Consider the following 109,586-nt stretch of genomic DNA (forward strand, 5'->3'; position numbering starts at 1 on the left):
CGCGTAACGTTGCTCTTCTTCCAATCATTAAATATTGAGGTTTATTATGTCGGCATGGTTTAGAAAACCTAACATTACGTATCCTAGCATTTATCACTATCATTATGAAACGAAAGAATATTTAGGTAAGGGTCATGCTGACCCATCTCCACTCGAAGAAGGAATATTTTCTGATCCTGCTTATTCGACGCGCAGAAAACCGCCTAAAAAAGAGAATAATAAAACACCAATTTGGCAAAATAACAATTGGATTTTAATTGACGATTGTCGTGATGAAATATGGTTTGATAATGAAGGCAATGAAATTACGATTGATTTCATTGGCAACCCATCAGAAAAAGGCTTAGCCCCAAATAAGCCAGAGCCATCAAAACCAGATATGAAAGAGTTTAAATCTCATATTAAACAATTTATTGATCAGAATGCTGAACAAGAACGTCTTAAATATATCACCAATGGTGTTGGCCAGTCGATGACTTATCAAGAAAAAGTTGCACAAGCTGAAAATTATTCTGGCCAATACACCGCTTATCTTGCCAATCCAGATAAAAACACCAAACCCAATGAAGCAGAATATCCACTTTTAAAAGCAAGTCTTGGCATTGACGGTGACACACTCTTAGAAGTGGCAGAAACTGTTACCTTTGCTTATACACAATGGCAATATGTCGGCGCTGAAATTGAGAAAACAAGATTGCAAGCAAAACAAGCTATTGATGAAGCAAAAACCATTCAAGCGGCTCAAGCCGTTTATGACGCAATCAAATGGCCGAATGTTTAAATAACAAAATATAGTAAAAAATACACCGCCCCAAAGGCGGTTTTTTTTATGCCCGAAAGGAAAACCAATGACACGTAAAATCAATCAAACAGGTCTTGACCATATCAAACAATGGGAAGGCTTGCGTTTAAACGCCTATCGCGATGTCGCAGGTGTTTGGACAATTGGTTATGGACACACAGCCGCTGCTGGTGAACCAAAACCAAAAGCTGGCATGAAGATGAGTGAAAAAGAAGCAGAAACTATTTTGATCCAAGATTTGACACAATATGAGCAAACAGTCGAAAATGCTGTCACTGTAACACTCAACGATCATCAATTTGCCACTCTTGTTTCCTTTACCTATAATGTTGGTATCGGTGCTTTTAGGCGCTCAACATTGTTGAAAAAACTCAATAAAGGCGACTATGATGCTGTGCCTTCAGAATTGATGAAATGGGTCAATGCTGGCGGGCGTAAAATTAAAGGCTTGGTGAATCGTCGTCGTGCAGAAGGCGCATTATGGATTAAGGGCGATTTTGTCTCTTCCAATTATATCACGCCAGAAACGGATCAAAGCCATGTAGTTTTAAAACCAGAAGTGGTTGCTCCTCTTCTTGGTGCGGCGTCTGGATTAACGGGTTTTGCAACAGGGCATGGTCCATTCCAATGGGCACTTGCTGGCGTTATGGTCATCGGCGCATGTGTTGGTGTTTTCCATTTTGTCAAACGTATGAAAAATGCAACGCAATAGACGTGAGTATATTTTATGATGCGCTCTATCCGTTTGAGACTCATTGCTCTCATAGCAATGTGTTTTTTTTGATCGCCGCTTTTTTAAGTGGCTTTTTTTATGGCCGCCTATCAGCACAAAAAGCAAGCTTACAACAAGCTGTTGAAGCCTTTCGAAAAAGGGAAACGATTGACCATGAAATATCCAATCTTAATGCTGTTGATTTGTGCATTGCCCTTGGCGGCATGTCAGACCAATGTACCGCCGTCTTGCAGCGGTTGGAAAAAACCACCGAAAATCAATAATCCTGCGTATCTCGCCAATCATGAAACGGAAATATCACGTTGGATACTGGCAACAGACCGCTTCGGCCAAAAACAAAAATGCTGGAAATAAAATAATGCCGAATAAAAGCTTACCACCTGATTGGTTTACCTATATTGTTTATACACTTATAACGGCTCTTGCTGGTGTCTTTGGGGCTTTTGTCATGCAAATCAACGCACCAACACGAAAATGGACACAGCGCATTACAGAATGGATTGGTGGCGCGTTATGCGCGGTTTATGGTGCAGAACTTGTTGCACAAGCCTTGCATCATATGCTTATAAAATATGATTTTATTCATCCTGACCATATTGTGCCTGAAAAGATTATTGGCTTAGCTGGCTTTTTATGTGGTGCTGTTGGTGTGGCTTTAATCGATGGATTTATACAAATTATTAAAAAATATAGTGATCACAATTCATCTCCACCATCTTGATATAAAATAATTACTTCCATTTTTTCAGGTGGTTTTGAACCATTTAACATCATATCTATACAAGCAGATGCTGGTCCGCTAATTTTTGTATGCCCGTTTTCCCACAATCTTATTGATTGACCGGGCGTTTTTCCTTGTAAACGAATAGCACGACCAAGTTCCGATTGTCTTAATGGTCTATTTAACCCCACATATGTCCAAGTTTATAGCGCGCATTTTTTATTTCTTTTCCATTCATTATTTTGGATTCCAAGCTGACGAAAACTCTTTATTTTCAAAAAGGGAAGCAAGTCCACTTATTTGTTTTAATCTTAACAATTCATCCATATCCATCCCAATATGCCTTTGTATCCATTGATCTTTCATTCCTGCTTCTGTTAGTTCTTTAACAATTCCAACCATGAGATCAATACTATGTGAACCTCTTGCTCTATTGTGCCTTATTGTTGATGCCATTCTATTATTTATATCTTTATCAATAACAACAATTGGCAATTGACCGTTTTCCCTATCGAAAATTCTTTTGCTTGTTTTCATTACAGTATATCTGTGAAAACCATCAACTATCTCATATTTATCTTGATCTTTTAAATAATAACAAACAATGAACATATAAAAATAAGAAGTGCTCTTAGGTTCAGGTGAACCTAACGAAAGGAACGAAAAAAGAACATCGTTCTAAAAACGTCATAATTGAAGTGCTCTATCGCCTGCATTTCTTGTGTTACTCATAAGGGAGCTTAATTGGTAAGGGAGAGGTCGAGAGTTCAATCCTCTCTCGCAGCACCATAAATAAACCGAAACATTAAAACGTTTACAAATATTCGCTCTTTGGAAAAATGTGACTATCTGTGTATCAAATGTGCATATTGTGGCACTAAAATTGGCATAAATCTAGCACAGTTTGTTCACAAATTTTATGCCTTCAAGTGAAATTTAAAATGATTATAAACCGATTTTAAAAACAGCTGAATTCATAATGGAATGTATGCCATATTGAAGATTTTGTTTGAAACACCAGTCAAATTCAATCAAAATGAACACGCATTATTAAAACGAAGTATACTTTAGACATTCATACATTTGATATTGTTATCGCAAAAGATATTTGCAAAAATAATTTTAAAAATCCTCTTTCATAATCAATTTATTAACCATAAAAGCGTATGAAAGGCGCAAAATTATTTAAATAGTATGACTTTACAATGGTAGATCATGACACGTTTTATTTTTGCATTTTGTACATCCTTTTTTGGACTTTTGTTGTGTTTACACGTAGTCTATGCACAAAAACCAACATTGCTTTTAACACAATTAAGCCAAGCAACTGAAAACACACCACAAGGTGCTCTTCGAATTTATCAAGATCAATATGGCCGTATGCTTTACGTCAACGATCAAGGCCAAATTGTGCGTGTAGAAGAGCCGCCCTACTATTCCAATGGTGTTATCCCTCCTCCAGTGGCAATGAGCAATCAAGGTCCTATTGAAGGCGGTCTTCCTTATGACAATATTTCGCCAAGCGGCAATACACATTCACCGTCTTTTCAAAAGAATACGCCCGATTATAACGCTCCAGCGATTGAGTTGCCTCGATCAAAAGAAATCGTGGCAAGTGTTCAAATTCTCATGCATCGCATTGGCGCTTCCCCGGGTGTGATTGACGGTGTTGCTGGGGGTAATTTTGATAAAGCTTCCGCTGCTGCTGGTGAAATAAGTGGCCGTTTTATTGATCCGAATGATCAAGTGGCTCTAAGCAACGCATTAGAGCGAACAGGCGGACCTGCTTTTAGTCAATATCATTTAACGCATAATGATATATATCAAAATTATGCAGCTTCAATTCCTACTGATTATGCGCAAAAAGCGCAAATGCCTGCTATGTCTTATACGTCTGTTCGTGAAATGTTAGCAGAAAAATTTCATATTGATGAAATTTTTTTACAAGAACTTAATCCTCATGCCCGATTTAATATGGTAGGAGAGATTATCAAAGTACCCAATTTGCGTTTGCCAAAACGTGAAAATATAACACGTATCGTTGCCGATAAAACACGTAAACAAGTGCGTGGATATAATTCACAAGGACGGTTAATTGTTGCCTATCCTTCCACTATAGGCTCAATCGACAATCCTTCTCCATCTGGAACAGTGGAAGTAGAACGCATAGCGGTAAATCCAAATTATACCTATAATCCGAAGGTAAACTTTAAACAGGGTAATAATGATCGTGTTCTCATTATTCCGCCAGGTCCAAATGGCCCCGTTGGAACTGTGTGGATTGCTCTTTCAAAGCCAACATACGGTATTCATGGAACGCCAGAGCCATCTCGCATTGGAAAAACATCAAGCCATGGATGTATCCGTTTAACCAACTGGGATGCCGAAGAACTGGCCAAACTGGTTAAAAAGGGTGTTAAGGTTCATTTTATAGGTTAAACAGACATTGCTCAAAAAACAAAATTGACAGTATCTTACGATTTATCCTTGTTTTTTAAAATCCATGTTTTTATTGAAATTATTGTGCCATTTTATGAGTGTGTCACAAGCTCGTTTTCATAACGTGTTTCATGTTATTAATTGAAAAAACAAAAATTTAAAAAAACAGAATAAATCTTAATTTACCCTTTTTTTAAAAGGCCAAAATCGAGCCAAGCCTTGATTTTGGACTGATTTGAGACGTTGTTCAAGACGCGCGCGATTGCTATGTATTTCGTTATTTAAAACGGCAAGATCAAACTGTTTCGCTTCTTTTTCAACTTGCCCTATAAGAAAAAATGCATAGCGCAATTTTAAACGGCTGTCTTTACGGGGTAATATATCTGTCCAATCATGAAGCATGCGTGCATAATGACCCATAATCTGTATAAATTTTGCAGGATTATCTTTCAAAGTTTGGCTAGTGATTAGTTTCTCATAAATCGCTTCAGCCTTAATATAAGCGTAAGATTGTTTTTCGAAAAAACCAATTTTTGATAAAATAAGACCATGATGTGCCATAATAGCGATATAGTTGTCATCTTCAATCGCATTATCACTTGTTATATTTTTCATCGCATATTCAATTGCTTTTGAAGCTGAATGCAAGACATCAATAGACGCATCACAATCAAAACGACATGCCATGGCATAAAGCAAATGCGCCAAACTTGTATATATACGCTTAATGTCGTTTTTATCACCTTTTGAATCTAGAAATTTTAAACTGAGACGAAAGTCTCGTTCCGCCTCTTTTAAGAGCGTTAAGCCTTCATTTTCCGTTATGGCTTCACCTAAAGTGGCACGTGCAAGGGCGCGCCATTGAAGAATTTTCGCACGTAACTCTTGATGATCTTGAGGAGAAAAATTGTTTAAAGCCTGACTATAAAGATCAATCGCTTCTCTAAAAAGTGGATGCTTTTTTTCGTCTGTGCGTTCATCATTAGCCGCTGCTTGCAATGCAGCTCCAAGTTCAACAAAATAAGAAAGCCAATCCAACGGGCGTAAGGATCGTATTTCATCACCGATAGCATCACGAAGCGCATCGATCGCTTGATAGCGTATTTTTAAACTTTCTTCTCTGTTTTTTTCTGTATTAGCATAATAGGATAAATCTTTTCCATAATTTCCAGATATAACTGCTTTTACCAGAGAATGATCTGTTTGATCCAATATGTCCAAATTATTTTTATAAAGTGCAAGTGAACGCTCCAAATATTTTAAAGAGTGTTCAGGACGATCATATTGTGCCAAGAGAGAAAGCGTCATGGCCATCTCATTTTGCAAACGCACCCATGCATCTGATGATTTTTCTTTTTCAAAAGAAGAATGAGCGAGCTCAAAAGCATGTAAAGCGGACTGCAAATGCTTTATTTGGTTTTTTCCTTCTAAAATAGACATTTGGAATAAGGTTCGTCCCATCTCAAAATGCAAATAGGGCCGATCTAACAGCCTATCATGATCTTGATCGTAGGCTAAGACAGATTCAAAAAGGGAAATCGCTTTTTTGACAGTTTCTAAAGAAGTCGGCATTTTTTGCATTCGGCCAAGTTCGGCTGCCGTAAGCGCTCCTGCAGAAATTGAAACAGACCAGTGCGTAAAATTTTCCTTTTTTCTCATGAAAGATGCAGAATTTTCATATGCATTCAATGCATTTTGTAAATTGTTCTCACGCTCTTTTAAAAGGTCAACATCAGCCAAAGCACGATAAAGATGTCCCTTCTCCGATTGTATTAAAGCGCGATCAAATGCACCTTTAGAAGGATCAAGTGCCTCAAAAACTTCTTGTAACATCAAAAGGCCATTTTTAAAACGCAAAATGCCAATTTGCTCTTCTTCACGCATAGCCAAATTTCTTATACAGCGAACATAAGAAATGACGACCCTTCCCCAACGTGAAAAATGCTGTTTTTGCGTAAAAATTTGCAACGTTTTTTTAAAACCCTCTGCCGCTTCACTAAACGCAATCTTTGCAGCAACATCATCCTCTTCGACATCAGCAAAAGCAAGCATTGCTTCTGAATAGGCGAACTGTGCCTCAGCCCAAGCCAAGGCATCTTTATGACGATTTTGTAGTGTCAACGTCAAATCTGCATCTTCAACCTTCTGGCGAAGCATTTTTTTGCTATCACTTTCCAAAGCCAAGAAGTCAATTCCTTTTTAAAATAATTCATGCACAGCATACTGATTTATGGCAAAAGTGAAACCATTCATATAAGAAGTGACACACAAATGCACAATTTGAACAACATCGTTATTTTAACTGGAGCCGAAATTTCTGCAGAATCTGGATTAGAAACATTTCGCTCTGAAGATAGGACATGGAATAAATTTCGTATTGAAGATGTAGCAACACCGCAAGCATTTCAAAAAAATCCGACACGCGTTTATGATTTTTATAATAAAAGGCGCCAAGATGTGCAAAAGGCAAAACCAAATGCTGCACATCATGCTCTTTATAAACTTGAACAAAACTGGCCAAGAAATTTTTTACTTATTACCCAAAATGTGGACGATCTGCATGAACGCGCTGGATCTAAACACTTAGTTCATATGCATGGGACTATTAAAATTGCACTTTGTCTTTTTTGTGGTCAAAGACACCATTGGTGTGAGGATATGGATTTAACAAGCATCTGTCCATCTTGTACAAAAACAAAAATGCTACGTCCAGATATTGTGTGGTTTGGCGAAATACCCTACCATATGGATATTATAGAAAACGCACTTTATCAGTGTGATCTCTTTGTATCAATTGGCACGTCTGTTACAGTTTATCCTGCTGCAAACTTTGTTTCAATGGCAAAAGCCAATGGTGCAAAATCAATTGATATGAATTTAATGAGTGACACAAATCAAAACTGCACGCATCGCTACAATAGTCTGTTTAATCAATCAATCATTGGTTCTGCCAGTCAAAGTGTCCCCAAATTTGTCTGTAATTTGTTACAAAAAAACGCTTTTGGCTTTAAAGCAATCGCAATAAAGTGCAGTTTAAATTAAACACACGTTTTTATAAAGATAAATTTATTGTTTAATCTTATTTGCAGATTGCAAGTCTTTAAAAAAATTACGCATGTCATCAACCGAAGATGCGATAATCCAAGTTTTTCGATCAAGACCGTTTAAGTGACGCTCAATTTCTATATAAGATTTTTTGGGTGTCGCATGACGAATGATAATTCCGTAAATTTGATCGGGAAAACGATGACCCAGATCGGCATAAATTGCAGGATCATTTTCAACTGAATCCCCAATGAGCAAAAATTTTCTTTTCGGATAGGCACGCAACAAACGTTCAATACTTCTTATTTTATGGGTACGAGATGCTTTTAATAAGGGAACAATATCACTCCAGCGCGTGGCTTCTCTTAAATGCATTGTTCCAAGCGGATAGTTATTTTCAATCATAAACTCATGCAAAACAGGAAAAAGTTGTATCGGAGATGAAGAGACATAGTGATAAGCAACATCATTATTTATATTGATCTCACGGTAAAAATTTGCCATTTGATCAATGGCCGTAAAATCATTTAAAAATGTATTGATTAAAAGTTGGCGTTTATCAACAACAAAAGAATGTTTAATCGTATCGTCAATATCAGAAATCACAGATAGTCCTGTTGGAGGGGCATAAATGGCAACGGCAATATCTGCATTATTTGTTTTTCCAATATTGGCAGGATAAAAATAAAGCCGTTTGATGCTTTGTTTATTATCCAATTTTACAGGTGCTAAAATATGACTGCGCCCATTGCTCGCAGTTTTTGGCATTTTATGAATATAATTGTCTTCATCTTGAACAAAAACTTCCTTGCCGCGCTCTGAATCAACCCGAAAGAGTTGCGTACGCGCATAAAGTTGACGACGCTCTGCGGCAGTCAAAGCCGACATATCAATGCCCAAAAAAAGTGCAAGAATATGGGTTAACCCACGCCGTTTTTCTTTTTCATAAACCCATGTTTGGATACCGGCTAAAATATCACCATTATCATTTTGATAAGCAATGTCTGGTAAAAACATCACAAATTCATCAGGTTTAAGATGACTTTCGGCTGAAGATGCACTTGCAAGTGGAAATGCCATGCCAAGTGCAACAAACAACTTACGCAATGTGCGCATTTGTTGCTGGTCAGTATTTTGGGAAGTTTTGTTTTTTTCACGCATCCCTTGACCTCAACACAACACTTTTATTCAGAACCAATCAACAATTCACTGACACTTTCTGCAGGTCGACAAAGCGCTACTCCATGAGGACAAACCACAATAGGGCGATTAATCAATTCTGGATTTTCATGCATTTTTTGCGCAATATAATCATCCGACAATGATTGATCATCCAATGAAAATTCGTGATATTTTTTTTCTTTCACACGTAAAAAATCACGAATGGACATATCAGCGCGTTGTGCAAGCTGTAAAAGCATTTCAATGCGCGGCGGTGTCTTTAAATATTCAATAATATGTGGCTCATAGCCAAGTGCACTGACCAAACGGACAACATTACACGACGTTGAACACTGACGATTATGATAAATAATAACGTCAAATTGTGACATAGTCATTCCCCTTTTACTGTCTTTATACAGTGTTTTGAGGAAATCCGAAACCGGATTTGGTGCGGGTGGTCGGACTCGAACCGACACTCCTCTCGGAACCAGATTTTGAGTCTGGCGCGTCTACCAGTTCCACCACACCCGCATCGATGAAGTGAAGACACAAAATTTGTGTCAAGAACAGTGCACTATATTATCAACTAGGAGTTCGTCAACTGTTTCGTGCATAGAATATCAATTTTCTTATCACTTTTTAAAAACTTACTGGATATTCTTGCCGCACACCATTAAACAAGCATAAAAATGGACAAAAAGTAAATGTTGAAAAGATTGACAAATTGGACGCTTTCACTCGCTGCAAGAAAATCTGCACAATATTGGTTGGCCTTCATTGCTTTTATTGAAAGTTCTATTTTTATTATTCCTGCGGATGTCCTTTATATTCCCATGGCTTTGGTCAGACGCGATAAAGCCTATTATTATGCGATAATTGCAACTGTTTTTTCTGTTTTAGGGGGGATTGCAGGTTGGCTTATTGGTCATTTTGCTTATGAAGCTATTGCCAAACCCGTGCTTGAATTTTACGGCAAATACGAAAGTTTTGAAGCACTACGCAGCACGACGAGTTTAGAAATTATACTTCTTCTTCTTATTACTTCAGGTTTATCGCACCTTCCACCCATAAAAGTTGTTACAATATTAGCTGGTGTTATTGGTATTGATATATGGGTGTTTATTCTTTCTGCAATTTTGGCGCGCGGCGCGCGTTTTTATCTTTTAGCATGGATTATTCGTAAATATGGTGACGTTATGCTTGATTATGTCTTGCCAAGACTAAAATGGTTTATCATTATTGGATGTCTTGGGCTTGTGATAGTCTATAGTCTTTATAAAATATTTTTATAAGAGATTTAAAACATGGTGGATCTAACTATTTTGACCAAACCAATTCACGCTTTTCAAACATGGATGGCATTTGTATTGGCTTTTTTTATGGCTTTTATTGTCGGTTTTGCATTATGGTTAGAACATAGTAAAGGGTATATGCCTTGCAAGCTTTGTCTTGAAGAGCGTGATCCCTATTATATAGGAATTGCACTGGCACTTTTTATTGGTTTTTTAGCACATAAACGTGTTTCTGGCTTTACAGTAAGATGTATGTTTTTATTTTTATCTGTTTTAATGTTTTATAGCTTTGGTCTGGCACTTTATCATACAGGCATTGAATTCAAAATTTGGAAAGGACCAAGCGATTGCTCTTCCAGCGTTACTGCCATAACACAAAATGCGAGCGATTTATTATCTAGCCTTAATTCAAAACGTCCGCCTGCTTGCGATAAAGCCGCTGGCTATATAATGGGGCTGTCTTTTGCAACATGGAACGGTATTTGTAGTCTTATCGTCTCATTTATCGCTGTAATCACTGCCTTCAAACGGACATCAAAAGATGTCAGGGACTAGCAATGTCCATTTACGCTTTGCACCAAGCCCCAATGGTTATCTTCATTTAGGTCATGCGTATAGTGCCTTACTCAATGCGAAAATCGCACAAAATCTTAACGGGAATTTTTCTTTAAGATTAGAAGATATAGATCAAAAACGCTGCGCACCACATTTTGAACAGGCTTTAATCGAAGACCTTAATTGGCTTGGTCTTTCATTTCCTATGCCAATTCGGCGTCAAAGTGAACATTTTGACGTTTATCAAGACGCTTTAAATACATTCATCAAAGAAGACCTCGTTTATCCCGCATTTATGACTCGTCGTAACATTATAAAGACGATTGAAGAAGCGCGTAAAAATGGAAAACTCTGGCCGCATGCTCCAGATGGAACCCCGCATTATCCTCATCATGAGCGTTATAGAAGCATGGGCAAAAGACAGCGTTTAATGACCTCTGGCATTCCTTTTTCTTGGCGTCTCAATATGGAACGCGCACAACAATATATTGCAGATGATCTTTATTTTCTACAGTATGATCATGACAAGACGACATATATAAAAGCAAAACCTGAATTATGGGGGGATATAATTATTGCACGAAATACGATACCAACAAGCTATCATTTAGCCTGTGTGGTTGATGATGCAGTACAAGACATAAGCCACGTTATACGCGGACAAGACTTATATCATGCAACATCCATTCATTGTCTTTTGCAAAAAATTCTAAAATTGAACCATCCGCAATATTTTCATCATCCATTGATTTTGGATGAAAAGGGCGAAAAACTTTCAAAAAGCAAACACCATAAAAATTTAAAAACATTGCGCCAAGAGGGTTTTACTGTTAAAAATCTTTTATCGCTTTTGCCTCCTTTTTAAGGCCTAAAATAAAAAGAAAGTCTTTTCATTGTTCTTCTAAACCAATAATGTGATGTCATGTAGCGACTTCATAGAGATTATTATGCTTATTCGACATGCTGAAGAAAAAGACTTAAATGCAATTACTGCTATTTATAATGATGCGGTTGAACATACCTTAGCGATATGGAATGAGCAAAAAGTGAGCGTTGATGAACGCATAACATGGTGGAAAAAGCGTCAAAGCGCGCAATATCCTGTTCTTGTTGCGTGTGATGGGGAACAGCTTTGCGGATATGCAAGCTATGGACCGTTCCGACCTTTTGAAGGATATAAATTTTCTGCAGAATTGTCGCTTTATATTGATAGACGATTTCGTTCTCAAGGTATTGGTAAAAAACTCTTACGGGCTTTGATCGATCACGCAAAAAATAACTCAATACATGTTCTTATAGCTGGCATAGAATCTAGCAATCAAGCGTCAATTGGCTTGCATCATCATTTTGGTTTTGAAGTAACAGCAACAATGCCAGAAGTCGGATATAAAAAAGGACAATGGCTCAATCTTATCTTGATGCAAAAAACAATCATTTAAAAAATAATCTTCCTTATTTTACAAAAACGTTTCCCTTAAGGTGTGTTTTCATCATGTTTTCATAAAACATAATCAAGCAAACACTTACAAACCAAGCTTTCATTATCAAATTGTACTCTAAGAAAACCATCAAAACGTAATGATAATTTTTCGCATTTTATTATTCAAAGGTCGTCACTTGGAACACTCTATATCTATAACCATCCTTGCACTTTTTTCACCAAATGTCTGATGATCATTATAATAAAAGTCCCAAACTATATTTAGTGATTGATGCTTTTGTTCTTTGTCAATAAATCACATTCATCCACAAGACAATATTTATCCATAAGTTTGAAACATTATCATGACATAATAGAGCGCTGCTCAAACCAGTTTTAAGTCTCATATTACCTAATTTTATCTTATCACATCATTTAAGATTGACATTTGTATGAAATTCCATAATTTAGAATCGTTCTAAATATGGAATAACAGAATGTTTCATCGTTTTTTTACACCAAAATTAAAACAACCCTTTCCTTCCCTTACAGAAAAAGAAATTTTAGCGCTCGCTATTTCTTCAGAAGAAGATGATGAACGCATCTATCTTAATTATGCCGATGGCTTGCGTGATGAATATCCTGAATTTGCGCAAATATTTGAAAAAATGGCAGAAGAAGAAAATCACCATAGAAGACGCTTAATTGATCTTTTTATAAAACGATTTGGAACGCATATTCCTCTTATACGGCGTGAACATGTCAGTGGGTATTACAATCGACAGCCTGATTGGCTCATACGTCCACTTGGTATTCATAAAGTCCGTGAAGCGGCGAGTGAAATGGAAGACCAATCTGCCCGCTTTTACCAAACAGCAGCTATGCAAACCCAAGACGCTGAAACACGAAAATTATTGGGTGATCTTGCAATGGAGGAAAAACACCATGAACATATGGCATATCAATTAAAAGAAAAATATACACCCGACACAGTTCAAGAAAAGGCTCAAGCACTAGAACATAAAAAATTTTTGCTCACATGGGTACAACCCGGGCTCGCTGGTCTCATGGATGGATCTGTTTCAACTTTGGCACCGATTTTTGCTGCAGCTTTTGCAACAGGCGATACACGACAAACCTTTCTTGTTGGCTTATCGGCTTCCCTTGGAGCAGGCATTTCCATGGGATTTACAGAAGCCACACATGATGATGGAAAATTATCTGGTCGCGGTTCTCCTTTCAAAAGAGGTCTTGCCAGTGGTATTATGACAACATTGGGCGGATTAGGACATGCTCTGCCCTTTCTTATTCCTCATTTTTCAGTTGCCACAGCCATTGCATTTCTCATTGTTTTTTTTGAATTATGGGCCATTGTATGGATACAGCACAAATTTATGGAAACACCCTTTTGGCGCGCTTCGCTTCAAGTCATTTTGGGTGGTGCACTTGTTTTTGCAACAGGTATTTTGATTGGCAATGCATGATAATGAAATTCAGATAAATATTATAATTTTTGGATCATAGATAAAGACATCTTGCTCGTTACTTCAAAAGACACAGATTTATTTTTATATATCATATCCCTATAGTCGACAATTATTTTAACATGTTTTTATCGCATAAGACTTTCGTTTATATTCTGACACAATCTAACACTAATTTCAGGATCTATAAATTTGATAGAGTCCATTTTTGGTGGTTTGTGTTTCATTGGTTCGAGGGAGGATTGACCAATGAATGATTTAGTTTTGTTGAGCGAAAATCAGATGGCACGGATATCACCCTTTTCCAACTTTCTCACGGAGTTTTTCGTGTTGATAACCAGTGTGGTGACAGCAGTATTGTCTATGTCATTAAGCATGGTCTGCAATGCAAAGATGCACCTGTTGGCTATGGTCGGCATAAAACACTCTATAAACGTTTTATCCGCTGGAGCCGAATGGGTGTGTTTGACCGCATCTTTACAGCCCTTGCTGGGCAAGACCCAAAGCCTCAACGTATCACGATTGATGCCACACATCTCAAGGCACACCGCACGGCAGCACGCCTCTTAAAAAGGGGATGTTCCCCGCCACATCGGGCGCACGAAAGGTAGCTTGAGCTCAAAACGGCATACAGTCTGCAATCAAGATAGAAAGCCCATATACCGGCTTTGATCAGAAGGACAGATGAGTGACTATAAGGGTGCCGCTCTTCTGTTGCCGGTTCTGCCAGATACACACGAACTCGTAATCGACCGGGGTTATGATGCAGACTGATTCCGTCAGGCATTGTTTGACAGAAACATCAACGCCTGTATTCCTCCAAGAAAGGGAAGGAACACGCATATCCACTTTGAAAGACACCTCTATAGGTACCGCCATAAGATTGAGAAGCTATTGGCAAAATTTAAGGACTGGCGTTGCATTGCAACACACTATGACCGATGCGCACATACATTCTTCTCGGCTATTTGCATCGCCGCTACCCTCATCTTCTATCTTAATGAATAAGTCATGAGTCTCATCTATGTGCTACAAAAAAACTGTCGCATAGTTTCTCAAAGCGTGTGTCATAAAAACTTCAACTGTGTTTTTAATGTATAAGAAGATATGTAGCCTTGCATCAAAATGTCATTCAAATTAGTATTTTTTTAAGTATTTCATAAGGATAGCATCATGTCTCATAATACCCATCACCCCAAGCTATTTATCCGACGTCTCAAACATTCTCATGGTCTTGATCTGCCTCATTATGCAACAGCAGGATCAGCTGGTATGGATTTACGTGCTGCCATATTAGAAAATGAAGATCTTATCATTGTACCAGGAAAACGGCTTTTGGTGCCAACGGGTCTAATCTTTATCCTACCCAATGGTTTTGAAGCACAAATCAGGCCTCGTTCGGGTCTTGCTTTCAATAATGGCGTCACTTGTTTAAATACGCCAGGTACGATTGATTGCGATTATCGCGGCGAAATCAAAGTTTTATTGATCAATCTTGGCGATGAACCTTTTGTCATCAAGCGCGGTCAGCGTATTGCACAAGCCATTATTGCTCCAGCTCCACAGATTTTGATTGAAGAAACAACACGACAAGATGAAACAGATAGAGGCACATCAGGGTTTGGCTCAACAGGCATTCACTAATTTAAAAAACTTGCAGCCTTCATATATGATTTCAATAAACTTCTACTGCTTTAAAAACCATCTACTTAACTAAAATGAAATAAAAGTTAATGACCATTTTCACATATTTGAAGTGTATTATTACGAAAAATATCGTTACGTTTAACGCATTTTTAAACAAACAATAAATAAAGAAAAAAGTTTTTTTATCAGACTTCATATACGTATAATGTTTTTATTTCTTTACAACAAACAAGTTTTAATTTTATTAAAACTCTTTAAAAAAACCTGCAAATGTTTTATAATTTTGCAGGTTTTTCTTTTGAAATTTTAAAATATACTTTCAAAAAATAAAAACTGAATTGGTCTTATTTTTTGAGATCCTTGATCTCACGATTTTTCAACATTGAATCATACCATTTACGATGATGTGCCCACGCAAAACCACCAGACACTTTTCCCTTAACCATTGCTCGTAAAGATCCACGAATCCAATAAACAGCATACATGTGCATGACCCAAATGGCGATAATACCTGCGGCAACCAAAGAATGAATGATTAATGCATAACGTTGCCATTCTATCGGAACGAAAGGCGCAAAATAGGCTTGCCAAACCATTAAGCCTGAAACAATGAGAATGATTAATCCAAAAGACATAGCCCAAAAAATACACTTTTGACCAAAATTATATTTACCAACAGGCGGTAATTTTTCTTCATTGCCTTCTAAAACATCTTTCATCTGCATTGCCCATTGCAAATCAGATTTTTCCCAGATATTTAATCGCCAAAAGCGGAAAAATAACCCAAAAAAACTTAAAAGCATAACAATGCCAATATAAGGATGGATCATCCGAACAACCTGCCCTCCGCCAAAAAGATTGGCAAGTGGGAAAAGAAACGGCCAATACATAATCAACCCTGTCAAAGCTAAAAGGATCATTGATCCAGCCGCTATCCAATGGTTTATACGTGCTCCACGCGTATAACGATCAACAACCACAGGACTACCACGGTGAATCCTATCACCTTTTTCATAAAGCTTATTTTTCATGATCGCTGTCCTCCAAAGCTTTTTCCGCCTCGTTTTCATCATGTTGTTTGACGCGTGTCGGTCCCATAAACAAAGCGTGAGCTGCTGCTCCTGCAATAGCAGCGCCAATAGCACCAAGCCCAAGATATTTGGAAACACCTTTCCATGTTTTAACGATCGGCGAAATACGCGGCTCTTCAGGTAAGTTTGAATAAATATTGGGTTGATCCGCATGATGAAGAACATACATCACGTGTGTGCCACCAACGCCTTCAGGATCATAAAGTCCAGCATTTTCATAACCGCGATTGTTAAGATCAGCAATACGATCTTTTGCATGTTCTTTCAAATCTGCTTTTGCACCGAACATAATCGCCTCAGTGGGACAAGATTTTGCACATGCAGGGATTTGACCAACAGCAATACGATCTGAACATAAAGTGCATTTATAAGCTTTATGATCCTTTTTCGAAATACGCGGAATATTGAAAGGACATCCTTTCACGCAATATCCACAACCAATACATTTATCGTGATCAAAATCGACGATCCCATTTGAATATTGCACGATGGCTCCTGGCGAAGGGCATGCAGTAAGACAGCCAGGTTCTGCGCAATGCATGCAACCATCCTTACGGATAAGCCATTCAAATGTGTCAGTTTCAGGATTGACCCATTCGCTAAAACGCATAATTGTGAATGCTTCAGGAGTTAAATCATGCGGATTATCATAAACACCGACATTGGTTTCAATTTCAGGACTGAGATCATTCCATTCTGAACACGCAGATTGACACGCTTTACAGCCAATACATCTTGAAACATCAATGAGTTTAGCGACAGGTTCGAGTTGCCGCTTAGGCTCTGGCACAGTTGATGCAGAAGAACGAATATAGTCATCTGGACCAAATTGTTGAACAATCACATCCTGTGTTGGAGGATTAATGTTAATATTCATGCTTCAGACCTCCCATCGGCATCAATAGGTGCCCTTGATTTTTCCATATTCACCAAAAAGGCTTTAAATTCTGGTGTTTGAGAATTGGCATCGCCAACAAAAGGTGTCAAAGAATTAGGACCAAAACCTTTTTTGGCAGCGCCGACAAACCCCCAATGCAAAGGTATACCTATGACATGAACGGATTTTCCATCACATATGAGCGGGCGAATACGTTTTGTTACAAGCGCTTTGGCATAAACTTCACCACGTTTATTCCAAACTTTAACCCAATCTCCCTTCACAACACCTTTTTCTGCTGCCAATTCTTCAGAGATTTCAACAAAAAACTGAGGTTGAAGAGATGCATTAATGCGATTATTTTTCGTCCAATAATGGAAATGCTCTGTCAGACGATAAGAGGTTGCAGCAAATGGAAACTCTTCACTGTTTCCCATCTGCTTTAAATCTTCGTCAAAAACACGAGCAACAGGGTTCCCACGAATATTTGGTGCAACAGGGTTAACAATGGGCGATTCAAACGGTTCATAGTGAACAGGAAATGGTCCGTCACGCAAGCCACCAAGCGAAAACAACCGTGCTGAACCTTCTGCGTTCATGATAAATGGACCAACATCTCGTGGATTTGAAGCGGGTGGAATGTCAGGCACATCAAAGCCTGTCCATTTTGTCCCGTCCCACTCGATAATTTTACGACTTGGGTCCCATGACTTACCGTCAATATCTGAAGACGCGCGATTATAAAGAATACGACGATTGGCAGGCCATGCAAATGTCCATTTAGGATAAAGTCCACTTTCATCATAATCTGTATTATCACGAAGAGCCATTATATTGCCCTCTTCCGTAAAACTTCCTGAATAAACCCAACACCCTGCCGCAGTAGTCCCATCATTCCGCAATTCAGCAAAACCTGACAATTGTTTGCCTTTTTCAAGAATTTTTTTGGTCGGATCGTTTGGATCATACACATCTTCAAGAACATAGCCATTCATTTCTTTGGCAAGTTCTTCAGATAAAGGATTATTTTCATCCGCATATGGCCAATAAAGATTGACAATCGGATCAGGGTAAACACCGCCTTCTTCCTGATACAATTTTTTCAATCGTAACCAAATTTGAGCCATAATCCAAGTATCATATTTGGCTTCTCCCGGTAGGTTCTGACCTGGCCAATGCCATTGCAACCAACGCCCAGAATTAACAACTGCACCTTCATCTTCTGCGAATGAACTAGAAGGCAGTTGAAAAACTTCCGTTTGAATGTCTGCTGGATCAACATCGTTAAAATCACCATGATTTTCCCAAAAGCGCGCAGTTTCTGTCTCAATTGGATCCATCACAACAAGATATTTTAGTTTGCCTAAAGCACGTTGAACTTTTTTACGATTTGGAAACGCCAAGACAGGATTGAAACCTTGACAGAAATAGCCTGTCATTTTCCCATGATCCATAAGATCAAAAGCTTTGAGGATGTCATAATTGGCAATATCAAGCTTAGGCAAATAATCATAGGCCCAATCATTTTCCTTGGTCGCTGCATCACCCCACAAAGATTTCATTAAAGAAATAAAAAATTTATCGTAATTTTGCCAATAGCTTACCTGATTGGGTCGCGTAGGTGCATATTTGCGTGTTAGAAAATAGGTTTTTAAATCTGTCTCATCCTCAAGTGGAATATTCATATATCCGGGAAGCAAATTTGACATCAGTCCAATATCTGTCAAACCTTGAATATTTGAATGACCACGAAGCGCATTCATACCACCACCACGTACACCAATATTGCCAAGAATAAGTTGCAACATAGCCATGGTGCGAATATTTTGTGATCCTTTAGAATGTTGCGTCCAACCCAATGCATACATTGAGGTCATTGTTTTGGTTGGTGTTGAACATTCTGCAATCATCTCGCAAATTTTAAGGAATTTTTCCTTGGGCGTACCACAAATACGTTCAACAAATTCTGGTGTATAAGCACTGACGTGTTTTTTAAGCATTTGCCACACACAACGCGGATGCGTCAATGTTTCATCAGTTTTGGCAAAACCATCTTCACCCACTTCATAGGCCCATGATGAACGATCATAATCGCGTTTTTCTTCATCATAACCACTAAATAGGCCTTCGTTGAAATCAAATTCTTCCTTAACAATTAATCCAGCATTGGTAAAATGCTTCACATAGTCATGCTGAACCTTATCATTACTCATACAATAATGAATAACCCCTGATAAAAAGGCAATATCAGTTCCTTGGCGGATCGGCGCATAATAATCAGCAACGGATGCAGAACGCGTAAAACGCGGATCAACAACAATGAGCTTGGCACCGCGATTTTCTTTCGCATGCGTTACCCATTTAAAACCACAAGGATGGGCTTCAGCAGCATTGCCGCCCATAATGATAACAAGATCAGTTGAACGGATATCCGTCCAAGCATTTGTCATTGCACCACGACCAAAAGTTGGGCCCAGACTGGACACCGTTGGGCCGTGTCAAACGCGCGCCTGATTATCAAATGCAAGCATTCCGCTTGAGCGCACAACCTTATATGTTACAAAAGCGGTTTCGTTTGTGGTGGCAGATGCGGCAAGGAACCCCGTCGTCAACCAACGATTAACGGTTTGTCCTTTTTGATTTTTTTCAACAAAATTCGCATCGCGATCATCTTTCATGTAACGGGCGATTTTATCAAGCGCTTCATCCCATGTTGTGTCTTCAAAATGATCAGAACCCGGGCGGCGCACTTTTGGCTTGGTAATACGGCTCTTAGAATGAATCGTATCCAATAATGCTGCACCTTTCGGACACAAAGTTCCACGATTGGTCGGATGATCAACATCACCTTCTACGTGAACAACTTTGGCATTGCCTTCTTGCAGTGAACCTTTTGAATAAAGGATAATGCCACAAGCAACGGAACAATATGTACAGGTTTGGCGCGTTTGTGTCGTGGACGCAAGCTTAAATGGTCTAATTGCAGAGGCTGCTGCAGCTTCTGCTTGACTAAAACCAAGCGATCCGAGAGCGGTCGCACCAACACCCGCACCAGCACCCTTCAAAAAGGTACGACGCGAGATTTCAATATTCATCGAAAATTCCTCAATATATACATGTCTTATTTGCCTTAGAATAGAAGCTTTCTAATCTTATGTCAAAGACATTGGCGCTAACAAACGCAAAAACCTGCTCAATTTGTTTTAAAAAATGTTATCTTGCACATCAATTTAAATTCCCCATGAGGATGGAAAACCCAAAAAAAAGTGAAATAAAGCAAACACGCATTATAGTTACTGATTAATACATGAATAAATATTATACTTATTCATATTATGTCAAAAAACAGACACGTCAACGTGAAAATTTTGCCAACTAAAGACTCTTTTGAAAAGATGCACACCAAAAATCAATATTGACATTCATCGTGAACGGATTGATCGTACATTGATCATCGTCATAAATAGCGTATGATTTCTTTATATTCATTTTTATTTAAAAAAAGGACATATGATGACACCCATCCGTTTGACAAGTCTTGCCCACGGTGGGGGTTGCGGTTGTAAGCTTGCGCCCTCCATTTTGCAAAAAATGCTCAAAAACCAACCGAGCTTCGGACCTTTTGAGCATTTGCTCGTGGGGACAGATACCAATGACGATGCCGCAGTTTATGCGCTCGATGATGAAACATGCATTATTGCAACAACTGATTTTTTTATGCCTATGGTGGATAATGCCAAAACGTTTGGTCAAATTGCTGCAACCAACGCTATTTCTGATATTTATGCAATGGGTGGAAAACCAATTATGGCGCTGGCCATTTTGGGTATGCCGATTGATAAATTAGACCCTTTAATTGTCGCTGATATTTTAGCAGGTGGACGTGAAAAAGCTGCTGAAGCAGGCATTGCTGTGGCTGGTGGTCACTCTATTGATTGCCCAGAACCTGTTTACGGACTCGCTGTCATAGGTATATGCAAAAAAAGCCAACTACGCCGTAATAACCAAGCGAAGATCGGTGACAAATTGGTATTATTAAAAGCTTTAGGTGTTGGAATATATTCATCTGCATTTAAAAAGGATGCTTTATCTGAAAATGCCTATCAAGAAATGATAAAATCAATGACACAGCTCAATAAAATTGGAACTGAGCTTGGCAACCAATCTGATGTTCACGCATTAACAGATGTTACAGGTTTTGGAATTTTAGGTCATAGTTTAGAAATGGCAGAGGGTTCAGGCGTTGAAATTCAATTAAATTTTTCAAAATTACCTTTTTTATCTCAAGCACAAATATTGGCACAAAAAGGTTTTGTAACGGGTGCCTCACATCGCAATTGGGACAGTTATGGTCATAAAATAATTTTGCCAGAAAAATTGGAAGACTTTCAGCGTCATCTCTTAACAGATCCTCAAACATCTGGTGGCTTATTAATATCTGTGAGCGCAAAAAAAGCGGATGAGTTGGTTCAAAAAGCTCAAAACGAAGGTTATAACCATGCAAAAATTATTGGTGAGGTTCATGAAGGATCCTACAGAGTTCGTATAAACGAATGATATAATACTATGTTTGCTGTTGATACATGCCTGACCCCTTTTTTTAAGACTGTTCAATCTAGTCATGATTTTTTTGAAATGATGGCTAATATTAAAAAAAATACTGTCAATGACATCTTTAATGAGAAAATTGTCGGTATTTATTTAATAAAATTGTGAAAAAAAACTTTTTTTACATAATTTTTCTTTTTTTTTTAAAAAAATGCTTGGCATTTTATACGAACATCGTTAGGTTCAAATTTATCAGCAGATATGTTGCGGAGCATCGCGAGCAATCGTTTTCCAACTGCTGTTTGAGATTTTCAGAAAAATTGATTAGAGCTTGATTGACTTTCAGGACATATAATCAAATTGGATATCGGTCATAAGCCGCTTTATCCTATGTTGAAAATACAAGATTTATACACCAACAAATGATAAGGCATCCAAAAGAGATTATTATGAGGCCACAGCAAAATAGGCGCATGCGCGGACGCAATAACAATAATGGAAACAATAACAATCGGCGCGGTCCAAATCCACTCTCTCGAAATTATGAAAGCAATGGACCTGATGTTAAAATACGCGGAAACGCACAGCATATTGCTGATAAATATGCCGCTTTAGCACGAGATGCTCAAGCCTCAGGTGATAGAGTTATTGCAGAAAACTATCTGCAACATGCTGAACATTACACACGTATAATTTTAGCTGCACAAGCACAAATGCCACAAACACCTCCACGTGAAGAAACATTGGAGGATGAAAATGATGACAATACACGGATTGATCACGCAGGTGAAAATGATCATAATGACTCAAATGCTGAGAGTTCACAAAGTTTAGACAATAGTCCTCAGCCAAAAATTGAAGAGGTTCGTGCTGAAGTTGCTTTATCTGAGAATGATGATATCGCTGAAAAAAGAGAACCTGTAAAACGTCAGCGTCGTGCACCTCGTCGCAAAACTTCACAATTGTCGGAAAATGACCATCAAGAAGATGAAAAAATCGAAACTGTTTCCCAAGCAGAACACAATGCGTCTGAAGACATCTCACAAAGTGGCGATACTCTTGTAGAAGAAGAGAAAAAACCTCGTCGTCGGCGTGTTGTCAAAACAAAGGTACAAAAAGCCGAAGAAGAAGTTTAAATAAGTATAATCTTTTTATAAGAATGAAATTTTCAAAAACGATTTTTAATCTTTGCAAACCTCTTATTGGCTTTGAGCAGGACAAACTCTCTTGACATCTTGCGCATTTAAAAAAAATAATTGTGGTCACATAAGTTTTATATATTAAATCTTGACCAAATCTATCAACTTATATAAATTTTTAGCAATATTTATAGAGTGGTTGGCTATGTCATTTTTTTTAAGCTTTTATCTCTTTGTATTTATTATTCTGGTGCAAAAGAGAATAAGAGTTCAAATTTTATGAAGCAATGGACAAAAGACTTTGAAAGCCTTTTGGGCTCATAACAAACCCGTTTGCATGATTGTTGATGCACATGAACGTCTTGAAGACAAGAATGCAAATATTATGACCTTATGGATGAAATCCCATAAAGATACGCTTCAAAAGAAAATTTTATCAATAATTTATATTGCAAATGACGAAAAAGAATTTGAAAAATTTCATATAAAATACAAAAAGTGAAAAAACATTTCCATACCTAATGACAGTGGTTCAATCTTTAAAAAATACGAAAGAAATCGCCAATTCAAATATTATCGTTCATGACTAAACCATAAGACTTAATTTTAAGATTGTTTCCTTTAGTCTTTATTAAATGAAGTGTTTATCACATCATTATTATCATCAAACGTATCTCAAGATTATAATGGCGCTGAGCGTATATATAAGCCAGGCGGCATGACTCTATAATAAAAATTTATGGGGCTGTCCTAGATAATTGCTATGAACTATCTCTTACTAATTGTTTTAAAAGGGAAAATTGAACTTTTGGGTCACTGTTGTTAAAACGCCATTCACATTCTTTCAAAAATAGATAAAAATGTTCTCGAGGAATACCATTAAATTTACGTAAATGGCGCTTAGCTTGGTTCCAAAAATTCTCAATTCCATTGATATGATTGTGCTTATCTGCAAATAATTTGCTATGATTAATACGATAATGAGTAAACTCACTGACGTCAAGAACATCATAACTGCGATAAGTATCGGTATAAACTATGCTATCAGGTTTGACATGCTCCTTAATAATAGGAACTAAGGTGACGGCTCGAGTATTGGGAACTAAAACCGTATAAAACTTGCCATCACGCTTTAAAAGCCCAAATACTGGTACTTTTCCCAAAGCTCCTCGTCCACGCTTCCCCTTGCGCCTTCCTCCAAAATAAGATTCGTCAGCTTCAACTTCACCTTCAAACATTTCCAAATGATCACTATGAAGATAAATCAGACAACGAAGGCGATGAAAATAATAAGCAGCCGTTGTTTTGTTAACACCAACTAAGGCAGCTGCCGTTCTCGCTGTTGAACCAGCTATAAATAATTCTATAAGCTTGCATTGCTTATACCAACTTAAACGACTTTTTCTCATGGGCTAACCTTAGATAATTTACGTTATCTAGGACAGCCCCAAATTTATAGTTCTCGTATAAACACCCGTTAAGCGGATCAATATGGCGGAAGAGCATGGGAGTCGAACCCACCAAAGACCGTCTCACGGCCCCTTACGGCTTTGAAGGCCGCACTCATCACCGGATGAAAAGCCCTTCCAACTTTGTTATGGTATTTTTTATAACAATCTGCAAGTTTAATGATCGTTAAAAAGATTAAAACGATGCGGATTAAGACGACGTCGATCACCTTTACGAATGGTAACACCGTGTCGATCAAAAAATTCCAAAAGTAAAATTGCGATCTTACGACCATTATGAAGCGCATCGCGTAAATCGGCAGCAGTAAAAAAACCATTAGATTGAGTAAGCTGAATAGTATGCATTTGACGAACAATCTCATGCAGAACCTCACGTGGAAAAAAGTAATCTTGCGCCACTTCATAAACACGCCCCATACGTGAAGCAGATTTTAAAATTTGACGCATATCATTTTCATCAATTGACAATAAAGTCGCAAAATCACGCGTACGGCTTGGTCGAAAGCGATCTTCACCCACTAAATTAGTATGAACATATTGAAAAATTTTCTCGTCTTCATCGCTCAGTTTTGCCTCATGACTGGATAGACCAATCCATGCACCTTGTATTTTTAAGACTTGGGCCTCAATTTCCGTTTGGAGAAAAGCACGAAAAAAGGGCATTTTTATTTCTGGAGCAATATCACGGCGTAGTTTTTCAAGTCCAATACCAAAAAGATCAGGGGTGTTGTCATGAAAATCTTTTAAATACTCTAAAATTTTATGCTTTAATATATTTTGATGTGTTTGCGTCATGACAAAACGCTCACGTCCAAAATGAAAACTGCAAAACGCTTCTGAAGAAAGAACAGTCTTAGCCTCATCTTCAGTTAAGTTACGCGCACGGCAAAATGGAATCCATTCAATGCCAAATGGGAACACTTTAAGAAGATCATTTAACGCGGTTCTGTCATCTTTTTGTTCCATTGCTTTTAAAACAGCGAGCCGCTCAGGCGTTTTACGTTTTCTCGCTGGTGCAAAAGGATCAAGAATCTCACCTCCACCGATAGTGCGGCTTGCGCTCGTATCACGTATGATAAAACGATCACCAACAACAGCAATAACAGGTTTATCCGTTACAATCTGACAATAGGCTTTTTCACCGGCTGTAACACTGTCTTTATCCAAAAAAACAAGACGTGCGCTGATGTCTTGTGCATTATGATGAAAATGAACAGGAAACCATTGCGTTAAAGGTTTTTTTTCTGTTTCGACGATTCTCACAGACCCATCAAAACGCATTGTTGGATGATCAAGAAAGGGATCAAGAACAACCATACCACGCTTTATTGATGTTTTATCAACCCGTTCACCAACAAGATTTAAAGCGGCTCGATCACCTGACTGCGCTTGTTGTGCGTTTTCATCTTGCACATGAATAGAACGCAATCGTATGGGCATATGGATAGGCCCGACAATCAACTTATCATTCTCAAATGCTTGTCCTGAAATGACCCGACCTGTTACAATGGTGCCAGCGCCCGCAAGCGTAAAAATACGATCAATAACATGTCGAAATCGACCCGTGACCTTAAGATTTGGCTTCTCTATTGCCGCCTTTTCAATCACGGCACGCAGCTTAGCAATTCCCATTCCTGTTTTTGAAGAAACCGCTATCATTGGCGCATCTTGTAAAAATGTATTATGAAGAAACACTTTCACATCTTGCCTTAATGCATTTAAGCGTTTTTCATCAACCAAATCACTACGCGTTAAGACAACAATACCATGGTGAATATTAAGAAGTTTTAAAATCTCAAAATGTTCACGCGTTTGTGGCATAATCCCATCATCTGCAGCAATAACAAGCATAGCAAAATCAATACTGCCAGCACCGCTTACCATTGTATGAATAAGCTTTTCATGACCTGGAACATCAACAAAACCGATGCGTTGACCACTTTCTAAAGTTTGATAAGCAAAACCTAATTCAATAGTAATGCCCCGTTGCTTTTCTTCAAGCAAACGATCGGTATCAACACCGGTTAAAGCACGAATGAGGGTGGTTTTACCATGGTCAATATGACCAGCTGTTCCTATTATCATTTTTTTTATTCAATCAAGATTAGCGATAAATTGGTCATGATCTCTCAAGCATCTTAGATCAAGTAATAAAGCATCATCATGAAAACGGCCAATAACTGGAATGGGTAAATTACGTAACCGCTTTGCCAAAATATTTAAAGAACTTCCAGAGTGAGCCGCTCGAATAGATAAACCAAAGCTTTCTAACGTTTGTGTAGGCAAAGCACCTGAACCAATCTGACTTAAACATGGCACAACATCAATCTGATAGTCAGGGGTAAAATAAGCACTTACGGCGCGGCATAGCTTATGTGCTTGAGAGGCAATCTCATTTTTTGAACGCGATAAAAAACGCAATGTTGGAATTGTTTTATGACGCGTATCATGATTGCGATAAAGACGCAAAACCGCTTCTAAAGCCGCCAGCCTTATCTTATCAACGCGTAAACTTCTTTTTAAAGGATTACGATTAATAGCCGCAATCATATCTGCATTACCAATAATAAACCCAATTTGAGGTCCACCTAAAAGCTTGTCGCCAGAAAATGTCACAATATCAGCACCCGATTTGATTGTTTCTTGCACAGTTGGTTCTCTTTTTAAACCATAGTGATGAAGATCAACCAATGTACCCGATCCAAGATCTTCAATCATCGGAACACAATGCTTTTTCGCAAGAGATGATAATTGAGCTGTTGATACACTTTGTGTAAATCCTTCAATGCTATAATTTGATGTATGCACCTTTAATAAAAGAGCCGTTTCTTCATCAATTGCCTGCTCATAATCATGACAATGCGTTCGGTTTGTCGTACCTACTTCTGTTAAATGACATCCTGCACTTTCCATAATATCAGGCATGCGAAAAGACCCGCCAATTTCAATCAATTCACCACGTGATATAATGGCGTTGCTTTTTTTTTGGCTTAATGTGTTCAAGACTAAAAAAAGTGCTGCCGCATTATTGTTAACCAAAGTGGCGTCTTCGGCACCTGTTAATTCACAAATCAACGATCTTAAATGATCGTCACGTTCTCCTCTTTTGCCTGTTTCTAAATCAAATTCTAACGATACAGTCTCACGCATAGCGCATATTGCCGCCTCAATTGCTGCCTCAGGCAATTGCGCACGCCCAAGATTTGTATGTAAAATTGTTCCTGTTAAATTAAAAACAGCTCGTAATGAAGATAAAGAGTCTGCCTCCAAACGCTCAAAAGCCATTGCTGCTAATTGTTCTATAGTATGGGCATTTCGCCCATTTTTTAAAAAGAGCCTTTCATCAGCAAGTGTTGCACGAATAGCATCCAACGTTGCGCATCGTCCAAATTTTTTTTGAGCATCCCGTGCAACCGCTTCTTGCATAATTGCATCAACAGAGGGAAGAGATGAAAAATCAATGACCATTTAATAACCGATCAAAAATGGATTAAATGCGCCACGTTTAAATGAATTATTGTTCTTCATCAGCATATCAAGAGCAATAGAACCAATATCATCAGCAAAAACATCAAATGATGAATCTTTTTGATGATTCATTTGTTTACAATAATCGCCACATTCATCACATGTTTCTGCCAAAATACTACCGGGGCCTCCTTCAATTTCTTTATAACCAATACCCTTTGTTTGCACACAAAACGTACATTTGATACGCACATAATGCCAAAGCGTTCCACAATATAGACAGGAACAAAATCGAGCGCCTTCAGCTGACGGCCATCCCACAATCATGCTGGCTGAATGTGTGCCACCACATGCAGGACAAAGATTGTGTTCAAAAGCCTGTAACTTTTTTGTATCCAGCTTTTGCGTCGCCAGAGTTAAAATAATTTGTAAGGCACCTGTAACAAAAATATGTTGTGCTATTGTGTCATCTGGTATCTTTTGCTCAATTATATGAGAAGCCCAAAGCGACCAATTATTTTCATTTGTAAGCGTATTTTCTAAAGCCATTCGACTGCCCGTTTGTAACGGCGCTTTATTAAGTCTCTCTAAAAATGAACGCATAACTTCTTTAAAAAGTGGAAGATGAATCAAAGCTGACCGTTCAATCGGTGGCATTTTGAAAGAATGCGCACGTTCTGTATCAATGGTTGGAAAATTCGCATTCCGAAAATTATCTGCAACATCTTGTTGCGCTTTTGTAAAAAATTTTAAAAATTCAACATAATCTTTTATAGGACTTGTTTTAGCAAGTTTCTCAAAACGCAGATGTCTTTTTTCAAAAATCTTATGAATATCAGGCAATTGGGCAAATGGCGGATTGCGCATATGGCCAACATTGGTCATGTCGCCTTCAAATTTTTTATTACGCGGCATGTTAAGGTATACTCCAATTAAAACGATTCAAATATATAACCGTAAAATGAAGCTTATCCAACTCAGTGTCTATAAAAAATATCGTCTTAAAAAATTATTGCGCAGCAGCAGGTTGTTCTAAGCCAACCAAACCTATCTTCAAATAACCTGAACTTTTCAAATTATTCAATAATCTCATCAAACCACCATATTCAACGCCTTGATCGCCACGAATAAAAATTTTCGTCTCACGATTATTTTCAGTTAAGCGATCCAAAGTTGTTTTTAAACTATCCATAGAAACATTTTCTTCACCAACATAAAGTGATTGGTCTTTTTGCAATGTTACATAAACAGGCTTATCAGGTCGCGGCTGAGAAGATGCAGCAGCAGTCGGTAATTGTATTGGTATATCACTTGTCGCAAGTGGTGCTGCCACCATAAATATAATAAGCAAAACAAGGATAACATCAATAAAAGGTGTTACATTAATGTCATGATTTACATCAAGTTCATCATTATCAAGATCAGCAAGTTTGGCAGCCATTCATTCTACTCCGCAGCGATAGACAGATTAGGATGTGAAGAATTTTTTTGACGCACTTTACGATAATCTAAATCACGACTTACCAACCGTTCAATACCCGCAGAAACATCAACCAATTGTTGACGATACCCCGTTATGGAACGGGCAAAAATATTATAGATGATAACCGCGGGAATTGCCGCAACAAGACCAATAGCTGTTGCAAGTAACGCTTCAGCAATACCAGGAGCTACAACTGCAAGATTGGTTGTGTGGGCTTGAGAAATCCCAATAAATGAATTCATAATACCCCAAACAGTCCCAAACAAACCAACAAAAGGACTAATAGCACCAATTGTTGCAAGAGGACCTGTACCAAAAGACATACGCCGACCAGCGCCAGCAACAAGACGAGAAAGTACAGAGCCTAAACGTTCTTTCAAACCATCAACACCTGCCTCATCTAAAACTGCTAGCGACGCCTGAACTTCCTTTTCAGCGGCAAGAACAAGATCCGCACCGATACTGCTTTGCTCTTTCATTGCTGTCGAAAGCTCGGACAAACTGCCAGAATAATTGACGGCATGAAGGGCTATACGCGCTTTTCTTTTCGCAGATGAAATTTCGACAGTTTTGACCAGCCATATTGTCCAAGTTGCAACAGATGCAAGGGCCAATCCTATCATCACAGACTTCACCACCCAATCGGCTGCTAAAAACATACCAATTGGTGAAAGATCATGAGAAACAGATGCGTTTATTTGTGGCGATGATGATGCTGATTCTCCCCCATTTGCTAATTGTAGTGCAGGAAGAGACTGTGCAGTGTTTGGTGCAGTCTGCTCTATATTTTGGGATGTTTGAATATTTGGAACGTCTCCACCAATAATAATTTGTTGTGATGACACTGAAGGTTGAAGACTATTGGGTTGCGAAGATTCTACGTTATGTAAAGGTTGCGATATATCAGATGCAACCTCAACAGAATTTGAAAGAGGTGAAGCAGAAAATTGAGGAATATTTTGTTGGTTTTGTCCAGAATTTTGTATTGTTTCCATCAAAGGCGCACTCTGTTGCCCTATTTGTGAAGTGCTTTCTTGTGCTTGCGCCCCTTGATGATATGATAACAGAGTGAAAAATGTTACGATCGCTCCAGTCAACATTCTTTTACAAAGAAGTACCATTCTGCTCGCCTTTTAAACTTTCATTTTTTAGTCGAGATATATTAAGCAAGATTAATATGATAAATCAAGTCATGTTTTAAAATTTATAAATTTTTTAAAAATAGCGTCAAAAGAACAAAAAAAATTATCATCAATCCGCATATTCATCGGTAATCAGAATGGCGCGAAAATCATTAACATTTGTTCCCGTAGGTCCTGTTACAAATAAATCATCAGAAGCATAAAAAGCTACCCATGCGTTATGATCTTTTAATAATTGCTCACCGTGATACCCTTTTTTTTGCATATGATAGACACTATACCCATCACAAAATGCCCCAGCATTATCTTCTGAACCATCTGTATCAGCAGCAAGTGCGAATATCTGTTTTTCCCCTTTTATGGCTAAAGCAAATGCTAATAAAAATTTACTATTACGACCCCCTTTGCTTTTTGAAATAGCTATATCCTTGCTATGATGAAACAGTGTGACCGAAGTTTCACCACCTGATAAAAGAACAATTGGTTTTTGAAACGGTTGATTGTTATTGGCTATATTTTTCGCCAAAGCTGCATGCATAGAACCAATGTCTTTTGCTTCACCTTCAATACTGTCTGATAAGATTACGGCTTCAACACCTTTTTTACGTGCATATGCGGCAGCAGCATCAAGTGATTTTGCAGCTGATGCTACAATATAAGATTCATGCGTTTTAAAAATCGGATCATCCGCTGTTAGGTTTTTACTATCGGATTTTTCCAAACGATTCATAATATGTTTTGGTAAGTCTATATTATAATATTCTATAAATTGACGAGCATCAGAACTTGTTGAACGATCGGCAATAGTGGGCCCAGAAGCAACCATTTCTTTAAAATCACCTGGAATATCTGATACTATAAAAGTTACCACTTTTGCAGGTGCGGCCAAAGCTGCCAAACGACCGCCTTTTATTTGCGAAAATTGTTTTCTAATCGTATTCATCACCCCAATAGGTGCCCCACTTTTTAACAAAGCATCATTGATTAAAATTTCATCTTCAAGCGTTAAGCCCACGCAAGGCGCTGGTAAAAGTGCAGAACCACCGCCACTAATAAGCGTAATAACAAGATCATTTTCGTGAAGATTTTCAACCAATTTCATGATTATTTGAGATGCTTTTAATCCATTTTCGTCAGGCACAGGGTGTGCAGCTTCCAAAACTTCGATATTGGTTGTTTGACACCCATAACCATAGCGCGTGACAACAGCGCCTTGCAAAGGAGGATAGCCCTTTTTTTGCCATGTTTGTTCTAAAAAAGCTGCCATTTGTGCTGCGCCTTTACCTGCACCCACAACAATTGTTTTGCCCAAAGGCGGTTTTGGGAGGTGTTTTTCCATCATATATTGTGGATTAGCAGCTTCAACAGCCTTATCAAAAAGATCTTTTAAAACAGTCGCTTATTACTATTGATCACACGAAAATTCCTCCACAAGCGCATCGCTTAATAAAGCATCTTAACCAACTTTATTGAAATATTTAAGAAAAAACTAAAAATTCAATCCTATCTGCCTATTTTAATGTTATAAACATGAAATGGGTGTGTAACCCCATAGTGTTAAAAGGTGCATGAAGCGCCATAATTTTAATTGCAAGTAGGGAGTCACCATGATGGCTAAAGAAAACGCAACACAAGCAGAAAAAGACCTTCAAGCTCAAGTGGAGCAATTGCGTAAAGAAATTTCGCAAATAACCTCAACCCTCGGTGAAGTCGGTTCAGAAAAACTTCATCAAGTAAAAGATAAAGCTGGTCGCCTTTACGCATCAGCTAAAGCAAATGGAGAAGAGGCTGTTTCTCAAGCCAAAGAAAAAATCCATGATCTTGAAGGACAGGTTTCCGAGTGTGTTCGCAATAAACCAGTCACCAGTCTTGCAGTTGCTGCAGGGGTTGGTTTTCTTATAGCGTTGCTTGTACGGCGATAAGTGATGTTGCGGCTTATCGCGCCGCTCATTAGCGGTATTGCAAGTGGAAGTGTGAAATCGGCTGTAAAGCGCACGCGTGATCAAGTTATATGCTACGCTGTTGTTGGTTTTGCACTCATTGTCGCTTTGATTTTTTTATGTGTCACAGCTTTTATTGCTCTTACTTGGGTTGTAAAACCTATTTTTGCAGGTGCAATTTTATGTGGGTTTTGGGTTGGTGTGGCGTTGATCGCATTGCTTATTGGGCGCACAATTGCAGCAAAACGTAAGAAAATTTATGAAAAGCAACTTGATGAAGAACGTGGCAGTCTCATTGTGGCATCAGTTGCATCAGCAATTCCTGCGCTTTTTGGTAATAAAAAAGTTCTAAAAATTGCCATTCCTTTAATATCAATCGCCGCATTGAGTTTATGGAATAAGAGCAAACATAAAAAGAAATAAACGACATAGAATTTAAAAGCCGGCTTGTGAACATGCCGGCTTTTTTTATTTTTCAGTCCTGTTTTTAAAAAGCATAACGAAAACCTATTTTGACATCATGTGATGTCAAATGGTTCAATGTGATTGTATCAAAATCACCAAATTCACCTGTCTTTGCTTGACCAAGGTCATTATAACTATAACCGACATCTAAAATAAGTTTTTCATTTAAAGCAATCCCAACACCTGCATGCAAAGCCCATGCAAAATCCCATTTTGTATGGGATTGAGATGTCTTCAATGAGTCATGTGTTTTGACAGAAAAACCTGACACATGATGGCTCACCGCACCCAGTCCGGCACCGAGATAAGGTGTCATTTTGCTTATAGTTAAAAGATCAACATAAACATTTGTCATTAAAACTAAAGAAGAAACATCACCACTATAACGACGTACGTCAATCCCATTCACATCACGACCACGGAGCTTATTTTTTCTGCGATAGTCGATTGTTGCATCAAGACGCAAAAGATCGTTTAACGCATAACCAAGACCTATCCCTCCAAGAAATGTGTCTTTGATGTCGCCTCGATTTTTCCAAAAATAAGGAGAAAAATCATCTTTTTGACGCAAATGACTTAAACGAGATATGCTAGAAAATGCACCGCCAATATAAGCTTTGGTATAAAACTTGCCACTTTGTTCAGTAAATTTTAGTTCTGGCACATTATTTAAATCAATATCAGATGCATAAGTATAACAGCTCATACTCGTTAAAAAAAATGCCAAAAGCCCTCGTTTTATTGTCATGGTAAGCCTCATGCTAAAGCTGCACAAACACAGAATGTCTTTAGCTTCTTTTAGGCAGTAAAAGTTAACGTGCTCTTAACCATATTTTTTAACACACTATTTTCTATAAATTTTTTAATTGCTCTCTAAGTTTTTTAAAATGCAATCCACAAAGAGGAATATCATTCATTTAAACTTTTATGATATGAACTTTATTACAGTGTAAACTTAGGCTTTGTATCTATTCACCTTATAGAGTTATCAAACAATTAATTGATGTGATATCTTCATTGCTCATTGTAAAATAAGTTATTCATATACTGAAAGGTAGAGTGCTTCTTTAAAAAAAATCTTTAGCAGACTGAATAATATATAAGGTGTAGCTCACATTTTTTGATAAGCGAACTTATTAAACGAAGCTATAATATTTGAAAGGAATGTACCCTATAGGATATATCAGAAAATGACAAAATTTGCGTCACAAGCACTCAATCATTTTTATATAAACTGAAAATAAAATATACGGAATTCACCCACTTAAATTTATAATTTAAAAAATGTGAAGATTAATTTAAAATATTTCCGCCCTAAAAATTAAACAACAACACGTCTCATAGATGGGTAAATAAGTCTATAAGGAATTGATAAATAAGCTTAATAGAGAATAATGCTTTCAAAAAACAAAGCACCATTTTAAATTTAAGCATGACATCATAAGTTTAAAAAATTAAAGTGAATCGCGCACAGACATAATCGTGTCGGCAATGTCATCCACGAGATTTTCGATCAACTTATCATCATCACCTTCAGCCATCACCCTTATCAAGGGTTCAGTGCCTGAAGGACGAATGACAAGACGTCCATTTTTTAGTAAGCGTTTTTCTGCATTTTTGATGGCACTTTTAACAGTATCATCATTCAACGCTGTGCCATTATGAACACGAATGTTTTTTAATATTTGAGGAACAGGATCAAAACGATGACAAAGTTCACTTAAAGGCAATTGTGTTTCCTTTGAACACCCTAAAATTTGTAAAGCAGAAACCAAACCATCACCCGTTGTACCATAATCAGATAATACAATATGGCCAGACTGTTCCCCACCAATATTAAAACCATGCTGGCGCATATGTTCAACCACATACCGATCACCAACTTTTGTACGCGCCATGGTGAGACCTTTTGTTGTTAAAAACCGTTCAAGACCAAGATTAGACATCACGGTAGAAACAATACCACCACCACGCAAAAGTCCGTTATTTTGCCATTGTTCGGCAATCACGGCCATAAGTTGATCTCCGTCAATGACACGTCCTTTTTCATCAACCATCAAAACACGATCACCATCACCATCAAGTGCAATACCTGCATCAGCACGCACTTCATTGACTTTGCGCGTAAGAGAGATAGGATCTGTTGATCCGCAATCTTCATTAATATTTTTGCCGTTTGGTGTATCATGAATTGTTATGACTTCTGCACCCAATTCCCATAATGCTAAAGGTGCAACTTTATAAGCAGCACCATTGGCACAATCAACCACGATACGCATCCCATCAAGACGGACATCACGCGGCAGTGTTCTTTTAGCAAATTCGATATAGCGATAAATATCACCCTCAACACGTTTTGCGCGCCCTATTTCGGCTTGAGTTGCGAGTTCATCTGTCATATCGGATTCAATAAGTTTTTCGATCTTCATTTCCATATCATCGGAAAGTTTGAATCCATCAGGACCAAAAAGTTTAAGACCATTGTCATAGAATGCATTATGAGAGGCAGAAATCATCACACCAATATCAGCACGCATTGATCGGCACAACATAGCAACCGCAGGCGTTGGGATTGGACCCAATAAAAACACTTCCATGCCCGCAGCAGTAAAACCTGCCACCATGGCATTTTCAAGCATATATCCTGAAAGGCGTGTATCTTTTCCAATTACAACGCGACCACGTCGACCTTGATTACGAAACAAAATGCCAACCGCCATACCCACTTTCATCGCAACGTCAACAGTCATTGGAAAATGATTGGCTTTGCCGCGAATTCCATCCGTACCAAAATATTTACGTGACATTTTATCTGCCCTTCTGCACTCTTATATAGGGTATTTTATTGCTTAATATATGAAACGAATAAGATAAAACTTTTCATTTCGTCACTTTAACACATAATATTTATCATGAATCTTATCTTATAACCAAAATAGGCAAATAATAAGTCAGAATTTAATTAAAAAGGTTAATAATTGCATACTAAACAATTAAAAAAGGCAGCCTATGCTGCCTTTTTCTTTAAAGCTATTCAAGATATAGAATTAAACATCAAAGATCGGATTTAGGGTTTTCATCATCTGATGTTTTCGTTTTTGACGTTTCTTTTTCTTCAGAAGTTTTTTTTGAAGACGCTTTCGGCTTAGCGGATGTTTTACCCGTTTTTGGGACTGTCGATGAACGCGTATTTGCTGCATCATTTCCCAAATCTCGTGAAGGTGCTTTGCCTGCGATCACTTCTTGAATTTCCGCACCAGTTAATGTTTCATATTCTAACAAACCCTCTGCAAGAGCAATCCATTGTTTTTTCTTGGTTGTAAGTATTTTTGTTGCTGTTTTATACGCTTCATCGGTTAAACGACGTACTTCCGCATCAATCACTCTTGCTGTATCTTCTGAAACAGCCAGTTCCCGACCACCTTGGCCTAAATATCTGTCTTCTTGATTTTCTCCATAAGCAACATAGCCAAGTTTATCAGAAAAACCCCAGCGTGTTATCATTGCACGAGCGAGTTTTGTCGCTTGCTCAATATCAGATGACGCACCTGATGTAATATGATCTTTACCAAATTTGAGTTCTTCGGCAACACGTCCTCCCATCAAAATAGCTAAACGTGAAACCATTGAGCGATAACTCATGGAATAACGATCCCCTTCTGGCAATTGCATCACCATACCGAGGGCACGACCACGAGGAACGATTGTTGCTTTATGGACAGGATCCGTATCAGGAACGCTAATAGCAATAATCGCATGACCCGCTTCATGATGCGCTGTCAATTCTTTTTCTGCTTGTGTCATAGCACTTGAACGACGCTCAGCCCCCATAAGTACCTTGTCTTTAGCATCCTCAAATTCTTGCATTGTGACCAAGCGCTTATCACGACGTGCGGCCATTAATGAAGCCTCATTGACAAGATTCATCAAATCTGCCCCTGAAAAACCAGGAGTTCCACGTGCCAAAACGCGAAGATCCACATTTGGCGCTAACGGAACATTGCGAACATGCACCTTTAAGATTTGCTCGCGTCCAGCAACATCAGGATTAGGAACAACCACTTGTCGGTCAAAACGACCCGGGCGCAACAATGCAGGATCCAAAACATCTGGTCTGTTTGTTGCAGCAATCAAGATAATGCTTTCATTCGGCTCAAACCCATCCATTTCAACCAAAAGTTGGTTTAAGGTTTGTTCCCTTTCATCATTACCGCCACCAATACCAGCTCCACGATGACGACCAACAGCATCAATTTCATCAATAAAAATGATACATGGAGCGTTCTTTTTTGCTTGTTCAAACATATCACGCACACGGCTGGCGCCAACGCCAACAAACATTTCAACAAAATCAGAACCTGATATTGTAAAAAAAGGAACATTGGCTTCACCAGCAACCGATCGAGCCAGCAAAGTTTTCCCTGTTCCGGGAGGGCCGACCAGCAAAACACCACGTGGTATACGCCCACCGAGACGCTGAAACTTTTGAGGTTCACGTAAAAATTCCACAATTTCTTGCAGATCGTCTTTTGCTTCATCAACACCTGCAACGTCTTGAAAGGTTATCCGACCATGAGCTTCTGTAAGAAGTTTTGCCTTAGACTTGCCAAACCCCATAGCACCACGAGATCCACCCTGCATTTGTCGCATAAAGAAAATCCATACACCAACAATAATAATCACAGGCAGCAAGGATAAAAATATACTCATAAATGCGCTATTGCCAGTATTTTCTGGTTCTGCTTTTACGTTTACATTTTTTCTTTCAAGCCGTTCCACAAGATTAGGATCATTTGGTGCAAAAGTTTGAATTTTTTGGTTGTTGACCGTTTCACCCATCAAACGTTGCCCTTGAATGGTCACATTTCGGATTTCGTTATTATCAACTTGTTGTAAAAATTCTGAATAAGATTTTTGAGTAGCGCCGCCAGTTTGGTTATTGCCATTAAATAAGGAGAATAGGGCAATGAGCATGAGCGCAATAATTCCCCATACAATGATAGAACGATAATTTGAATTCATATTGGGTCCATTCAATCAATTATGCTTAGTCAGAAAAATATAGCAGTAACATATGTGTTAGAGATGCTGTTGCCAAGGCATAGCATGTGCATTTTCTATCGATTCATTCAGGTTTTTTGCACTTCTGGTGTATATGAGGGCAAATATCTTTCAAAAATTGGATGCAAAACTTCAAATAATGGAAAATCATAAGAAGAGATAAGCCAGCCGAAAGGATGCATGAATCGCTCACATGTAATATTTTTCAGTCTTGTAAATCCACCCGTCAATACTGGAATTTCAATATCTGAATGTGAATAAAGAGCAAGCGAGCTTAATAATGACAAAAAATGTATCTCTGATTTTTTGATTCCTTGACGCTCAGCGACACTATGAATATCACAATATGAGGGTGTTGCAGCACGCAATGGTCTATCATCATGATTATCAATACGAAAACGGCTGTCCCAAACACGACACAGTCCTACTGGCACAATGCTTGCACTTTGATGACGCGCTTCTCGCCAAAAACGAAGCGTGTTTTTAGTTTTTTCAATAATACAACCAAGCAATGTAAAGCGGTAAGGCGTGTCATGATGCTTTTGCATCTGTGTTTTTATATAATGAATTTGCGATATTGTCGGCAAAAAGAGCGCGCCCCCCATGATTGAAGCAATGACTCCAATGACGAAAGGATAATCTTTATCGTTGACAATAGAAAAGGAGGGTTCTTTCAAGATGCACAATGCATGTTGCATGGAAAGGTCAAGATTACGGATCAAATGTGCTGCCGATAAGGATTGCTTTAACCGCTCTTTTGCTGCAGTTTTTATTTCAAGCGCAATTCTATCAATATCCTGTTCACTTAGACTTTGACGAATCCGAACCCTTTCATAATGAGGGTTTTCATTCGTCGGATCATCAATCCAGTCTTGCTTTTTTGTTAATAAGTAATGTCGTAATTCTTCTCTTTTTATATTTAACAATGGTCGTATCAAACGTATTTTTCGCATAAGAAGTGATTCTCGTGGCATACATGCAAGCCCTCGACCTTTCCCCCGATAAAGACGCATTTGATAGGTTTCTGCCTGATCATTTAATGTGTGGCCTGTCAGGATCATATCAGCATTAGATTTTTCAGCTTGCGAAACCAATAAACCATAACGTGCAATGCGTGCTTGATGAGATAAACCTGATTGTCCTCGCCCATCAACCCAACAAACAGTTTGATGTTCTATTCCTATTTTTTGACATAAAGAAGCGACTTGTTCAGCTTCCAAAGCTGATTCTGGACGCAAACGATGATCAACTGTTACAGCAAGAATTTTTGGCGCCTGATCCCATTTTGCCAGAAAATCGCGCAAGAGAAACAAAAGAGCCGTCGAATCGCTCCCACCTGAAATAGCCACGATAACGGTTTGACAGTCATTAAAATCGGATTTTTGAAAGATTTTTTCTGATAAATCTACTGACACTTGTTCCGACTTTGCTCATCTTTTACCCGTTTGAGAACGGCAGGTTCAACATTATCATAGCGTTTTGACACTTCAGCAAAAGTTGCACAAGCGACTTTTTCCTCTTTGAGCTCAGACATTGTCATACCTAATTTTAATAAATTTTCAGGACCACGTGGCGAGTCCTTATAATTACGTTGCACGTCAATAAATGCTTGTGCTGCTTCACGATAACGCTTTTGACCATATAAAGATTCACCCAACCAAAAACTAGCATCCCCAATCATTGGATCCGATGGATAACGCTCCTGAAAGGTTCGAAAAACAGATTCAGCCGCACGGTAATCTCCTGCTAAAATATGCCGATATCCTATATCATACAATTCTTTTGACGTCGATGTCTCAGGTACCGTAGTTAACATATTGCCTCCTTGCGGAGGTGATTGTGTTTGAGGCGGAGGATTATCTGCCTTTAAAATATTTCCATCCTTATCAAAATGTATTTTATCCTCATTTGCGGGCAATTTTTGTTCAGAAGAAGACTGGTTTTGACCGATATCAACACCCGGTAAAGCATTCATTCGTGATGCATTTTGAGAAGAGTGTTTGTCTTCTGTTTGTGGTTGTTGAACAATTGGCGCGACATTGTCATCGGAAGGCGTATGAGACAATTGTCTCATTTCTTCTTGCATTTGCAACACCATGAAGTTGAGCTCTTCAACTTTTCCAGTAAGCTCACGGACTTTTTGTTCAAGATCACTGATCCGACCTTCATTGCCTTGTCCATTATGAGAAGGAGCATATTGGATTTTTTTAGAAAGACCTGACATTCTATTAGATAATGGAAAGTCCTCAGCGATATGAGACAAAATTTGTGAGCGTATTGGTGCTGAACGCGCTGGTAAAAGTGCTGTTAATGTTAAAGTTGGCACCAAAACAGTGGCCAATAATGTTTTTTGAAATGAACGATTAACAAATTTTGAACGTTGACCAAGATCCATGACATTACCCTTAACATATAGTACAATAATCTTATTTATCTTGAGACTTCGGCAGAAGTTTGTCATGAAAAAAAGCGGCACAAGGGCCGCTTTTTTTCATAGCAATTGTGACAGTCTTTATAAAACTTAACGTGCAGGTCCTGTATTAAGAACAGTAACAGCTCGTCGGTTTTGATTCCAACAAGAAGCAGCATCACACACAGCAACGGGTCTTTCTTTACCATAAGAGATTGTTCTCATACGATTTGCTGGTATACCTTGGGAGATAAGGTAATCACGGGCTGCAACCGCACGACGCTGACCAAGAGCAATATTATATTCACGTGTACCGCGTTCATCAGAATGACCTTCTACCGTGATTGTATATTGTGGATAGCGCTGAAGCCATTGAGCTTGACGAGAAAGTGTTTGCTGTGCATCAGCACGAATGCTTGATGAGTTTAGATCAAAAAATACGCGATCACCAACATTAACCGTGAAATCTTGTTGGGAACCTGGTTGAGCGTTATTAAATCCTAAAGCATTAGGATCATTCATTGCGTTTTTATTGGCACAACCCGAAAGAACGAGCAAAAAGAAAAACACGACAATAAATGGATTGCGAGCAATGTTTTGAATACGGCTCATGTGCCGATACTCCTTAAGGTTTTGTTGATCTTTTTTTTGTTTAACCCATGTTCCTTAAAACGTGGTCAACATATCTGGTTAATGTAATCTTACTTATCATTTTTTTTAAACAAATGACAGCTTTTAGATTGATTAAATAGAGCCATAAAATTTTTAACAAAGATATCATTGTCATTCATCAGCAACTCTTTTTACTTTCAATCATAAAAGACATTTCGCGCTAAAATAACCTCATGCAAAAAAATTTAAAAGGGCTATATTCACGCATCAATCTAAGAGAGGTGACCATGCCGGATCAGAAGCATCATTGGGTGTCGGCAATTGCCGTTCATTGCGACCAGTAATATCAATGGTATAAATTTTAGGACCCTGCCCTTGGTTTTGTTTGAAAAACATTATGACACGCCCATTTGGTGCCCATGTAGGGCCTTCATTATGAAAACCCGTGGTCAAAAGTCGCTCCCCCTGTCCATCAGGACGCATGACGCCAATTGAAAATTGACCTTGTGACAATTTTGTAAAGGCAATATAATCACCACGTGGAGACCAAACAGGAGTAGAATAACTTCCATCACCAAAAGAAATACGCTGTTGGTTCGTGCCATCCGCATTCATAACATATATTTGCTGGCGCCCACCGCGATCAGATTCAAAAACGATTTGACTACCATCAGGTGAATAGGAAGCTGCCGTATCAATCGCACTTGTTGTCGTCAAACGCGTGGTCGATTGGGAACGCAAATCCATTGTATATATATTGGCACTCCCATTATCTTGCAAAAGACTCATGATAACTTTTTGCCCATCTGGTGAAAAGCGCGGCGCAATCGTCATATTTGGAAAAGTCCCAACAAGTTCTCGCTGTCCCATTTCAATCTGTTGTAGATAGACTTTAGGAACATTGTTTCCTGAATATGCCATATAAGTTATTTCTTGACGTGTTGGCGAAAATCTTGGTGTTAAAACCAATTCGCTTCCGTTGGTTAAATATGTCAAATTGGCACCATCTTGATCCATAATCGCCAAACGCTTAATACGTGCAGTGGCAGGTCCTGTTTCATCGACGAATACGATGCGAGTATCAAAATAGCCTTGTTCACCAGTCATTCTTTGATAAATTGCATCGGCAATAATGTGCGCAACGCGTCGCCAACTTTGTGGCGTTGTATAAAATTGCCGCCCCTCCAATTGCTGTCCGCTATACACATCCCATAAACGAAATTCTATACGCAATCGACCATCTGGCTCTATATTCACGCGTCCAGTTGCCACACCTTGTGCGCCAATTTGTTGCCAATCGCTAAAACGCGGTTGCACATCAGGATTAGATATACGTTCAAGAAATGATGTTTTATCGATAGGGGCAAACAAGCCTGAACGCTCAAGATCCGCCTCAACCACTGCGGAAATATTACGGCCGACATCATCACCTGCTAAAAATTCTGTCACAGCGATAGGAATTGCATTAAAATTACCACCTGTGACATCAACCTTGAGCTGTGCAAAAGCAGGCATAACATAAAAAGCCAGAGCCAAAATAGGCAGAAAAAAGCGTGATAAAAAATTTATGACGTTCATATTTAAGAGTACCCGTGTTTGTCTTTTCATCATCATGTCATCAACAAAAATTTTACGCATATCAACCATCACATTCAATCAAATGGATTCAAAATCATTTCAATATCTCGCCACATACCATATTTATCAGCGGGCAAAGGAAAAGGAGTACATCGTGAAATTGCAGCGCGTGCCTGATTAATGCCAATTTCTTGCTGGCGTGTATCTCCGCCAATGGCAGATAATTGAGGTTGACCATCAAGCATGCCGTCAATTTTCAAACGAAAACCCGCTTTTATTCTTAAATTACTCGCTGTTCCACCGCCAAGCGCCGCAAGATCAAAATTGCTTCTAATACATTGTGAAACAATATTAGCAAATGTTTGTGCCAAATGCTGATCATTATGGACATTTCTTTGCCCACCCAAAGCAGCAGGTCCTTGCGAGCGCGCAACACCTCCACCCGATGTACGCGTTCTATCAACCAAAACTTGTTCGTTCATCGCCAAAATATCATCAATACTGTCTTCTCCTTTTGGTTTAGCAGCAGGTTGAGCGGCAACAGGATCTGGTCTTTTAATTGGCAGTGGGGCAATATCAGGCAAAATTGGCGTAGAATCCTTTTCCTGATCCACAATTTTTTCTGGCACCGTGGCTGTTTCATCGTGTGCTTCATCAGCTTCTTGCGATTCTAACGCAGGTGTTGCTGCGTTAGCATCATGATTCTCTAAAATTTCTTGCGCATTTTGATGATTATCATCATCGGTTTGTTCTTGTTGTGAAGGTTCTTCAGCCTTAACATTATCATCGGGCTGAGGCATCTCATTAGCCTTAAGATCACTTACATCAACAGGCGGCACAACCATTGTTTCACCATCTTTTTCACCTGAGGGAGGTGGGGTTGACTCAACGTCGCGATCTTTTTCTTCTGGTTTTAATGGTGCTTGCGTATCCACATTACCATCACCAACATGTTCAGCATTATCGATAACTTCTGGTTTTTGCGTTGGTTTAGGTGCAGAAATATCCGCTTTAGGAGCAGTCATATCGCCTTTTTGAATGGCTAATTCATCTTCAATCGGTACTAAAGAAACAGGAAGCGGTTCACTCATTTGTTCATTAAAATCGATTGGCGAGGAAAGGCTAAAAAAACCCAATCCAAGAATAATCACATGCGCTGCAACCGATGTTAAGAGACTGACTTTCATGATGTACTTTTATCACTATTTCAATTGTTTTGGCTTATGATCTTCTATTGAGACATAGACCAAAAACACCACGATTATTGCTGCGGCAAACTTGCCAAAGCAACATTTGAAAAACCTGCTTTTTGAATTGTCGCTAAAAGGTCCAAAATTTTTTGATATTCAATCATTTTTGCCCCACGCACAACAATACGCTGTTTGGAAGCCTCACTTCCCGTATCTGTCACTGCTTTTAATTTCGCAATAACCTCTTCCGCTGTTGTATAATATTCTTCATTTACTGCAAATTTCCCCTCATCATCTATAGACACAGTTAATGGCTGCGTATCAGCATTGATAGGACCTGCTTGTGTTTGTGGCAAATCAAGCGGCACACCATTCACCAATAAGGGTGCAGAGACCATGAAAATAATGAGCAAAACAAGCATCACATCAACAAATGGTGTTACATTTATTTCACTCATCAAGCCGCCATGACCTCTGCCGCGCCTTGAAGACCGACGTGATCCTCTTTGTGATGATCCAAGTGACATACCCATAAAATAAGCTTCCTCAATCGTGAATATTCATAATTTAAGCAGAGTGGTGTGATGTTAACTTTTCATCAATTTGACGTGAGAGAATCGCAGAAAACTCATCGGCAAAACCTTCCATTTGCGCAGTTAATTTACCTGCATCGCCCGAAAGTTTATTATAAGCAATAACAGCGGGTATGGCTGCCAAAAGCCCAATAGCGGTTGCAAGTAAGGCTTCTGCAATTCCAGGGGCAACGATTGCCAAAGATGTATTTTTTGATGCAGCAATTGATTGGAAAGAGCTCATAATACCAACAACTGTGCCAAAAAGTCCGATAAATGGTGCTGAAGAACCAACTGTTGCTAAAAAACCTAAGCGACTTTCAAGTTTATCGCTTTCACGTGAGAGAGCGATATCCATCGCTTTATCAATACGACTTTGCAAACCAATAGGAGAACGTGCACCTTTTTCAAGTGACTTTTTCCATTCACTCATCGCAGCGACAAAGACCGAAGCCATGCCAGAAACATAGCGTTCATTTAGATTTTTATAAAGATCTTCAAGAGATTGTCCTGACCAAAAAATTTGTTCGAAACGTCCCATTGCGCGACGAATACGCGCATAAGAAATAACTTTATCGATTATGATTGCCCAGCTCCATATTGAAGCCAAAAGCAAACCTATCATCACAGCCTTCACAATCCAATTGGCTTGCATAAAAAGACTCCAGATACCTATTGTGTCTGGATCTGCTAATTCTATTCCTGGCATATTTTATTCATCCCTGAATCCAAACGCCCGGCACATAACCGGGCGAAATACTGGTGAAATTTTTCTCACACTTAAACGCCACAAGCATATGAAACAAAAACATTCCATCTTCACATTATGCTTATTACGTTTAAATTTGGTGAAACAAAGGCTAAAACCAGATATTCTGGCAACATTTCTTTCTTAAAAGACCCTATTCTATTATGGTTAACAAATCGTAATGATCATGAGTATAGTTTTAATATAAAATAATGAAAAATAATGATTTAAATAGCACGTTTAAAATAAAAGCACTTTTAAAGAATAGGCAATATGATCATATTGCATCGCACAAATATTCGAAAAATTTTATTATATTTTTAGACAATGCTAAAGATAAACGATATGCTTAGTTCACATTCTTTAAAAAATCTTTCAAACGTTGATTTGTAGGATTTTCAATCATCTCCACAGGATCACCATCAACGCTAATTTTGCCGTGTTCCATAAAAATCAAACGAGAGCCAACATCTTTGGCAAAACCTACTTCATGGGTTACAACAATCATCGTCATACCTTCTAGAGCAAGCTCTTGCATCACTTTAAGCACTTCTTGGCGCAATTCTGGATCCAGTGCTGATGTTGGCTCATCAAAAAGCATCAACTTGGGTCTAACGGCCAAAGCTCGTGCAATAGCAATACGCTGTTGTTGTCCACCTGACAATTCGGACGGATAATGATCAGCGCGTTCTGCAAGTCCCACTTTTTCTAAAAGAATACGCGCTTGTGCATAAGCTTCCTTTTTAGAGGTTCCGCGCACCTCACGCGGGCCAAAAGCAATATTTTCTATTGCTGTCATTTGAGGAAAAAGATTAAATTGTTGAAACACCATGCCAGCTTCTTGGCGAATTTGATGCACCGTGCGATGTCCACCCAAAACACTTAAACCATCAACGATAAGATCACCACCATTAATGGTTTCAAGCGCATTAATACAACGCAATAATGTTGATTTCCCTGAGCCTGAAGGACCTATTAAAACAACAACTTCGCCCGTTTTGATTGTAAGATCAACATGATCAAGCACCACAAGTTGATCAAATCGTTTTGAGACTTTTTTAAATTCAACAATCGGTTCGCTCATAACATACGGATCCGTTTTTCAATAATGCGCAATAAAATGGTCAAAGAGACCGTGAGAATAAGATAAAGAACGGCAACTGTAGAAAGTATCTCAACATAATTATAATTTGTTGAAGCAATTTCAGTCGCCCGACGCATAAGCTCAGCAATGCTAACAACCGATAAAAGCGATGTATCTTTTAGCGATATAATACATTGATTGCCTAAAGGCGGTATCATGCGGCGCCAAGCAATAGGAAGTATAACCTTAAAAACAACTTTCCAAGAAGGTAACCCTAATGCCAAACCCGCTTCTCGCAATCCATTATGAACAGATAAAAGTGCCCCTCTCACAATTTCAGCCATATAAGCCGCAGAATTGATCATAATCGTAATAATCCCTGCGGTAACGGCATCAAAACGAATATGGAAACCAAAAAAGGATATTTGCGGCAGCGCAAAATAAATAAACATGACCTGCAAAATCATCGGCGTACCGCGGATAATTTCAATATAGATCAGTGCGATAAAATTTAAGATTGGCAGACGATAGGCACGTGCCATACCTAAAAACAAGCCTAATATAAACCCAGATGGAATACCCAAGACGGATATAAGAAGCGTTAATTTTACACCATCAAGCAGTGTTGGTAGCGCATTATAAACTGCGTTCCAATCGAAACTCATTCTTTTCCCTTTTAAAAGTGTTGGATCGCACCCCTTTAGACTGTCCGATCCAATTTCACAAGACTTTATTCAGGTTTTTCACCAAACCACTTTTCATAAATTCTGTCATATGTGCCATTTTCTTTAAGATTTTTAAGTGAAGTATTGTACTTTTCAACCAAATCACTTCCTTTGCGAAATGCCGCACCATATTTTTGAGCTTCCATTGGCTTACCAATGATTTTTACCTTATCCTTGCCACCCGTCGCAGCATAATAAAGTACATTGGGTGCATCATGAAGCACACCATCAACCCGACCTGTTTGTAATTCCATAAAAGCATTATCAATATTTGGGAATTGGCGTCTTTCAGAATCTTTAAAATGTTCCGTTGCATAAGGCACTGATCCTGTTCCTGTTTTCAAGGCGATAATTTTTCCATCAATGTCATCAACAGATTTTATATCGCTATCTGCACGCACAAGTAGCAACAAACCACTATTGTAATAAGGATCAGAAAAATCAACAACTTTTGCCCGCGCATCAGTAATAGACATTCCTGCCATGGCAACATCAATTTGGCCTGCTTGAACACCCGGAACGATACCCGCAAAATCCATGGGTTGAAGTTTATATGTTACACCCATATCCTTTGCTATGGCATCCCATAATTCAACATCAAAACCGACATAGTCGTCACCTTGTTTAAAACTAAAGGGTACAAAAGCCGTGTCTGTCGCAAAGATTAAATCTTTTGCCAAAGCCTGTCCACTGAACGTTAAAGAAGCTGTCAAAGCAAGTGCTGTAAATAATTTTTTTATAGTCATCTCTTTCCCCATATTAAAATTTTGTCTCTTTTTAGCTGTCAAAAAAGGATCAGAAATTTTTTGATCGCTCATGTATAAACATATTATGTCTTTTTTAAAAGCAATAGGCAAGGTTGGTGATGGAACAACAAAAAACATAAAATAATGTTTTTAAAAATCATTTATTTTAGTATTTTAAATTTTTTTTACACAAAAATTTTTAATAAAAAAGTAAATATAAAATTATAATAAAGTATCATCTATGAAAATAGAAAGATAAGAGATATACATCTTAAAAAGATTTATCTTCATTAAGTAATTATATCATATATTTTTCATCTTTATGATTTAGATAGATTATAATTCATATGGCTAAAAACATAAAAAACGAAAGCTCATATTTTTATTTATCTATTGACCTTATATAAGGTTGCCATTTTTCAATAAAATCTTTTGGAAAACGTCTTGGCCGTCCTTGATCATTAATTAAAGCTACATCAACATGCGCAAAAACCAAAATCTGTTCCTGACAAAGTACAGATTGCGCCATTTCAATGCGCGCGCCACTCATATGATCAATGCGTGTTTCTATAATGAGATGATCATCGATATACGCAGGTTTTTTAAAATCAATTGTCATTTTACGCACGATCCAAACAATTTTTTCACCCAAAATACCTTGTGCAAGTGCATGGTGATGAATATTGCTTACTCTTAAAAATTCACTGCGCCCGCGTTCAAGAAATTCCAGATAACGACCGTGATAAACAACACCCGAAAAATCTGTATCTGCAAAATAAACACGCGCATCCAAACGATGAACACCGTTAACAATCGTCCCGCTAAAAGCGACATTTTCAGTCATTATTGTCACCAAATAAACCAATCTGATGGGTTGCCACATCGGGCGGAACTGCGAGCCCAATATGCTGCCACGCTTTGCGCGTCATAACTCTACCTCGCGGTGTCCTTTGAATAAAGCCTTGTTGTATAAGATACGGCTCAATAATATCTTCAATCGCATCACGCGGTTCAGACAACCCTGCTGCTATAGTTTCAATTCCAACAGGTCCACCACCAAAATTTTCAGCAATCATCAACAAATAGCGTCGATCTAGCTCATCCAATCCGAGACTATCCACTTCCAATCGCGACAAGGCTTCATCTGCAATCGTGCGATCAATCGTTTGAACTTTTGCCACCATCGCAAAATCACGCACGCGCCGTAAAAGACGGCCTGCAATACGTGGTGTACCACGCGCACGCAATGCTATCTCACGCGCACCGTCAGCCGCAATTGACATTTGAAAAATACGCGCCCCACGTCTCACAATATATTGCAATTCTTCAACTGTGTAAAAATTAAGCCTGACAGGAATACCAAAACGATCACGCAAAGGTGTCGTTAATAACCCCAAACGTGTGGTGGCAGCAACAAGTGTAAATTTTGCTAAATCAATCTTAACAGAACGCGCTGCAGGCCCCTCACCAATAATTAAATCCAACTGAAAATCTTCCATTGCAGGATAAAGAATTTCTTCAACAGCAGGACTAAGACGATGAATTTCGTCAATAAAAAGAACATCACGTTCTTCTAAATTCGATAAAAGTGCCGCTAAGTCACCAGCTTTTGCAATAACAGGCCCAGAGGTTGAACGAAAATTAACACCCAATTCTTTCGCCATAATTTGTGCAAGCGTTGTCTTCCCAAGTCCCGGTGGTCCAACAAAAAGCACATGATCCAAAGCTTCATTTCTAGTTTTTGCCGCTTCTATAAATACTTTTAAATTGGCGCGAGCAGCCTCTTGACCAACAAACTCATCCAAGCCTTGGGGGCGCAATGAGTGATCACTATCTTCACCATGTTTATCTGCAGAAAGTAGCCGTTGCGTATCATCCATTTTAACACGTTACCTTGAAAGTTCTTTCAAGCCAAGCCGTATCAGTTTGGCAGAATCTGCATCATTTCCTGCCTCCCGAACAGCCAATGCAATTGCATCTGCCGCCATGTCGCGTGAATAGCCTAAATTTTCAAGAGCAGACACCGCATCAAGAATAGGCTGACTTGTGACACCTTCTCCAACGTCTTGTTTAAAACTTGAAGTCACCCCTTCCACAGAAAGAGCGGGGGCTTTATTCTTAAGTTCACTAACGATACGTTCAGCTACTCTTTTTCCAACACCTGGCGCACGACTGATCATCGCAATATCGCGTAATGCAATAGCATTTGCAATTTCTGAAGGCGAAAGAGTTCCAATAATTGCTAAAGCGACTTTAGCTCCAACACCTTGGACATTTTGTAACAGCCGAAACCATAGTTGCTCACTTTTTGCTTTAAAACCAAAAAGTCGAATCGCATCTTCACGAACCTGCGTTTCAATAAAAAGCTCAATTTTTTGCCCTTGCTCAGGCAATGAACCAAAAACACGCAAAGGTAAAAAAACAACATAACCAACGCCTTGTACGTCAAGAATGATGTGATCTTCATCAATTGTGTCTACCAAACCTTTTAATTTTCCAATCATGCAATTGCTTTCAAACGGTGTGATAAACTCTTACGATTATGCGCATGACAAATTGCAATAGCCAAGGCATCGGCCGCATCACTGCTATCAAAATACGCACGCGGCATTAAAACTTTAACCATCATATGAATTTGCTGTTTTTCACCATGTCCGACACCTATAACCGCTTTTTTAACAGCATTTGGCGCATATTCAGAAACCGGCAAACCCGCTTGTGCTGGAACCAATAATGCAATGCCACGCGCTTGCCCGAGTTTTAACGTGGCACCTGCATCCTTGTTCACAAATGTATGCTCAACAGCAGCTTCATATGGTCTATAATGATGAAGAATATCGGAAAGCCCTTGATGAATTTGACATAAGCGCGAGGCCAAATCACATTTTTCATCTGATTTGACAGTTCCTGATGCGATAAATTTTAAATTATTACCCAAATAATCAACAACGCCCCACCCCGTGCGTCTTAAACCAGGATCAATCCCTATGATGCGAATCGCTTTTTCCATAAAAGCAAATCTAACGTCTTTCATCACAATTGAACAGTCAAATAAGAACAAAAAGGAAACAAAGTATATAAGACGTTAATCGTCTTGAAAAGCCGCCTTTAACAAATTGATTCTTTCACTCACGGGGTTATGACAAATACCATTTTCAGCTAAAGCATTTTCAACATCTTGATCCATATGGCGAACGCGTTCTTCAAGCCTGATAGAAAGATCAACCAGTCGACGAAAATCTATAGGCAGCTCTTGCCAATTGATATGATCTTTACTCAAACAGGGTGTATTTAATGAAACCTTGGCTTTTTCTTGTCGAATTTGTTCTGGCGTCATCTCATCTTCACGTGCTGCCCGAAAAAGCAAAAGCCATGATGCAACCTGCATAAGGCGTGTGCTCATACGCATTGCTTCACTGGCATAAAGCGCCGATGCTTCACCAGAGAGTGCGCGCGATGCAATTTTGCCGTTGCCATCAATATAGGCAGCCGTTTCTTCAATAAGAGCCATACCTTCTTGATAAAGACATCCAAAAGCATGATCAAATGCACCATGCTCAAACATGACGATTGTATTGTCATTACGCAATCGTTGCCGCTTCACTCAATTACTCCATGTTACTTTTAAAATCTCAAACGGCATAAACGTCATATTAGTTTCATAATTTAAATCAATGGCGCCATTTGAGCAGATCATCATGAGAAAAAGACATGCACAAATAAATTATGTTTCGCAATATAATCCTTAAGCCAAGGTTAACGCGAAAGAACGTCAAAAATTTGACGATGCTTTACGCATCTTGAAGAGAATTGTCCGTGTTCTTTTTTGGGTCAACATATGTATGATGCGTTATACGCATTTTAGGTTCCAATATGAGATGGTCTTGCTGCGCGGTTTGGATAAGGCTTTTTTCAGTGACCTTGTCTTTTGGCAAAGGAAGCTTGGCTTTCATTTGCAAAGTGGCAATTTTTACCCATTCAAGATAATAAGCAACGGCAAATTGAATAACAAGCCCCGTAGCAATCAAGAGCGTATCATAATAAAAACCACTTGGATGAACTGTTTTTAACACTTGTCCCCCCATAGCCAAAATCGTCCCTGTGACAAATACTGCAAGACCATGTTTACCAAGAATGGCTAAAGGGTTTAGTGGGGAGAGTGCTGCCAAACGATTAATTTGCGGGATCATAACCACAACATAAGCCAGAGATAAAATATGCAAAAGACGGGGGATACTGACAAATGTTTTGTTAAATCCTGTTAAGGTTGAAGGCATCCCCATTGTCGGATTGATCCACCACCAACTCAAACGAACCCATAATAAAGAAAGAATAAGATAGGTAATGGCACTAATAAGCAAAAGAGGGTGATAAAATAACCGTCCATCTTTTTTAATTTTAATAATTGAAACCAACCCAATAACAAATACCAATTGCCAAGATAAGGGATTGAGGAACCACAAACCTTTTGTCGGGTAATTATGTGGTGCCAAACCATAAAAGCCAGCAATGAGATAAAGACCTATAGAAAGCAACACTAAAAGCTTCATGCTTTTATGCGCTAAATAAAGCATAAAAGGCGCAAAAAGCATCAATACCATATAAAGCGATAAAATATTATTATACCCAAGCTGATGACCAAGTGTCACAATACCTAAAAGTGCTTGTGCTGGTTCTTTGAGCAGGGTTGGAATATTGTTAACACGCAAAAGCTCAGGATGGCTGAAAAAAATAGCCGCTGATATAAAAATTGCTAAACTTATAAGCGTTGTTAATATATGTGTTGAATAAAGCGTCGCACTGCGCCGCCAAAGTTTCAGAGCAACAAAAAGCCGATTTTCACCGCTAAATTTTGTACCATAAGCAAGACCAACAGCAATACCCGATATTAAAACAAAAGCTTCAGTCGAATCAGAAAAGCCCAAATTTTTATGCGTGATCCATCCGTAAATAGTCCCTGGCACGTGATTGATAAAGATTGTTAATAAAGCAAGCGCTCTAAAAACATCAATCCGTGTATCTCTGGTTTGTGGCACAAATTGCTTCATAGGCATCAGACCCTTAAGGTTTCTTTTGCGGCAATCACCGCATTTGGCACCATAGATAACTGATTATGCGACAAAAAGGAGTCGAAATTGCATTCCATACGATCACTTTTCCTTCCATCTTGAAATCATTGGTCGGATCAATTGAAATTATGATAAGAAAAGATTAGGGGATGAAATGATACACTTGCCCTAATTCATCCTTTTTAATGCGATAAGAAATCTATCATGAGTAAAGACCAAAAAACTATTCAGCCACGTCTCATTTTAACACTTAATGTACGTCGTTCCATAGACAAAAAATTACTTGCTTCTCTCTTAGAGCAGGGAAAGTTTGCCAGTGTCATTCTTTATGAGCAAAACTGCGATGAGTTTTTTTTACAAAAAAAGGCTGAAGAATATATAGAGATGATTCAATCCAAAAATCTTGCTGCCCTTATTGCAAACGATAGCCGCATTGCAGGGCGTGTCAAAGCTGACGGTGTGCATATCGAAACCAAAGGAGATGATTTACGTCTGATCTTGGAAAGCAAGCATAACACAATGATTAAAGGTGTTGGCAATATACGTGACCGCCATAGCGCAATGGAAATAGGTGAATATGAACCCGATTATTTGTTTTTCGGTAAATTAGGAGCCGATCAAAAGCCTGATCCCCATCCGCGCAATCTTACACTTGGGCAATGGTGGGCGCATTTGATGGAAATCCCAGCGATTGTTCAAGCAGGAACAGAGATTGAAAGCCTCAATCAGGTTTTAGAAACAAAGGCAGAATTTATTGCTATAGAAAATCTTCTTTTTCAATCTGAAACACCAGAAAACACCCTTAATGCACTTCATACAAAAATGCAGCATTGGCATGAAAATTTTGAGGACATAGTAGAATGAAAAAACTTGCGCTTTTATGTCTATCACCTGTTTTTTTTATCACTTTAACGCAATTTATTATGGCGCAATCTAACGACACCCCACAAAAAGGCGCAAAACCAACGGCAAGACCACAAGCAAAAAATGAATTTGTGTTAAAATCAGGAGAATATGATAGCGCCTATGACAATTATATTGCAGGAAATTATTTAACTGCCTTTACCGAAGCCCTTGAAAGAGCAGAAAATGGTGATCCGACAGCACAAACACTTGTTGGCCGTATGTACAGTGAAGGCTATGCTGTCTCACTTGATGGAGCGCGTGCAGCACTTTGGTTTGAACGTGCAGCAAAACAAGGTGATCCTCAAGCGCAACTGCGTTATGGCTTAATCCTCTTTAATGGCAAATTTGTCACTAAAAACCAGCAAGAAGGTGAAGATTATGTCCGCCGTGCTGCCAATGCGGGCGTGCCTGAAGCTTATTTTTATTATGGACAGCTTTTAATGAATAAAGTCCATATTGATGATGCATTGGATGTTGGTTTGACATGGTTTTTAAAAGGCGCATCTCTTGGGGATCCTGATGCAGCTTTTGCAGCAGCGCAAATCTTTGCACGCGGCACATCAAAACGACCACGCAATGATGACAATGCTAGAAAGTTAATGGAAGCAGCAGCAGCAAAAGATCATGTTCCCGCACAATTAATGCTTGCACGTTGGATGGTAGAAGGACGGGGTGGACCTCGAGATTATCAAGCAGCTTTTAATATTCTTCTTTCAAATGCGAGTAAAATGATTGCCCCAGCTCAAATCAATCTGGCTCGTCTTTACCGCGATGGTATTGGGACAAATGGTGACACAATAACAGCAGCTGCATGGTATATGGTCGCGCAGCAAGCCAAAATGGAAGCTCCTGATTTACAATCCATGCTGGAAGGCATGTCGGATGAACAACTTAAAAATGCTGAGCAAAAAGCCATCAAATTGATGCCAGTCCTTTAAAATGAAACACCCCTCTTGCACAAGGAGCGATTTTATGGTCTTGAAAATGCTGTAACAGCCTCATATTCAATGGCTATATTATTTATCATTAAATATCGGACGAAAATTATGAAAATTAATGGCAATGAAATTCGACCCGGAAACGTGATTGAGCATAATGGTGGCCTTTGGGCTGCGGTAAAATGCAATGCAGTTAAACCGGGAAAAGGTGGTGCTTTCAATCAGGTTGAATTAAAAAACCTCATTGATGGCACCAAACTTAATGAACGTTTCCGCGCAGCTGAAACTGTTGAAAAAGTAAGATTGGAACAAAAAGATTTCACATTTCTTTATGAACAAGGTGACACACTTGTTTTTATGGATTCAGAAACTTATGCTCAGCTTGAACTTCAAAAAGATTTTGTCGGCGACCGTGCAGCGTTTTTGCAAGATGGTATGACGGTGACCGTGGAACTTTATGAAGAAAAACCCATTGGTATATCACTTCCAGATCATGTCACGTTGACAATTACTGAAGCAGATCCTGTGGTTAAAGGACAGACTGCGGCTTCATCATATAAGCCAGCAATTTTAGAAAATGGCATCCGTATTTTGGTTCCTCCCTTTATCTCATCAGGCGAAAAAATTATCGTCGATACGAACGAACTCATTTATCTGCGTCGTGCAGATTAAAAGGTCTTAAACTATGGCGCGTTCTGCGATTATGAATGTTATGGTGCAAGCGGCTATGAAAGCTGGCCGCTCGCTCGCCCGCGATTATGGTGAAGTACAAAATCTTCAGGTTTCTTTAAAAGGACCCGCAGATTATGTTAGTCAAGCTGATCGCAAGGCAGAAGATATTGTTAAAAATGAATTGATAAAAGCACGCCCTGATTATGGTTTCTTGATGGAAGAATCAGGAGAAATTATCGGTGCGGATACACAACATCGTTTTATTGTTGATCCTCTTGATGGAACAACCAATTTTCTACACGGTATTCCATTTTTTGGTGTTTCCATAGCAATGGAACGTCAAGGACAAGTCGTCGCTGGTGTTATTTATAATCCAGCATTAGATGAATTGTTTACGGCAGAACGTGGCGGCGGTGTTTTTCTCAATGATCGTCGCATGCGTGTTGCTGGGCGACGCAAGTTAGAAGATTGTGTAATTGGGACTGGTGTCCCTCATCTTGGCCGCGGTCAACACGGTCATTATTTAATAGAATTGCGCAATGTCATGAGCGAGGTTGCAGGCATTCGCCGCATGGGCGCAGCAGCACTTGATCTTGCTTATGTTGCAGCAGGTCGTCTTGATGGTTTTTGGGAAGATGATCTTCAACCATGGGATATGGCTGCTGGCATGCTTATGGTGCGAGAGGCTGGAGGCTTTGTCACTGACAAAGACAATGGTCAAAATATCTTTGAGAAAAAAAATATTATTGCAGGCAATGAGCTGATTCACGCTGCTTTAATGAAAACCTTAAAAAAACCGCTTTAAAACACGAAACCTGCCGGCATTATTGAACGGCAGGATCGTTTTATCTTAATCTTTAAAATTTATCATCTTCAACATATTTTTCATCTGACATAATCTTTTTATATTGCCACACATTTTGTATCGTAAAAATTGTGGTGTTTCATGATATTTAATCAGTGTTATGAGAATTACGCACATAGAAATCAAACATCTCATCCGTTACAAAGATTTTTATCTTACTTGAAAAGATCTAAAACAGTTTTTTTAAAAAATATGAAAGATGTTGATCATGGATAAGATTACAAAAGGCTTTTATTCCCCTTTAATGCAGAAGAGCACCATTTGATCTTAAACTAAAAATACCGTCAATGCTTAAAGAGACTTAAAAAGATCAGATCATTGCGCGGCAAAAAATGGGCAAACACAAATTATAAATCAAAGAGAATTTTGAAGCTTTCAACAATATTTAATGCGAAAATTGTAATTTTGCCAAACGCGCATAAAGACCATTTTTAGCGACAAGCTCATCATGTGTTCCTTGTTCTACAATTATGCCACCATCAATAACTAAAATACGATCTGCTTTTAAAATTGTTGCCAAACGATGTGCAATGACCAACGTTGTGCGGCCTTCCATCAATCTCTCTAAGGATTTTTGAACCAGCATTTCGCTTTCTGCATCAAGAGCTGATGTTGCCTCATCAAGCAACAATAAGGGTGCATCACGTAAAAGAGCACGTGCAATGGCGATACGCTGTTTTTGTCCACCTGAAAGTGTTATACCACGTTCACCAACTTGCGTTTCAAAGCCATCTTTTAAAGCAAAAATAAAATCCGTTGCATTGGCTGCTTTTGCGGCGGCTTCAATTTGACGGTCATCGGCATTTTCACATCCAAAAGCAATATTCTCACGCAATGTTCCATTAAAAATCGCAACATCTTGAGGCACATAGGCAATACGCATTCGTAAATCATGAGGATCAGCTTTGGTCACATCTATCCCATCAAATGAGATAATTCCTTTTTGTGGATCATAAAAGCGTAAAATTAATGAAAAAATTGTGCTTTTACCTGCGCCAGAAGGACCGACAAAGGCAATTTTTTCACCAGCTTTTACTGAAAACGAAAAATTCTTTAAAGCAGGCTGAGTTAAACGCGTTGGATAGGCAAAATCAACATGATCAAATTGCACGGCGCCTTTTGCAGGATGTGGCATTTTTAAAGGTGTAGACGGTTTAATAACATCAGATTTTTCAACTAAAATTTCAGCCAACCTTTCTGCCGCTCCTGATGCTTGCGCAAGCTCAGCCCCCACTTCTGATAATTGTCCAAACGCACTTGCACCAAAAACAGCATAAAGGACAAATTGTCCTAAAGTTCCTGGTGTCATCGTGTTGTGTAAAACATCATTTGATCCAATCCACAGCACTGCTACAACACTGCTAAACACTAAAAATATTGCAAAACCTGTTAAAAAAGCACGCGATAATATTGATCCTTTTGCTGCTTGAAATGCACGATAAACAAGCAAAGAAAATCTCTTATTAATCTCTTTTTCTGCAGTAAAAGCCTGTATAGTGCGAATAGCACTGACCTGTTCAGACGCCAATGCGGTTGCATCCGCCAAGCGGTCTTGTGCCAAACGCGTTCTTAATCGAACCTTACGACCAAAAACAATAATAGGAATAACAATGATGGGAATGGCCACCAAAACCATGGCCGATAGTTTTGGACTGGTGACGGTCATCATAATGATGGCACCAACCGCCATAATCATATTGCGTAAGGAAACAGAAGCTGTTGCACCTACAGCCGATTTTATCTGTGTTGTATCCGCCGATAAACGGGAAATAATTTCTCCCGAATGAGAGCGATCAAAAAATTCGGGTGATAGTGTTGTGATATGGTGAAAAACATCACGACGCAAATCAGCGACAACATTTTCTCCAAGTGTGATGACAGAATAATAACGCCCCGCAGAAGCGAGCGCTAAAATTGCCGCCAACAAAAACAATACGCCAAAATAAGAATTTATCATGGTGCCATCACCATAAGAAAAACCATGGTCAAGCATGCGACGAATAGCAATAGGTAAAACTAACATCACAAGAGCGGCAACAATTAGTGAAACTGCGGCAGCAATCGCCAATTTTTTGTAACGCAATAGATAAGGTAATAATGTTGAAAGAGGACGCAAATTGCTTTTTTTGCGTTTTATTGTCTTATTTTCGGTATTTTTAGCGTCCGTCTGACTATCCATCTTTGATTGTGCCCTTGTGCTATTGCTCTTGCTGATGTATAGGCAACACCAGAATTTTTACAATTGTCTGGTTCATGTCCAGATTTTGTTTATCAAATATACAATCTTATCGCATTATGAAATTCAATCATGCGATATTTTGTTACAGTAAAAGCAGGAAGTTTGCGTCATGAAAGCTGATATTCATCCCGATTACCACACAATTAAAGTTGTAATGACAGATGGCACCGAATATTTCACCCGTTCAACATGGGGAAAAGAAGGTGATACACTGAACCTTGATATTGATCCCACAACACATCCAGCTTGGACAGGTGGATCACAAACGCTGGTTGATCGTGGTGGTCGCGTTTCCAAGTTTAAAAATCGATTTGGAAATCTTGGTATTTAATATAATACGCCTAAGCGTTGAACGAATCAAAAACCCGCTTACAAGCGGGTTTTTTATTTGTTTTCTTTGAAACATCACAATGATTGAGCATTTAAAAATGTTCAGCTTATTTTTTGCACCTTTAATATAAAACCACACGATGTGTGAGAAAAAGGCATATTAAAATGAGTAAAAAGACGCCTTTTAAAAAGAGCGTCTTTTTGCATGAAAATTGCCTATAGAAAAACATTTAAGCAGATAGTTTTGCTAAAACTTCATCACTGACTTCAAAATTAGCATAAACATTTTGCACATCGTCATCATCTTCAAGCGTAGAAATCAATCTTAAAACAGATTGCGCTTTTTCTTCATCAACAGCGGCACCCGTTGTTGGTTTCCATACAGTTTTAATTGATTCGGCTTCACCTAATGCTGTTTCAAGCGCTTTTGAAACCTCTCCAATATCTTCAAAAGCACAAATGATAACATGGCCTTCTTCGTCAGATTGGACATCTTCTGCCCCTGCTTCAATGGCTGCTTCCATAACCGTGTCATTGTCACCAGCGTCAACCTTATAGATAATTTCACCCACACGATTAAACATAAAGCCAACTGAACCCGTTTCCCCTAAAGCTCCTCCAGATTTTGTAAAGGCTGCGCGCACATTTGAGGCTGTACGGTTACGATTATCTGTTAAAGCTTCAACAATAACAGCCACCCCAGCTGGTCCGTAACCTTCATAGCGCACTTCATCATAATTTTCTGCGTCACCACCTGATGCTTTTTTAATCGCGCGTTCAATATTATCTTTTGGCATAGACTGTGATTTCGCGTTCTGTACAGCCAATCGCAATCGCGGATTCATTGCTGGATCTGGTGCACCCTGCTTCGCAGCAACAGTGATTTCACGAGCAAGTTTAGAGAACATTTTGGAGCGCATCGCATCCTGACGACCTTTACGATGCATGATATTTTTAAATTGTGAATGGCCTGCCATGGCTCACCTTTCAGATTTTGCGACAAAGAGGCATATCTTTATAACAAAGGACTATCTCTGCCGAACAGTGTTTCTTATTCTGAACATCTCTCTTATACGAAAAACACTTTTAAAGGTAAAGAGAGACACAAGCCCAACTCACCAGAAATCAGGCATAATTTTTTGCAAGCGTGGGCCAATACGTAACGGACTGACTTTTTCAGCAAGACCCGTCTTATCGGATATTTCAACGGCCAATCCGCAAATGGTTGCGGGTCCATGAGCAGGCTCATAACGACCACGAGGAATTTTTGTGACAAAACGATTGAGCGGTTCTTCCTTATCCATTCCAAGGGAAGAATCATAATCTCCACACATGCCCGCATCCGACATATAAGCCGTGCCACCATTTAAAATTTGTGCATCGGCTGTCGGAATATGGGTGTGTGTTCCAACAACAACACTGACACGCCCATCAAGAAAATGACCAAAACATTGTTTTTCACTTGTCGCTTCAGCATGAAAATCAAAAATTGCAGCGTCCACATGCTCACCTAGAGGACAATCCCCAATGATTTTTTCTGCTGTCTCAAAAGGATCATCAAGATCAGGATGCATAAAGACACGCCCCATAACATTGGCAACCAAAATACGCGCACCATTTTTAGCTGTGTAAATGCCTGATCCCTTACCCGCTGTCCCTCGTGGAAAGTTCGCTGGCCTTAAAAAGGCGTCGGCATAATTGGCATAATTCAATGTTTCTTTCTGATCAAATGCATGATTGCCTGTCGTAACAACATCGGCGCCTGCTTCTAATGTTTCATGATAAATACGCTCAGTAATGCCAAAGCCAGAAGCCGCATTTTCACCGTTCACAACGACAAAATCCAGTTGCAACTTTTCAATCAAAAGCGGCAGTTTTTCAAAAACGGCCACGCGCCCTGTTTTGCCAACCATATCGCCTAAAAATAAAAATCTCATTGAACCTTTGTAAACATAAATTAAAAAATGCGCAAACCGCTTTCCGTCCAAATCATATTTAAAGGCACATCATGGGTTTCAGCAGGAATAACGGCAAATTTTTGACAGTCAAAAGCAAGACCAATCAATAAAGGTTTATGTCCCATTTTGTTCATATCCTTCAAAGCTCGATCATAAAATCCTTTGCCATAACCAAGACGATTGCCTTGATCATCAAAAGCTGAAAGCGGCATCAAAATAAGATCCGGAATAACACAAGCAGAATTTTGTGAAGGACCATATGTACCAAAGCCAACATCAATCAAAACACTGTCTTCATCATATAAGCGAAATATCATTGTGTGTTCATCGATAAGTGCTGGAAGGGCGCATTGTAAGCCTTCTTTTTTGAGAGCGTCTAACAAGGGGCGTGGATCAATTTCACTACGTATTGGCCAAAACCCTGCTATGATTCTTTTATCTTTTAAAAACGGCTTCAATACATCTCTTTGGTATGCAAGCTTTTTTGAAATTTCCAAACGTTCTTCAAATGCCATTGCATCACGGCGTTTTAACGCATCCAAACGAAGATTTTTTTTATTATTCACCATACGCATATTATTTTTCAAAAAAATTACTGCTTAAAATAACATCATTTTTCGATGTATTTTCATAAAAATAAACAGCAATTTGACCAAATATTTAATAATGATCTTAGCAACATATGTTTAATATGTGATATTTAATCCATTATCATGGCTCATCAATACCAAAAATCTTGCAAGCTGATGTGTAGTGAAATGTAAAAGTGTATAATAAGTTTTTTCACCAATGATCATAGTTCTTTTATAAACAACGACCATCATCTCACACGATAGACCAACACGGTGCGTAAAATACCTAAAAGAATATTCTATAATAAAAGGGCTCTCATCATAAGATTTCTTTTTTAAAATGATTTCTTAAAACTTGATGATTCCTTATATAAAGAAAGTGCGAACCACAGCAACCGATGGACTCATTTTGATCCCGGGTACCTACAAAGTAGGTGGGCACCATATGAGAAGGCTCACGAGCCTTCCCAGGGACAGTTCCCTTAGAGATCAGTAAGGCCCCGGGGATGCAGTTGTTCCTGTCGAGAAGCGCAGAACGCAAAAACCAATATAGTATAATTTATCAAATTTACCAGTGCAGAAAATGAACAAGATTTAAGCTAAATTTTTAAAACAGTGATGAAATAGATCCTATTCTTAAAAGCAATTTCTTATAAGATAAAATCTTCTGATGATAATCAACTTTTTAAAAAGGCGAACCAGTGAACATCATTTCAAATATAATAAGCATTACTACAATCTTATCAATAAAAAGGAGATAAATTTAAGGATCTGCAATGGATCAAAGACGTCATTTATATTGCTTGAGGTGTTTCTGCTTCCAAAATTTCACCCACGCGATTTTGCGCCCTACGCATTTGGGGATAATAATTAAGCGCGTCTTCATAAGCTTTTAACGCCAATTGTTTGCGATCCGTCATTTCCATAATAGATCCTAAAAGCATAAGCGCATTATAATTGCGCGGCTCCAAACGTAATGCTTCATTAAGATCGAACATGGCAAGTTTAAGATCATTTAGCTGCATATGAACCGCAGCACGCCGCATCCAACCTTCGGCATAATCAGGCTTTAAAGCCACAATATTATCTAAAAAATCAAGGGCAAGCGCATAATTTTGTTCATAAATGCCATCTTCAGCCCATTGCATCATTAAATCCACCGCATCACTTCCCGACTGGCTCCAAAGTCCTTGAATTTGACGGCTAATTTTTAAAGCATCATTGACATTCGCCGTTTTTTTTAAAACAGAAAACAACCGATCAAGCTCTGCTTTTTTACGTTCCGCTGCATTTTGATCTTTGCCAAGATCAGGCAATACTTCATCCGGGTTAGGCTTTTCAGGAATAATTTCTTCAGGCGACAGCACTGGTGCGTCAGGATCTTCTTGTGGCGGAAGCTCAGGCAAACCTTGAGCATAAACCTTCAAACAAAACACTCCAATGATCAAAGCAAGAAAAATAATTGAAAGCTTATTACGCATGAGACCAGTCACAAATTTCCAAAATATAATGCTTAAATATTATAAGAATAAACCAACATCACGCTAAATTAAAATTAAGGCAATGCGATGTTTTTCTCAATATTTATCTACAAAACATAAGCATATTGATCTTAAAAATGAGCTTTTATTTTTAATAAATGATAAATGAGAATGCATACAAAATATGAGACACATAAAATTGTGATTATAAAAAAGGCTCCTATTGGAGCCTTTTTTAAACGGTTAAAATCAACCTTGACGTGCTTTAAAACGTGGATTGGTCTTATTAATGATATAAACACGACCCTTACGGCGAACCATGCGGTTGTCGCGGTGACGCGCCATAAGCGCTTTAAGCGAATTTTTAATTTTCATTTTAATCACCTTTATACCCTCATTGGGGTAATTTTAAATTGAGGCAAAGTGAAATGGCTCAATTTCGAGCTAAAAATATATTATATAAGTAACGTATTATTTTGGTTCTTGTCAAGTGCAAATGATTCAAGTGACAGAGCTTTTGCCGCAACAAGATCATTATGATCCTTATTTTATAAGTCTGGTTATATGCCCCATTTTACGATTTGGGCGGCTTTCATCTTTCCCATAGATATGAATCAATGTTTGGGGTTCATTAAGAAGTGTTTCCCATTTAAAAACATCATCACCGATTAAATTTTCCATTATACAATTGCTATGACGATGTGGCTCACCCAAAGGTAATCCTGCCACAGCGCGCACATGATTTTCAAACTGAGAAATCAAACACGCCGCTTCTGTCCAATGTCCTGAATTATGGACGCGTGGAGCAAATTCATTGGCAATCACCGAACCATCTTCCATCACAAAAAATTCCACCCCAATCACCCCGATATAATCAAAAGCTTCAAGCACTTTTTGAGTGTATGCCTGTGCTTGAGTGATCGTTTTTTGAGACAAATTTGCAGGCACATGTGAACTGTGCAATATGCCATTTTGATGACGATTTTCGGGGCTATCATAAAAAACAGTTTTGCCATGACTATCACGCGCACCAATGACCGAAATTTCTTTTGTAAAAGGTACAAGCCCTTCCAAAATTGCGGGCGCATAAGAAATCATTTTTAAAATCTCTTCATCATCTATTTTTTCTGTCTGTTTTAAACGCACCTGCCCTTTCCCATCATAGCCAAAACGGCGAGTTTTTAAAATGGCATCACCACCTAATTCTTTCAAACCTTCAAGAAGCGATTGAGAAGTATCGATCAACCGCCAAGGTGCTGTTTCAATACCGAGTGCATTTAAAAATTGTTTTTCAAAATAACGATCCTGAGCGATATGCAGCGCTTTGGGATGAGGCTGAAGAATCGTTTTTTCTTTCAATCGATCCAATGCAGATGCTGGCACATTTTCAAACTCATAGGTAATGACGTGACACATTTTGGCCAATTCATCCAATGCTTTTTTATCATCGTAAGGCGCAATGATATGGTGCCATGCGATATCACCCGCTGGACAGTTTTGAGCTGGTTCTAAAATGATTGATCGAAATCCAAGCCGCGCGGCTGCCACTGACATCATCCGCGCCAGTTGACCACCACCAATAAAACCAATAGCGTCTCCGACTTTAAGACTGGCCATGTGAAGCCTCACTGGTTGTCATTTCATCAAAAGGAAATTCTGCCACTGCATCTGTTTGTTTTTGTCGCCATTCATCAAAACGTTGTGCCAATTGAACATCATAAATCGACAATATAGAAGCCGCCAATAAAGCTGCATTGATCGCCCCTGCTTTGCCAATTGCCAAAGTTCCAACGGGAATACCAGCGGGCATTTGGACAATAGATAGTAAAGAATCCTGCCCAGATAAAGCTCGTGATTGCACAGGCACACCTAAAACCGGCAAAGCGGTCATAGCCGCAGTCATACCCGGCAAATGGGCAGCGCCGCCTGCCCCCGCGATAATAATTTTAAAGCCTGCTTTTTTTGCGTTCTTTGAGAAATCAACCAAACGATCTGGTGTGCGATGAGCTGATATAATACGTGTTTCAAAGCCAATTTTAAGCTCCTTTAACGTATCAGCAGCATGGTGCATTGTATCCCAATCCGACTGGCTCCCCATGATTATGGCGATATCTTTTTGCTTTTCATTCATGGTTTATTCCTCATTCATGAATCAGGCGATAATGTCGGGAATAATCCGATCTTCAAGTTTATGAATACGATCTTTTAAATCCAATTTTTTCTTTTTCATACGTTGAACACAAAGACGATCAGAGCCTACCTTTATCATTGCCTCAATTGCAGCATCAAAATCGGCATGATCTTGCTTTAAGCGTGCAAGCGTTAATTTAATATCGGCCTGTTCCTGCTCGGACATGGTGGTCGTCCTCAAATTCTTTCATGAAATACCATACAAAGATTATGAAAATTTATGTGTTCATCTTCATAATTATTGCGCCTATATCATAATTTATGGATTTGCGGAAATTTTAAATCTCTCACTTTTTAAAATTATTTTTATTTATCGACAAACAATCATAAAGGTGCCAAATTTATTCTCTTGGATAAAAGACTACGAAAAATAAAAGTCCATGAGTGGAAACTAAAGGAGTTACTTTTATGGGAATTGAAGCACATATAGAAGCTATGGCACGCAAACATGAAGATCTTGAAACAAAAATTGAAGATGCTATTACCGCCCCTTCAATTGATGATTTGACGATCAGTGATCTCAAACGAAAAAAACTTATGCTCAAAGATGCTATCGAAAAATTGAAATCAGAATCTTAAAAAAGATCAGAAATTTATTAGCCTTTCTTGCAAAACAGCCCATAGTGAAATGGGTCTTTTAAGAGAGGCGTTTCAAGATTCTTTTTAAAAAAGTGACAAAATATAATTTTTTTCTTTTATGACATTCTACCTTTAAACATTATATTCAGTCGTAATACATTTCAAAAAACACAGAAATATCGTTTAAAGAAAGATACCAATGATTATACCCAAAATGATGCGCGCCATTTCCATAAGGGGCGCAGGTGGTCCTGAAGTTTTAAAACAGGTTCATATGCCTGTTCCATCAATCAAAGATGATGAAATTCTTATTCAAATTCATGCAGCGGGCGTCAATCGTCCTGATGTTGCACAAAGACAAGGCACGTATCCACCACCGCCTGATGCTTCACCTTTACCCGGTTTGGAAGTCGCTGGAAAAGTTGTCAATATAGGGAAAAATGTTTCACGGTTTCACTGTGGTGATCATGTGACAGCGCTTGTCGCAGGAGGCGGTTATGCCGAATATGTTTCGGTGGCAAGCAGCAATGCTTTACCCGTTCCAAAGGGGTTTAACTTTATTCAAGCAGCAGCATTGCCAGAAACTTTTTTTACCGTATGGAGTAATGTATTTGATCGTGGCAAACTTCAATCAGGGGATGTTTTTCTTGTTCACGGCGGCACTTCAGGCATTGGCACCACAGCCATTCAACTTGCGAAAGCTTTTGGCGCAAAAGTCATTGCAACAGCAGGTTCAAAACAAAAATGTGATGCATGTTTAAAACTTGGAGCTGATCTTGCGATTAATTATCGTGAACGAGATTTTGTTGAAGACATCCAAAACTATACGGATAAAAAAGGGGTAAATGTTATTCTTGATATGGTTGGCGGCGACTATGCAGAAAAGAATTATAAAATAGCCGCAAACGATGCCCATATTGTCCAAATTGCCGTCTTAAATGGCGCTAAGGCAAATGTTAATCTTGGATATCTCATGGTTAAACGCCTCATTCATACAGGATCAACTTTAAGAATTCGTGATACCGCCTTTAAAGCTGATATTGCAAAATCTCTTTATCAAAAAGTATGGCCCTTGCTTGAAGAGGGTAAAATTACACCAATCATTGATCAAGTCTTTTCACTAAACGATGTTGAAAAAGCACATGAACGTATGGAAACAAGCAAACATATTGGTAAAATTATTTTGAAAATTGTTTAATAAAGCTAAGGAACTTAGCAGTTTGACTTGTTGTTTTTTTATTTTCAGTTTATAAGAGCGCAAGAATTCCCGGAAAAAATGTGGTCTAATCCACGTCCCGCTATACCGGAGCGGGCGAATAAGAGGATATATGTCATGGCAATGCAACTTTTAATGCCCAAAGCGACCGCCGTATGGCTGGTTGATAATACCGCGCTTTCTTTTGACCAGATTGCAACTTTTTGCAAATTACACCCTCTTGAGGTAAAAGCCATTGCTGATGGTGAATCAGCACAAGGCATTAAAGGGCTGGATCCAATCAATACAGGACAATTGTCCCGTGATGAAATTGAACGAGGGGAAAAAGATCCCAATCACCGTTTAAAGCTTTCTGAACCCAAAGTGCGTATTCCTGAAAGTAAGCGAAAAGGTCCACGCTATACACCTCTTTCCAAGCGCCAAGATCGACCAAATGCAATTTTATGGTTGGTGCGCAACCACCCTGAATTAAAAGATGCACAAATTTCTCGTCTTATTGGCACAACAAAAGCCACAATTGAACAAATCCGTGAAAGGACGCATTGGAATTCAGCTAATTTGAGCCCGCTTGATCCTGTGACATTGGGATTATGCTCACAGATTGATCTTGATATTGAAGTTCAAAAAGCGATGAAAAATCGTCCAGCACCCGCGCCTGAAGACGGCACATTGCTTCCAGCATCGGCGACAGAAAATCTTGACATCAATTATGAGGACGAGCTTGATGCCGATAAGGTTTTTGCCAAACTATCTTCTTTAAAAAATGACAAGAATGACGAGACTTCAGATCAATAAAATTTAAACCGATTTATGGAATGTTAAGACGTCAAAGTCCTATAATGAGGACTTTGATAGCGTTTTTAAAGTCTAAATTACACTTAATACTGAATAAAATGATCACAGCAAAGTCATGATAATTTTGCATATAGTAGAATTATTTCCTGAGCCAAGCTGTGATTGTTTGATTTGATATATTAGCTCAAATTCAGTTATTGACCATTTGGAAATGCAGTTAGCGATCGGTCTTTATATTTCAAAAATATCCACTCATAATTTTTGTTCTTTTGATACACATGCTCAATTCTAGAAAATGGTAAATAGCCAGAGCGATCAATGTGCCTTCACGAATAAACTTTGCAAAAGCATTCTCACGCACTTTACGTGCCTCATCACTTTCTGAATCAAATATTATACTCGTGTTTGGATCGTTAAATTGGATCAGTCAATGAACGATGTCGCCAGAAAAGACGAGTTTTACATCGCCATTATTTAACGTATAAAATATGCTACAAGTTGTGTGTCCTGGATGCAGTGTTGCCATTATGACGGGAAGAATTTCTAAATTTCGTTGGAAAGAACGGTGTATTATTATTGCCTCAAGCTGTAGCAATAGGAGGTATAACACATGCAATATATTTATTTTCCCCATAAGGTCAATTGGTCATTAAAAAAATCGTTTCATCAAGCCTTTATAGACAAAAAAACGCAACTCTTTTCAAGAATATGACACATCGGCGCCTTTATTAACACAAGAAAAAGCCCAAAAAAGTTTAAGATTTTATATTCTTATGACGGTTTTTTAGTCATTTTCATGTTGCCGATTACGTTGCTGTCCCATGATCTTGCAAAGGTGATTGATCAAGTACTCTGTTTAACTGGCGCCCTAATGGCTTTAAGTGGTGTTATTATTGCCATTATTTTTTAGCCCGTATCCATTATCGCACTAAAAGCCTGTTGGAAGAATGAATTTACCCGCCTCAACAATCTTTGTCTTGGTGCTTTTTTATCAACTGTCGGTCTTACGGTACCCAGCATTCTTGGCATATCTTTGATCACCAAAGAACATATCTTAATGGGATTAAATCCGATTGAAATTTTACTATTTATGGCAACAATGGTAATTGCTTGTTTTCATTTTAGTGGCAAAGCGACGTCTTTTTTGGTTGAGATTGTCCATTTATGTATTTTTTTCGTTTATAGTGTAAGTTTATTTTTCCAATAAATCATAACAAAATAAGCACCATTTTTTCTGCTGTTCTTATACACTTCTGGACAGAAATAATAAAAAACGATTTTAAGAGCTCGTTTATGACAACGATATATAAGTGTTAAATCTTCAATAGTGCCATCATGACAATATTTTAAAGAAATAAAGTTTATAAAAATGAATGAGACCATTCTTCATATCAAGTTAATGAATAATTTCGTGAAGAATGAATATTTTTAAAAGGTGCATGAGTTTTTTGAAGAATAAGCATTCCTATATGCTATCATAAAAACTTGAAGACCATGTCCATAAAAATAAAGTATGACATAAAAAAGCTCCCAATGGGAGCTTTTTAAAATTATTGTGTTAGCCTTTATTAAAAATCACGTTGAATACGAAGTGCACCGCCTACACCATCAGAACCACGCAATTCTGAATGAAGATCATTCCATTTATGGTAGCTCACTTCAGGCATAACAGTTAAACCTGGTGTTAGCTCATAAGCAACGTTTGCAGTTGTATAGGTATTTCCTACACCTTCATAAGCCAATTGAAAGTTGCCAATGGCTTTAGGTGTGAATACATAAGATGCACCAAACCAACCGACCCATTTGCCGCCCCATGTACCGTAAAAACTATCAACCGCACGAACACCCTTACGACCATCCGTTATCAAGCTTGAAAGATCGTCAACATCTTCATAATAGGTTTCGTTCAAATCTTTATAAGCACCCATGACCCAAATGTTCAAACGGTCCGTAAGATTTAAGCTTACTTTTGCTTTACCAATCCAGGCTTCATTACGTGCATCATAAGCACCAGCACCTGTAATTGATCCCCAACCTTGATCAAATTTTGCACCAATCACAACATTTGGCGCATAATCATCAATTTGGCCGTTATAGTCTGTGTCTTCATTACCACCTTGTTCCAAAGAAACCATAGCAATAAGACCATTACCCATTGCATAGGTATATTGGATCATATTGGTACGATATGCACCACCTAATATGACGTCATCATTAATGAAATCACCATAGTAATCAAAAAATGTATTGATGGCGGACTCGTCAACACCAACATGCAAACCACCAAGTTCAATATACCCAAAACGAAGCTCTGATGTTGTTGAATCGGAACCATTATCAAAATCGGAACGAAACTCAATATGTGAGCGCAATGTGCCGAGCTCAGTCTCAGTCGCTGTTGCAAATAAAAGATGCGCACGAACTTCCGTTTGCCAAGTTTTCGGATTCAGATCAGAACGTCTACGAGCTGAGACATCTTTACCGCCACCAACTTGCGCATAAATGAATCCACCGACACGCATGCATGTGTCTGTTCCTGGAATATAAAAATATCCTTCACCATAGGCATCACAGACACGCACATATTCTACAGGTTCTGGCTCTGCAAGATAAACATCAGCGGCTTGTGCGCCAAGTGTTTGTGTGCCGATAACGGCAGAAGAAATAAACAAAATTTTTGTGAATTTATTAAACATCGTCCCAATACCTCGATTGTATCACTGGAGTTTATAAGATCTTCGTCTCATAAGATGTGTATTTGCGTTTCATTATACGCCCACCTTTTCCACCCCTGGACAAAAAGGAAGACATGATTTTTTGGATCATTTAATCAATATCCGTAAATTGCTTTACTGTATTTCAAAGGAAAATACTGTCACAAAAATGAAACACTTAATTTAAATAAGCCCAAAACAGAAGTTTTGGGCTTATAAATACTCTATACTGTTAAAAATACTTTTTAAGCAGACTTTTCTTCTTCTTTAGACCATTTGCCTAATGCTGCAAGATAATTCATTTTTGCACGATGGGTAAAGGCTTTTTGGCCCAATTCAATATTTTCACGCTTTCCACCCCATGCTTGGATCGCAGCTGCCTGCAATGCCCGACCATAAGAAAAAGTCACATTCCACGGCAAATTGCCAAGAGCATTAATTGCAGAAAGATGCGCTGTTGCTTCTTCATCTGATTGACCACCAGAAAGAAAAGCAATTCCTGGAACTGTAGCTGGCACTGTTGTTTTAAGAACATGCACTGTTTTTTGCGCCACTTCTTCCACAGAGGCTTTGCGAGCATTTTTACCATCAATAACCATATTAGGTTTTAAAATTATACCTTCCATTTTAACATTGGCGGCAAATAATTCATCAAAAACTGTATGTAAAACAAAATCCGTAACCTCATAGCAACGATCAATCGAATGATTGCCAGGCTTACCATCCATTAAAATTTCAGGTTCAATAATCGGTACGATTTGTGCTTCCTGACATAATGCGGCATAACGTGCCAAGGCTTGAGCATTTTGACGAACCGCACCACGCGTTGGCAAATGCGATTGATCAATAGCAATCACACCGCGCCATTTGGCAAAACGCGCTCCCAACTCATAATAGTCTTTTAAACGATTACGCAAACCGTCCAAACCCTCAGTAATGGTTTCATCGGCAAATGCGGCAAGAGGTTTAGCCCCTTCATCAACCTTAATTCCCGGTATCGACCCTGACGCTTTGATCAAATCGGTTAACATACGCCCGTCAGAAGCTTTTTGGCGAATGGTTTCATCATACAAGATGACGCCAGAAATATATTTTTCCATTGCTTCTTTGGCAGTAAATAATAATTCACGATAATCGCGACGCGTTTCTTCCGTTGATTGAAGATTAATAACATCAAAACGTGTTTTAATTGTACTTGTACTTTCATCGGCAGCAAGTATACCCTTGCCATTTGCCGTCAAAGCAATCGCAATATCTTCAAGACGTTCACTCATGACTCACATTCCTCTTTCTTTCAATTCAAGTTTAATAAAACAACATTCAAAACATAACCGCATTTTTTAAAGTCGTATTTTTTTGTTTATGATCTCAACAAACTCTATCAAAATGATAATATATTAACAAAATTTATTTCGTTATTTTGTTATTTCGGTATTAAGCGCAATAACACCTGGCAATGGTTTGCCTTCCATCCATTCAAGAAAGGCTCCGCCAGCTGTTGAAATATAGCTAAATTGTGCAGCAACATTGGCGTGGTTTAATGCTGAAACAGTATCGCCGCCACCTGCGATTGAAACCAGTTTTCCCTGTTCAGTACGCTCTGCTGCGTGTTTTGCAACACGAACGGTGCTTTGATCAAAGGGGGAAATTTCAAATGCCCCTAAGGGTCCATTCCAAACCAAAGTGGCGGCTTCATCAATAGCGGCCTTAATACGTTCTACAGATTGAGACCCAACGTCAAGCACCATACCCTGCGGCGGAAGTGCATCAACACCATAATGCATATGCGGGGCATTTGCTTCAAAGCGCTCAGCAACAGTAGCATCAATAGGTAAAATAATGGCACAATTGGTGATTTTGGCTTTTTCTAAAATTTTTCTTGCTGTCTCAGCCAAATCACGTTCACATAAAGATTTACCAACATCATAGCCTTGTGCTGCTAAAAATGTATTGGCCATACCACCGCCAATCACCAAAGCATCAACTTTTTCAATAAGATTATTTAAAAGATCAATTTTGGTCGAAACTTTTGCCCCGCCAACAAGTGCGATAACAGGATGAGCAGGATTACCCAAACCTTTTTCTAACGCTTCCAATTCACTTTGCATAGCACGGCCTGCATAAGAGGGAAGAAGATGGGCCAATCCTTCAGTTGAAGCATGCGCACGATGGGCAGCTGAAAACGCATCATTGACAAAAATATCGCCATTTTGTGCAAGCGCTTTTGCAAATTCAGGATCATTTTTTTCTTCCCCTGCATGAAAACGGGTATTTTCAAGCAATAAAATATCTCCGTCACGCATCTCATTGACAGCTTTTGTGACTTTTTCACCGACACAATCATCAACAAAGCCAACTTTGGTCCCTAAAACATGTTCCGTGGCTTTGACAATTTGGCTAAGTGAATCTTCATGAACGACCTGACCTTTCGGACGTCCAAAATGCGCAAGCAAAATAGTTTTTGCACCTTTTTTTTGCAATTCCAAAATTGTCGGCTTAACGCGTTCAATGCGTGTCGCATCACTCACTTTACCGTCCGCCATAGGAACATTGAGATCAACACGTAATAAAACACGTTTTGAATGAACGTTGACATCGTCAAGTGTACGAAATGGCATATTTTCCTCCAGCGACTTTTAAAAAAGCGTTAGCACTCATGTATCTCATCAAAAATATATGTTTTTGATCAAAAAATATAAAACACATTTTCATCAGATTGTTTAATTTTATCGAGCAATCAATGAGTCTTTCTTAGACTTTATTAACAGCCAAATAAAATGGGAGCCTAAGCTCCCATTTTGTTATGATATTGTTTTTGCAAGAGCAACTGCTGTATCGCCCATTCTGCTTGAAAAGCCCCATTCATTGTCATACCAAGAAAGAATACGGCATAAGCTGCCATCCATGACTTTTGTTTGATCTGTATGGAAAACAGAAGAATGGGAATCATGATTGAAATCATGGCTCACCAACTTTTCATCGGTAAAGCCCAAAATACCTTTTAATCGACCATTTGCCGCAGAACGGATAGCATCATTGATTTCTTCAACGGTTGTTGGGCGTTTTGCAATAAATGTAAGGTCAACAACCGACACATTTGGTGTTGGCACGCGAATAGCCACACCATCAAGCAAACCTTTAAGCTCTGGCAAAACAAGTCCAACTGCTTTAGCTGCCCCTGTGGATGTCGGAATCATTGACAAAGCGGCTGCTCGAGCACGGTAAAGATCCTTATGCATTGTGTCGAGCGTTGGTTGATCGCCCGTATAGGAATGGATCGTGGTCATAAAACCTTTTTCAATTCCAATCACATCATTAAGAACTTGCGCTACAGGTGAAAGACAATTGGTTGTGCAAGAAGCATTAGAAATCACAAGATGATCTTTTGTTAATTTATCATGATTAACACCAAAAACCACTGTCATATCAGCCCCATCGCCAGGTGCTGAAATTATAACTCGTTTGGCACCAGCTTCTAAATGAGCGGCAGCTTTATCGCGACTTGTAAAAATGCCTGTGCATTCCATCGCAATATCGACATTTAACTCTTTCCACGGTAACTCTTTTGGATCGCGCACCGCTGTCACTTTAATCGGACCGCGCCCCACATCGATTGTATCACCCGATACTTTCACCTCATGGGGAAAACGCCCGTGCACGGAATCATAGCGCAAAAGGTGGGCATTGGTTTCAACCGGCCCTAAATCATTAACTGCAACAACTTCAATATCATTGCGTCCACTTTCAATAATGGCGCGTAAAATATTACGCCCAATACGTCCAAAACCATTAATAGCGACACGAACTGCCATAGTCATTCTCCCTTAATTGAGGTGTTCAATATTAGAGTTTAGCTTCAGCCGCCTCAACAACCGCTTCCACCGTGATACCGAAATGCTCATAAAGCGCTTCAATAGGTCCACTGGCACCAAAACCATGCATGCCAATAAAAATTCCATCAACACCGATAAATTTATCCCAACCTTGCCGTATGGCTGCTTCAATGGCAATTTTTACAGGTGCCATTCCAATTAAAGCTTTGCGATAAGATTCTGGTTGAGAATCAAAAAGTTCAAAACTAGGGACAGAAACAACGCGTGTCGGTATCCCCTTACCTTCCAGCACAGCATGAGCGCGAACGGCAATCTCAACTTCTGAGCCAGAAGCAAAAATCGTTATTTGAGCGTCATCACTAGCTGTTAAAAGTTCATAAGCCCCTCGAGCACAAAGATTATCCTCTTCATATTCTTTTCTCAATGTGGGCAAATTTTGCCGTGTTAAAGCCAAAGTAGACGGTGTTTTTGTTGATTGTAACGCCAATTGCCAACATTCAACGGTTTCCACCGCATCAGCAGGACGAAAAACAAGATGATTTGGAATAGCCCGTAAACTTGCTAAATGTTCAACAGGTTGGTGTGTTGGTCCATCTTCTCCCAAACCAATGGAATCATGGGTCATAACATATATAACACGAATGCCCATCAAAGATGATAAACGCATTGCAGGTCGGGCATAATCAGCAAAACATAAAAATGTCCCTGAATAAGGAATAAATCCCCCATAAAGCGCCAAACCATTCATGATAGCGCCCATAGCATGTTCACGGATACCATAATGAATATAGCGTCCTGAAAAATCATCTGGCACAATACTTTTTGTTTGGCTGGTTTGTGTATTGTTTGAGCCTGTTAAATCGGCAGAACCACCAATGGTTTCATCTACCACGCCATTGATCATTTCAAGCGCCATTTGTGATGCTTTACGTGTGGCAACATTGGGTTGCTCAGCAGCCAATTGTTTTTTATAAGCACAAAGTTCTGTTTCAAATTGGCCTGGCAAATCTCCCCTTATCGCACGGTTAAATTCACCACGACGTGTGGCTTCCAAAGAGTTATATTTGTTTTCCCATTCTAAGCGGTTTTTGGCAGCATTCAATCCAGAAAGACGCCAGTTGTCTAAAATCTCAGCAGGAACAACAAAAGGCTCACTTGCCCAACCTAAAACTTTACGCGTTTCAGCCACTTCTTCTTGCCCAAGTGGCGAACCATGCACTTTATTGGTTCCAGCCTTATGGGGCGAACCAAAGCCAATGGTTGTTTTGCAGGCAATAAATGTTGGCTTATCGGATGCTTTTGCTTTTTCCAAAGCTTTTTCCAAAGCATATTGACTATGCCCGTCAACCTTTATTGTATTCCAATTGCTGGCTTCAAAACGGGCGCATTGATCCGTGCTATCGGCGATTGAAACCGCGCCATCAATGGAAATATTGTTATCATCCCATAAAACAATCAACTTATTTAACTTCATATGGCCGGCAAAACTAATGGCTTCTTGCGAAAGACCTTCCATCAAACACCCATCACCAACAAGTGCGTAAGTATAATGATCGATAAGATCACCATAACGCGCATTCATCATCCGCTCGCCTAAAGCCATGCCAACAGCATTGGCTATGCCTTGCCCTAATGGACCTGTTGTGGTTTCGATCCCACGGGCATGGCCATATTCAGGATGTCCTGCCGTTTTTGCACCAAGCTGGCGAAAATTTTTAATTTCATCCAGTGTTATATCGTCATAACCTGAAAGATACATAAGCGCATAAAGCAACATAGAGCCGTGACCTGCCGAAAGAATGAAACGATCACGATTAGGCCAGTCAGGATTTTTAGGGTCATGCATTAAAAATTTTGTATAAAGAACCGTTGCAATATCCGCAGCGCCCATAGGAAGACCGGGATGGCCAGAATTTGCCTTTTCAATGGCATCAATTGAAAGAAAACGAATGGCATTTGCCATTTGGTTCTGTTTATCGGTATTTTTCATAATTTTGGGTTACTCACTGACCATCGAAAAGAATTACAATCTTCCACAACATCTTACACATAGCACTTGTAAAAAATGAGTCAATAAATTCCAGCTTTCAACAGATCGATATACTGGATTTCTTGCCACAATGGATTGAGCCATTTAAGAATAATCCAAGAGACACTTTTTTATTGAAAGTGATTCGGATTTAAAGCTGGCATAAGAAAAGGGATCAGAAACAGATGGGCGAAGACACATCAATTCTCGATCAAGCTATGGATCGTTTGGAAACGGCACTCAAAACACTTGAGAATGTCGTTGTGAAGCAAAATGATACGCACACTGACAGCAGTGAATTGGAAGAAGAAATCCAGCGCATGAATGCGGATCGCTCACGCCTTGCTCAAGAGCTTGATACATCTGAAGCGCGCGCTGAAAGGCTGGAACAGGCCAATAAAGAAGTCTCACGCCGTCTCATTACGGCTATGGAAACAATCCGCGCGGTGATAGACCGTTAATAGGTGAAAAATGGCGACAATATCCGTCACAATAGATGGCAAAACCTATCGCATGGCTTGCGATGAAGGGCAAGAAGACCATTTAACTGGACTTGCCAATCAACTTGATCAATATATTCTTCATCTCAAATCCAGCTTTGGAGAAATTGGTGACCATCGCCTTTCCGTTATGGCAGGAATTATGGTCATGGATGAGCTCGCCGAGACACAACGTCAGCTCGAACAGCTTAAAAAAGATAATGAAGACTTGCGGCAAAACACTCTTCAATTAAGCCAAGCCAGTAAGCACTATGAAACAAATGTTGCAAAGACCTTAGATAAAGCCGCCGCCCATATAGAAACATTGGTCAATCAACTCACCTATCATAAATAAAGACACGCTTGTTGAAATGATAACGCAACATTGCAACTCAAATTTTTACTTCAAATGAGCGTTCACTCAGTGAAATCGCATGGCAAATACACAGCGTATGGATACATTTTCCTAAAATAGTTTTTGCAATGTAAAAAACTCATTTTCCTTATGAGACATTTGATTTTAAGCTTTTTCTTAAAACGATCATCACATAAAAATAACGCCAATCTTAAGCGCGAACACCACCTCAAATACGCATGATTTAGCTTGGCCAATGTTTTGAAAACTGTTCATAAATATTCACTATTACCCTTCAGCCGTTAATGAATTTTAAGCTTGTTTCATAGTCATATAACGATCATCACGTTACGTTTTTATAACGTGTTAAACATTTTTTCTCACAGTATTTTTTTTACATGAAATGTTCAAAAAAACAAAAATGATCACACAAAATAATGATCATTTTTGAAAAGACAGAACTTTAAACACCATGCTTGCCATCATCAGAAATAGAGGCGATACGCAGCATATTGGTAGCCCCCGGTGTTCCAAGAGGCACGCCTGCTGAAATAATTATCCGTTCACCCGGCGCACAAAATTCTTCACTACAAGCAATAAAAGCAGCACGATCAACCATATCATCTAGATCAGAAGCATCTTGCGTGACAACACAATGAAGCCCCCACACCAATGCCAAACGACGCGCTGTCTCAACAACTGGCGAAAGCGCTATAATAGGCGTATTGGGACGTTCACGCGATGCCCGAATGCCTGTTGTACCAGATGCCGTATAAGCAACAATGGCAGAAATATTTAATGTTTCAGCAATTTGGCGCGAAGCAAGTGAAATCGCATCGGCCCCTGTTGCTTCAGGTTTTGGGTGTTGCGCACCAATCATGGAAATATAATTAGGGTCACTCTCCACTTTTGTTGCAATACGATTCATCGTTAAAACAGCATCATAAGGATAGTGCCCTGATGCTGATTCCGCTGAAAGCATAACAGCATCCGCACCCTGATAAACAGCTGTCGCCACATCTGAGACTTCGGCGCGTGTAGGCACAGGCGCACCAATCATTGATTCAAGCATTTGCGTTGCAACAACTACAGGCTTACCAGCACGTCGACAAATTTTGATAATATCCATCTGAATGGCTGGAACCGCTTCTAAAGGCATTTCAACGCCAAGATCGCCTCGTGCCACCATCACTGCATCGGAGAGTTCCACGATTTCTTCAATACGTTGCACCGCTTGTGGTTTTTCTATTTTTGATAAAAGCGCCACTTTATTTTTTGAAATCTTACGGACCTCTGCAATGTCTTCTGGGCGTTGTATAAAAGAAAGTGCAACCCAATCAATCGGTTCTTCAAGGACAGCAAGTAGATCTTTATGATCTTTTTCAGTCATTGCGCTGACACCAAGTGTCGTATCAGGAAGGCTCACCCCTTTACGATCGGAAATATGTGTGCCAGCTACGACTTTGCATTGTATGGCTTGTGGCGAACAATTTTCAGCCAAAAGCTGAAGTCGTCCATCATCAATCAGCAGCCGTTCACCGGGTTTTACTGCTTCAAAAATTTCAGGATGAGGCAGAAAAACACGGTCTTTATCACCGGGAAGGTCCTGATTATCCAAGGTAAAACTTTGACCAATAACCAGATCAACACGTCCTTCAGCAAATTTTCCGACCCGCAATTTTGGTCCTTGCAAATCAGCCAAAATACCAATAGGGCGTTTTAATTTTTCTTCAATATGGCGAATGCGTTTGACCAATAATCGCATCATATCATGATCGGCATGGCTCATATTGATGCGAAAAACATCCGCACCTGCCATAAATAATTTTTCGATCATCGCTTCATCAGCTGATGCAGGGCCAAGTGTGGCAAGTATTTTTACTCTACGATCCCGTTTCATTGCGTTGGTGCTCCTGTTTGACCATTCATATTTGGGGTTTGAGTATTTGTCGTATTTCCTTGGGGGGATTGATTATTTTGTGCAGGTGTATTCGGCGTTGGCAAGCCACCTTGAGATGTCGTAGTGTTTGTATCTTGTTCTGAAAGTTGCACCATCCAACTTGTTTGGTTTCCTGTATCAATTTCTTGAAAGCCTGCTTTTTGCATACCACGAGCAAAACAATCATTCACACCATCAATTTTAAATTCGGTATCTTTAATGCACATGCTGACTGGACCATCCCAACTGTCAGTATTTTGTGCGTCTTCTGCATGAAGATAATAAAATCTAGAAGATAAATTACCATCAATAATAGTTTTGCATCGTGTTGGTCCAACAACCCACCAACCTTCGCTCACCCAGCCTGCAGGTGCTCTATATCCAATGGAAACGCCAATCACTGCTTGTGTGGTGTTGCAGACACGAAAATCCGCCCGTGCCAAACTCACACTTATCAAAATCATTGTTAAACCAAATAGAAGAACCGCAATTTCTTTTTTGAGCATTACTCACACCTTAGGCTATAAACTGATTTTTTGTTTATTGTTTTACTTAAATATGCTTTGTTTTGTTTGGTTTTAAAAGATTTGTCAATCAACCCCTTTATCATACAGAAGTTTAGCATAAAATAGTTTTAACACGATCTCAACAGGACAAAAATGTGTCTTCATTCTTTAAACTATCAGGAAACAATCACTCGGGTCTTATTCTTCTTGCCGATCATGCAAGCAATCATTTACCACAAACTTATGGCACATTAGGCTTATTCGATCATGATCTACAACGCCATATTGCTTATGATATCGGCATAAAAGCACTCACTCATGCGCTTAGTGCGCGCTTAAAAGTGCCTGCGATTTTAAGCAATTTTTCACGTCTTTTGATTGATCCCAATCGGGGATTACAGGATCCCACCCTTATTACGCAACTCTCCGATGGTGCCGTTATTCCCGGCAATTATCCTATGAATGATTTTGAGCGACAAAAAAGAATAAAAGATTTTTATAATCCTTATGATCAAGCCATCAAACAAACAATCACTGAGGTTGAAAAAGAAACAAAAAAAAGCCCTATGGTCGTTTCACTGCATTCCTTCACACCGATCTGGCGTGGAACACCCCGCCCTTGGCAAATTGGACTGTTATGGGACACCGACGACCGCGTTTTTTCTCCTCTTTATGACGGACTACAAAAATTTAAGGATTTAACAATCGGCAATAATCAACCCTATGATGGTGCGCTGAAAGGCGACACGATGAATCGTCATTGTACAGAAAACGGCATTGCGCATATTTTAATTGAAATTCGCCAAGATTTATTGGAAACAGATGCTGCTATTGAAAAATGGGTTGATAATCTCGCCCCTCTTCTTTCAAAAATTAATGAAGATCCATCCATTCACACACAAAAATACTTTACCAGCCGTGCTTTATAAAATTTTACGCAAATAGTGATTTAAATAAATATGCGGCTTGACTCTGATAGAGAGACTCATGCATTTCAAACCACTATTGCAAACATATTTTCTTAATTTATAACCAAAATTATCTGGAGACCATTTCCATGAGTGATGTGACAGACGACACAAAAGCTTTAGCTGTTGGACAATTACGCTCTTTTATTGAGCGAATTGAACGTCTTGAAGAAGAAAAAAAAACAATTTCTGATGATATTAAAGACGTATATGCCGAACTAAAAGGCACAGGTTTTGATAATAAAGCCGTCAGAACAATTATTCGTTTAAGAAAAAAAGAAGATCATGAACGTCAAGAAGAAGAAGCCATGATCCAACTTTATAAAGATGCGCTTGGCATGAATTAATGCGATGACACAAAAGGGTTTCATTTGAGAGGTCCATAACTGGTCTCTAACGGTGTTAAAAACCAGATAATATCACTTCAAAAAGCTTCAAATGGAGCTTTTTGAAATTTTATTCTAAGATGACATATATAAAAAAAGAAAATATCATTTTACCTTTTTTAAGCTTTATCATCATATTCAGTCTTAAATTTTAAAAAAGCGCATGGATTAAAATAGCGGCTGCGCTTAAAAGTTTTATAAATAATAAACGTTATCTTTATAAGACTTTATCAGTTTTTGTGATGGTGCCCTTTTAAAAATAAATACGACAAATTGTGATCTTCCACAATTTCTATACAAAACAGACTTTAAGTTAAAAAGAAGTCATTGCTTTTAAAAATTTCCTTCAATCTCTTCACGAAGCATTTCTAATTCCAACCATTCTTCTTCCTTTTTTGTTAGCAAGAGACGTTTTTCATCAAGCAATTGCGATAATTTATGAAATCGTTTTTCATCACGTGTATACAGCGAAGGATCGGAAAATTCTGTTTCAAACCGCTTTATTTCATCCAATAAAGCCGCCATTTCAAGCGGCAATTGTTCCAAAGCATATTTTTGTTTATAAGATAATTTTTGTTTTTCTACTTGTACATTTTGTGCATTTTTTTCATGCACTTTCTTGTCAGATGATTTTTCAACTTTTGTTTCAAGACGATTGGCTTGTTTCTTTTGCGCCAACATATCACTATAACCGCCAGCATAATGCAACCACACACCATTATCTTCAGGCATGACCACACTTGTGACTGTTCGATCTAAAAAATCACGATCATGACTCACAAGCACAACAGTACCAGGAAAATTGGAAACAAGCTCTTGCAAAAGATCCAGTGTTTCCATGTCAAGATCATTGGTTGGTTCATCAAGAATAAGAAGATTTGCTGGGCGTGACAATACTCGCGCGAGCATGAGTCTTGCGCGTTCCCCACCAGACAATTCTTTTATAGGGGTACGCGCTTGTTCAGGCTGAAACAAGAAATCTTTCATATAAGAAACTACATGGCGTTGTTGACCATTCACAATCACGCTATCACCACGCCCATCTGTAAGATAATGGGCCAGCGTTTCACGCTCATCAAGTGCGCGTTTTTGATCAAGCGTTGCCATTTCAAGATTAACTCCAAGACGTATCATACCGCAATCGGGTTGAAGTGTGCCTGTCAGCATGGATAAAAGCGTAGTTTTGCCTGCACCATTTGGTCCCACCAGACCAATGCGATCGCCCTTTTGAATACGAATAGAAAAATCATCAACAAGAATACGATCTCCATAGGCTTTATGAATCGACTTTGCTTCAATAACGAGCTTTCCTGAATCCTGTGCCTCTGCAGCCTCCATGACAGCCACACCTTGAGGGCCGCGATACTCACGATAATGTTGGCGCAATGATTGCAAATCACCTAAACGACGAACATTGCGTTTACGTCTTGCCGTAACACCGTAGCGCAGCCAATGTTCCTCTCGTTCTATTTGGCGTCCAAGCTTATGGTGTTCACGTTCTTCTTCTTCCAAAAGTTTATCACGCCATTCTTCAAAAAAACCAAAACCTTTTTCAAGACGCTTCGTTTCACCACGATCCAACCAAACAGTTGAACGTGTGACGTTTTCTAAAAAACGACGATCATGCGAAATAATCACCAAAGCTGATCGTATTTGGTTTAATTCACTTTCAAGCCATTCAATTGTTGTAAGATCCAAATGATTTGTCGGTTCATCAAGCAATAAAATATCAGGTTGTGGCGCAATCACGCGCGCCAATGCCGCCCGCCTTGCTTCACCGCCAGAAAGATTTTTAGGATTGGCATCACCATCAAGATGAAGATGATCCAGCATATAACTGACCCGATAGTCATCATCACTTGGTCCTAAGCCTGCGGCAACATAATCACTGACAGTGTTAAATGCTTCCATATCAGGGGCTTGCGGAAGATAGCGTATCGTTGAAGAAGGGTGTCGGAAAACTTCCCCATTTGTTGGCTCCATCAATCCAGCAGCGATTTTTAATAATGTGGATTTTCCTGAACCATTGCGCCCCACCAAAGCAATCCGATCCCCTACTTGAACAGAAAGCGCCGCATTGCTTAGCAATGGCGTTCCTCCAAAAGTGAGAGAAATATGATCAAGATGAAGAAGAGGTGGAGACATCTTTATTCCAATTTACGTGCAAACTTTATTGTCATTTGATCTGTATAAAGACTTTAAAAAGACTGGTTTTTCCGCATTTATCGTCAGTGATATGACAGATCGTGACGGTATTTTTATGACAGTAAAAACAAGTTTTTTATTTTTAGAAATCCAGAGTCATGTGTCAAGTAAATCCAAACAATCAGGAAAACAATAAAAAAGGTCGATAAAATCGACCTTTTAAACCATAAATGTTTCAATAAAACAATCATAACACAAGATAATATTGAACCGCATAAGAATAAATACTCACTCTATGCGGCTCTTTTTTTCATATTAGTTACAAGGTGCTTGATACATTTGACCATAAGGATCACGGTAATTACAATATTGTACACCATTACGTTTTGTGGCCACACCGACAACTGTGCCTGCTGCTGCACCAATTGCAGCGCCTGCTAATGCACCTTTTGCGTTGCCTTTAATCGCACCACCTGCTAATGCACCAAGAGCTGCACCGCCTGCACCATATCCAGCTGTGCGTTGTTCATTTGCAGTACACGCCACTGAGGCAAAACCTAATGCTGAAACAATGGTAATAATTGAAAGTCGTTTTAACATATCTATACTCTCTTTTTTTAAACTACTCTTCGTCAATATTTCTCTTTATACAGTTATAACATAACATATATAGTGTGTTGTAACAATAAGGAGAAACAAAGATCATATGAATGCTTATGCGCCTCTTTCAATAAGTTTCTATCATCACTAATCTTAACATCTTTTTACCAAATGAATCAAAATAATCATAATCATTTTGGAGTGGCTAAAATTAGGGCTTGACCACCGCTAAGTTTTAAATTCAAATTTCCCTGCACATAATTAGAAAGCGTTAAAGACGCACCGAAAGCAACATTATGATCTTTAAGGGGCCATTTTGCTCCTTCAATCGTCAAACCTTCAAGATCGCTTAATCCGATAATACTAAAAAGTGAATCTTGAGGGAGCTCAATGTTTTTATCTCCCGGTAAAAAGGGATAAGCTTCCTCTTTTCCGCTGGTTAAAAATACGTCAATCCCACGTTTTGCTAGCGATAAAGCATAAACAAGATGATAAAAACTATGATCGGAACGCTCTCCGCCAAATGCGCCACATAAAATTAACCGCGTAGCACCCCATTTTAAAGCTGTTTCGACAGAAAGCTCCCCATCTGTCATATCTTTTTCAACGGGGAATGAAAGAACTTCAATATCTTTATAGTCTTTTTTTAAAGCATCATTGGATGAATCAAAATCACCGATCCATAATTTCGGCTTGACATTCAATGCTTTTGCATGAGCCATTCCCCCATCAGCAGCAAACACAATGCTTTCTTGAATTTGCGCGCGCAATCGATCTGTCATTGTCAGATTGCCGCCTAAAAGAATGGTAAAACATGTCATAACATATCCATTATTTGGTGCCAGTGAACTCAATAAATTCTCTATAACATAAAGCCTAGATTTGACGATAAAGATCGCATAAAGATAAAATACACTATGATTTCAAATCTATGAAGATCGAAAAATAAAGCAATGGGACACGTCCTATATAAGTATAAAATAACAATGATTGATTTGGTATGAACGGACCGAAAATGGTGATGGTGTTAAAATCTATTGACGAGGATAACTATTTGAGACCTTTTTTAAAAATTGGTTTGCGTGTTTTTGCGTTTATCGGTGTTTTTATCTGTCTTTCTGCTTGCCAACTCTTAGACTTTAATAAAGCAGATGGCGGATTAAAGCCATCAGGCGCGCCTATCACAATTGACAAAGTGGCAAAGGATGATGCCTTGGTTCAATTAAGTGCGCGCCAGCATCCACGCATTTTAAAAACTTATGGTGGTGAATATAGCGATGCCAAACTTGAAAGAATGGTCGCAAAAATTGTTGGCAAATTAACCGCGGTTTCTGATAATCCTAACCAAACCTATCGCATTACCATTTTAAACTCGCCAAATGTGAATGCCTTTGCCCTTCCTGGTGGTTATGTTTATGTCACAAGGGGTATGCTGGCATTAGCCAATGATTCTGCTGAAGTGGCTGCCGTTTTGGCACATGAGATGGCCCACGTAACGGCCAATCATGGTCTTTTGCGCCAGCAAGTTGAAAAAGAAGTTGAAATTACCAATCAAGTGGTCAGCGAAGTCTTAGGTGACCGTACTGTTGAACGTGAAGCCGCTATTCGTGGTAAATTGCGTCTTGCGCAATTTTCTCGCAATCAAGAATTACAGGCAGATGCTTTGGGTATTCAAACACTTGGACGTGCTGGATATGATCCTTTTTCTTCACCGCGTTTTTTACAAGCGATGGAAGCTTATGCTGATTATCGTAGTGTTTCAGGTGCAACCGATGCCACCCTCGATTTTCTGGCAAGCCACCCAGCAACGCCGCAGCGCATTCGCTTGGCCAATTCACAAGCGCGCAAGGTTGGAGCGCCTGGCATTGGCACAACAGATCGGGCTGATTTTCTTAAAGGCATCGATGGTATGATTTTCGGTGATACCCCAGAAGAGGGCTATATAAGAGGCAATCAATTTATCCATCCAAAACTTGGCATTACTTTTTCTGTTCCACAAGGATTTACTATTGATAATTCGACAGATGCTGTGATGGCAAGCGGACCAGGCGATATTGCCATTCGTTTTGATGGTGTTGCGCGTCCAAATAAAATGTCTGCCACAGATTATATGAAAAGCGGCTGGGTCAGTGGCCTTGATAAAACTTCGATACAATCAAAAACCATTGATGGATTGCAAGCAGCATCAGCACGCGCATCCAATGATAAATGGGATTTTGATGTTGTGGTCATCAACTTAAAAGATCGTGTTTATAGATTTTTAACTGCCGCACCCAAAAATTCAAACGCTATAAGTGCCGTATCAAACGCCACGACACAAACATTTAAAGCCTTAAGTTCACGGCAAATCTCTTCCCTGAAACCTTTGCGCATACATGTCGTCAGTGTTAAAGGAGGAGAAACCGTTTCATCAATGGCGGAACAGATGCAAGGAACAATGGATAAAGAAAAGCTTTTCCGCATTATTAATGCTCTTTCACCAACAGCGACACTTTCAGCAGGAAGCCGCGTTAAAATTATTTCTGAATAATAGCATCATTTAAAATATTTTATCATTTACAGACTTTATTTGCATAAGATGCTTATCAATATATGCATAAGCATAATAGGGTGAATGGGAATTGGCAGTCTTTTGCACCATTGGTAAAATCGCCTATGGCTTTAAGCAGAATTTGCTAATATGCCCAATGTGGATTGGCTGTAAAAGATATTGTCAACCAGCGATCAGGTCCAGCATCACCAATCAATGCTCCAATTTCCTCACGTATTTTATCAAGATCTTCAATCGACTTAAGAGGAAAATTTTCAGGTAAAATAAGATGAATTTCAATTGTTGTCGAACGGCCGACTTTGGCTAAATAATTCTGAGAATCAACAAAGCCATATTTTTCTACGATAGAATCGACAACACGATTAACATGGTGATCCAAAGAAGCCGGTGTAATCATTAAGATTTCACGAAACGCTTTCAAAACGGTTTTGAGGGGTATCGGTATCATCACAAGGGCGATAAGAGCCAATACACTTGGGTCAATAAAAGGTAAAAGCCAGCTATAAGAGGTGCCTTCAATAAAAAAGGCAAAGATAAAAGCAAATAAAAGTGCCAAGCTAATTGCGCCCGATACAATCCAACTTTTCACATCAATAGCAATAAAGGCTGAACGGATCGTTCTATTTTTATAAGCTTCAAAAATCGCCATTCCAAAACACAGGCACACACCAAATATTGTAAACCATAAAGCCGCACCGAAATCAGGAGTATGGCCACCTCGAAGAAGTGTGCTAATGGCTTCAAAAAGGCCGTAAAAAACGGCAATCATTAACGATAAACCATTAATGGCTAAAAGTATTGGCTCAAAGTGCCAAAAACCGTTTTGAAAACGTTCAGTAAATTTAGGAGCTTTGCGCTTTTGTCGATTAACGTCAATAAATATAAGACGCGCAACTGCCAATGCAGCAATGCTAAAAAGACAATCAACTGCAGAATACATTCCATCAAAAATAATGGAAGAAGATCCAGAAAAAATTCCAATAGAAATGGCGCTTATTGCCAATAATAATGTTGATGCAATAGAATACTGAAGTAAGCGTTGCTCTTCACGCGCTTGTTGATCATAAAGTTGCAATTTAAACTCCTTAAGTGCTACCTTATAAAGGAATTTAAATATTAAGAAAACTCTTCATAAAAAATTTTAAGACATTTCATATGCGCCTATTGTATTAGAGTTTAAAAGGGCGCGTCTTAACTTTTGCAATGCACGCGCTTCTATTTGTCTTACTCTTTCTTTTGATATGCCCATCATAGCACCCACGGCTTCTAATGTTGCCCCTTTTTCATCCAGTCTTCTTATCCGAATAATTTGTATTTCTCTTTCATTTAAGTTTGTTAACGCTTCCTGCAACCATTGCGCACGGCGTTCACCATCAATTTCGCGTTCAACCAAGGCATCTTGCAAAGGCGCATCATCAACTAATGTGTCCATTTTTGAACCAGAGTTTTCATCATCATTGACCAAAGGTGTATTGAGAGAATGATCAAAACTGGAAAAACGAAAATCCATTGTTTCAACATCAGTAGTGGAAACACCCAATTTTTGTGAAATCATTTGATAAAGCTCTTCTTTAGTCAATTGACTATTGTCTTGAGCTAATTTTGAACGCAAACGGCGAAGATTAAAAAAAAGTGCTTTTTGGGCTGAACTTGTTCCGCCACGAACAATAGACCAATTGCGCAAGATATAATCTTGTATCGATGCCCGAATCCACCATGTTGCATAGGTTGAAAAGCGTACATCACGATCTGGTTCAAACCGTGATGCAGCTTCAAGCAGGCCTACATAACCTTCCTGAACAAGATCTGCAAAAGGAAGTTTAAAATATTTAAAACGTCCAGCGACAGAAATAACAAGCCGCATATGTGCGGTCGCTATTTGATGCATTGCTTCACTATCGCCTTTTTCTTTCCATCGGCATGCGAGCGCATGTTCATCTTCTCTTTCAAGATAAGGCGCTTTTATTGCAGAACGCATCATATGAAGATTTAATGTATTATCGACACCCTTATAGGACTTAGTGGTGACATCCACTGAAGAGGAAAGGTTGTTCATTATGACCCCTTTATTCTCAATTACTTTAAATGGACTAGTTTACACGTCTACTTAACGAACGAATCATGTGTTCGTTCCATAAAACTTATACTAGAAACATTACAACTTAAAATTTTAAATACAGGCAATACACGAAATTGTTATAAAATCTTGAGAATAAAGACAAAATGAATACACATCATAATAAGATGACAAAATATCTTTGAAACAAAAAAAGGCAAAAAAGCAACATTTAAACTCCAAATGACAACAATATAAGTACAGTCATTCTTATTGTGGCAAACAATTATAATGACTGTTTTTTTGAAGAGATGATGATAAAGTAATATGATTTTAACTGATCACTTATTGTACTTGATTTTCAAAATCATCCATAAAGAATTTTTGAAAAAACCTTATTTTCTCAAAGAAAGTTGTGATGAAAACCATAAGATCTTTCGCTGCACACGATAACTGCGATAAGAAATACTTTATTGAAAGCAAAATTTTTCTTTTAAAGACTTAAGCGCATAAAACCTCGTTTTTTAAGCAATCATCACTTAAAATGAAATGTTTTTACGAATAAACACACCTTTATGCATTCATTCGTTTGTCAGGGATTAAAATGCCTATTGGAAATGATTGTTATTAAGCGCTCATTTTTTTTAAGCGCTATTGTGACTTCTTTTGTCTTTTCTATTAAGGGTATAAATCTAGGCTAAAGGTCTATTCATTATGTTCAACAAGTATGAGACTGAAAAATATAAGAACATTTTGTTGACAGCGAAAAAAAAGCGCAAAGTGAAAGCATAGTTTCAAAATGGTTCAACAAAATTATTAAGAATAACTTTCCATATCCTGAGGGTATAAAAACCGCTTAAATCTTTTTTGTCAAAATCTAATAAAGAGACATATTCTCCGATTTTTACTTTTTTTCTTGTCTTTTTTGCTATTTTATTTATTGCTGTTGATTATATCATTTCAATAAAGTGGTCATAAGCCTAAATCTCGCATCGCTTAAACACACTGAAACTTCTAAATGAGACTTTAAAAAAATAATCCGTCGTCATGGCATTCATACGATTGAAAACAGTCTCATATTTTTGTTTTCAAAAAAGATGAAGGATTATGCATAAAAAGATTTTATGTAAATACCACTCAATATTCATCACTTTCATACAAGATTATACATGATCTGTTCATCTCTCATCATGATCAAACATCATAAAGAAAGTGCATTATATAAAAAACCCCACCATATGGCAGGGTTTTAAATAAAACAAACAGCGACAAATGAATTAATTTGGAAGCTTCATGTCATGGTGACAAGAGGATTCATATACAAAATGATGACTCTTTAAGCCGCTTCAACTTCTCCATCTTCAGAATCAGCTTCAACATCACTATCCGCTTTGCTTGCTCTTTTAGGACTTTTAGCAAGATTAATTTCGATTGAACGCACGGCTTCTGTTTCAGAAATTTTATTCACAACAGCAATTTCACGTGCCATACGCTCAAGGGCGGCTTCATAAAGTTGTCTTTCCGAATAAGATTGCTCTGGCTGATTATCGGCACGAAAAAGATCACGCACAACTTCTGCAATGGATATCAAATCACCTGAATTGATTTTTGCATCATATTCTTGAGCACGTCTTGACCACATTGTCCGCTTAATACGCGCACGTCCTTGCAAAACCTTTAGCGCTCGGTCAACAAAATCTGTTTCTGATAATTTGCGCATACCAATGGAAATTGCTTTTGCCACAGGAACTTTGACATGCATTTTATCTTTTTCAAAATGAATGACAAACAATTCCAGTTTGTGTCCTGCCACTTCCTGATCTTCAATAGCAATTATTTGACCAACGCCATGAGCAGGATAGACGATATATTCTGAAGCTTTAAATCCTTGACGAACGGAGGATTTTTTTTGCTGGGATGACATATTTTTTCTTACTCCCTCTGTATCCAAGACCAAAAAGGCGGTGGACACGGATTAAAAACGCGAAATGGGCGCACCCTATGATAGTAGATATTTTTAAAGCAGCGTTTATAAGAAAGGACCAGGCGTTTAAAATGTTTGCACCACAACCATCAAAACGACCTTACTCGTCCGCAAATATATTGCTGCACACATTAAAAAATGGCGCAAAAAAAACATGCAAGATGAGCACACCTTTCCAGAGATAAAACCAACTTAGGAAAACATCCAGCTACCAGCTGAATTTTTGAAACATATCATAAAAAACCAAAGAAATCAACAACAAGCCACTTACGACTGATATGCATTTTATTGATCGCCGCTTCCAGGTTCTGAGGAAAAATATTTTTCTAACTTATCAGGGACGCCATCCATTTCTGTGGCTTCAGGTAATTGATCTTTTTTAACTGTTATATTTGGCCATTTTGATGCATAATCTAAATTGAGCTCAAGCCATTTTTCAAGACCCGGCTCTGTATCTGGTTTAATCGCTTCAGCTGGACATTCTGGTTCACACACACCACAATCAATACACTCATCAGGATGAATAACGAGCATATTTTCGCCTTCATAAAAACAATCAACAGGGCACACTTCGACACAGTCAGTATATTTGCAGCGAATGCAATTGTCGGTCACAACATAGGTCATTTTCAAATCTCCAGTGTTCACGTCAAGCGCATTCCGACAAAAGCCTGTCACACTTTTTAACGGATACGTTTTGATAACAAAATTGAATTAGCGTTTTTATAACGCTGTTTCAAGTCCACAATAAGAGCCAATTGTCATATATCTTGTCGACGGAAATGATCCAACTGACGCCGATCGCGTTTCGTTGGTCGCCCTTTTATGTAAAAATGAGAAGGCGTAATACTTTTTTGTATTTCAGATGATTTTAATTTGGGTGTTTGATCTTCATAAAGTGCTTGTGCCTCACTTGCAGGGCCACGACGGTTTCCCAAGTCACAAATTTTATAAATGATAATGCCTCGCTCAAGCGTGATTGTTAATATATCGCCGAATTTTATAGAAAAAGCAGGTTTGGTAATTTTTTCACGATTCACCCGCACTTTTCCAGATGATACAAAACGAGCAGCAAGACTGCGTGTTTTTAAAACACGTGCAAAAAACAGCCATTTATCCAATCGCTGTCTTTTGTCCAATGTTTCACTCATAAAAAACCTCAAAACAAAACATGAAAACTATCTTTTCATCTGCTCGCGCAAAGCGGCAAGTTTTGCAAAAGGAGAATCAGGATCCAAAGGTTTTTGTGCTGATTTAGGCTTTTTATGATGAAATCCTGTTTCATTTTTTGCCGCTTTATTGAAGCGAGGCTTCTTATTATTATCATCGCCCTTTTTAAAGGTGTTTGGGTGCTTATGTGCTGATTGATCGGCTTTTTTCTTCTGCGTTGCTTGATAAGGTTTTGCAGCACGCGCTTCATGACGCCCCTGATAGCGCCATAATGTAACAGGTTTTGCCTCTTCATTTTTATTTTTTGAAGAAAAGAAAGGACCAATCGGCTCGGCGGCAGGAACCTCTTGCACCATTTTTGATGACAGATCGTTCCAATAAGATCCCACAGGCTCAGCCATTGGTAAAGAAGATGAGGGGATTGGTGTTGTACGACTTTTTTCTAAAAGTGCTTTTTCGAGACTTACCGTATCGCTCACATGCGCACGATATCCTAGGCTTTTTAATATTTCTTCCATATCATCAGGCGTTGCTCCAAGAATAGAAAGCATTGCTGGCGTAACATAAAATTGTTTTCCATCAAAAGCCCCATCGGGTCGTGGTTGCATGCCCACTTTCCAACTCAATGCGGGTCTTATCAAATCAGCCAAACGCTCTAAAATATCTATACGCACAGCACGGCGGCCTAAAATGCGATAACCTGCAAGATGATAAAAAACAGGAGTATATGTCGGCTCAATCACAACCGATGTGCGTCCAGCAGACAAAACAGGCAACACATCACCATATCCCGGCAAATCACGTCCATCATTTTTCAACGCCCATAGCAACGTTAAAGCTTGCGCAGGAGCAGGCTTTAACATCATGGGTAAAAAAATATGAAACGCGCCAAAACGCACACCAAGACGCCGCAAGGCAGCTCGCGATATTTGATCTAAAGATTTCACGTCTTGAGCAACATCACGCCTGGGTAAAACACCAAATTTTTCAACCAATTGAAATGCCAAACCGCGCGTGACCCCCACCAAAGCATCCGCCTCTATAAGATCAAAAAGTGGCTTTAAAGCTGTTTCAAAATGATACCGCACAAACCGCTCAATACGTTGACTCACCTGATCACGCATCGCCCCGTTTAAATGTTCATCTGCCAGCAAGACTGCTCGCGGTTTTAAAACATCGTCCGTTGCAGCAAGACTGGCGATAGGTTGTCCAATCCAACGCACCACTCCATCTGACCCAATTGCCAAGTCACCATTGGGGGAAGCTTTCAAACGCTCTGCTCTTTTTTCAAACTCTGTGGTCAACACTTGTGCCGCAGCAGCTTTCAATGCACGCGCATCGCTCCCCTCGCCCCCGACATCCGCAATAAATCGAAAACCGTCGAGTTTACCAACATGATGTCCTTCAACAAGAACATTACCATTTTCAAGAATTTCGGCATCCATCATTACATTCTCTCTTAGCCGTCTCATAAGTACACTTGTTCTGCGGTCTACAAATCGTTTCGTCAACCTCTCATGCAGTGCATCTGACAATCTATCTTCAATTTCTCGCGTCTTTTCTTGCCAGTGTTGCGGATCGGCAAGCCATCCGGGACGATGTGAGACAAAAGTCCATGTCCTGATTTGTGCAATACGATGTGATAATGTGTCAATATTTCCATCAATCCGATCCGCTCGAGAAATTTGCTCTGCCATATAATTTTCATTCACTGCACCCTTCTTTACCAAATCATGATAGATGGTTGCAATAATATCTGCATGTTGTGCAGGGGCAATTTTACGATAATCAGGAAGAGCGCACACATCCCACAAAAGAGCAATACGCTCACGGCTTTGTGCAAGACGCAAAATATCATAGTCATGCGTTAAAAAATCCAGCGCCTGAACATCAACACTTGGCAATGCTTTTACCAAACCTTCAAGAGGCGCCGCCATATCTAAAGACCGCTTCAAAGCATCAATGGAAGAAAAATCATAATGTGCATTGCGCCATTGCATCACTTTTACTGGATGAAAATGATGGGCTTCAATACGCTCGACAAGATCCTCTTCAAGAGGCGGCACCCTTCCTGTGACACCAAATGTTCCATCACGCATATAACGGCCTGCACGACCTGCAATTTGTCCCATTTCTGCGGGTTTTAAATCACGAAACTGGTAGCCATCGAATTTGCGTGTTTGCGCAAAAGCAACATGATCGACATCAAGGTTAAGTCCCATGCCAATCGCATCGCTTGCAACAAGATAATCAACATCACCTGATTGATAAAGTGCCACTTGCGCATTTCGCGTACGCGGTGAAAGAGCCCCCATAACAACGGCTGCCCCTCCGCGCTGACGCTTAATAAATTCAGCAATTGAGTAAACCTCCTCAGATGAAAAAGCCACAATAGCGCTGCGGCTTGGAAGCCTTGTGATCTTTTTAGACCCTGTATAAAATAAATGCGAAAAACGCGGCCGCGTGACAATCGTAAGGCCAGGCAACAGCTTTTGCAAAATGCCCTGCATTGTAGCGGCACCCAAAAGCATGGTCTCATGCTGCCCACGCAAATGCAAAATGCGATCTGTGAAAATATGTCCGCGTTCTAAATCATCAGAAAGCTGCACTTCATCAATCGCAACAAAAGATGCTTTTGTTTCGCGAGGCAAAGCTTCCACTGTACAAACAGAATAACGCGCATTAGGGGGGATTATTTTTTCTTCACCAGTCACCAAAGAGACTCGATGAGCGCCAATTTTTTCACATATGCGTTGATAAACTTCACGGGCAAGTAGCCTTAAAGGCAACCCAATAAGTCCGCTATCATAAGCTAACATACGTTCTATTGCGAGATGTGTTTTACCTGTATTAGTCGGGCCTAAAACCGCTGTCACATCACGCCCCGAAACATTCATGGGGGCTTTCGCCATAATACACTCCAAATGCCAGCTATAAAACGCTCTGTAAAACGAATGACAAAACACGTTTTAGCTTTTAAAAGGAATTACCGCCTTATTCACTCTCGTGCAAGTCTTGTCCTTCACAAAGTATGCACCACAATTTTTGAAATTGAGAACAAGAGTGGAACGAATCAGCGACGAATCGCTGACATTTACATGTTCTAACTTTGTTCTGAAGGCTATCGCTTTCTTCGTAATAAAAATTTATTATCAATATAGTATGCGAATATCAAAAAATCCAGTTTTCAGCAAAACCTCTGCTTTAAAAAACAGATGAAAGGATTTATCAGGCTTTTTTAAGCGTATTAATTTTTAAACATTGTGGTGAATTTTAATGATCCGATTATAAAAACGATCTGTCATGAGAATGACGTGTTCATTATGATTAAACAAAGTGTTTAGCCTTATTTTATACAAGATGACCAAGATGAAAACGTCACGTAGTCAAGTAAGCATGACAGTAAAAAGCGCTTTTAAAATCTACAATAAAACAGAATATGATAGCCAAAACGATAAAATAGGCGCATCATTTTAAAACAGTTTTCAAAAGCGCGGCAAACGCATGAAACACTTCTTCAACCACAGAAACATTTTTCATCACCAAAAGTTATAGATTGATAGTCATGATGTGACCGGATACGACCGACCACACATTTAAAAAATGAGAAGGCTATGACACGTCTTCATGTTTAAAACAAAAAAACCGGCCATAAGACCGGTTTTCGTAGTGATAAACATCACATCATCAATCTTTAGGTGTTAAGACCTGACGACCACGATACATACCAGTTTTTAAATCGATATGATGAGGACGGCGTAGTTCACCTGAATCTTTATCCTCAATATAAGTCGGCGCTTTAAGAGCGTCAGACGAACGACGCATGCCGCGCTTAGACGGGGATGTTTTTCGTTTAGGTACAGCCATGGAATGATACTCCAAATTTGCTAAGAATAGATCTGACAGATAAGCCTAATGCCCACTTTTCAGAAAAAAAGAGATAAGTTTGTGCGTGCCTATACACTGAATACATGAGTTTGACCAGACTCAAAGCGCATTTTTTTAAAAGATGACGACGAAAAAGATGAAAATCTTTAAAAAAAACCAAATGCGCCTTCATTTTATGAAAATTTAAGTACAAACCAAGTCGATAGCGGCTTCTTTAGGCTCAATCCCTTTTCATTATATTAAAATAGCATGATAAACAGCAAAATTATGCAAGGGAAAAATATGTAAGGAAAAAGTGATTCTTAGATAAAGGTTTTGATTGCTCTTTCTGACAAAGCAGATGGAAGCTGTTTTATCTTTTTTGTCTATCGAAAACTTTCGCGATTAATTTTGTCGACAAATTTTTAAGAAAAACATATTTTCACTGCTCTTTTACCTTTTGTCACTTAAATCCTCATAGCTTTTGATACAGTGAATGAAACTTAAGCCTAGCGCACACATTGAATATAGGCGCCTGATTGACGCGCGCGGTTTTCAATTAAAATTGCCAAACGTGTGAGATTGACGGATGGTTTGGCAGGATGACGCAATTTTGGATTGGGTAAAGCAACAGCCATCAAAGCGGCTTGACGTGCAGTAAGATTTTTTGCCGACCTTTTAAAATAATGCTGAGCGGCAGCTTCTGCACCATAAATACCCGATCCCCATTCTGCAATATTGAGATAAATTTCTAAAATTTTTTCTTTTGACAAAACTTGATCGGCAACAACGGCATAAGAAATTTCCAATGCTTTTCTGACATAATAAGGACGACCATGCCATAAAAAAAGATTTTTGACCATTTGCATTGTAATAGTCGAAGCCCCGCGTGAGGGTCCGTTTTTACTTGTTATAACACTTTGTAATTCTTTCCAATCCACGCCATGATGGGCACAAAATTTTCCATCTTCAGACATGATAACAGCATAACGCAGATGAGGCGATATATCGTTTAAACGGACCCATTGGCGATCATAACCACGCAATAAGACAAGATCTTTTATCATTAAAGTCGAGAGAGGGTGGATAAAAGGTAACCGATAAAACACAATGAAAAAAAACGGCAAAACCAATACTATCAGCAAAAAATACGTCATAAAACGATATTTTGTTTGTTTCGATATTTTTTTATGACGTTTATTTTGTGATGTAACCACAGATGATACCCTTTATTTATCATCACACTATACTGCAAACTCTTGACGAGGTCGATCGATTGCTTCATGCCCATATTGCAAGAAAAAGAAAGTCAGGACAATGGATAATTTTGCCAATACACTTCTTAACACTGCTGAAAAAATCGGTCACTTTTTAGATGAAGCGCTCAAACCCTCGTTAAAACTCGGTGAAATTCATCGTCCTGAATCTCTTTTAGCCGCGATGCGCCATGGTGTACTAAATGGCGGCAAAAGGCTTCGCCCTTTTCTTGTGATGCAAACAGCTGCACTTTTTGATGCCAATCCACAAGCGGCATTGCGTGTTGCAGCAGCACTCGAATGTGTTCACTGTTATTCGCTCATTCATGATGATTTGCCTGCAATGGATGATGATGATTTGCGCCGTGGACAACCCACTGTTCATAAAGCGTTTGACGAGGCAACCGCTATTCTTGCTGGTGATGCTTTATTAACGATGAGTTTTGATATGATTGCCGATGAGGCTCTTGAACTAAAAGCCGAAACAAAATTACGCTTAATAAGCGGACTTGCACGAAGTGCGGGCTTAGGCGGTATGGTTGGTGGACAGGTTCTGGATTTACAATCGGAACATGTCACAGTTGAGGAAACAGATATTATCACCTTACAAGCGATGAAAACAGGTGCCCTTATCCGTTATGGCTGTGAGGCAGGTGCACTGATTGGCAATGCAACACGTGAAGACTATGAAAGATTATCAGAATTTGGTGCAGCTATTGGTCTTGCTTTTCAACTTGCTGATGATTTGCTTGATGTGACATCAGATACAGTTTCGCTTGGAAAAACGGCTGGAAAAGATATTGCTGCCAATAAAGCAACCTTAGTGGCACTACACGGTGAAGAATGGGCAAAAAAACAATTAGAAGGCTTAGTTGCACAAGCAGAAGAGCTTCTTTTTCCCTTTAAAGAAAAAGCTTTTCTTTTACGACAAACTGCGCATTTCATCGCTAATCGAAAGCATTAAGCAAGAGCGCATCATCATAGAAATTAAGATTCTTTGATCCTTACAGCACGCATTTTAATGTTTGCACTTAATGTTTCATCATTAAAACATCAAAAACAAGCACAACAACACTCTATCAACCCAACCGTCTTGCTCTGACACAGTTTTACTTTTAAACTTTCACTTTGGGTTTAAAGGAGACTTTTGAGAGATCCGTCATGCCATTTACGCTTGCTGCACCCTTAGAGGCACTTGAAGAAATTAAAAAAAGCCGTTTTTTAACACGTGCTTTTCCACTTCATTCTTTCGAACACGCCGATAATATCATTAAAGACATACGCCAAGAAGATGCCACGCATCACTGTTTTGCATGGAAATATGGTTTAAACTATCGCTTTAGTGACGATGGAGAACCTACAGGCACGGCTGGCAAACCAATATTAAATGCTATTGAAGGACGAGATTGGGATCGTATTCTTGTTATCATTACCCGTTGGTATGGTGGTATTCAATTGGGGACAGGCGGACTTGCACGGGCTTATGGTGGCGGCGCGGCGCGCTTGCTACAAAACGCTGAACGTGAAGAAATTATTGATTGGGGCACAGTGACTTTTCATTGTCCGTTTCATCTCATTACTAGTGTTGAAAATGAAACAGCCACCTTTCAAGCCAAGCTGATTGATCAACAATTTGACGCCGAAGGATGCCTTTTTTCAGTGCAAGTGCCAAATTCAATGATTAAACCCTTTGCCTCATGGCTGAAGGAGCGCAGTGCAGGACGGATAGAGCTTCAAAATGATTTATAGAAATATGTGACATAAGACGTGTTTAACGCAACACGTCTTTAACATAGGGCGAAAGACGCGTTTTAATCGTCATAATAGTGTTGAAAAAACAGATTTGCATGAGTCTATTTTTTGCTTTTAAGAAACTCCAAAATGACACAAAGATCATCTGTGAAACGTCTTTGAAATCTTCATCACAATATTCTGGGATCAAAACCGCTTCATTTCAATGCACTATCACAAAAGTAAAAGGCTTCATGATCGATCTTTTCATCAATAAAGACCCTTAAAAAAATTTATAAGCATGATCGTGATTGAGCAAAATAAGACATTGAAGCTATCTTTATGGTTTTTGTGCAATCTTTCTTGTAAAGATAAATTCATTTAAAGCGATTTTCGATATAGTCAGCCACCATTTGTTCAAATTCGGCGGCAATATTGTCGCCACGCAATGTTTTGAGTTTTTGACCATCAACAAATACAGGGGCAGCTGGCGTTTCTCCCGTACCGGGCAAGGAAATACCAATATCGGCATGTTTGGACTCACCAGGCCCATTGACGATGCACCCCATAACCGCAACATTTAGCGCTTCAACACCGGGATATTTATCACGCCATACGGGCATATTTTTTCGAATATCGCTTTGAATTTTTTGCGCCAATTCTTGAAACACCGTAGAGGTTGTTCGACCACAGCCCGGGCATGCCGCAACAATGGGGATAAATTGGCGAAAGCCCATCACTTGCAAAAGTTCTTGTGATACTTGGACTTCCTTTGTGCGATCCCCACCCGGTTCAGGCGTGAGAGAAATTCGAATTGTATCTCCAATACCCTGTTGCAATAAAATGCCCATAGCGGCAGAAGAAGCCACAATACCCTTGGTGCCCATACCAGCTTCTGTTAAGCCTAAATGCAAAGCGTGGTTACAGCGGCTAGCAAGCATTGTATATACGGCAATTAAATCTTGCACTTGGCTGACTTTAGCTGATAAAATTATTTTATCGCGATTAAGACCAATATCCTCGGCAAGCTGTGCTGAAAGTAATGCGGATTGAACCACCGCCTCACGCATCACCTCTTCGGCAGATAAAATGCTGCCTTTTTTTGCATTGTCATCCATGAGGCGTGTGAGCAATTCCTGATCAAGAGACCCCCAATTGACCCCAATGCGAACAGGTTTATTATAATGAATGGCGATCTCAACAATATCACTAAACTGTTTATCTCGCTTATCCTTAAAACCAACATTGCCCGGATTAATACGATATTTTGCCAAGGCTTTTGCACAATCTGGATGATCGGATAAAAGTTTATGACCAATATAATGAAAATCACCAATAAGGGGTATATGAAGACCCAAACGTTCCAAACGCTCACGAATTTTTGGAACAGCTGCGGCTGATTCATCACGATCCACAGTGATACGAACAATTTCTGAGCCTGCTTTAAATAAGGCTGCCACTTGCGCAACGGTCGAATCAATATCGGCCGTATCAGTATTGGTCATCGATTGCACAACGACAGGATTATTTCCACCGACCATAACCCCGCCGACATTAACGCTCTCGGATTGACGACGAGAAAAGGCTTTTGAAAAATATTCTTGTTGGGTCATAATATAATTCGTTTACACTCACTTTGTTGAACGATCCTATACATCGTCATGTGTGCCGTAAAATCTTAGTTTTTGTTGATGTCTTATAAAGGAAAAGCGACAATATGTCCTCTGCTTATTTTTCTATGCAGATTTTTAAAACCACTATGCAGCATCATTTTATACGCATTACAACGATGGTTTCAATAATCTTTTTTAAAATACGACCTTTCAAGCTATCTTCCAATATGTGATCTTTTAATATGGAAATTTCATTTTCGCATTCAACATATCTTATTGTATTGCAAGATCGCAGTTTTGATCAATAGTTGTCCCCTATCAAAAGACAATTTCTATGAAACCTTTTTACGCGTTTTACGTTTCTTTTGAAACAATAAAATGAAACCAAAACGCATTATTTAAGATATTTTACAAAAAACGTCTTACACATCGGCTTAATCATTATAAAACAAAAAGGAGACATTGATGGGTATTTTTCAAGATAATGGTTCAACAACAGAAAAATCAAAAAAACGTATTGACGAATTAAAACGGGAATTGTCTACTCTGACAGGAGAAAGCCAATGGACTGACCCAAACTATCATGCTGGCGAAGCTGTCGGCGTGATGAAAGAAAAAGGGCGTCAAGCAATTGACCATGTTAGCCATCATGCACATGAACTGAAAGAAAAAGCCAAAGATAATCCAAAAACCCTTTTGGCCATTATTGCGGGTGTTGGATTAGCGGCTTGCCTTATCATGCGCAAAAACTAATCAAACAGATTTTACTGATCTTAACCTCATCATAACGTCACTTCATTGAAGGGATCATGGTTATTTTACCGTGTGAAGCGGTGCCAAAGACACCGCTTCAAAAACATAGCTTAATGGTTTCAAATCAATAATATGATATCAAAAGAAATGTTCAAAAAGATGATCCCATCTATGCAAAATGCCTCAATTTGATAGGCCTTAACAGCTATATATAAGCATTTTTGACATCCATACCCTTTGGTAAAAAATAAGACCGGTGAATTTCACTCATAAAAAGTGATGATGAGGCGCTTAATAGTGAAAATTTCCTGTTACATTATGATACGCGTCAGCGTTGTATGTATGCGCATTGCCTATGTCATCAATCATCTTATTTTATCATAAACATTAATATAAAACTCAAATGATGAAAATCCGTGGCGTTTTCGCTATCAAAAAAACAACGGTACTCTTCTTATTTTTTGCGCCATGTCAAAGCCGATGTTTTTTCATAAAGCCAACTATATTGACGCACCATCTGTTTTGTTCGCGTATATTGAAATCCAAGGCTTGAAAAAATCATCAAAACAATCAGATCGACACAATAATAATGCACAGACAGTAATGTCCCATTAAAAGGTGGAATATAATGGATAAATCGCACCACACAGGCAAGCGGAATCATATAAATAAGTGCAACACAATAATGACGCCACGTCAATGCACAAGCACGCCCCGTCATCCAAGCTGCCCATCCGCCCAAAAGACATGTCACAAAAACAAAGACCAAAAAGGACGGTTCTTCGTAAAAAATACCTTGCATATTTTTATGGCTCCTGTGCTGTGTTCATGAGTCATTTTTCTTGATGACATATTTTTGCATCGCATCATCATCTACATTACAAAATGCATTCATTTTTATTATAAAGCTCTTTTAACCTTCATCGACATTAGAAACATTATCCTTGATGTTTTGTACCATCAAGATAGGCAGCACGCACTTCAGGATTAGACAATAATGCAATGCCCGTGCCACTTAAAGTAACCTGACCATTCACCAAAACATAGCCACGATGAGCAAGTTTTAAAGCGCCAAAAGCATTTTGTTCAACCAAAAAGACGGTTAAACCCGTTTCACGATTTAAGGTTTGAATGGCCTCAAAAATCTGTTTGACAATCAAAGGTGCCAAACCCAAAGATGGCTCATCCAACATTAGTAAATTTGGCCGCCCCATCAGTGCACGGGCAATTGCCAACATTTGTTGCTCACCGCCAGATAATGTCCCACCACGCTGATTCAAACGTTCTTTTAAACGCGGAAAAAGCGCAAACATTTTTTCAACATCGTCATCAAAATATTTTAAATGATCAAGACTTGCACCCATTTGTAAATTTTCCAAAACACTCATACGTGGGAAAATACGCCGCCCTTCCGGTGATAGGGCGATTCTTAAACGCGCAATGTCATGGCTGTGCATTTGTGTTATATCCTGACCATCATAAACAATGCGCCCACGGCGTGCACGCGGATGACCAAAGACACTCATCATTAAGGTTGATTTGCCCGCACCATTTGCACCAATAAGGGTCACAATTTCCCCTTTATTAACGTGGATGGAAACATCCCGCAGCGCTTGAATCGACCCATAAAACGTTTCAATATTTTCAACACGCAAAAGCGCTTTTTCAGTCTCACTCATGATCGCTCCTCCGCTTTATCTTCAATAACCTTATCTAAAAGATCATCAATAGTTGCTTGCGCAGGATCACTTTCACCTTGTTGTTTTTCAGTATCAACCAAATGTTCAATTTCATCATCATCCACACCAAGATAGGCCGCAATAACCTTGGGATCATTGCGAACCTTTTCAGGTGTACCATCAGAAATTTTGGCACCATATTCCAAAACAATCACATGGTCGGATATTTCCATCACCACAGACATATCATGTTCGATCAACAAAATAGAGGTTTTTTCGACATCACGAATATGGAGCAAAAGCTTATTCAATTCGAGTGATTCTTTTGGATTAAGACCTGCGGCTGGCTCATCAAGGCATAAGAGTTTTGGTTGTGTACACATGGCGCGGGCAATTTCAAGCCGCCTTTGATCCCCATAAGGAAGATCCCCTGCAGGGTCATCAGCACGCTCAATAAGATTGATTTTTTCAAGCCATTGCCGCCCTTTTTCAATCGCTGCTTGTGCTTTTTTTTCATATCTTGGCAATCCAAGCAAACCAAAAAAAGTTAAACCTGATGCACGCATCAATTCATTATGTTGTGCAACAAGAAGATTTTCCAAAACAGTCAAACCAGTAAACAAACGAATATTTTGAAAAGTTCTGGCGACTTTTGCTTTTTTGGTAATGTCGAAATCGGCAAGACGCTCAAGTAAAAAAGGCGCATTCTGCCCAGTATTGAGCGTTAAACGACCGCCTGTTGGGCGATAAAAGCCAGTAATACAATTAAAAACAGTCGTTTTACCAGCACCATTTGGACCAATAAGAGCGGTAATTTTTCCCCGTTCAACATCAAAACTGAGATCATTAACGGCAACAAGCCCGCCAAATTCCATGCGTAAATGTTCAACAGAAAGAACAATCTTGTTCTGATCCATTAGCCTTGACCTTCCTTGGTATACGTACCAGAGACGGTTTTGCGTTTATGCAAAAAAGCACTCGCTTGACGGGTGGAAACAAAACCACGCGGTTTCCACACCATAACCATCACCATGACTAATCCAAACCATAGCATTCGATAGTGTTGGGGATTAAAATCAGGCCCAAAAATCATTTGAAGCGCAGGCACATCGCGCAACAATTCCATGCCGCCAATCATCACGACAGCTGCAAGTGCTATTCCGCCGAGTGAGCCCATGCCACCCAAAACCACAATGGCTAAAATAATGGCAGATTCTTCAAATACAAAACTTGTATAATCCGCACGACCTTGCCGTGCAGCAAAAAATGCCCCTGCAAAACCGCCAAACATTGCTCCGATCGAAAAAGCAGTTAATTTTGTGATCACTGTATTCATGCCAAGTGAACGACAGGCAATTTCATCTTCACGCAATGCTTCCCATGCGCGACCAATAGGCAAACGACGTAACCGTGTAATAATACAAGCTGTTAAGACAACCATTACAACAATGATATAATAGAGAAAAATTTTATAATGTGCTGCTTGAAAATTCCATCCAAAAAACGCCGCAAAACCATGTTCACCACGGATAAAGGGCAAACCAAAAAAACTTGCTTTTTCAACCGATAAACCTGAAGCACCGCCTGTAACGGGTGTCCAATTTTGCAAAACAATCCGAATGATTTCTCCAAAGGCCAAAGTCACAATAGCCAAATAATCCCCGCGCAATCGCAATACAGGAAAGCCCAATATCATGCCCCAAAGTGCAGCAAAAAAACCAGCAAGAGGAAGACAAAGCCAAAATGAAAATCCAAAGTGATTGCCTAAAAGTGCGACGGTATAAGCCCCAACCGCATAAAACGCGACATATCCAAGATCAAGAAGACCTGCCAACCCAACAACTATGTTCAAACCCCATGCCAACATAATATAGATGAGAATTTGAATGGCATAATTATCAATCCATTTTTGCGACTGCGCTAAATTGTCCACGACAAAGCTGGTAATAAAAAATGGGTAAATGAGTAAAAGTGCAAGGATAAAGCCGGGAGCATATTTATGTATTTTGGGCGATACAACCGCTATAGATGATGTGAGCGATTGTCTTGCACGATGGGAATATAAAAAGAAAACGGCCACAATCAAAAGCACAAGCAAAACAAGCCCAACAATCAATAATTGAGATGTTTGCGCTGAAAGCTGATAGCTTGGCAAGGACACATTTAGTGCATAATAAAGCCAAGCCCGATAAAGAATAAAGAGAATTGCCATAGGGAAAAGAGCAAAAACTGTGCCCTTTATTCCACCACCAAAAAAACGCCATGTAAAGCGTCCCACACCTGCAATCAAAACGTAATTGAAAAGATACCCCATTTGTGGCGTTAATGTCATTTCATTGTTTAAATTTAAATCAGCTCGAAAACCAACGATAAAAACGAATAGTAGAAAAGCAATCAGAGCTGTTATAGCCCCCTCTTTTAGAGCCGCTATAAAACGCTCTGTTCTATCATTTGATGGTATTTGTAACTCATTATTCGCCACGGCCTAAACCTTTTCCACTTCTGGACGACCAAGAATGCCTGAGGGCATAAAAATCAAAACAATGGCTAGAATTGCAAAAACGGCAACATCTTTATATTCGGGTGGAAAATAGGTTTGCCAAAAAGCCTCTGTTAAGCCAATCAAAAGCCCACCTAAAACGGCTCCAGGTAGTGAGCCAATACCACCAAGAACAGCAGCAGTAAAGGCTTTGATCCCCGGTATAAAACCATCAGAAAAGTGAATTTGTCCATAATTGACAAGATAAAGCGTTCCAGCAATTGCCGCCAATCCAGCACCCATTATAAATGTGATGGAAATGGTTCGATTAACATTAATACCTAAAAGTGCGGCCATTTTTCCGTCTTGTTCTACCGCGCGCTGAGCGCGCCCCAAAGGGGTTTTGCTTACGATATAAGAAAAAATAATTAATAAGACTGCCGTCACTGCAACCACTAAAAGCTGCTTATTTAAGACAACCACATTCGTTCCAGGAATAGTAAAACTGCCACTCACAAGATCAGGAATTGATTTATTCCGTGCACCTTGTTCCACTTGAACAAAATTACGCAAAACAAAGGACATGCCTATAGCCGTAATAAGCGGAGCAAGACGAAACGACCCGCGCAAAGGACGGTAAGCAATGCGTTCAACAACCCAACTCCAAACAGAAGTAAACACCATAGAAATAATCAACATAATGAGAAGTGCCAAAGCAATGGGAACGGCCGCAGGCAATGTCATAAGCATCATAAAAACAATAAGTGCAATAAAAGCACCAATCATAAAAATATCGCCATGAGCAAAATTGATCATGCCCAAAATACCATAAACCATTGTATAGCCAATGGCGATCAGTCCATAAATAGCACCAAGTGCTAAGCCATTAACTAGCTGCTGAAGAAAATAATCCATTCAGGGTTATTCCTATTAAATTTTTGTTTCAACCAACGTAAAGTGCCCTTCTTAAAAAGCAAACCGCTTTTTAAGGGTATTTTTTGAAAAATGCAAAATGATTTCACCAAAACAAAAGCGTTTTATAATAATTGCTTATAAATTAGCAATAAGACATTAGTCTTCAGCTTTTAAGGATTGTTCTGGATCAACCTTTGTATCGACATGTGTCACAACTGACATGCCGGGAATAAGTCTATCTCGATCCTCTTGATTGGGCATAATCTCAATACGAACAGGAATACGTTGTGCTACTTTGGTAAAATTACCTGTGGCATTATCGGGTTTTAAAACAGAAAACTCTGATCCTGCTGCAGGTGAAAATCTGACGACAATCCCTTTCATTTTTTTATCATTCAAAGCATCAACAGAAAAAACAACAGGCTGACCTATCTTCATATTATGTAATTGGGTTTCCTTATAATTGGCAATTATCCAAATTTCATCTGGCACCACAGACACCAATTGTGAGCCAGCAGAAACATATTGTCCAAATTTTGCGCCTACTTCTCCCACACGTCCGTTTCGTGGCGAATAAATTTTAGTATGATCAAGATCAATTTGCGCCAACTCAACCGCCGCCTCTGCACTTTCAACATCAGCCTGCAATCCTTCACGATCAACTAGAATTTTTTTCAATGCTTGTTGGCTTACATCCAATGCCGCACGCGATTGATCAAGATCCGCACGCGCTGCATCTTCGCTGCTTTGAGAAGACACGCCACGTTCCGTGAGCGGTTTAATACGATCCCAATTCAGTTGTGAATTTACAAGCGCTGCTTCTGCCGAGCGAATATCTGCTTTGGCTGATTCTTCTTGCTGATGGGAACTCGCCAATGCTGCTTTTTTAGCATCAAGTGTGGCTATTGCTTGATCGAGTTTTTGTTTATAAATGCGATCATCAATTTGAATAAGAAGCTGACCTTGTTTCACTCTTTCATAATCTTTTATATTAACTTCTGAGATATTGCCAGCAATTTGCGGACTAATAACGGTTACAAATCCTTTCACATAAGCATTATCAGTTGTTTGCACACTGCCAACAAAGGGGGGTAAATTCCACGCCCATAAGATCAGTAATATACCGCAAATACCCGCTATAAGGGAAACTGCTGTTGCCTTTGATCGCAAAAACTTAATCATTGTTTTTATACCATATTCTTATCTTATGTTTCTTCATTTAGTGTGATGTGCTTATTCTTTGCCGTGCATTCCAATTTTTATACGCAGTTACTGCCATTTTTACCAATAATAAGACAAGAACGGATAAAGCAATAATTGAATATAGCCGAAAAACATCATTATAGGCCAAGACATTGGCTTCTAAAGTTGCTTTTTTTGCCAAGGCCGATACACCTTCAGCATTTAACAATGTCTGATCGTTTAAAACATGTGCATAGCTTGCCGAAAGTTGTTTGATTTCTGCTGCCACAATGGGATCACTTAGAACGATTTTCTGGCTTAAAATATTCGAATGATATTTTTCGAATATAGTTTGCAAGCTGCCAAAAAACGCCGAACTCATAATTCCACCTGTGCTTTGGGTAAACAGAAAAACCGCGATAAAACTTAAAATATAATTGGGACCTCGAGCAATGGCAGTTGCTAAGCCTTTGGACATAGAGGGGGGAAGAAAGAGTGCATAACCAAAACCTATCATTCCTTGACTTAAAATCATTTGTTCAGGACGCGTAAGATTTGTTGCATGACTATCCATAAATGATCCGCTAGCCAAGAGGATGAGTGCAATAATATGAAAGAAATCTTCTCGCCCTGGGCGAAAGAAAACAGCGCTGGTAAAGCCACCAAGAACCGTACCAATCACCACAGCAATATACATTGGTGCCATTTCACGGTTGAGTAAACCAAATAGATTAAAAAAATTGGCCGCTAACGTCGATTGTTCAGAAAGTAAAATCCGAAATAACAACAAAACAACCGCTATATGCAACATTTCACGACTAAAGAGCCAGCGCAAATCTATTAACGGATTTTTACGGTTAAGCTCAATAATTGCAGCCAACATCAAACAAAAAACCGCAAAAGCCAACCACCACCCCATCCACGGGGCCTCACGCCACCAATAAAAGCGACCAACTGGCATAATGGCAGCATTAATGCCCAATCCTACAGCGATCAAACTATAGCTGACAAAGTCAAGTTTTTCGATAACCTTAGAACGTGGCATAGGTGTTAGCGGTAAAGAAAAAATACATCCAAGCCCAATAAGAACCAATCCCATTTCTAACGCATACAATCCATGAAAACCAGCATGATCAATAAGCGAAGGAGAAACCAAACGGGACAAAGGTACCGCCAATGCAACATTCATTAAATTAAGACTTAGACCTACCGTTCGTTTTTTAGCAGGAGCAAAAGCCTCCATCATATAAAAAAAAGCAAGAGAGGACATAGGTGCTGCTGCCATTCCTGCAAAAAAACGCACAATGATAGCAGAACCTAGATCCGTCACAAAAAGATGCAAACTACACACAAGCACAAAACAAAGGATAGAAAGCTCGGCAAATGCACGTAAACCATATTGGTTTCGTATTTTAATCAAGATAATGGCCATACTCACATTGGGCGCCATATACGCACCAACGAGCCAAGTCGTTTCAACTGTTGTTGCGTGGAAATAGCCAGTAAGCTGATTGATATTAGATTGCACCATATTGGCGCCAAGCCCATAAGCCCATTGTAAAATACAAGAGGCAAAAATATAAATCATACATTTAGGAAGAGGTCCTGCAAAAACTTTTCCTGGATTAGGAAAAGGTGGTTCTCTCTCATCATTGGGTATGGCGGCTACACTTTCACTCATAATCGCCCCTCTTTTTCGATTATGTCAGCCATGCGTATCAAAAGGGATAACATTTTTTGAGTATCATTTTGCGAAACATCTGCCAAAACAACGTCACATAATTGTGCCGAAAACCTTTCAATCCCTCTAATCATTTTATGTCCTTTTGGTGTCAAATCCAAATATTTAGCACGCCGATCTTCCTTAGACACATCGCGCTCCACAAAACCTTGAATTTCCAAGGCATCAATTAAGCGCACAATTGTGGCATGTTCAATATTGAGATAATGTGCCAAATCTTTTTGATAAATTTTTCCATGATCTTTCAGCACTCTTAAAACACGCGCTCGCGCAAGAGTTAAGCCATATTGGCCAATGCGTGCATCATATAAAATGCGTAATTTACGACTAACCATCAGCAAAAGATTAATCAGTTGCTCCTGATCTTGTAACGTCTGGGACGGGCACATTGGAAAAACTTTGTAGTAAGCTAATTATTTCATAGCTACATATAGAATCCTCATTTAACGGGTGCAATGGGATTCAGCCAATTTCACGAAGGAGTGATCTTAAGGACAAATATTAAAGACAAATCATTGTTTATATTTATAATTTTTAAAAAAAATGAACTAAAATGAAACAATATTTTGAGACTCACATCTGTGCAAACAGACTGATATGCGTAAATCTGCACGCAATTTTGTCAAAAAAACGATAATATCTTTTAAAAAATTAAATGAATAACAAACAAAAATATCATTCTGATGATTGAAAGGTTACATGCTGAAGTTTAAGCCCCATTCATTTTGTTAAAAGGTCATGGTTCAGTAACAAATTTACCAAAGTAAGATAGTAATAAGCGGATATACGAGCTGCTTGCGCTTTCTGTCAAAGCAGAGTGAAGCTGTTTTTATGTCTGTCGGACAGGGAAAATCTTCGTGACTACCTTTATCAAAAAAACTTTAAAATGATCTTATTTTTTATGACATCTTTTATCGTTCGCGCATTAATTTCCATACAAATTTTAATAAATTTTACGGAGACTAAACCTAAAACCCTCATTTTAGACAGAAGGCGTTTAGACACAAAGTAAATGAATACAGAGCATTGATCAGCTTACTTGTTCTTATGAGAAAATTTTTTTGAAGAAAACCTTGTTAAAATCGAATTCTGATCAATAATTGCGGTTTAAAACCATTTTTGCCAATTAAAAAGTAACCAAAAGCTAAGAATTTAAAGCCATCAAGCCATCAAGCCATCAAGCCATCAAGCCATC

At 39.0% G+C, this 109,586-nt stretch carries 101 protein-coding genes, 2 tRNA genes, 1 other RNA gene and 3 pseudogenes (1 of these 107 running past the window's edge); 34 read left to right on the top strand and 73 right to left on the bottom strand.

Going from position 1 to position 109,586, the window contains the following annotated elements; all coding sequences use genetic code 11:
- The 5 genes from ME5_RS10715 to ME5_RS00390 form a co-directional block, all read left to right on the top strand.
- A protein-coding gene (locus tag ME5_RS10715; protein WP_008037364.1) for a phage tail protein crosses the window boundary here: on the top strand, window positions 1-38 show its end. Its footprint begins 1,006 nt before the window's first position; 38 of the gene's 1,044 nt are visible here — the last part of the coding sequence; its start codon lies off the left edge, out of view; its stop codon occupies window positions 36-38.
- A gap of 8 nt (window positions 39-46) precedes the next feature.
- Complete coding sequence (locus tag ME5_RS00375; RefSeq protein ID WP_008037368.1) at window positions 47-781, top strand: hypothetical protein; 735 nt, start codon at window positions 47-49, stop codon at window positions 779-781.
- A gap of 67 nt (window positions 782-848) precedes the next feature.
- On the top strand, window positions 849-1,514 hold the full coding sequence (locus tag ME5_RS00380) for a lysozyme (protein WP_008037369.1): 666 nt from the start codon (window positions 849-851) through the stop codon (window positions 1,512-1,514).
- 68 nt (window positions 1,515-1,582) lie between these two features.
- Window positions 1,583-1,798, top strand: a complete 216-nt coding sequence (locus ME5_RS00385) for a hypothetical protein (RefSeq protein ID WP_245256463.1) — start codon at window positions 1,583-1,585, stop codon at window positions 1,796-1,798.
- A gap of 95 nt (window positions 1,799-1,893) precedes the next feature.
- On the top strand, window positions 1,894-2,256 hold the full coding sequence (locus tag ME5_RS00390; RefSeq protein ID WP_008037370.1) for a hypothetical protein: 363 nt from the start codon (window positions 1,894-1,896) through the stop codon (window positions 2,254-2,256).
- On the opposite strand, the gene ME5_RS00395 is transcribed toward ME5_RS00390, so the two are convergent.
- Together ME5_RS00395 and ME5_RS00400 are read right to left on the bottom strand one after the other, a co-directional pair.
- Window positions 2,232-2,447 (bottom strand): hypothetical protein, encoded by a 216-nt coding sequence (locus ME5_RS00395; RefSeq protein ID WP_008037371.1) that lies wholly within the window; start codon window positions 2,445-2,447, stop codon window positions 2,232-2,234. The genes ME5_RS00390 and ME5_RS00395 overlap by 25 nt on opposite strands.
- A 46-nt stretch (window positions 2,448-2,493) precedes the next feature.
- Window positions 2,494-2,793, bottom strand: a complete 300-nt coding sequence (locus ME5_RS00400; protein WP_245256464.1) for a ParB N-terminal domain-containing protein — start codon at window positions 2,791-2,793, stop codon at window positions 2,494-2,496.
- Between the two features lie 678 nt (window positions 2,794-3,471).
- Between ME5_RS00400 and ME5_RS00405 the strand changes: the two genes are divergently transcribed.
- Window positions 3,472-4,695 (top strand): L,D-transpeptidase, encoded by a 1,224-nt coding sequence (locus ME5_RS00405; protein ID WP_008037373.1) that lies wholly within the window; start codon window positions 3,472-3,474, stop codon window positions 4,693-4,695.
- 177 nt (window positions 4,696-4,872) lie between these two features.
- On the opposite strand, the gene ME5_RS00410 is transcribed toward ME5_RS00405, so the two are convergent.
- Window positions 4,873-6,879 (bottom strand): hypothetical protein, encoded by a 2,007-nt coding sequence (locus tag ME5_RS00410; RefSeq protein ID WP_008037376.1) that lies wholly within the window; start codon window positions 6,877-6,879, stop codon window positions 4,873-4,875.
- Window positions 6,880-6,966: 87 nt separating this feature from the next.
- Between ME5_RS00410 and ME5_RS00415 the strand changes: the two genes are divergently transcribed.
- Window positions 6,967-7,737: an NAD-dependent deacylase gene (locus ME5_RS00415; RefSeq protein ID WP_008037378.1), complete on the top strand. Its 771-nt coding sequence runs from the start codon at window positions 6,967-6,969 to the stop codon at window positions 7,735-7,737.
- Window positions 7,738-7,761: 24 nt separating this feature from the next.
- On the opposite strand, the gene ME5_RS00420 is transcribed toward ME5_RS00415, so the two are convergent.
- The 3 genes from ME5_RS00420 to ME5_RS00430 all read right to left on the bottom strand — a co-directional run bounded on the left by ME5_RS00420 (window position 7,762) and on the right by ME5_RS00430 (window position 9,435).
- Complete coding sequence (locus ME5_RS00420) at window positions 7,762-8,901, bottom strand: phosphatidate phosphatase App1 family protein (protein ID WP_008037379.1); 1,140 nt, start codon at window positions 8,899-8,901, stop codon at window positions 7,762-7,764.
- Window positions 8,902-8,924: 23 nt separating this feature from the next.
- On the bottom strand, window positions 8,925-9,293 hold the full coding sequence (locus tag ME5_RS00425) for an arsenate reductase family protein (protein ID WP_008037380.1): 369 nt from the start codon (window positions 9,291-9,293) through the stop codon (window positions 8,925-8,927).
- 57 nt (window positions 9,294-9,350) lie between these two features.
- Window positions 9,351-9,435: transfer RNA gene (locus ME5_RS00430), tRNA-Leu, on the bottom strand.
- A gap of 173 nt (window positions 9,436-9,608) precedes the next feature.
- On the opposite strand from ME5_RS00430, the gene ME5_RS00435 reads away from it, so the two are divergent.
- From ME5_RS00435 to dut, 7 genes and pseudogenes are all read left to right on the top strand, one after another.
- A complete protein-coding gene (locus ME5_RS00435; RefSeq protein ID WP_008037381.1) occupies window positions 9,609-10,196 on the top strand; it encodes a YqaA family protein in 588 nt (195 codons plus the stop codon).
- Between the two features lie 12 nt (window positions 10,197-10,208).
- Window positions 10,209-10,751 carry a disulfide bond formation protein B gene (locus ME5_RS00440; RefSeq protein ID WP_008037382.1) on the top strand — a complete coding sequence of 181 codons (543 nt, stop codon included), beginning with the start codon at window positions 10,209-10,211 and terminating at the stop codon, window positions 10,749-10,751.
- Window positions 10,738-11,616 carry a tRNA glutamyl-Q(34) synthetase GluQRS gene (gene gluQRS, locus ME5_RS00445; protein ID WP_008037383.1) on the top strand — a complete coding sequence of 293 codons (879 nt, stop codon included), beginning with the start codon at window positions 10,738-10,740 and terminating at the stop codon, window positions 11,614-11,616. The genes ME5_RS00440 and gluQRS overlap by 14 nt, the downstream gene beginning before the upstream one ends.
- A gap of 76 nt (window positions 11,617-11,692) precedes the next feature.
- Window positions 11,693-12,190, top strand: coding sequence for a GNAT family N-acetyltransferase (locus ME5_RS00450; protein WP_280641516.1), 498 nt, complete (start codon window positions 11,693-11,695; stop codon window positions 12,188-12,190).
- A gap of 478 nt (window positions 12,191-12,668) precedes the next feature.
- Entirely contained in the window at window positions 12,669-13,655 is a 987-nt protein-coding gene (gene mbfA, locus ME5_RS00455; protein ID WP_008037385.1) for an iron exporter MbfA, read from the top strand.
- 249 nt (window positions 13,656-13,904) lie between these two features.
- Window positions 13,905-14,663, top strand: a pseudogene (locus ME5_RS10455) (IS5 family transposase).
- A gap of 165 nt (window positions 14,664-14,828) precedes the next feature.
- A complete protein-coding gene (gene dut / locus ME5_RS00460) occupies window positions 14,829-15,299 on the top strand; it encodes a dUTP diphosphatase (RefSeq protein WP_008037386.1) in 471 nt (156 codons plus the stop codon).
- 347 nt (window positions 15,300-15,646) lie between these two features.
- Here dut and ME5_RS00465 read toward each other — a convergent pair whose 3' ends face one another.
- The 3 genes from ME5_RS00465 to fdnG are packed head-to-tail and all read right to left on the bottom strand — an operon-like array spanning window position 15,647 to window position 20,365.
- A complete protein-coding gene (locus tag ME5_RS00465; protein WP_008037387.1) occupies window positions 15,647-16,333 on the bottom strand; it encodes a formate dehydrogenase subunit gamma in 687 nt (228 codons plus the stop codon).
- On the bottom strand, window positions 16,323-17,270 hold the full coding sequence (gene fdxH, locus ME5_RS00470) for a formate dehydrogenase subunit beta (protein WP_008037388.1): 948 nt from the start codon (window positions 17,268-17,270) through the stop codon (window positions 16,323-16,325). Before fdxH ends, ME5_RS00465 begins: the two co-directional genes overlap by 11 nt.
- Window positions 17,267-20,365 (bottom strand): formate dehydrogenase-N subunit alpha, encoded by a 3,099-nt coding sequence (fdnG, locus tag ME5_RS00475; RefSeq protein ID WP_081489567.1) that lies wholly within the window; start codon window positions 20,363-20,365, stop codon window positions 17,267-17,269. Before fdnG ends, fdxH begins: the two co-directional genes overlap by 4 nt.
- Window positions 20,366-20,783: 418 nt before the next feature.
- Here fdnG and selD point away from each other — a divergent pair, with 418 nt between their 5' ends.
- The gene (gene selD / locus ME5_RS00485) at window positions 20,784-21,827 is read left to right on the top strand and encodes a selenide, water dikinase SelD (protein ID WP_008037394.1); all 1,044 of its coding nucleotides are present in this window, start codon (window positions 20,784-20,786) and stop codon (window positions 21,825-21,827) included.
- Window positions 21,828-22,267: 440 nt separating this feature from the next.
- Window positions 22,268-22,954: a DUF4167 domain-containing protein gene (locus tag ME5_RS00490; protein WP_008037395.1), complete on the top strand. Its 687-nt coding sequence runs from the start codon at window positions 22,268-22,270 to the stop codon at window positions 22,952-22,954.
- A 764-nt stretch (window positions 22,955-23,718) separates the two neighbouring features.
- Here the strand turns inward: ME5_RS00490 and ME5_RS00500 are convergent.
- The 8 genes and pseudogenes from ME5_RS00500 to ME5_RS00530 all read right to left on the bottom strand — a co-directional run.
- Window positions 23,719-24,366 carry an IS1595-like element ISBta1 family transposase gene (locus ME5_RS00500; RefSeq protein ID WP_008037397.1) on the bottom strand — a complete coding sequence of 216 codons (648 nt, stop codon included), beginning with the start codon at window positions 24,364-24,366 and terminating at the stop codon, window positions 23,719-23,721.
- A gap of 83 nt (window positions 24,367-24,449) precedes the next feature.
- Window positions 24,450-24,545 (bottom strand) — tRNA-Sec (locus ME5_RS10460).
- Between the two features lie 37 nt (window positions 24,546-24,582).
- A complete protein-coding gene (gene selB / locus ME5_RS00505) occupies window positions 24,583-26,511 on the bottom strand; it encodes a selenocysteine-specific translation elongation factor (RefSeq protein WP_008037398.1) in 1,929 nt (642 codons plus the stop codon).
- Window positions 26,512-26,520: 9 nt separating this feature from the next.
- Window positions 26,521-27,894 carry an L-seryl-tRNA(Sec) selenium transferase gene (gene selA, locus ME5_RS00510; RefSeq protein ID WP_008037400.1) on the bottom strand — a complete coding sequence of 458 codons (1,374 nt, stop codon included), beginning with the start codon at window positions 27,892-27,894 and terminating at the stop codon, window positions 26,521-26,523.
- The gene (gene fdhE, locus ME5_RS00515) at window positions 27,895-28,809 is read right to left on the bottom strand and encodes a formate dehydrogenase accessory protein FdhE (RefSeq protein WP_008037405.1); all 915 of its coding nucleotides are present in this window, start codon (window positions 28,807-28,809) and stop codon (window positions 27,895-27,897) included.
- 94 nt (window positions 28,810-28,903) lie between these two features.
- The gene (exbD, locus tag ME5_RS00520) at window positions 28,904-29,335 is read right to left on the bottom strand and encodes a TonB system transport protein ExbD (protein WP_008037407.1); all 432 of its coding nucleotides are present in this window, start codon (window positions 29,333-29,335) and stop codon (window positions 28,904-28,906) included.
- A gap of 5 nt (window positions 29,336-29,340) precedes the next feature.
- A complete protein-coding gene (exbB, locus tag ME5_RS00525; RefSeq protein WP_008037409.1) occupies window positions 29,341-30,498 on the bottom strand; it encodes a tonB-system energizer ExbB in 1,158 nt (385 codons plus the stop codon).
- 130 nt (window positions 30,499-30,628) lie between these two features.
- Window positions 30,629-31,909 (bottom strand): annotated as a pseudogene (locus tag ME5_RS00530) (glycerate kinase type-2 family protein); the annotation flags it as partial.
- Between the two features lie 217 nt (window positions 31,910-32,126).
- Between ME5_RS00530 and ME5_RS00535 the strand changes: the two are divergent.
- Both ME5_RS00535 and ME5_RS00540 read left to right on the top strand, forming a co-directional pair.
- Window positions 32,127-32,441 (top strand): ElaB/YgaM/YqjD family protein, encoded by a 315-nt coding sequence (locus ME5_RS00535; protein WP_008037413.1) that lies wholly within the window; start codon window positions 32,127-32,129, stop codon window positions 32,439-32,441.
- Window positions 32,442-32,444: 3 nt separating this feature from the next.
- Window positions 32,445-32,882, top strand: coding sequence for a phage holin family protein (locus ME5_RS00540; RefSeq protein WP_008037414.1), 438 nt, complete (start codon window positions 32,445-32,447; stop codon window positions 32,880-32,882).
- 64 nt (window positions 32,883-32,946) lie between these two features.
- On the opposite strand, the gene ME5_RS00545 is transcribed toward ME5_RS00540, so the two are convergent.
- From ME5_RS00545 to ME5_RS00635, 19 genes are all read right to left on the bottom strand, one after another.
- Window positions 32,947-33,672 carry an outer membrane protein gene (locus tag ME5_RS00545; RefSeq protein WP_008037415.1) on the bottom strand — a complete coding sequence of 242 codons (726 nt, stop codon included), beginning with the start codon at window positions 33,670-33,672 and terminating at the stop codon, window positions 32,947-32,949.
- Window positions 33,673-34,378: 706 nt separating this feature from the next.
- Window positions 34,379-35,731, bottom strand: coding sequence for a phosphoglucosamine mutase (glmM, locus tag ME5_RS00550; protein WP_008037416.1), 1,353 nt, complete (start codon window positions 35,729-35,731; stop codon window positions 34,379-34,381).
- A 247-nt stretch (window positions 35,732-35,978) separates the two neighbouring features.
- Window positions 35,979-37,946, bottom strand: coding sequence for an ATP-dependent zinc metalloprotease FtsH (gene ftsH / locus ME5_RS00555; protein ID WP_008037417.1), 1,968 nt, complete (start codon window positions 37,944-37,946; stop codon window positions 35,979-35,981).
- Between the two features lie 107 nt (window positions 37,947-38,053).
- On the bottom strand, window positions 38,054-39,400 hold the full coding sequence (gene tilS / locus ME5_RS00560; RefSeq protein WP_008037418.1) for a tRNA lysidine(34) synthetase TilS: 1,347 nt from the start codon (window positions 39,398-39,400) through the stop codon (window positions 38,054-38,056).
- Window positions 39,391-40,380, bottom strand: a complete 990-nt coding sequence (gene ybgF, locus ME5_RS00565) for a tol-pal system protein YbgF (protein WP_008037419.1) — start codon at window positions 40,378-40,380, stop codon at window positions 39,391-39,393. Before ybgF ends, tilS begins: the two co-directional genes overlap by 10 nt.
- 126 nt (window positions 40,381-40,506) lie before the next feature.
- Window positions 40,507-41,007, bottom strand: coding sequence for a peptidoglycan-associated lipoprotein Pal (pal, locus tag ME5_RS00570; protein WP_008037421.1), 501 nt, complete (start codon window positions 41,005-41,007; stop codon window positions 40,507-40,509).
- 267 nt (window positions 41,008-41,274) lie between these two features.
- Window positions 41,275-42,615, bottom strand: a complete 1,341-nt coding sequence (gene tolB / locus ME5_RS00575; RefSeq protein WP_196793572.1) for a Tol-Pal system beta propeller repeat protein TolB — start codon at window positions 42,613-42,615, stop codon at window positions 41,275-41,277.
- A 44-nt stretch (window positions 42,616-42,659) separates the two neighbouring features.
- Window positions 42,660-43,772: a prolipoprotein diacylglyceryl transferase gene (locus ME5_RS00580; RefSeq protein WP_008037423.1), complete on the bottom strand. Its 1,113-nt coding sequence runs from the start codon at window positions 43,770-43,772 to the stop codon at window positions 42,660-42,662.
- A gap of 74 nt (window positions 43,773-43,846) precedes the next feature.
- A complete protein-coding gene (gene tolR, locus ME5_RS00585; protein WP_008037424.1) occupies window positions 43,847-44,308 on the bottom strand; it encodes a protein TolR in 462 nt (153 codons plus the stop codon).
- Between the two features lie 34 nt (window positions 44,309-44,342).
- Entirely contained in the window at window positions 44,343-45,056 is a 714-nt protein-coding gene (gene tolQ, locus ME5_RS00590; protein ID WP_008037425.1) for a protein TolQ, read from the bottom strand.
- A 388-nt stretch (window positions 45,057-45,444) separates the two neighbouring features.
- Window positions 45,445-46,179 (bottom strand): glutamine ABC transporter ATP-binding protein GlnQ, encoded by a 735-nt coding sequence (gene glnQ / locus ME5_RS00595; RefSeq protein WP_008037427.1) that lies wholly within the window; start codon window positions 46,177-46,179, stop codon window positions 45,445-45,447.
- The gene (locus ME5_RS00600) at window positions 46,176-46,844 is read right to left on the bottom strand and encodes an ABC transporter permease subunit (protein WP_008037428.1); all 669 of its coding nucleotides are present in this window, start codon (window positions 46,842-46,844) and stop codon (window positions 46,176-46,178) included. Before ME5_RS00600 ends, glnQ begins: the two co-directional genes overlap by 4 nt.
- Before the next feature lie 65 nt (window positions 46,845-46,909).
- Window positions 46,910-47,650 carry a glutamine ABC transporter substrate-binding protein GlnH gene (gene glnH, locus ME5_RS00605; protein WP_155799363.1) on the bottom strand — a complete coding sequence of 247 codons (741 nt, stop codon included), beginning with the start codon at window positions 47,648-47,650 and terminating at the stop codon, window positions 46,910-46,912.
- Between the two features lie 382 nt (window positions 47,651-48,032).
- Window positions 48,033-48,494, bottom strand: a complete 462-nt coding sequence (locus tag ME5_RS00610; RefSeq protein ID WP_008037431.1) for a YbgC/FadM family acyl-CoA thioesterase — start codon at window positions 48,492-48,494, stop codon at window positions 48,033-48,035.
- Entirely contained in the window at window positions 48,487-49,530 is a 1,044-nt protein-coding gene (ruvB, locus tag ME5_RS00615) for a Holliday junction branch migration DNA helicase RuvB (protein ID WP_008037434.1), read from the bottom strand. The genes ME5_RS00610 and ruvB overlap by 8 nt, the downstream gene beginning before the upstream one ends.
- Before the next feature lie 9 nt (window positions 49,531-49,539).
- Window positions 49,540-50,154, bottom strand: a complete 615-nt coding sequence (gene ruvA, locus ME5_RS00620) for a Holliday junction branch migration protein RuvA (RefSeq protein WP_008037436.1) — start codon at window positions 50,152-50,154, stop codon at window positions 49,540-49,542.
- On the bottom strand, window positions 50,151-50,660 hold the full coding sequence (ruvC, locus tag ME5_RS00625) for a crossover junction endodeoxyribonuclease RuvC (protein ID WP_035000360.1): 510 nt from the start codon (window positions 50,658-50,660) through the stop codon (window positions 50,151-50,153). The genes ruvA and ruvC overlap by 4 nt, the downstream gene beginning before the upstream one ends.
- 75 nt (window positions 50,661-50,735) lie before the next feature.
- Window positions 50,736-51,254, bottom strand: a complete 519-nt coding sequence (gene rcdA / locus ME5_RS00630; RefSeq protein ID WP_008037441.1) for a protease adaptor protein RcdA — start codon at window positions 51,252-51,254, stop codon at window positions 50,736-50,738.
- 187 nt (window positions 51,255-51,441) lie between these two features.
- Complete coding sequence (locus ME5_RS00635; RefSeq protein ID WP_008037442.1) at window positions 51,442-52,704, bottom strand: OpgC family protein; 1,263 nt, start codon at window positions 52,702-52,704, stop codon at window positions 51,442-51,444.
- A gap of 219 nt (window positions 52,705-52,923) precedes the next feature.
- On the opposite strand from ME5_RS00635, the gene ME5_RS00640 reads away from it, so the two are divergent.
- The 4 genes from ME5_RS00640 (at window position 52,924) to ME5_RS00655 (ending at window position 56,040) form a co-directional block, all read left to right on the top strand.
- Window positions 52,924-53,583 carry a thiamine phosphate synthase gene (locus ME5_RS00640; RefSeq protein ID WP_008037444.1) on the top strand — a complete coding sequence of 220 codons (660 nt, stop codon included), beginning with the start codon at window positions 52,924-52,926 and terminating at the stop codon, window positions 53,581-53,583.
- Window positions 53,580-54,563, top strand: coding sequence for a tetratricopeptide repeat protein (locus ME5_RS00645; protein WP_008037446.1), 984 nt, complete (start codon window positions 53,580-53,582; stop codon window positions 54,561-54,563). The genes ME5_RS00640 and ME5_RS00645 overlap by 4 nt, the downstream gene beginning before the upstream one ends.
- A 108-nt stretch (window positions 54,564-54,671) precedes the next feature.
- Window positions 54,672-55,235: an elongation factor P gene (gene efp, locus ME5_RS00650; protein ID WP_008037448.1), complete on the top strand. Its 564-nt coding sequence runs from the start codon at window positions 54,672-54,674 to the stop codon at window positions 55,233-55,235.
- Between the two features lie 13 nt (window positions 55,236-55,248).
- On the top strand, window positions 55,249-56,040 hold the full coding sequence (locus ME5_RS00655) for an inositol monophosphatase family protein (protein WP_008037449.1): 792 nt from the start codon (window positions 55,249-55,251) through the stop codon (window positions 56,038-56,040).
- A gap of 445 nt (window positions 56,041-56,485) precedes the next feature.
- Here the strand turns inward: ME5_RS00655 and ME5_RS00660 are convergent, their stop codons facing one another.
- Complete coding sequence (locus ME5_RS00660) at window positions 56,486-58,279, bottom strand: ABC transporter transmembrane domain-containing protein (RefSeq protein ID WP_008037450.1); 1,794 nt, start codon at window positions 58,277-58,279, stop codon at window positions 56,486-56,488.
- Between the two features lie 169 nt (window positions 58,280-58,448).
- Between ME5_RS00660 and rpmE the strand changes: the two genes are divergently transcribed.
- Window positions 58,449-58,670, top strand: coding sequence for a 50S ribosomal protein L31 (rpmE, locus tag ME5_RS00665; protein WP_008037457.1), 222 nt, complete (start codon window positions 58,449-58,451; stop codon window positions 58,668-58,670).
- A 229-nt stretch (window positions 58,671-58,899) separates the two neighbouring features.
- Here the strand turns inward: rpmE and ME5_RS00670 are convergent, their stop codons facing one another.
- The 9 genes from ME5_RS00670 to ME5_RS00705 all read right to left on the bottom strand — a co-directional run bounded on the left by ME5_RS00670 (window position 58,900) and on the right by ME5_RS00705 (window position 65,036).
- Window positions 58,900-59,646: a YebC/PmpR family DNA-binding transcriptional regulator gene (locus tag ME5_RS00670; protein ID WP_008037458.1), complete on the bottom strand. Its 747-nt coding sequence runs from the start codon at window positions 59,644-59,646 to the stop codon at window positions 58,900-58,902.
- A 138-nt stretch (window positions 59,647-59,784) separates the two neighbouring features.
- Entirely contained in the window at window positions 59,785-60,606 is an 822-nt protein-coding gene (locus tag ME5_RS00675; RefSeq protein WP_008037460.1) for a TIGR00282 family metallophosphoesterase, read from the bottom strand.
- 20 nt (window positions 60,607-60,626) lie between these two features.
- Window positions 60,627-61,214, bottom strand: coding sequence for a 5-formyltetrahydrofolate cyclo-ligase (locus tag ME5_RS00680; protein ID WP_245256467.1), 588 nt, complete (start codon window positions 61,212-61,214; stop codon window positions 60,627-60,629).
- Window positions 61,215-61,578: 364 nt separating this feature from the next.
- Window positions 61,579-61,739: non-coding RNA, 6S RNA (gene ssrS / locus ME5_RS10245), on the bottom strand.
- Window positions 61,740-61,993: 254 nt separating this feature from the next.
- Window positions 61,994-62,680 carry a tetratricopeptide repeat protein gene (locus ME5_RS00685; protein WP_245256468.1) on the bottom strand — a complete coding sequence of 229 codons (687 nt, stop codon included), beginning with the start codon at window positions 62,678-62,680 and terminating at the stop codon, window positions 61,994-61,996.
- 249 nt (window positions 62,681-62,929) lie between these two features.
- Window positions 62,930-63,055: a type B 50S ribosomal protein L36 gene (gene ykgO / locus ME5_RS00690; protein WP_008037464.1), complete on the bottom strand. Its 126-nt coding sequence runs from the start codon at window positions 63,053-63,055 to the stop codon at window positions 62,930-62,932.
- A 168-nt stretch (window positions 63,056-63,223) separates the two neighbouring features.
- Window positions 63,224-64,297 carry a 5-(carboxyamino)imidazole ribonucleotide synthase gene (locus ME5_RS00695; protein WP_008037466.1) on the bottom strand — a complete coding sequence of 358 codons (1,074 nt, stop codon included), beginning with the start codon at window positions 64,295-64,297 and terminating at the stop codon, window positions 63,224-63,226.
- Window positions 64,284-64,811 carry a 5-(carboxyamino)imidazole ribonucleotide mutase gene (gene purE / locus ME5_RS00700; RefSeq protein WP_008037468.1) on the bottom strand — a complete coding sequence of 176 codons (528 nt, stop codon included), beginning with the start codon at window positions 64,809-64,811 and terminating at the stop codon, window positions 64,284-64,286. Before purE ends, ME5_RS00695 begins: the two co-directional genes overlap by 14 nt.
- Window positions 64,812-64,832: 21 nt before the next feature.
- Window positions 64,833-65,036 carry a YdcH family protein gene (locus ME5_RS00705; protein WP_008037470.1) on the bottom strand — a complete coding sequence of 68 codons (204 nt, stop codon included), beginning with the start codon at window positions 65,034-65,036 and terminating at the stop codon, window positions 64,833-64,835.
- A 242-nt stretch (window positions 65,037-65,278) separates the two neighbouring features.
- Between ME5_RS00705 and ME5_RS10250 the strand changes: the two genes are divergently transcribed.
- The 3 genes from ME5_RS10250 to ME5_RS00715 all read left to right on the top strand — a co-directional run bounded on the left by ME5_RS10250 (window position 65,279) and on the right by ME5_RS00715 (window position 67,460).
- The gene (locus ME5_RS10250) at window positions 65,279-65,449 is read left to right on the top strand and encodes a YdcH family protein (protein WP_008037472.1); all 171 of its coding nucleotides are present in this window, start codon (window positions 65,279-65,281) and stop codon (window positions 65,447-65,449) included.
- Window positions 65,450-65,648: 199 nt separating this feature from the next.
- Window positions 65,649-66,647 carry an NAD(P)H-quinone oxidoreductase gene (locus ME5_RS00710; RefSeq protein ID WP_008037474.1) on the top strand — a complete coding sequence of 333 codons (999 nt, stop codon included), beginning with the start codon at window positions 65,649-65,651 and terminating at the stop codon, window positions 66,645-66,647.
- A 135-nt stretch (window positions 66,648-66,782) separates the two neighbouring features.
- Window positions 66,783-67,460, top strand: a complete 678-nt coding sequence (locus tag ME5_RS00715) for a DUF1013 domain-containing protein (RefSeq protein ID WP_008037475.1) — start codon at window positions 66,783-66,785, stop codon at window positions 67,458-67,460.
- Between the two features lie 1,568 nt (window positions 67,461-69,028).
- Here the strand turns inward: ME5_RS00715 and ME5_RS00720 are convergent.
- From ME5_RS00720 to tkt, 5 genes are all read right to left on the bottom strand, one after another.
- Window positions 69,029-70,156 (bottom strand): porin, encoded by a 1,128-nt coding sequence (locus ME5_RS00720; protein ID WP_008037476.1) that lies wholly within the window; start codon window positions 70,154-70,156, stop codon window positions 69,029-69,031.
- Between the two features lie 263 nt (window positions 70,157-70,419).
- Window positions 70,420-71,448 (bottom strand): class I fructose-bisphosphate aldolase, encoded by a 1,029-nt coding sequence (locus tag ME5_RS00725; protein WP_008037477.1) that lies wholly within the window; start codon window positions 71,446-71,448, stop codon window positions 70,420-70,422.
- A gap of 141 nt (window positions 71,449-71,589) precedes the next feature.
- On the bottom strand, window positions 71,590-72,792 hold the full coding sequence (locus ME5_RS00730; RefSeq protein ID WP_008037478.1) for a phosphoglycerate kinase: 1,203 nt from the start codon (window positions 72,790-72,792) through the stop codon (window positions 71,590-71,592).
- Window positions 72,793-72,975: 183 nt separating this feature from the next.
- A complete protein-coding gene (gap, locus tag ME5_RS00735; protein WP_008037479.1) occupies window positions 72,976-73,986 on the bottom strand; it encodes a type I glyceraldehyde-3-phosphate dehydrogenase in 1,011 nt (336 codons plus the stop codon).
- 31 nt (window positions 73,987-74,017) lie between these two features.
- The gene (gene tkt, locus ME5_RS00740; protein ID WP_008037481.1) at window positions 74,018-75,997 is read right to left on the bottom strand and encodes a transketolase; all 1,980 of its coding nucleotides are present in this window, start codon (window positions 75,995-75,997) and stop codon (window positions 74,018-74,020) included.
- A 224-nt stretch (window positions 75,998-76,221) separates the two neighbouring features.
- On the opposite strand from tkt, the gene ME5_RS00745 reads away from it, so the two are divergent.
- Together ME5_RS00745 and ME5_RS11015 are read left to right on the top strand one after the other, a co-directional pair.
- On the top strand, window positions 76,222-76,497 hold the full coding sequence (locus tag ME5_RS00745) for a DUF4164 domain-containing protein (RefSeq protein WP_008037482.1): 276 nt from the start codon (window positions 76,222-76,224) through the stop codon (window positions 76,495-76,497).
- 52 nt (window positions 76,498-76,549) lie between these two features.
- The gene (locus ME5_RS11015; RefSeq protein ID WP_483413615.1) at window positions 76,550-76,870 is read left to right on the top strand and encodes a cell division protein ZapA; all 321 of its coding nucleotides are present in this window, start codon (window positions 76,550-76,552) and stop codon (window positions 76,868-76,870) included.
- Window positions 76,871-77,333: 463 nt separating this feature from the next.
- Here the strand turns inward: ME5_RS11015 and pyk are convergent, their stop codons facing one another.
- Together pyk and ME5_RS00760 are read right to left on the bottom strand one after the other, a co-directional pair.
- Window positions 77,334-78,770 (bottom strand): pyruvate kinase, encoded by a 1,437-nt coding sequence (gene pyk, locus ME5_RS00755; RefSeq protein WP_008037484.1) that lies wholly within the window; start codon window positions 78,768-78,770, stop codon window positions 77,334-77,336.
- Window positions 78,767-79,315 carry a DUF1036 domain-containing protein gene (locus tag ME5_RS00760; RefSeq protein ID WP_008037485.1) on the bottom strand — a complete coding sequence of 183 codons (549 nt, stop codon included), beginning with the start codon at window positions 79,313-79,315 and terminating at the stop codon, window positions 78,767-78,769. Before ME5_RS00760 ends, pyk begins: the two co-directional genes overlap by 4 nt.
- Before the next feature lie 155 nt (window positions 79,316-79,470).
- Between ME5_RS00760 and ME5_RS00765 the strand changes: the two genes are divergently transcribed.
- Both ME5_RS00765 and ME5_RS00770 read left to right on the top strand, forming a co-directional pair.
- Complete coding sequence (locus ME5_RS00765; RefSeq protein WP_008037486.1) at window positions 79,471-80,244, top strand: N-formylglutamate amidohydrolase; 774 nt, start codon at window positions 79,471-79,473, stop codon at window positions 80,242-80,244.
- Between the two features lie 128 nt (window positions 80,245-80,372).
- Window positions 80,373-80,630 carry a DUF2312 domain-containing protein gene (locus ME5_RS00770; RefSeq protein WP_008037487.1) on the top strand — a complete coding sequence of 86 codons (258 nt, stop codon included), beginning with the start codon at window positions 80,373-80,375 and terminating at the stop codon, window positions 80,628-80,630.
- A gap of 372 nt (window positions 80,631-81,002) precedes the next feature.
- On the opposite strand, the gene ME5_RS00775 is transcribed toward ME5_RS00770, so the two are convergent.
- The 3 genes from ME5_RS00775 to ME5_RS00790 form a co-directional block, all read right to left on the bottom strand.
- The gene (locus ME5_RS00775) at window positions 81,003-82,814 is read right to left on the bottom strand and encodes an ABC-F family ATP-binding cassette domain-containing protein (protein WP_008037488.1); all 1,812 of its coding nucleotides are present in this window, start codon (window positions 82,812-82,814) and stop codon (window positions 81,003-81,005) included.
- A gap of 315 nt (window positions 82,815-83,129) precedes the next feature.
- Window positions 83,130-83,414 (bottom strand): hypothetical protein, encoded by a 285-nt coding sequence (locus tag ME5_RS00785; RefSeq protein ID WP_008037489.1) that lies wholly within the window; start codon window positions 83,412-83,414, stop codon window positions 83,130-83,132.
- Between the two features lie 191 nt (window positions 83,415-83,605).
- Window positions 83,606-84,235, bottom strand: coding sequence for a thiamine diphosphokinase (locus tag ME5_RS00790; RefSeq protein WP_008037491.1), 630 nt, complete (start codon window positions 84,233-84,235; stop codon window positions 83,606-83,608).
- Window positions 84,236-84,435: 200 nt separating this feature from the next.
- Between ME5_RS00790 and ME5_RS00795 the strand changes: the two genes are divergently transcribed.
- Window positions 84,436-85,944, top strand: coding sequence for a M48 family metalloprotease (locus ME5_RS00795; protein ID WP_425338837.1), 1,509 nt, complete (start codon window positions 84,436-84,438; stop codon window positions 85,942-85,944).
- Window positions 85,945-86,089: 145 nt separating this feature from the next.
- Here the strand turns inward: ME5_RS00795 and ME5_RS00800 are convergent, their stop codons facing one another.
- The 8 genes from ME5_RS00800 to mtgA form a co-directional block, all read right to left on the bottom strand.
- Window positions 86,090-87,040 (bottom strand): cation diffusion facilitator family transporter, encoded by a 951-nt coding sequence (locus ME5_RS00800; RefSeq protein ID WP_008037495.1) that lies wholly within the window; start codon window positions 87,038-87,040, stop codon window positions 86,090-86,092.
- Between the two features lie 66 nt (window positions 87,041-87,106).
- Window positions 87,107-88,021, bottom strand: coding sequence for an RNA polymerase factor sigma-32 (locus ME5_RS00805; RefSeq protein ID WP_008037496.1), 915 nt, complete (start codon window positions 88,019-88,021; stop codon window positions 87,107-87,109).
- A gap of 1,336 nt (window positions 88,022-89,357) precedes the next feature.
- Entirely contained in the window at window positions 89,358-89,945 is a 588-nt protein-coding gene (locus tag ME5_RS00810; RefSeq protein ID WP_008037497.1) for a CarD family transcriptional regulator, read from the bottom strand.
- Window positions 89,946-90,290: 345 nt separating this feature from the next.
- A complete protein-coding gene (gene fdxA, locus ME5_RS00820; RefSeq protein ID WP_008037498.1) occupies window positions 90,291-90,632 on the bottom strand; it encodes a ferredoxin FdxA in 342 nt (113 codons plus the stop codon).
- Between the two features lie 134 nt (window positions 90,633-90,766).
- Window positions 90,767-91,156: an RNA-binding S4 domain-containing protein gene (locus tag ME5_RS00825; RefSeq protein WP_008037499.1), complete on the bottom strand. Its 390-nt coding sequence runs from the start codon at window positions 91,154-91,156 to the stop codon at window positions 90,767-90,769.
- A 27-nt stretch (window positions 91,157-91,183) separates the two neighbouring features.
- Window positions 91,184-94,087, bottom strand: a complete 2,904-nt coding sequence (locus ME5_RS00830) for a helicase-related protein (protein ID WP_008037500.1) — start codon at window positions 94,085-94,087, stop codon at window positions 91,184-91,186.
- A gap of 775 nt (window positions 94,088-94,862) precedes the next feature.
- A complete protein-coding gene (gene rpmF, locus ME5_RS00835; protein ID WP_008037501.1) occupies window positions 94,863-95,042 on the bottom strand; it encodes a 50S ribosomal protein L32 in 180 nt (59 codons plus the stop codon).
- A 509-nt stretch (window positions 95,043-95,551) separates the two neighbouring features.
- Complete coding sequence (gene mtgA / locus ME5_RS00840) at window positions 95,552-96,199, bottom strand: monofunctional biosynthetic peptidoglycan transglycosylase (protein ID WP_245256535.1); 648 nt, start codon at window positions 96,197-96,199, stop codon at window positions 95,552-95,554.
- 160 nt (window positions 96,200-96,359) lie between these two features.
- Between mtgA and ME5_RS00845 the strand changes: the two genes are divergently transcribed.
- Both ME5_RS00845 and ME5_RS00850 read left to right on the top strand, forming a co-directional pair.
- Window positions 96,360-97,262: a polyprenyl synthetase family protein gene (locus ME5_RS00845; protein WP_008037505.1), complete on the top strand. Its 903-nt coding sequence runs from the start codon at window positions 96,360-96,362 to the stop codon at window positions 97,260-97,262.
- A 197-nt stretch (window positions 97,263-97,459) separates the two neighbouring features.
- On the top strand, window positions 97,460-98,047 hold the full coding sequence (locus ME5_RS00850) for an IMPACT family protein (RefSeq protein WP_008037512.1): 588 nt from the start codon (window positions 97,460-97,462) through the stop codon (window positions 98,045-98,047).
- A gap of 359 nt (window positions 98,048-98,406) precedes the next feature.
- On the opposite strand, the gene ispG is transcribed toward ME5_RS00850, so the two are convergent.
- Entirely contained in the window at window positions 98,407-99,642 is a 1,236-nt protein-coding gene (gene ispG / locus ME5_RS00855) for a flavodoxin-dependent (E)-4-hydroxy-3-methylbut-2-enyl-diphosphate synthase (RefSeq protein WP_008037513.1), read from the bottom strand.
- Between the two features lie 465 nt (window positions 99,643-100,107).
- On the opposite strand from ispG, the gene ME5_RS00860 reads away from it, so the two are divergent.
- Complete coding sequence (locus ME5_RS00860; RefSeq protein WP_008037514.1) at window positions 100,108-100,395, top strand: hypothetical protein; 288 nt, start codon at window positions 100,108-100,110, stop codon at window positions 100,393-100,395.
- A gap of 454 nt (window positions 100,396-100,849) precedes the next feature.
- On the opposite strand, the gene ME5_RS00865 is transcribed toward ME5_RS00860, so the two are convergent.
- From ME5_RS00865 to ME5_RS00900, 8 genes and pseudogenes are all read right to left on the bottom strand, one after another.
- Window positions 100,850-101,197 carry a DUF6867 family protein gene (locus tag ME5_RS00865; protein WP_008037516.1) on the bottom strand — a complete coding sequence of 116 codons (348 nt, stop codon included), beginning with the start codon at window positions 101,195-101,197 and terminating at the stop codon, window positions 100,850-100,852.
- Window positions 101,198-101,333: 136 nt separating this feature from the next.
- A complete protein-coding gene (locus ME5_RS00870; RefSeq protein WP_008037522.1) occupies window positions 101,334-102,074 on the bottom strand; it encodes an ABC transporter ATP-binding protein in 741 nt (246 codons plus the stop codon).
- Window positions 102,075-102,171: 97 nt separating this feature from the next.
- Window positions 102,172-102,991: pseudogene (locus ME5_RS00875) on the bottom strand (ABC transporter ATP-binding protein); the annotation flags it as partial.
- On the bottom strand, window positions 102,991-104,556 hold the full coding sequence (gene livM, locus ME5_RS00880) for a high-affinity branched-chain amino acid ABC transporter permease LivM (RefSeq protein ID WP_008037526.1): 1,566 nt from the start codon (window positions 104,554-104,556) through the stop codon (window positions 102,991-102,993). The pseudogene ME5_RS00875 and the gene livM, both read right to left, overlap by 1 nt.
- Window positions 104,557-104,559: 3 nt before the next feature.
- Complete coding sequence (locus ME5_RS00885; protein ID WP_008037528.1) at window positions 104,560-105,468, bottom strand: branched-chain amino acid ABC transporter permease; 909 nt, start codon at window positions 105,466-105,468, stop codon at window positions 104,560-104,562.
- 156 nt (window positions 105,469-105,624) lie between these two features.
- Window positions 105,625-106,650, bottom strand: a complete 1,026-nt coding sequence (locus ME5_RS00890) for an HlyD family secretion protein (protein ID WP_008037530.1) — start codon at window positions 106,648-106,650, stop codon at window positions 105,625-105,627.
- A gap of 37 nt (window positions 106,651-106,687) precedes the next feature.
- Window positions 106,688-108,331 carry an MFS transporter gene (locus ME5_RS00895; RefSeq protein ID WP_008037531.1) on the bottom strand — a complete coding sequence of 548 codons (1,644 nt, stop codon included), beginning with the start codon at window positions 108,329-108,331 and terminating at the stop codon, window positions 106,688-106,690.
- A complete protein-coding gene (locus tag ME5_RS00900; protein WP_008037533.1) occupies window positions 108,328-108,780 on the bottom strand; it encodes a MarR family winged helix-turn-helix transcriptional regulator in 453 nt (150 codons plus the stop codon). Before ME5_RS00900 ends, ME5_RS00895 begins: the two co-directional genes overlap by 4 nt.
- Window positions 108,781-109,586 lie beyond the last annotated feature (806 nt).

The organism is Bartonella tamiae Th239 (assembly GCF_000278275.1).
In the GTDB taxonomy this organism is placed as follows: Bacteria; Pseudomonadota; Alphaproteobacteria; order Rhizobiales; family Rhizobiaceae; genus Bartonella; species Bartonella tamiae.

Coding starts and splice junctions, on each gene's coding strand:
- ME5_RS00375 (WP_008037368.1), top strand. CDS start 47: ATGTCGGCATGGTTTAGAAAACCTAACATTACGTATCCTAGCATTTAT.
- ME5_RS00380 (WP_008037369.1), top strand. CDS start 849: ATGACACGTAAAATCAATCAAACAGGTCTTGACCATATCAAACAATGG.
- ME5_RS00390 (WP_008037370.1), top strand. CDS start 1,894: ATGCCGAATAAAAGCTTACCACCTGATTGGTTTACCTATATTGTTTAT.
- ME5_RS00400 (WP_245256464.1), bottom strand. CDS start 2,793: ATGAAAACAAGCAAAAGAATTTTCGATAGGGAAAACGGTCAATTGCCA.
- ME5_RS00405 (WP_008037373.1), top strand. CDS start 3,472: ATGACACGTTTTATTTTTGCATTTTGTACATCCTTTTTTGGACTTTTG.
- ME5_RS00415 (WP_008037378.1), top strand. CDS start 6,967: ATGCACAATTTGAACAACATCGTTATTTTAACTGGAGCCGAAATTTCT.
- ME5_RS00420 (WP_008037379.1), bottom strand. CDS start 8,901: ATGCGTGAAAAAAACAAAACTTCCCAAAATACTGACCAGCAACAAATG.
- ME5_RS00425 (WP_008037380.1), bottom strand. CDS start 9,293: ATGTCACAATTTGACGTTATTATTTATCATAATCGTCAGTGTTCAACG.
- ME5_RS00435 (WP_008037381.1), top strand. CDS start 9,609: ATGTTGAAAAGATTGACAAATTGGACGCTTTCACTCGCTGCAAGAAAA.
- ME5_RS00440 (WP_008037382.1), top strand. CDS start 10,209: ATGGTGGATCTAACTATTTTGACCAAACCAATTCACGCTTTTCAAACA.
- gluQRS (WP_008037383.1), top strand. CDS start 10,738: ATGTCAGGGACTAGCAATGTCCATTTACGCTTTGCACCAAGCCCCAAT.
- mbfA (WP_008037385.1), top strand. CDS start 12,669: ATGTTTCATCGTTTTTTTACACCAAAATTAAAACAACCCTTTCCTTCC.
- dut (WP_008037386.1), top strand. CDS start 14,829: ATGTCTCATAATACCCATCACCCCAAGCTATTTATCCGACGTCTCAAA.
- ME5_RS00465 (WP_008037387.1), bottom strand. CDS start 16,333: ATGAAAAATAAGCTTTATGAAAAAGGTGATAGGATTCACCGTGGTAGT.
- fdxH (WP_008037388.1), bottom strand. CDS start 17,270: ATGAATATTAACATTAATCCTCCAACACAGGATGTGATTGTTCAACAA.
- selD (WP_008037394.1), top strand. CDS start 20,784: ATGACACCCATCCGTTTGACAAGTCTTGCCCACGGTGGGGGTTGCGGT.
- ME5_RS00490 (WP_008037395.1), top strand. CDS start 22,268: ATGAGGCCACAGCAAAATAGGCGCATGCGCGGACGCAATAACAATAAT.
- ME5_RS00500 (WP_008037397.1), bottom strand. CDS start 24,366: ATGAGAAAAAGTCGTTTAAGTTGGTATAAGCAATGCAAGCTTATAGAA.
- selB (WP_008037398.1), bottom strand. CDS start 26,511: ATGATAATAGGAACAGCTGGTCATATTGACCATGGTAAAACCACCCTC.
- selA (WP_008037400.1), bottom strand. CDS start 27,894: ATGGTCATTGATTTTTCATCTCTTCCCTCTGTTGATGCAATTATGCAA.
- fdhE (WP_008037405.1), bottom strand. CDS start 28,809: ATGCCGCGTAATAAAAAATTTGAAGGCGACATGACCAATGTTGGCCAT.
- exbD (WP_008037407.1), bottom strand. CDS start 29,335: ATGGCTGCCAAACTTGCTGATCTTGATAATGATGAACTTGATGTAAAT.
- exbB (WP_008037409.1), bottom strand. CDS start 30,498: ATGGTACTTCTTTGTAAAAGAATGTTGACTGGAGCGATCGTAACATTT.
- ME5_RS00535 (WP_008037413.1), top strand. CDS start 32,127: ATGATGGCTAAAGAAAACGCAACACAAGCAGAAAAAGACCTTCAAGCT.
- ME5_RS00540 (WP_008037414.1), top strand. CDS start 32,445: ATGTTGCGGCTTATCGCGCCGCTCATTAGCGGTATTGCAAGTGGAAGT.
- ME5_RS00545 (WP_008037415.1), bottom strand. CDS start 33,672: ATGACAATAAAACGAGGGCTTTTGGCATTTTTTTTAACGAGTATGAGC.
- glmM (WP_008037416.1), bottom strand. CDS start 35,731: ATGTCACGTAAATATTTTGGTACGGATGGAATTCGCGGCAAAGCCAAT.
- ftsH (WP_008037417.1), bottom strand. CDS start 37,946: ATGAATTCAAATTATCGTTCTATCATTGTATGGGGAATTATTGCGCTC.
- ybgF (WP_008037419.1), bottom strand. CDS start 40,380: ATGGATCTTGGTCAACGTTCAAAATTTGTTAATCGTTCATTTCAAAAA.
- pal (WP_008037421.1), bottom strand. CDS start 41,007: ATGAGCCGTATTCAAAACATTGCTCGCAATCCATTTATTGTCGTGTTT.
- tolB (WP_196793572.1), bottom strand. CDS start 42,615: ATGAAAAGACAAACACGGGTACTCTTAAATATGAACGTCATAAATTTT.
- ME5_RS00580 (WP_008037423.1), bottom strand. CDS start 43,772: ATGAAAGTCAGTCTCTTAACATCGGTTGCAGCGCATGTGATTATTCTT.
- tolR (WP_008037424.1), bottom strand. CDS start 44,308: ATGGGTATGTCACTTGGATCATCACAAAGAGGATCACGTCGGTCTTCA.
- tolQ (WP_008037425.1), bottom strand. CDS start 45,056: ATGCCAGGAATAGAATTAGCAGATCCAGACACAATAGGTATCTGGAGT.
- glnQ (WP_008037427.1), bottom strand. CDS start 46,179: ATGAGCGAACCGATTGTTGAATTTAAAAAAGTCTCAAAACGATTTGAT.
- ME5_RS00600 (WP_008037428.1), bottom strand. CDS start 46,844: ATGAGTTTCGATTGGAACGCAGTTTATAATGCGCTACCAACACTGCTT.
- glnH (WP_155799363.1), bottom strand. CDS start 47,650: ATGACTATAAAAAAATTATTTACAGCACTTGCTTTGACAGCTTCTTTA.
- ME5_RS00610 (WP_008037431.1), bottom strand. CDS start 48,494: ATGACTGAAAATGTCGCTTTTAGCGGGACGATTGTTAACGGTGTTCAT.
- ruvB (WP_008037434.1), bottom strand. CDS start 49,530: ATGGATGATACGCAACGGCTACTTTCTGCAGATAAACATGGTGAAGAT.
- ruvA (WP_008037436.1), bottom strand. CDS start 50,154: ATGATTGGAAAATTAAAAGGTTTGGTAGACACAATTGATGAAGATCAC.
- ruvC (WP_035000360.1), bottom strand. CDS start 50,660: ATGGAAAAAGCGATTCGCATCATAGGGATTGATCCTGGTTTAAGACGC.
- ME5_RS00635 (WP_008037442.1), bottom strand. CDS start 52,704: ATGCCTATGAAGCAATTTGTGCCACAAACCAGAGATACACGGATTGAT.
- ME5_RS00640 (WP_008037444.1), top strand. CDS start 52,924: ATGAGTAAAGACCAAAAAACTATTCAGCCACGTCTCATTTTAACACTT.
- ME5_RS00645 (WP_008037446.1), top strand. CDS start 53,580: ATGAAAAAACTTGCGCTTTTATGTCTATCACCTGTTTTTTTTATCACT.
- efp (WP_008037448.1), top strand. CDS start 54,672: ATGAAAATTAATGGCAATGAAATTCGACCCGGAAACGTGATTGAGCAT.
- ME5_RS00655 (WP_008037449.1), top strand. CDS start 55,249: ATGGCGCGTTCTGCGATTATGAATGTTATGGTGCAAGCGGCTATGAAA.
- ME5_RS00660 (WP_008037450.1), bottom strand. CDS start 58,279: ATGGATAGTCAGACGGACGCTAAAAATACCGAAAATAAGACAATAAAA.
- rpmE (WP_008037457.1), top strand. CDS start 58,449: ATGAAAGCTGATATTCATCCCGATTACCACACAATTAAAGTTGTAATG.
- ME5_RS00670 (WP_008037458.1), bottom strand. CDS start 59,646: ATGGCAGGCCATTCACAATTTAAAAATATCATGCATCGTAAAGGTCGT.
- ME5_RS00675 (WP_008037460.1), bottom strand. CDS start 60,606: ATGAGATTTTTATTTTTAGGCGATATGGTTGGCAAAACAGGGCGCGTG.
- ME5_RS00685 (WP_245256468.1), bottom strand. CDS start 62,680: ATGCGTAATAAGCTTTCAATTATTTTTCTTGCTTTGATCATTGGAGTG.
- ykgO (WP_008037464.1), bottom strand. CDS start 63,055: ATGAAAATTAAAAATTCGCTTAAAGCGCTTATGGCGCGTCACCGCGAC.
- ME5_RS00695 (WP_008037466.1), bottom strand. CDS start 64,297: ATGGCCAGTCTTAAAGTCGGAGACGCTATTGGTTTTATTGGTGGTGGT.
- purE (WP_008037468.1), bottom strand. CDS start 64,811: ATGAATGAAAAGCAAAAAGATATCGCCATAATCATGGGGAGCCAGTCG.
- ME5_RS00705 (WP_008037470.1), bottom strand. CDS start 65,036: ATGTCCGAGCAGGAACAGGCCGATATTAAATTAACGCTTGCACGCTTA.
- ME5_RS10250 (WP_008037472.1), top strand. CDS start 65,279: ATGGGAATTGAAGCACATATAGAAGCTATGGCACGCAAACATGAAGAT.
- ME5_RS00710 (WP_008037474.1), top strand. CDS start 65,649: ATGATTATACCCAAAATGATGCGCGCCATTTCCATAAGGGGCGCAGGT.
- ME5_RS00715 (WP_008037475.1), top strand. CDS start 66,783: ATGGCAATGCAACTTTTAATGCCCAAAGCGACCGCCGTATGGCTGGTT.
- ME5_RS00720 (WP_008037476.1), bottom strand. CDS start 70,156: ATGTTTAATAAATTCACAAAAATTTTGTTTATTTCTTCTGCCGTTATC.
- ME5_RS00725 (WP_008037477.1), bottom strand. CDS start 71,448: ATGAGTGAACGTCTTGAAGATATTGCGATTGCTTTGACGGCAAATGGC.
- ME5_RS00730 (WP_008037478.1), bottom strand. CDS start 72,792: ATGCCATTTCGTACACTTGACGATGTCAACGTTCATTCAAAACGTGTT.
- gap (WP_008037479.1), bottom strand. CDS start 73,986: ATGGCAGTTCGTGTCGCTATTAATGGTTTTGGACGTATTGGGCGTAAT.
- tkt (WP_008037481.1), bottom strand. CDS start 75,997: ATGAAAAATACCGATAAACAGAACCAAATGGCAAATGCCATTCGTTTT.
- ME5_RS00745 (WP_008037482.1), top strand. CDS start 76,222: ATGGGCGAAGACACATCAATTCTCGATCAAGCTATGGATCGTTTGGAA.
- ME5_RS11015 (WP_483413615.1), top strand. CDS start 76,550: ATGGCTTGCGATGAAGGGCAAGAAGACCATTTAACTGGACTTGCCAAT.
- pyk (WP_008037484.1), bottom strand. CDS start 78,770: ATGAAACGGGATCGTAGAGTAAAAATACTTGCCACACTTGGCCCTGCA.
- ME5_RS00760 (WP_008037485.1), bottom strand. CDS start 79,315: ATGCTCAAAAAAGAAATTGCGGTTCTTCTATTTGGTTTAACAATGATT.
- ME5_RS00770 (WP_008037487.1), top strand. CDS start 80,373: ATGAGTGATGTGACAGACGACACAAAAGCTTTAGCTGTTGGACAATTA.
- ME5_RS00775 (WP_008037488.1), bottom strand. CDS start 82,814: ATGTCTCCACCTCTTCTTCATCTTGATCATATTTCTCTCACTTTTGGA.
- ME5_RS00785 (WP_008037489.1), bottom strand. CDS start 83,414: ATGTTAAAACGACTTTCAATTATTACCATTGTTTCAGCATTAGGTTTT.
- ME5_RS00790 (WP_008037491.1), bottom strand. CDS start 84,235: ATGACATGTTTTACCATTCTTTTAGGCGGCAATCTGACAATGACAGAT.
- ME5_RS00795 (WP_425338837.1), top strand. CDS start 84,436: ATGGTGTTAAAATCTATTGACGAGGATAACTATTTGAGACCTTTTTTA.
- ME5_RS00805 (WP_008037496.1), bottom strand. CDS start 88,021: ATGAACAACCTTTCCTCTTCAGTGGATGTCACCACTAAGTCCTATAAG.
- ME5_RS00810 (WP_008037497.1), bottom strand. CDS start 89,945: ATGTCATCCCAGCAAAAAAAATCCTCCGTTCGTCAAGGATTTAAAGCT.
- fdxA (WP_008037498.1), bottom strand. CDS start 90,632: ATGACCTATGTTGTGACCGACAATTGCATTCGCTGCAAATATACTGAC.
- ME5_RS00825 (WP_008037499.1), bottom strand. CDS start 91,156: ATGAGTGAAACATTGGACAAAAGACAGCGATTGGATAAATGGCTGTTT.
- ME5_RS00830 (WP_008037500.1), bottom strand. CDS start 94,087: ATGGCGAAAGCCCCCATGAATGTTTCGGGGCGTGATGTGACAGCGGTT.
- rpmF (WP_008037501.1), bottom strand. CDS start 95,042: ATGGCTGTACCTAAACGAAAAACATCCCCGTCTAAGCGCGGCATGCGT.
- mtgA (WP_245256535.1), bottom strand. CDS start 96,199: ATGACGTATTTTTTGCTGATAGTATTGGTTTTGCCGTTTTTTTTCATT.
- ME5_RS00845 (WP_008037505.1), top strand. CDS start 96,360: ATGGATAATTTTGCCAATACACTTCTTAACACTGCTGAAAAAATCGGT.
- ME5_RS00850 (WP_008037512.1), top strand. CDS start 97,460: ATGCCATTTACGCTTGCTGCACCCTTAGAGGCACTTGAAGAAATTAAA.
- ispG (WP_008037513.1), bottom strand. CDS start 99,642: ATGACCCAACAAGAATATTTTTCAAAAGCCTTTTCTCGTCGTCAATCC.
- ME5_RS00860 (WP_008037514.1), top strand. CDS start 100,108: ATGGGTATTTTTCAAGATAATGGTTCAACAACAGAAAAATCAAAAAAA.
- ME5_RS00865 (WP_008037516.1), bottom strand. CDS start 101,197: ATGCAAGGTATTTTTTACGAAGAACCGTCCTTTTTGGTCTTTGTTTTT.
- ME5_RS00870 (WP_008037522.1), bottom strand. CDS start 102,074: ATGAGTGAGACTGAAAAAGCGCTTTTGCGTGTTGAAAATATTGAAACG.
- ME5_RS00885 (WP_008037528.1), bottom strand. CDS start 105,468: ATGGATTATTTTCTTCAGCAGCTAGTTAATGGCTTAGCACTTGGTGCT.
- ME5_RS00890 (WP_008037530.1), bottom strand. CDS start 106,650: ATGATTAAGTTTTTGCGATCAAAGGCAACAGCAGTTTCCCTTATAGCG.
- ME5_RS00895 (WP_008037531.1), bottom strand. CDS start 108,331: ATGAGTGAAAGTGTAGCCGCCATACCCAATGATGAGAGAGAACCACCT.
- ME5_RS00900 (WP_008037533.1), bottom strand. CDS start 108,780: ATGTGCCCGTCCCAGACGTTACAAGATCAGGAGCAACTGATTAATCTT.